Raw genomic sequence first — 115,343 nt, 5'->3', positions numbered from 1 at the left:
AGAGCGAGTCTTTACTTTGTGCAAAACGTAGGTGCAATTTTAGAAGAAGATGCACAAAATGGTTTGGCTCACTTCTTGGAGCACATGGCATTTAATGGTCTGAAAAACTTCCCAGGAAAAAACATGTTGAACTATCTTGAGAAGAATGGTATCAAGTTTGGTAGAGATATCAATGCTTATACCGCTCAAGATGAGACAGTATACAATATTAGTAACCTTCCTACAGGTAACGACAATTTAATGGATTCAGCTTTACTTGTTCTTCACGATTGGTCGGGAGGATTATTGCTTGAGGCTGATGAAATTGAATCGGAAAGAGGTGTTATTCACGAAGAGTGGAGAACCAGAAGAAACGCTCGTTTTCGTATCAACTCTCAAACCAGTCCGGTAATGTACAATCACTCGCAGTACGCTAAACGTGATGTAATTGGAGATTTAAATGTGATCGATAATTTTGAACACAAGCAATTGCGTGATTATTATCACAAGTGGTACCGTCCAGATAACCAAGCTGTAGTAGTAGTAGGTGATTTTGATGTTGAGAAAATTGAAGCAAAAGTGAAGGCTCTTTTCTCAAAAATTCCTATGCCTAAAAATGCTGCAGAAAGAGTATACTATCAAGTAGAAGACAGCAAGGAACCACAATATGTATTGGCTAAAGACAAAGAGGCAAAATCAGTTTCTATCAACTGGATTTTCCGCAAGCCTGCTTATACAACACGTGATGAAAATTACATGCGTGAGAGTTTGGTACAGGGAATGTTCAATACAATGTTGAATAACCGTTTGAAAGAGTTGATGCAAAATCCAGAATGTCCTGCAGTTGGAATGCAAGTTGGTAATTTCGGAATGTGTCGCACTAAAGAGGCAAACTATATTGGAATTTCTCCAAAAGAGAATAAAGAAATTGAGGCATTCGAAACATTCATGACAGAATTTGCGAGAGTTCAACGTTTCGGTTTTACTGAATCAGAATTGGAAAGGGTAAAAACTTCTTTCTTGAGAAGTTATGAATCATATCTACAGGGAAAAGATAAAATCTCAAACGAAGATTGGGCTAAAACTTTTCAGAAGCATTATTTAAGTGCTAACCCTGCACCTTCTGTAGAATGGGAAGTGGAATTCGGACAGAAAACAATTCCATCTATCACTTTAATGGAAGTAAACTCAATGTTGAAAAACTATGGAAATGTAAACAACAGTGTTTTCGCTTTAAGTGGTCCTGATAAAGAAGAAATTAAATATCCTACAAAAGAGGAATTATTTGCTTCACTTAAAAAAGTAATGACTTCAAATATTGAAGCTTATGCTGATGAAACTGGTGATGCTCCACTTGTTGCTGATGAATTAACAGATAAGAAATTTGTATCAGAATCAGTGGTAAAAGGAACTGATGCTAAATTGTACACATTAGAAAATGGTGCAAAAGTAGTTGTTCTTCCTACTGATTATAGCAAAGATGAGATCCTTTTCAATGCATATAGCTTTGGAGGTAGCTCACTTCTTGAAAGAGAAGATCTAGAGTCAGGAGATGTTGCAACCATGTTGGCTCAAATCTCTGGTGTAGGTGAATTTAATGCTATTCAGTTAAGAAAGAAATTGACTGGTAAAATTGCTAGTGTTTCTCCTAGTTTGGGTTCATATACAGAAGCATTCTCTGGATCAGCTTCACCAAAAGATTTTGAAACAATGCTACAGTTATTGTATCAGTATTTCGAGCATCCAAGATTTGATGAGAATGTATTCCAGGCACAAATGGGAGCAATCAAGAACAATCTTCAAAATGCAAAAGCTGATAATGGTAAAGCATTGAAAGATACAATCGGTCAGATGTTAGCAAACCACCACGAACGTGCATTGATGTTCAATGATGAGTTTGTAAGCAATATTGATTTTGCAAAGGCTAAGAAAATTTATTTGGACAGATTTAAAGATGCAAGCGACTTTACATTCCTATTTGTAGGTAATATTGATGAAGAGAAGCACTTGCCTTTAATTCGCAAATATATTGGTAGCATCTCTTCTGAAAGCCGTAAGGAAAAATGGGTTGACAGAAAAGTACGTATGGCAGAAGGTAAGTCACAAAACATTTTCGAAAGAGAAATGCAAGTTCCTAAATCAACAGTATACCTTTCATTAAATAATGAAATGGATTACAATTTAGAGACTAGAATGTATGCAAGAGTTGTTGCAGAACTGCTTTCTAAGAGATATATGGAAACCATTCGTGAGCAAGAAGGTGGAACTTATGGAGTAAGCGTTCGTCCATCAATAAGCAAGCGTCCATACGAAAATGTAGGTATCTCTATTAACTTCGACTGTGCTCCTGAAAAGCAGGAAAGATTAAGAGGTTTGGTTTACCAGGAAATTGATGCCATCGTAAAAACTATTAATGAAACTGACCTTGAAGAAATCAAGAAAAATTACATTAAGAACAGAGCTGAAGCAGAAAAAGAAAACAGCTTCTGGTTAAGTGTAATTCAAGGATCATTAATGAACAATGAACCAATTACCAATACTGAAGACTACAACAATCTTGTAAAGAGCATTAGTCCTAAGAAGGTAAAAGAATTTGCTAAGAAATTATTTAAGAAATACGATTCTGTAGAGGTAGTGATGAACCCTAAGAAATCGTAAAACAAAATCAATAGTCTGTTTTGGTTTAGTTTTGGATCGGTCGGAGGTAAGGGGCCGGCCGGTCCGTTCTTTCATCTAACAACAATTAACCACCCAAAAAAACAACAAACATTTAATTTTATCTCTAACTAATGAAAGAAGTATTCTTGCAAAAGCTGAAGGAGGAATTCGTTCCAGCTCTTGGATGTACAGAACCGGTAGCAGTTGCATATGCAGCAGCTAAAGCTCGCGAAGTGTTAACATTACAACCAGAACGTATAGAGTTCTTTGTAAGTGGAAACATCTTGAAAAATGGAATGGGCGTAGGAATACCTGGTTCGGGTATGGTTGGGTTAACAATTGCCGGAGCATTAGGTGCTTTAGGTGGTGATCCGACAGCGGGACTTGAAGTATTGGATGGCATCAGCAATGATGTTATGGATATGGCAAAATCTTTTGTCGATGAAGGAAAGGTTTCAGTTGATGTAAAGTATGATGTACCTAAATTGTACATTGAGTGTATTTGCCACAATGGTGATAATACAGGTCGAGTAGTTATTCAAGACCGACATACTAATATTGTAGCCGTTGAAAGAAATGGAGAGGTGATTTACAGCAATGCTTGTAATTCCGGTAATAAAGGTGGAACAGACTTTTCTGAATGGAGTTTCGAAAATATTTACAATTTTATCAATACTGTAGATATTTCAGAGATCCGTTTCATCGAGAAAGGAATCAAGCTAAACAAATCGATTGCTGAAGAAGGCTTAAGAGGAAACTATGGTCTCCAAGTCGGTAAATCGATGTTGTTGAATATCAAGAAGGGTTTATTATCTTCTGACATTATGAACCGATCAATCATGTTAACGGCTGCAGCTTCTGATGCTCGTATGGCAGGTAGTACCATGCCGGTAATGTCCAATTGCGGTAGTGGTAACCAAGGTATTAGTGTTACACTTCCTGTTGTTGTTGCAGCAGAGGAGCTGGAAGTAGAGCAGGATAAATTGCTAAGAGGTCTTGCTTTGGCACTGCTAACTACAATCTACATGAAATCCTTCGTAGGTCAGCTATCGGCATTGTGTGGCGTATTGCTTTCTACTGCTGGTGCAGGATGCGGAATTACTTACATCATGGGAGGAGATTTCCAACAGTTGGGTATGACCTTGAAAAATATGACTGGTAGTGTAACAGGTATGATTTGCGATGGTGCAAAATATGGCTGTTCTCACAAGATTTCGGCAAGTGTTAGTGCTGCAATTCAATCTTCTCTCTTGGCCATGAACCACAATGTGCTAAATGGCATGAATGGTATTATTGATGATGATGTTGAAGCAACAATCAGAAATATTGGTCGTCTGGCAAATGAAGGTATGGAAGTTACTGATGAGGTAATTTTGAAAACCATGTTGGAGAAAATGAAAAAGGTATCATAAGCTATAAAATATTGATTTAAGATGGATGTGAAAGAGAATAATATTGAAAAAGTAAAGTGTTTGATTATTGGTTCAGGACCTGCAGGTTATACTGCTGGAATTTACGCTTCAAGAGCGAATTTGAACCCTGTAGTTTATGAAGGTTTGCAACCAGGTGGTCAGTTAACAACAACTACAGAGATTGATAACTTTCCAGGATATCCGGAAGGAATTAGTGGTCCTGTAATGATGGGAGAGCTAAAAAAACAAGCTGAAAGATTCGGTTGTGATTGCCGTTGGGGAATTGTAACTAATGTTGATTTTGAGCAAAGACCATATAAAGTAACTGTTGATGGTAAAACAGAGATTGAAGCTGAATCGGTAATTATTGCAACAGGAGCAACTGCGAAGTATTTAGGATTGGAAAGCGAAGAGAAGTTTAAAGGTTCTGGTGTTTCTGCATGTGCTACTTGTGATGGATTTTTCTATAGAGGAAAAGATGTTGCTGTAGTAGGTGGTGGTGATACTGCTTGTGAAGAAGCTTCATACCTGGCTGGTCTTTGTAATAAAGTATACTTGGTGGTTCGTAAGGATCATTTACGTGCTTCGAAAGCAATGCAGGAGAGAGTTTTCAAAACAGAGAACATCGAAATATTATTCGAACACAATACCAAAGAATTAACCGGAGATATGGGAGTTGAAGGCTGTACTTTAATTAAGAAAGCTGGTACTCCTGAAGAAGAGGAAGTGAAGATTGCTATTGATGGATTTTTCTTGGCAATCGGACACCATCCAAACTCAGATGTCTTCTCAAAATATGTAAAAACTGATGATCAGGGCTACATTTTAACCGAAGCTGGTACTCCGAAAACAAATGTTGATGGTGTATTTGCTTGTGGTGATGTTCAGGATCCTGTTTATCGTCAGGCAATTACTTCTGCAGCTTCTGGATGCCAGGCAGCTATGGAAGCTGAAAGATATTTAGCTGAATTGAACTAATAAAAATCTTTCATAATTTAAGTGTAAGTTTCAGCAAAGTAGGCAAGCTCGCCAATTTTTCAGACATGTAAAACGAGCTTGCCTCTTTTTCAAGGAATATAAAAGATAAAGAGATCTTATAAGATTGAATATGTTTAACTACAAATAACAACCTAACAAAATGATTTCAAATCCCCTAAGCAAAAGAATTGTAGGCATTTCCAGTTTGATTGGGAATACGCCATTATTAGCCATAGAGTTTACTTATAAAGGAAAAACTCGCACCATTTATGCCAAAGCTGAATACCTAAACATGACAGGTAGTATTAAGGATAGAATGGCATTTCATATTTTGCAAAAAGCATACAAAAGCGGAGCTTTAAAAGAAGGCGACCGTATTATTGAAGCAACCAGCGGTAATACGGGAATTGCATTCTCAGGAATTGGTCGTGCAATGGGACATCCTGTTACCATTTATATGCCCGATTGGATGAGCCAGGAAAGAATTAACCTGATGAAAAGCTATGGTGCAAACATTCAGTTGGTGAGCAAAGAGGAGGGTGGATTCCTTGGAAGTATTGAAATGGCCAATAAACTAGCCGAAGAAGATGAGCATACATTTTTGCCACGTCAGTTTTCAAACTGGGACAATTGTGAAGCACATTACAACACAACTGCACAGGAATTGTGGTGGCAATTAAAATATAGAAATCTGGTACCTGATGCTTTTGTAGCAGGTGTTGGAACAGGAGGAACCGTCATGGGAGTTGGTAAATTCCTAAATGAACAGAATCCAGAAATTAAAATTCATCCTCTTGAACCTTCCAACTCACCAACGATGTCAACAGGTTATAAAGTAGGAAAGCATAGAATTCAAGGAATTTCCGATGAATTTATTCCTTCCATTGTAGAGTTGGATAAATTGGATGAAATTGTAAGTGTAGATGATGGTGATGCAATTATCATGGCACAAAAACTTTCTTCCGTATTGGGTATTGGAATCGGTATATCATCGGGAGCAAACTTTCTGGGAGCACTTAAAATACAGGAAGAATTAGGCCCAGATGCGGTGGTGGTAACTGTATTTGCTGATGATAACAAAAAGTACTTAAGTACCGATTTAATGCGCGAGGAGCCAGTGAAAGAAGATTTTATGTCGCCAGTAGTAGAACTTCATAAGTTTCGTGCATTTAAACGAGTTTGTCATACTTGCTGTGATCCTAGCGATTGCGTAGAAGGAAATTATCATGATGCGTATGAAATGGTGAAGCTACCATATTGTCCAAGAAGAAATTAATCAATCTAATCTCCATATCTTAAACCTCTGTCTGTATTGACAGAGGTTTTCTTTTTATTGTATGAAATGGCTTTAATTTATTCCACTTCAATTTGAGAAGCTTTTTGTGCCAATTGTTGTGTTACTTCTGCAATATTATAAAGCAATACCAGCTTTTGTCTGTGCGTACCTCTTTCGGTAGCTTCCAAAGTATTTCCCAATTTTTCCAGAACGATTTCCAGTTCTTCATAGGAACAGTTCGCATCGTTTCTTCTTAGTGATTCAGCAACTACCAAAAGACCTTTTTCTACATCCTGATACATCAATTGTACTTCATCATTCATATAATCAGGAATGTTACGATGTGCACCCAAAGCTGATAGGTAGGATAACAATGCATGGTTGAGATAGGTAATGGAGAAAGCTCTTTTCTGCATTTTCTGGTGGCGTTTTGGTTCCAATTTCATTCCCCTCCAAGCCATGGACAATGCATTATCAGCTTGGTGTGCCTGATATCTAGATATTCTATAGGTAAGCAAATCATCTTCGCTTGGTGCTTTGTGTTCCAATAAAATCTGGTTGAAGTAGGCATGGTTTTTTTCTACAGCTGTTGCCAGTAGGTTTGGTAGCTGTTTGTACTGCCAATCGGGCCACATGAAACGAACTACTATAATTGCCAGCAATGCACCAATTACTGTATCTATTATTCTAGGAATCATTACCACAACTCCTTTATCTGCTATCAGGTTAAAGGCAGCGATCACAAATATGGTAACAAAAATTACGGAAATAGCATAATTGTTTTTTAGCCAGGCAAAGAAAAAGTAGGCTGCAATTAACAATAGTACTACTTGTCCTCCAACAGTAGGCAGTATTTGAACTATGCTAACCCCAAGTACTACACCTGTTATGGTTCCCAGAATTCTCTGAAATAACCTCTGCCTGGTTTCACTGTAGCTTGGTTGACATACAAACAAACTGGTTAATAAAATCCAATAGCCTTTTTCGATATCAAAAGCCAACATTAAAAGATAACCGATCAAAAAACAGGTTGACAATCGGATGGCATATTTGAATTTTGGATGGTTCCAATTCAGCTGATTGGTAAAGCGTTTCCACAAACTACTTGAATCCTTGTCAACTCTAGGCAATAAGCCTGAGTCTACATTAAAATTCATGTTTTGCAAAGAGATATGCGACTGATTGAGATTCTGAAGAAGCAATCCCAAGTCATTTTTGTTCTCTTTCTTCTTAATGCTTTTCAGTTGAGCTTGAATGGCATTTATGGTCCATTTTATGGAAATAGGATGATGGTACTCTGTTCCCATCAACAGGCTTTTCGATACTTCGTGTGCAGCAAGGGATAATTGTAGCATCAATTGCCCCAGACCTTCCAATATCTCACGATTATCCGCATCAGCACTCAATAAATCATAACGTTCATGACTGGAAGCTGCTCTTTCGTGAAGGCTCTGTAATAGAATAAATTTGTGAAGGTACGGACGAAGTTGATTCACATCGTTCATAGCATCACTATAACTATTAAGAACGTTCTTACATCTGCCTATGGAGTTTACCACTTTCACATTTAAAGAAGCCAGTCCTTGCCTGGTCTTTTTCTGTATGGATTTATCACTAGGAAACAGTTTCGATTTCTCTTTTAAGTACAAAGAAAGATTCTCAAAACCATCGGCCAATTGCTCCTCTAATAATCGAGCAGGATGCAAATACAGCAGTATTAAGGAAAATAAGCCATAGCAAAGTGCTCCTGTTGGCAATAAAATGATTTGAGCATACCAATTGGGTGTAATTTCGGCACCTAGCATGGTATAAATGGCAACAAGCAATGCACCAAAGGTAATTCCGCGGTACCTTTCTCCCAAACCACCAACCAAAATAAAGGTGGTAGTAGATCCTACCAAACCAATACCAAATAGAATAGGGTAGGGCAATAAAATCTCAACAGAGGCAGAGGAAATCACAAAACTGAGAATGGTCAACAGTAATGCCTTTATTCTTCCCTTAGGGTGGTCATCGGTTTCGGATAAAGCGCCAGCCAATGCTCCCAAGGCCAAAGTTACCCCAATAAAAGCCATGTCGAATATTACGAATGGAATCAACAAAGTTCCCATAGCAATAGCAGCTTTTAGTGCCAATAGCCTGTTGGGATATCGCCATAGATTCTGTATCCAGAATTCGTACCATTGTTTGCCTTGAAATCGAGTAACTCTTAATTTGTTTTGCATGTATCGAAATTTTACGGCTGTAAAGATACAAACTCAGATTAGTAATAAAATTTAAATTTTCAGAAGTCTTTGAGTAAGTTGCAATTACAAACGATTGCAGAAAGGTAACTACACTTAATCTTGAAAAGATACTATAGTAAGTGTTCAAAAATACCTCTAGTAAGTTTTTTAAGGAAAGGTTAATGTGGTATAAACCGCAAAAAAAAAGCATCAATCTTTTAAAAGATTGATGCTTTTTGTATTGAAGTACGATTTAAATCTTAATTACTTTCCTGAATCGAAATGCGATTTCCTTTGGAATGACCTGCAAATTCAGGAGCATACATACTTTGTATGCTGGCGTTTCCATTGGAGAAATTCCCCTTGTTGTTGGCTCTCAGATCGTATTTAAATACATATCTGCCTTTAGGCAAATTGTCAAAGAAGAAATGGCTTGCTACATCTTTGGTACTTTGATAGTAGCCCAGGCCATCTTGCCATTTGTAGCCCGAAAGAACATCCAAAGGTTCCATTCCGGCAGCTCTTAAATCTTTCAGGTGAATGAATTCCAGGTCGTTTTTCGATTCTATCACCAATCGAACCGTAATTAAATCGCCAATTTTAATTGGAGTGTCTACTGAGATAGGATCCAGAACTTCACCTTCATCCGTAGATCTCTTGATGTACATGCTTTTTTGTACGATCAAATCTCCCTGATCAGAATCGCTGATTTTATCCAGGTCTTCGAAGTATTGCCAGTATACACCACCAAATCCGGTAATATTGCTCTTGTTGCTAACTGTTACCTTAGCCATGGATGAATCGATTTCTTCCTTTTTCCAATTCAATTTAAAGTAACCTGTTCCAGCTTCCTTTTGAACCGGTTCCAGTTTGTCACTTTTTATTTCCTTATCTCCAATTGTGATTTGGGTATTCTGGTCAAGAGCCAGAGAATTGTTTCCATGCATTAACAAAGCGTAAATAGCCTCGGTAGTAGCCTTTGTGGTAGGCCATTTGTTGGTTTGTTTCTTTTTAAGCAGCCATTGTTTTAAGCGGGTCACTTTATTCATATCACCATCTATTTCGCTGAAGGTTTCAATCAATAAAGCCTGGCACTCAATGGCAGACTGATACCAATACCAACCGCTTTTGTTGCTCTTCCAGTACATGCCATTTTCCTCCTTCAAAACAGATTGTTCCGTTAAGGCATCTGTGATTTGTTTGGCGACATTCTTTTCTCCGTTTCTTTGCAAAATCAATGCAATTAATGCCTTATTGTACAATGATTTGGTTAGCCAATCCTCTTTGCATGCTTCGATATACAATTTTGTGATTTCTTGCAGTTGATCTGATAGAGGATGGTTCGCCTTGAAGAAACTTCTGCTGTACAAGTAATGCAAGTTGATTGAAGATAGAGAAACATCCTTGTCTTCTTTTGAATTTACAGCCCATGTCTCGTATTGTTCTATAAATTCTCTATCGAGATAAGCGATGGCTTTCTTTTCAATTTTTTTGCATTGATCGCTGTATTCGTTGTTGATGTTTAGCTTTTGCAAATGACCCAATCCAGCCAGAATGTGTTGGGTAATAAAACGGTTTTCATTTCCACCGGCAAACCAAGGAAATGCTCCCGATGAAAGCTGCATTTCTCTAAGTTTATTTAAAGCTTGTAGTTGCTGTAATTTTAGTTTATCCTTTTCAAAAAGATTGGCCAATCTGGCTTTGTTTTTCTCATCATCCTGCGCATCTCTTAGCCAAGGTGATTCTGCAATCAGGATAGATTTCAATTCTTTATTGTTCTCCAATGGAGATGTCAGCGATTGATCCTTTTTCCAGGCTTGAATGACCTCCTTTATTTTAGGGTTCTTTGTAAGGATATCCCTGGCCAGTGCATTGGCATAGAATCGTGAGAAGCTTTGCTCTGCACATTCATGTGGAAACTCCATCAGGTAAGGCAATGATTTTAGAGCCAACCATGCCGGATTGCTTGTATATTCTATCGTGTACTTGTGATTGCTCTGCGTTTTAGAATTGCCATCCTTTAGCTTTTCGAACTGAATTTCCTTTGTAGTGCCCGGCTGAACCCAAATAGACTTTGCTTCTGTTACCAAGCTTCTGTTGGAAAGTACCGGAATAATTCCCATTTCACCATCGCTGTGAGATCCTGCTTTAGCTACAATTTTATATTGAAGGGCAGCAAGATCTTTAGGAACTTTAATGGTCCAGTTTAAACTTGTATTTCCTTTGGCATCCACTTCAAAAGGGAGCATTGGATTAAAATCCAATTGATTTTTATCGATAGGATTTCCAGTTGCGCCATCGAACAATTGCAAAGCAGCAGATCCTTGTTGCTTCTCTTTGGTAAGGTTACTGATTTTTGTACTTAGTGTAATGGTATCACCCTCTCTTAAAAAACGTGGGACGTTAGGAATTACATTGAGATTTTTCTGCGTAACAACGAACTTTTCAACATAGCCATTTTCAGAGGATTTATTGTGAGCAAAAAGCATCAATCTCCATTTTGTCAGTGCTTCCGGACTATTGAATTTGAAAACAATTTCCCCCTTTTTATTGGTCCACAGATGAGGATAGAAGAAAGCCGTTTCTTTTAAGTCGTTCCTGCTTTCGACCTGTGTCAACTCTTTCAAGCCTTTTTTCGTGCTGATAACTACCACACCATTACTGGCTCTTGAACCGTATAGTGCAGTAGCAGATGCTCCTTTTAATACGGTAATGTCTGCCACATCTTTTGGTGAGAATTTAGCCCCGGTTTTTGCATCTACTGGCACTCCATCGATAATATACAGTGGAGAGTTAGAGTTTCCTGTACCACTATAACCTCGTATTTTAACAAAACATTCTTCATCCATTTCTTCATTCTCCTCAACTACTTCAATAATATCTAATCCTGATACTTGACCTTGTAGCTGTCTGAAAATATCATCTCTCACATCGCTGGCTTTTACGTAGGTAAGTGCTCCTGTAGTGGCTGATTTACGTTTTATTCCCATTCCTGTAACCACAACTTCTTCACATGCAAGATTATCAGCCTGTAATGCCATATTGTAGGTGCCAGTTTTCGAAACTATCATTTCTTGTGTGTTCATTCCTATAAAGCTGAAGATTAATTCTCCACCTTTTGGAACTTGGATGGAATAGAACCCATCAATATCCGTGCTAACGCCAGTTTTTGTACCCTTAATCATTACGCTAACACCAGGAATAGGCATACCTGTTTCATCCGTTACAATGCCATTTACATTTCCTTCTACATATTGTATTGTGCTTTGTTTGCGCTTCAGTTGCTTCAGATATATCTTATTGGTATACTCAGTATTACCAAAATGGCATCCAAATCGTTTCAATTCATGATATTGTTTTAGATATGGAACGGTATTGGTAAAACGGAATGAATTAAAATTTGAAAAATACTGTAAGCCAAAGAATCTGCTTTGAATGTATGCTGCCGAAGAGTACCTGTTTTTACGGAATCCAATATTGGTTCTCCATGAATGAGGTTTAAACTGATCCAGCGAAGTGTCGTACATGGAAGCCAGAACTTCGGCTTGTGCCTTCTTGTTGTTCGAATTGGTAATTTTAAAACTCCAGCTCTCTTCCTGTCTTGGTGTAAGTTTATTTCTGAAGCTTAAGGTTTCAATAATAAGCTTGTTTTCTACTTCTTTAAAGACTGCAGAGAACTGTTCTTTTACAATGCTGTTGTATTTTACAAAGTAGAGGTTAAAGTCCAGTTTGTTCGTATAAGATTCTTTCACCGGAATTTTTACTATGCTGTAGCCATCTTCAATGTTTACCAGTTTTTTGAATACGTTCTCATTTCTGTAATAAGCTTCTACATGAACATTTAGTTGTTGGCAAGCCGTTTTTAGCTTTAATATTACGTACTTATCTTTCTTAAAGTCCAGATTCACCATTTCATATGAAAACATTTGGTGATCGGCCAATTCATTATTATCAGGATGATAGACTTCAAAGTTCTTGCTTGTAATCACCGTATTCTTCTCATTATCGGTAGCTATTACTTCCAGCTGATAAATACCAGATTCCCACTTCGATAGTTTCGGAAGAGCGAACTCTTTTGATTCCTTTGGTCCTGCCTTATTGATATAAACCGTATTTCCTTTTGGCCAATTTTGTTCTACATCGGTGCTGTCGTACACTTCATGTGGAAAGTCTTTGATGAATTGTTCTTTGGGAATGGAATGGATTTCCACAATCTCCCATGGCTTTTTTCTTACAACCCTTCCAGGTCCATTTAATTTCTTAATGCGAAGTTCTACATTGGCATCAATCAAATGATCGTTCAGATTTTTGGTCTGGATGCTAATCGTTTGATCCTTATTTGAATTCAGTCGGCCGCCCATTAAAACATCTACTTTCAGGTTGTGATAAGCAACTTTAATGTTTTGGGAAGAACTCCTGGTTTCCCCATTTTGATCGGTTACATCAGCTTTTATGGAGTAGAGAAATATAGGCTTATCCTCTTTTTTTGCCAGTGAATCGGGAATGGCAACAAAATCAATGGAAAATTTGCCTTGTGCATTGGTTTTACAAGTTCCTGTTTTAATAGTTTGGGACGAGCTGCCATAAAAGCCACGTCTCCAGTCATGCACTCTTTCTCTGCTGATGGTATAACTTACTTTTGAATTGCTGATATTCGACCCCAGAAAAGCTTTGGCAAAACCTGTGGCGCATACACTGTCGCCAATTACGTAATTGTTTTTTACAGCATCAAATATCACTTCAAATTTTGGTCGCTTGTATTCTTCTACCGAAAAACTTAGCTCTGCGTAGTCAAAGTCGTCAATTTTGTCATAGAATGGATCTGGATCTTCAATATCATTTCCGAAATCTTCATCCATTTCGATGGTGAATTGGCCTGTAAGCAAATTATCTGGCAAAGTAAATTCACCACTAACACTTCCGTATTCGTTGGTTTTTAAACGAAATTCTTTGAGTTCTTCATAATTGGCATCAGAAATGCATATCGATACATAGGTATTAGGAACTACTTGCGATTTTCCATCTTTCTTTTCGCTTAATATGCCTTTGAAATACATTGTCTGTCCGGGGCGGTAGATACTTCTATCCAGGTACAAATAGCCTTTGGCCATATGCTCCTTATCTTTGTTTCGATCTTTGTAAAATCTGTTGATGTAAGAATAATTGCTAATCGAGTCGGTACCATCTGTCGCAATAATTTGGTAATGGTGATTCTTGTTGTTCTTTTCAATTAAAAATTCACCATTGCTGTTGGTAAATCCATTGCGTTCGAAATTTTCACACTCACTGCTAACAGATATTTTTACATTTTCTTTGGGTGCTCCTGTTTCCCTGTCCAGAATTTTTATTAGCTCATGTTTTTTCTGGTTAATACTAAGCATCGTAAGTTTGCTTATTGAAATCACCGCGTGGTTATAAATCTCATCTATAGAGCTAATCTTTTTAGATCCTGAGGAAAGCAAAATGTAATTTCCAGAAGGCAGTGCAGGAAAATCTACTTCGGTAGTATATACGTAATAGTCCTTTTTAGGCTGAAGCAAATAAAATTTTGAAGCGATCGCTTTTGTTTTCTTCAGTACATTCAATAATAAACTATCCTTTTTGTATGATGATTTGTTCTTGTAAAAATCGAAGGGAACAGGATAGGCTGAAAGATACAAGCTATCAACACTCTTGAACTCAACTTTGGCAAGAAAAGCTTTATTAGGCATATTGTATTGCTCAGTTTGAAGAGATACAGAGGCTTGTTCAATTTTATTTTTCAAAATGGTACAAAGCAAGCCTCCATCGGAGTTTGGATATTGTTTCACAACCGAATTACAAAGATCTAATGCTTTAATGCGATAGTTTTTCAAGATGGGATCGTATTTGGCATTGTAAGCATTACTTTCCTTGAAATAGTAATCTGCAATTTTGTAATTGATCATGGACGAAGCTGAATGACTGGCAAATCGATTGGAAAGCTTTTTTAGTTCCTGTATGTACAGTTCTTCTTTCTTCTCGATATTTCCTTGTGTTTTGGCAAAATTCAATCGCTCCAATAGCACATCAACATAGGCAGTTGTATCAGAATCCTCATGAAACAATTCAAGTTCTTGGTACAATAGTAAAGCATTTCGATTCGAGAATAAGCTATCTTTTGTAAGGAATGGTTCTTTGCTAAATTCAGTGGTAGATTTAAATACTACAGGATTGTTGATGTAAAACCTTTCCTTTGGTCGGGTAAAATACCATGTATTTTTTTGATAATACTGAATGGCGCGATGTGCAAGAAAATCATATAAAGTAGGTCTAAATTTGTGAGAAGAGTGGCTTTCTGTTAGGATGTCACGATAATCATCGATAGAGATGTTTTGAAGAGTTTCTTTGTTTTCCAGAGATCGTTTGTAATGCAAAATAATTTGTTCCCCAAGGGTATTCATGTCCCATTTTTCAAAGTCCACAGCATTAACCGGGCCCTTAAGTTTGGTCCTATTTCTAATTTTGTATCGGTTATTATCCAGGTATTGTTTAAGAAATTGTGCATAAATCGATTCCAGAAGGGCAGAGGTAGGAGCATCACTTTCTTTCAAGTGGGCTTCCAGGTTTTGAATAACCTTCTTTTGCGCATCTTCTTCTAGCAGTAGACTAAATTTCGATTGGTAAATAAAGCCTTTGACAATCTGATCGCTTTGCTTTGATTTTTTGGCTTGCTGAAGAATTTGATTCGTAACTCGGTTTGCACTATGGAATCTTCCTTCTAACTCAAACTGTTCAAGCTCGGTCCATAATTTATCCAATTCTTTTTGTGCATGGCAGATGTTAATACCTAGAACTAACAAAATTAAGATGGCTAATTTTTTCACGATTGCATGATTTTTAGTGTGATATGGATGAAATGAATATCAATCTCATAAATTTTATGTATTCCATAAAAGTACAATTATGCATAATATTCTTATCGATAGCATAATTTTATTTTAAGTGAAGATCTATATATAGAATAAGTCTAAACAAATCTGGTTCTGTATGATTTATAGTAGGTGAGTTACTAAATAGTACTTAAAAATACTTAAAGTGCCTTAAGTACTTTGGGCACTTCTTTAGAATTACCCCCTAAATTCCATATTGAACCACAAATCTTAACTTAATTAAGGCTGCCTTCAGGAATGTTTATTTTGGACAATTTCCTTTAGAAGCTCACCACCTGATGATATAGATGTGCTTCCTTCTGTAAAAAAAAGAGGCCGACTCAAAAGAGTTGTCTCTTTTGGGTCAGCCTGCTTACTACAGAATCGAATTCAAATGATTACAAAACAAATCACATTTATGGCTTATCTTATTTTATGGCCTCCAGGGTAATGCTTTCCACATTTGATTTTTGCCCAACCATTTTTCCTTTGTATATGAAATAGGCGTAATAACTCCTGGTTTCTGGTTTTTTAGGATCCATGCGAGCTTTGGGATCTTGCCAATTATGGCGGGTAAGGGTTTCCTCGTATTCTCTTACTTCATCGCCATAGCTAACTGTACAGAACAAACGAATGCCATCGAATATCGATTTTTTGAATTTAATTTGAGGAGCACCCGATACCAAATCAATTTCCAATTCAGGTCGTTGTGTATCGGTATCGATAATGCGTTGAATAGGATTAAGTCCCAAATCTTCAAGAATGGCAGGAGTACAAATTGGATTGTTCACCAATTCTTTTCTGAAGTCACGAACTACACTTACACAATTGGGATGTTTGATTTCATACTCTTTGTTGGTAGAACGCGATTGAGCTTTAATAATGTTTTTCTTCTCGCTCAATGCCTTGTCATCCTGAAGTACCTTTATAATTTCGGCAATTCTCTCAGCCGAAATACCTAGTACCTCTTGATAAACAGGAAGCTTGGCAATGAGATTTTCGCCTTGAGCATTAAAATCCTCCTCAGCTTTTGAAATGTAATCACTGTTTACTTTGACTTGTGTCATGACATTTTTTTTTAGGTTTTACATTAATATTTTGTTTCTTAAATCTTGGTATAATAAAGTTGGTGTGTATTTTTATAAATGTCAATGATTTTTGCATAAAAAATTTCATTAATCATTAAAAAAGATTCGTAAGTCCAGTAAAAGCGGCCATTAGAGGAATTAGTGTTCGTGTGAAATATTTTTGAAAAAGAAGGAGAAATCATTTTTCCGAGCTTCCAAACAGGTTTTCTTAAACTCCGCGAAATGCATATGATAACTAAATTGTATGAAATAGATCAGTTTTTACATCTTTTTTATTATTTAGAATGGCGGAAGTTTCAATAAATACGGGTTGTGTTCACTTTTTGTGGAAGAATGTTCATTTTAGGAAGAATTTTTAAATTTAGATATGGTTTTATACAAGTGTTGAAAAGTATTTCTGTAATGCCAATAAAAATAGGGAGTGTGTGGAGTATGATATTTCTGTGTTTATTCATTAAGTTTATTGAAAATTTTAGGGGATAAGTACATTTTTTCTCCAAAAAGTCAAAATATCTTCTCCAAACAGATTTTCGAAGGCTAAAAAAATACTTCTGGAGCTTAGGAAAAGCTGTCTGGAAAAATTGTTAGAGCTAGCAGAAGTTCAAAACAGCATAACTGGTGTTCGGAAAAGTCATACGGACTTTAAAAAATGCCCAACGGAAGTTCAGAAAAGCTGTTTGGAAGATCCATTGGCCTTCGCGGAAGTTCAAAAAAGCATAATGGGACTTCGGAAAAGCTGTTTTGAAGTTCCGTTGGCTCTAGCGGAAGTTCGGAAAAGCTGTTTCTAAAGTCCGTTGGCTCTAACAAAAGTTCCGCAGGACCTAAAATGTTTTCAGAAAGTACTTTTTGATCTTCTGTTGGGGTGTTTTGTTTTTTTGGATGGGTTAATAAATAAAGAGTACCCATGGGATAATTTAATTGTTTACTCACCTATTCGATTATTTTACTCACACGATTGATTGGACAAGATTTTTTCTTCCCAATGCTTTTATTCTTAAAAGAAAATTATTTATCTAAAGTTTATTTAGGATAGTTTTTGATAAATTAGCATGAATTTAATTATCACTGAATGCGAATATTTCTCATCCTAATTGTATCTCTTAATTTTTTGAGTTTAAATCCTAAAGCACAAACTATGGTGACAAATGAAGTTTTTAATAGAGTTTTCCAAATAAAAATAGGTTCAGGTACAGCTTCAGGTTTTCTAATTTCCTTGGAGGAAGTAGATTATTTAATAACCGCAAGGCATACATTACCTAAAGATATAACCACTGGATCAAATCTTGATTTTGAAATAATGAGAAATCAAAAATGGGAGAAATTGAATGCTACTGTATTATTGCATGATAATGAGAAAGTTGATGTTGCTGTATTGAATTTGCATTCTAATAATGCTGGTGAGAATTTGTTTGATATTGAAATTACCGGCAGTTCTATAACTCAGGATTGTTATTTTCTTGGATATCCATTTGGTTCAAGAATGGATCATTACAATGGTAATAATGGTTATCCAGCTCCTTTTGTCAAAAAAGGGATCATTTCCGCAGTATTAAAAGATGGGGATGCGGTATTAGTCTGTTTAGATGGGCATAATAATCCTGGGTTCTCAGGAGGTCCTGTCGTAATAAATAACCCAAGTGGATTAAAACACAGAATGAAGATTATTGGAATTGTATCGGGATATAGGATGGATGATAAAGTTAAAGGTACTCCTGTAGGAAATATAATTACGTATGAAAACTCTGGTATTGTATATTGTTACTCAATCGAGCATGCTAAAGAAATCATTAACAAAAATAAATAATTAAGATTTTCCGATAAATCGGCCTTTCGCTAGCAGGGGTAATTCTTAAAAACTTAAATTTGAATGAAGAAACTATTAATATTTCTCGGAGCAGGTGCTTCTATTGAATTTGGTATGCCAAGCGTAAATGAAATTGACAAATTATTCGAAATATGGGCAAGTGACTGTTACCGTTTAAAAAACAAAGAAGAGAGTAAAAACCTTTACACTTGGCTCAAAGAAACCATAAATAAACATAGAGAAAATAACGCCAAAACTAAAATAAAATATGAATTAAACTTTGAAACATTATTATTTACAATGCAAATCATTTCTTCTATTAGCAATGAAGAAAATATTGATTACAGTAAAAGTTTAAAAGCATTTATAAAGCTAAATCAATTTCCAGAGATAATCACTCGTTACAGCGAAGTAAAAAAAGCTGATGGAATTGATTTTAAGGATATGCAAGCATATCTAACAGACAAGCTGTTAATTTATATCAGAAAAAAATGCTTAACACTAAATAAAGATAAAAAAGAAGAGTTAAATAAAGCAAAGCAATTCTTCACTGATTTAAAAGAAGATTATGATTTAGGATTTGTTAATCTAAATTATGATAATGTATTGCTTAGTATTTTGCCAGATTTATCAACTGGTTTTAACCCGGAAAATGGGGAATTTGATAAAACTGAATTCTATAATAATAAATGGAATTTTTGCTATCATCTACATGGTTCAATTCATTTCAACATGACCAGTGAAGGACCTTTATTCATAATATAATTTGGCAAAAAGATTTAGATAAAAACTTTAATACTCGATCCTTAAGTAAAAATGTGGACTTTACCAGCGAGGGAAATTATCATTTAAATTCAACAATTATATCTGGGCTAGATAAAGCGAATCAATTATTAAGAGCTCCTTTTAGACAATACTATATGAAAATTGATAGTCTTATCAATGAGTCGGATGCTATTTTATTTATTGGATATGGATTCAATGATATGCACCTTAATAAAACATTCCCTGATCATCGTTATTCTCCTAACAAAAAAAGAAATGCTGTTGTTATTGATTACGCAGCAGACAGCACGAAATCGATACAAATGAGGCGTGATGACGATTGGTTGTCTAGACTTTTCCAAGCTATTCCATTTAATTTTTACGATATGGGAATTTGCAAATACTTACCTAAGGACGAATCTATTTTAAAGTACAAACAGAATAAGGCATTCGAATCCTCAAGAAATGAAAAATATCCTGTTAGCATATGGTATAATGGTTTTTTAGAGGCTTGTGAAAATAGTGAAAAAATTAAGAATGAACTGAATTAACTATACCTGATAGCGAGAGCTTGTAGCTCGTGCTCTGCGTATGCAGGAAGTTCCTTGCTGTTGCTAAATTCTATCACATTCCACAAATAATCTGCAATTCGCAGAGCACAAGTCCTCCTTAAACCCAAAAGTGAGTTGAGAAATGACAAATTCAGATTGCGTAAGAGAGAACTCCGATTTTGAATGATCAATTTTTACCAAATACATTGTGCATAACATTTCCCTATATGAGATGTATTGTATATGTTTGCGGACAATATGTACTTATCACAATATTAGCCACGATTAAATAACTAGAATTGAAGAACTTGATTTTTGAAGCAATACTAAAAGATATTGAAAAATTTGCAGTACATGTAAATTATCTAAAACCACACAAAACAATTTCCCGAAAATTTGATTATCGAATCCACCCGAATAAAACAATTGAAACCATATTTTTTAAGTTTCACACAATTGACCCAAAAATAATTTACGAATCTGATTCCGATTTTAGGAATCATCATCTAAAAGCTATTGGTTTTTACTCGTAAAGAGTGATTTTGAAATAAACTCCGGTTCTATGACTGGCGATAAAGCTTTGACTTATCGCCAACTTATAAATTTGTATGCTTGCAATTTTATAGGCATCGTATGGCGAATTACAAACATCATCCAGAAAAAATATCAAACTAAACAAATAATATAATGGAATCTAGTGAAACTCAACATATGCAGGAAATATACTCTCCTGTGCGTTCTTATGAAAGTATTTACAAACAATTGCATCATGAAAACACCAACAGTTTATTTAAGGATTTGGTGAAAAAGTCACAAATTGATATAGAGGCAAATCGTGCGACAAATAAACAAATTGATGAAAATAATGGGCGTACTGCTGGAAATAATAAGTCGATCAGAAATCAGAAAGGCCTCAAAACCTTTGCAATTGTACTGTTGGTAATAGCAGTAGCTGCAATAATTTACAGCGCTGTACAACTGCAATCAACTTACCAGACTGCTTCCTATATAGGAATTATTGTTATTGCCATTGCCTTTATTGTTTTATCAATTTTTCTGATTAAAAAAACAAAAGAAAAGCTAAGTAAGTTGCATAGTATCGAAGATAAATTACTTGAAAAATCAAAGAAATTACATGGGGAAGCAGAAGAACAAATGCGCCCATTAAATAATTTATTGTATGAAAACTATAATACTGAGTTGTTTACCAAAACAATTCCATTAGTAGAATTCGACAAGATTTTTGATAGCAAAAGGCTGGATTACATGAAAAGTAAGTTTGGTTTAGATACAAGTGATCACGAACAAAACATGGAGCAATCGACTCTTTATGTTCAGTCGGGAGAGATTAAGGGCAACCCATTCTTTATTCGTGAAAATATAAAACATACAATGGGTTCTAAAAGGTATGAAGGCTCATTAACTATACATTGGACAACTACCGAAAAAGATAGCTCCGGTAATCGTCGAACTGTTAATCATTCACAAACATTACATGCAGATGTTGTAAAACCTTGCCCTTTCTATTCTACAACTTCTCACCTTGTATATGGAAATGAAATTGGAGATCGCTTATCCTTTTCCAGACAACCAGCATATATTCATGAATTAAAGGAACGTAAAATAGAGAAAGAGGTTAAAAAGAAAAGTAAAGAATTGCAGAAATTGACTGAAAAATCTACTAAAAACGGAGGTACATTTACAGCCCTTGCCAATAATGAATTCGATGCTTTATTTTATGCAAAAGACCGAAATAACGAATCGCAGTTTAGATTATTATTTACTCCGCTTGCTCAACAAGAGCTAATTAAAATCATTAAAGACAAGGAAGTAGGTTTTGGAGATGATTTTACTTTCCTAAAACGTAATATGATTAATTATATCTATCCTGAACATTTAGATAAACTAAATCTGCAAGTACAAAAAGATTATTTCATTGGAATTGACTATGATAAAGTAGAAAAGAATTTTAATGATTATCACAACAAGTACTTTAAGCATGTATTCTTTTCTTTTGCTCCTTTATTTGCTGTACCTCTATATACACAGCATCAAACACAAGAATATATTTATAAAGATTTGTATGATAGTTATATCAGTTTTTACGAACACGAAATGGTAGCCAATGGTTTGAATATTAATGATCTTAAACCAACAGATTCAAATACTCATAACATTGTAAAAACTTCACTGGCAAAGAGTCAGGAAAATGTTGATACGCTTAATGTTCTTGCATGGGGCTATAAGACTAATGAAAGACTTGAATATGTATCAAAATTTGGTAATGATGGCAGATGGCATAAAGTTCCGGTTTATTGGACAGAATATAGTAGCGTTGAGAAAAAAAGCACCATCGAAGTTAAAATATTAAACAAAGGCGAAACTAATGCAGAAAAGCAGGCTAATGATAACTGGTCTGACTTTGGAAATATAATAGCGAGAGTAGCTAAATAAATATTAAATATAAAAATTAATACTATGGCAAATCAATTAGATGAAATGAGCACCGAGTTGGTGAATGAGAATGGTAGAGATATCAATGTAATTGAAAAAAAATTACCTGCAGAAATTGGAGTAGGCTCATTTATTTTTGAATTAGTTTTATGGTTATTGGGTATAATTCCTGGACTAATCTTTTTGTTCATGAAAATGAGTGCAAGAAATTACTTTGATGCACTACAGCAAAAAATACAACACAACGCTTCGCAAATTGACAACTATCTGGAGCAAAGAGTACAGATTTTACAAAATGCTGTTGGTATTGTTGAAAAAGCTGTTGATTTAGATAAAGATGTCATGAAATCTGTTGCAAGTGTTCGAAGTGGTAATACTTTAAACGAAGGAAACCGAAGTGAAATTGCTTCAAATCTTGATTCTGCAATGAGTAAAATTAATGTTGCCTTTGAAGCATATCCCGAATTAAAATCGCACCGTTCTTTGGCAGATGCAATGCAGCAAAATAGTTACCTGCAAAAAGAAATTACTGCAGCCAGAGAAGTATACAACGATACAATTCTAAAATGGAATGCAGATATTTTTAAATGGCCTACAAAAAATATAGTAGCTGCAAGAGCAGGATTTACTTCCAGAATACCATTTACTGCAAGTAAAGAAACGAAAGAACAAGCAAGAGCAACATTTTTTTAGAAAATCCTAAAAAATAAATCACTAGCCTACGATATAACTTTCCGTTGTTATTGTAGGTTAGTAGCTTAATCTGATTGAGAATATCCAATTCTTAATAGAGCCCTCCCAAAATAAATTTGGTAATTTTATTCAAACGAATGTGCCAATTAATAGAAAAAAAACAGGTTGGGAATTATTGCTGTAATAAAGTTACAAGAAGGGGTTGATGTTATCGCACATCGTTTTGTACGACAACGGACGGATCTTGAATGTATTTAACCATTCACATTAAGTTTCATTGACATTTGAACACCGAAACTTATGCTTTGAATCATTCTATATTTATGAGAATTCAGCACATAAAATTTGAGTTGATCTATCAAACTAAATTTTTTTGATAAATTTAGACCGCCTGTTTATTTATAAGAAAATGTGGCAATCTCATTCATAATTTTGTAATAAATGAAACTGATTCAACTCTTTTGGGTATTGATTTTCACCAGTCAGTCAATTCTATCATTAGCAACACCTACTTTTAAAATCAAACCTTCTCCTGTTTGGAAAACAAAAATTAATTTCGATCCGCAGGGAAATGCACATAAAAATGAAGGTTCAGTAAGTTACCTCCTGTTAGATTGGCAGGACAACGAGATCACCAAAGAATACAATTATCGTTACTGCATGAGTTTAAATGATGAAGATGCAGTACAGAGCAATTCACAATTGTATTTTACCTTCGATCCATCCTACGAGGAGCTGTGCATTAACACCATTAAGATATATCGAAATGGCAAGATCATCAATAAGCTCAATAGAGATAAAATTGAACTCATGAGAAACGAGAAGAATGTAGAGCGTTACATTTATGATGGAAGCTATTCTGCAGTATGTATTCTCGAAGATGTGCAAGTTGGTGATATTCTCGAGTATGAATACACCCTAAAAGGAGCCAATCCAATTTTTAAGAATCATTTCTACAATTACCATAGTCAGGCATTTAGTTCCAGAATTCAGCACATGTATTATCAAATGTTGCTGCCCGAGCATAAAAAATACCAGGTAAAAAATCTTTTTGGAGGAGTAGCACCTATCCAAAGTACTAAAAATGGGATGCAGTCGATATCCTGGAACTTAAAAAATGTAGCTCCCATTTTTACCGATGAAGACAGTCCCTCATGGTACGATGCCTATCCGGCTTCAGAGATTAGTTCATTCCAGGATTGGAAAGAGGTGCGTTCTTTTATGCAAGATCTCTATCCCATGAATGTGGTTTGTCCAAAAATCAAAGATTTCATCTCAAAGAAAAAAATCAGAGCCAATGAGGAAGGAGTAATTCAAATCATCCGTTTTGTACAGGATGAAATTAGGTATCTGGCCATGAGTAATGGCGTAAATTCGCATAAACCACATCACCCTGAAAAAGTTTTCGAACAACGATTTGGCGACTGCAAAGACAAATCGTACTTGTTAAGCTATATGCTTAAGGAAGTAGGAGTGATGGCCTGGCCAGCCATTGTAAATACCAATGCCAAAAGATATGTAGATCGTTATGTTCCTTCTCCTTTTGCCTTTAACCATGTGATTGTAAAAATCAATTGGAAAGGAAAAAACTATTGGGTTGATCCCACCTTTAACAATCAGAAGGGAGGGATGGATCAATTGCAGAATCCACGGTATGGAAAAGCATTGGTGATTGATAATGATAAAACCGATTGGGAGAAAATTCCTGAAAATCAGATCAACAAAGTAGTGATTAATGAAAACTTCTGGTTTACCGATAGCATTTCAAAAATTCGATATGATGTAGTCAGCAAGTTCAGTGGACAAATTGCCAACATAAGAAGAGGTTGGAATTTGAGTAATTCTCTGGCAGAAAATAAGGATGCCTATTTGGATTATTGTACTCGCTTCTACGAGAATATGAACTGGAAACACGACTCGGCCCTTATTTTTCGTGACAATCAGAAAGAGAATACCTTCACCATCATTGAAAAATATGAAATTGAAAGTTTGTGGGAACATCGAGGTACAGACAGTTTAGAACTGTATTCCAGTTATTTCCCTTACAATATGTATGAGTTTATGAACTCTACCAACGATAAGGTGAGAAATGCTCCGTTGCAAATTACTCATCCAATTGATGTAGAACTGAAAATAAACCTTCACTTTCCCAAACACAAGCAGGTTGCTTTTGAAGAAGAGAAAGACAGTGTGGTGAATGATATGTTTAAATTCCATTACGATGTATCAAATAATAGACTATCTAATTTTGTAACCCTTACCTACAAATACAAAAGTTTACAAGATCATGTACCTGTCGAGAAATTAAAAACTTACTATAAGGATTATAACCAAGTTTCTGAGAAGTGTGAATATCCTGTACAGTGGGGAATGGAGGTGGATCCTAAATTCAAAATCTTTGGTCCTGCAGTCTTTATGGCAGTATTATTGATTATTGGTCTTTTCTTTTGGATTCGAAAATTGTACAATTGGGATATTAAGCCAGAGTTTCAATTTGGGTCGGTTCAGGATACCATTGGAGGTTGGTTGGCCTTTGTAGCTTTAGGTCTTTATGTAACACCAATATCAATAATTTATTTGATATATGATTCAGGCTACTTCAGTCAGGCAATATGGGATAGCTTTATTACACAGTATGGCAACCAGCCTTTTTTGGCTGGAGGATTTTATTTTTTCGAGTTGCTTTATAATCTGGCCACTATTTTCTTTGCTATATTCCTGATTGTATTGATGCATCAGAAAAGAAGCACTTTTCCAAAACTGTACATCTATTTTAGAGTGATTGTACTTGTGGGATTATTTGCTGATAACATATTAGGTGCGGAAATTATTGGTTCCGACGCCATAGATACAAAGGAATTGTCTCGAGGTATAGTAGGTGCAGCGATTTGGATTCCTTACATGATGAAATCAAAGAGGGTAAAAGAGACATTTGTAAAACGACTTGGCAAAAATAAAGCACAGTCAGAAAAAACAGAAGAATTACAAGTTTCTAAAGAAATGATATAAAAGAAAAGCTGTTGCTATTTCTGGGAATAGTATTTTTTAATGCTTTGCAATTTTAGTATGGTTACATATTAATTTTGATATATGATGTGTTTGTAAGCTAATTGGTATGATGAAAAAATATGTATCTGTCTGATTCAGTAGGGATAGCTTTTAGTTCTCAATAGGTATAGTAGTTGAAACTGTATGTTGTAAATATTATCATAGAAAAATAATTCTCATATTGAAGGCCAGATGATTCGAGAAAAACAATAATAATGATTTATGAAACACGATGTACTGATATCATACTCTAGCAAGGATGAAAAAATTGCCAATGCAATATGTAATAAATTAGAACAAAATAAAATTAGGGCATGGGTGGCTCCAAGAGATATTACACCAGGTAAATCCTACGCTGCAGAAATAAACAATGCTATAAAAAACACTAAATGTGTTGTACTAATCTTTAATAGTCATTCTTTTAGTTCGCAATGGGTAAGAAAAGAAATTGAAAGAGCAGTTGGGTATGGTAAAATCATTATACCATTTTTACTTGAAAATTTAGAACTAGATGACGAATGGAATTTATATATATCTTCTGCTCATTGGTTAGATGCAATGAATAAAGAAATAGAGGTGGCTATAGAAAATTTATGCTATTCAGTTTTAAAATTAACAGGTAGAAAATTGAATCATATTATTAATGAGAATAAGGATGCTGATAAAGAAAGTTATAGTAATAGAGCAAAGCAAAAAGAAATAGTCTATCCAAAGAAAGAGGTAGTCTTTAGTGATAATTTCATTGGGACAAGCAATTTTATAACTAGCAGTAATGATGAAACTCATTCGCTTAAGATTGAAGATGGTAAGTATTGGATCCAACTCAAAAAAGATGATCAAAGCTATAATGCTTACACAGCAATAGGTATTGACACAGAAAAAGATTTTGAGATACAAACAAGAATTACTAAAATTTCAGGTACTCAAGAGCATGGTTATGGATTAGAGTATGGTAGGATAGATAATGATAATCAATATTGTTTTATTATTACGGGAAATGGGCATTTTAAAATCTGTAAAATACGAAGAGGAAAAATAAAAGAAACACCGGGTTGGACTTTAAGTGGTGCAATTAATAAAGGTGATGGTGCATCAAACATCTTAACCATTAGGAAAGTTGGAAATAATATTATTTTCTTAATAAATAATATTGAAGTGTATTGTCTAAGTCCATTTAAAAGCTTTTTGGGTAAGAACTATAGATTCTTTGGTAATCTAATCGGTTTTATGTTGAATGATAAACAGGAGGTTGCAGTAGAATATATTGAGGTAGCTTATTTAAATTGACCTTGCAAAGAAAAACAGTAGCTAACTAAGCGTAAATTAAAAGAAGGATTAGTGAATTTTTAGGGGTAGCTGTTTAATTTAAATTTAGTAATTACTATTCAGTGGGCATGATACTCTTGCTTATGGTGCTTTGCGGTTTAAAGATTTTGGATGTCGATACATAATGCCTCAGGCGTACTGTTTTTTATATTGGCAATTGGTCATTTCTGGCTCAATAGAAAGGCATTTCTAAATCATTTAAAAAAAGCCAAAGGAATAAGCATCGCAAAAGAACTGGGTTTGGCATTCATTCTTTTTGTAATTGTTGTTGTATTATTTCCTTTGCATGCGTATTTATAGTTTGTGACTTAATAGCGCGAGTTTTGTTTGATATGAGTAAAAACGCATTTGCTTCTCATCCCTTGGGTGTATGAATAGAAAAAGCATTAAAGTAAGAAACCTTGATGCTTTTAGTTGCGGAGAGGAAGGGATTCGAACCCCCGATACGCTTTTGGCGTATACTCGCTTTCCAGGCGAGCCAGTTCAACCACTCCTGCACCTCTCCAATGTTGCAATAATTGAGTGTGTCCACAAAAGTAAAATAAAATTGCAGATTTAAAAAAGTTAGGGAATATAAAATTTAACAATTTGCATATTTATTTATGCTGAAAATAGAAGGGGTTTACGAAATGACATTCGAAGTTATTGGTAAAATATACTCCTAAAATAATTTATCGATATCGTTTAGTCAGGGCTAAAATTCAGCCAAACAAGTAAAATTTATTCTTTTCTTTCTTACAGGATGCACAAATGTAATTTCTTCGGCATGCAACTTTAGGCGATCAGCCTTCAAGCCATAAAGAAGATCACCAACGATTGGGGTATTAAGTCCAAGAGGATGAGCTGCATGTACACGCAATTGGTGTGTACGCCCTGTGATAGGGTAGAAGTGTATTCTGCTTTGTGTTGAAGTACGTTCAACAATGTTCCACTTGGTAAAAGCTGACTTGCCATGTTCGAAACAAACCAGTTGACGAGGACGATCATCCAAATCAACACGCAAGGGCAAATCAATGGAGCCAGAATCTTCCTTAATGATACCATCCAAAAGTGCTACATATCTTTTCTGAATGTTTTTGTTGAGAAACTGTTTCTGTAGGTTTTCGTGTGCAGATTTTGTTTTGGCAATAAGCATTAAGCCCGAAGTTGCCATATCAAGACGATGAACAATTAGTGGACCATCAGCATCTGGATATAGAGTTTTTACTTGGGTATATACAGATTCTTGTTCCTCTTTCCCTGGTACCGACAATAGTCCGGAAGGTTTATTGATAATGGCAATGGTATTATCTTCATGAAGAATTTTGATGGCAAGATTCTTAGCTTCTTCTTTTGATTTTTCTATGACCAATCCTTCTAGCATGTGCCCCAGTATGGGTTCACACTTGCTTTTACACGCTGGGTAAAAGTAAGCATGTTTGCGAATTTCTTTTTTAGGAGAATTTCCCCACCAAAATTCTGCCATGGCAATTGGTTGAAGTTGATTCTGAAATGCATATTGCAACAGTTTAGGAGCACAGCAGTCGCCAGTACCGGCAGGAGGAACCTTAGCTTCGGTCTCCTTAAAAATATCGCTTGCACTTTTTTCTTTTCCTTCAATATTTAAAAATAGGTAGCTGTCGAATATTTGCTTTTGCAGCTGAGCTGATTGGGTTTTACGTGCCTGCTTTAAGGCTTTAATTTGTACGTAATGCTCATCTACTTTTAATTGCAAGCCTTCAACTCTTCTTTTACATTCTTTTTTTAGTTTGTTGAACTTGCTTTTCTCTGTTTGGCTTTCTTTTACAAGATCTTTTAAAATGCTCTCTTTGTTAGGATGATTCTCTGATTCTGCTCGCTTGCCTTGTCTTACTTTTTTGGCATTCGCCATTTCAAGTTTAGCGGCTTTTAAAGTTTCATTTGTATTTTGAACTTCATCATCCAATTCTTTCTGAATTTGTTTTAGAGTCGGTGAATTTTCTGCTTTGTAAATGGCTTGGTTGATTTGATTCAGTTCAGCTTCACCTTTTCGAAAGAATCCATTGGGATTGGTTATTTCGAATACCTGCGGAACAAATGGAACCTTAGTTTCATGTGAATGATAGTTACCTGAATAGGCAGCAATGTAGCCAAGTTCACCCAAGTGGTTTTTTACAATCAACACACCATACATTTTTCCTTTGAAATTGAGATTTGGCATCCCAATTTTATCTTGTAGTTCTTTAGCAGCTTGTATGCATAAAGGGTGAGGTGTATAGTTAAATGGATTGGTAAAACTCTTGGGAAGTTCCCTTGCTTCCTGTGTTTTATTGAATGTGATGAAACAATGCATTCGTAATTACAAATAAGAGAATTGGATTCAGTATTTGCAAAAGAAGTGGTTTTTGTAGCCAGATGCAATAAAAATCATTAAAGTTTTTTAATTCAGTTATTTTAATTCTGCTAGAAGATGAATTTGAACTCTAATAATGAGTCAAATTACAGAAAAGACAGAGTTAGTTGATGAAATGGTAAGTGAAAATCTCTAAGAATTGATATGGCTATCAAAATCAAATTAAGAACCTAGTTTAAACCTAAATGAATTTAGATTAAACCATGAATTTTGTGCCAATACCTATGTTTAGATTTTGATTTAAACAGTAGTACAATGAAAAGAAAGAAAAGGAAATTACTGGCAATATATTTGGTTGGTTGTATAGGCTTTTATTCATCGTGTAAGGATAAAAATGATGGAGAAGAGAACTATCTTAATCCAAATTTATCAGTTGATGTTAGGGTAGAAAATTTGCTATCTCAAATGACTTTGGAGGAGAAAATTGCCCAAATGTGTCAGTATGTTGGACCTGAGCATATCAGGGAGGCAGAGATGGTGATGAGTGAGAAAGACCTACACGACAATGATGCTATGGGATATTACCCGGGTTTGTCAGTAGAAGATCTGGAAGATATGACACGCAAAGGAATGGTAGGTTCGTTTTTACATGTGAAAACACCGGAAGAAGCCAATCATTTACAAAAACTGGCCAGAGAAAGCCGATTAAAAATCCCGGTATTAATAGGAATTGATGCGATTCATGGAAATGCCTTAAATGTAGGAGCAACTGTATATCCAACGCCAATAGGAATGGCAAGTACCTGGGAGCCGGCTCTTGTTGAGCGTAGTGCTCGTGAAACTGCTCTTGAAATGCGTGCCATGGGTGCACAATGGGCATTTACTCCAAACATTGACATTGCTCGTGATGCTCGTTGGGGTAGAGTTGGAGAAACATTTGGGGAAGATCCACATTTGGTTTCAGAGATGGGAGTTGCCATGATTCAAGGTATGCAAGGAGATAATTTCACCGGAGAAGATAAGGTAATTGCCTGTGCCAAACATTTAATTGCCGGTAGCGAACCGGTAAATGGACTTAATGCTGCTCCTATGGATGTTTCGGAACGAACATTGCGAGAAGTTTTTCTTCCTCCTTATCAGGCGGCTATTGATGCCAATGTATTCTCTATGATGGCAGCGCATAACGAATTAAATGGGGTGCCATGCCATTCCAATCATTATATCATGACCGAATTGATGCGCAATGAAATGGGCTTCGATGGTTTCTTTGTCAGCGATTGGATGGATATTGAGCGATTGGTGGATCTGCATTTTGTAGCCGAAACTGAAAAGGAAGCCTGTTATTTATCGGTGGATGCTGGAATGGATATGCACATGCATGGGCCAAGATTTCACGAGCCTGTAAAAGAATTGGTTGAAGAAGGCCGACTAAGCGAAGAAAGAATTAACCAATCGGTGCGTAAAATTCTTGAGGCAAAGTTTCGTCTGGGATTGTTCGAAAACCCTTTTACCGATTTGGAAATGGCCAAGAAGCAGATATTTGCCAAAGAACACCAGCAAACTGCTCTGGATATGGCACGAAAATCAATTGTCTTATTAAAGAATGAAAATATACTGCCTATAAATACGACAAAATATCGAAGAATTCTGGTCACAGGACCTAATGCAAATAATCAAACGATTATGGGAGATTGGTCGGCAAAACAACCTGATGAAAATGTGCTTACAATATTTGAAGGTTTGAAACAGGAAGCGCCGGCAAACTGTAAATTAAGTTTTTACAATTGTGGTGAGACTTTATTGTCAATTGAAGATTCAAAAATTGCAAAGGCCGCATCACTCGCCAAAAATCATGATTTAACCATTGTAGTTGTTGGTGAAAATTCCATGCGTTACAAATGGGATGATAAAACATGCGGAGAAAATACAGATCGTTCAAACATTCAATTGCCAGGAAAACAACAAGAATTGGTAGAGGCTCTGTGCAAAAGTGGAAAGCCCGTTGTTGTGGTATTGGTAAACGGAAGACCTTTGGGAGTAGAATGGATTGCCAATAATGTTTCTGCTCTATTGGAAGCATGGGAGCCCGGAAGTTTTGGAGGTCAGGCATTGGCCGAAATTTTGTTTGGGAAGTTTAATCCAAGTGCAAAACTTCCTATTTCCATTCCACGAAATGCAGGGCAAATTCAAACCGTCTATAACCACAAACCATCTCAGTATTTTCACAAATACAAAGCCGATGAAAGTAGTGCCTTATTTCCATTCGGATATGGTTTAAGTTATACCAATTTTGAATACAGCAATATAAAACTGAGCAAAGAAAGAGTTAAAAAGAATGAAAGTGTTCAGCTTTCAGTACAGCTTACCAATGTTGGGAATCGAAGAGGTGATGAAATCGTACAGCTTTACATTCGTGATGAGTATAGCTCGGTAACACGACCTGTAAAAGAATTGAAAGCTTTCAAAAAGATAGATCTTGCACCCAATGAAAGTTCAGTTCTGGAATTCGATATATCGCCTAAGATGCTTGAATTCTATGATATTAACATGAATAAGAAGGTGGAAGCAGGCAAATTCATAGTAATGATTGGTGGATCATCACTTGATGAGGATCTTCACAAGTTGACGTTTGAAGTGATTAAATAGGAATTACAAGAATAAAAAAGAGCAATAAATATCATTTATTGCTCTTTTTTTTGCTGCTTGCATCAGCTCATATCATTTGTTTTAGGAGCCATATTTACTTGGACTAACACCATAAAACTTTTTGAATGAAGTACTGAAATACTTAGGGTCAGAAAAGCCTGTACTGTAAGCTATTTCACTAATACTATATTTCCCTGTTTTTATGAGTTCAGCTGATTTTTTTAATCTGATAATTTTCACAAAATCCTGAGGAGACTGATCCGTCAATGCTTTCAGCTTTCTGTACAATACAGGTCTGCTCATAAAGAGTTTTTTACTGAACTCTTCAACTGAGAAATCGGTATTATCTAGGTTTTCGTTTACAATATCCATACATTTCTGAATAAATTCCTGGTCGAGTTCATTTTTGTAATTGATTTGCTCGGAAGTATCTTCCTGTTTCAAGAATTTATCTTTCAGAACCTTATGAGAATTCAAGAGATTGGAAATTTTCGATTTTAAAATTCTCAAATCAAAAGGTTTCTCAATGTAACCATCTGCACCTAATTCATAGCCTTCAATTTTGTAATCGGAAGAGGTTAGGGCTGTTACTAGTATAATTGGAATATGACAGGTTTCGATATTCTTTTTTAAATGATTACAGAATACTCTGCCATCCATTTCGGGCATCATAATATCCGATACAATAATATCAGGTTCATCTTCTTTGATCAGTTCAAGAGCTTCTTTACCATTGGAAGCCTGCATAATTTGATACGAAGAGCTTAGTTCTTTTCCAAGGAAGTTATTCAGTTCTTTACTATCTTCTACAATTAAGAGTTTTGGAAGATTCGTATCTGGTTTTGGTAATTTATCTGCTTTGTTCTCTTTTACTTCAGGCTTAATGGAAGTTCTAAATACGGGAATGTATTTTTCATCGGTCTGTTGATCGATAAAATCGTTGACATTGAAGTGCTTATTACCCATTTTGAACTTGATAAAGAAGCTGGTGCCGGCTTTAGGTTTACTGGTAAAATTAATGGTGCCTGAATGAGCATTTACCAGTTGTTTCACAAGTAGCAGGCCTACGCCACTGCCGGTTTCCTCCGAGTTAATGGCATTTGTAGCACGGTAATATCTTTTAAAGATGTTTTCCTGTTGATTTTCAGGAATTCCTATTCCACTATCCTCAACTTTTATTAAACATTGATTACGCATTAACTCAATACAAATGCTTATTTTTCCTTCCTCAGGAGTATATTTAATTGCATTGGAAATCAGGTTGTAAAAAATCTTATCAAATTTTAAGTGGTCATACCATAATTCAATTACTTCTTGGCTTGATAGCAATTGAAAATGTAACCTTTTCTTTTCGAGCAGGGGTTGGAATGAACTGGACACTTCGGTCAGATGCTCTACCAAATTGTGTCTGCCAACCTGCAGTTGCATCTTTTTCATTTCGGCCTTTTGAAAATCCAGCAACTGGGTAAAATAGGTTGTGAGTTTATCTACATTTTTAAGAGCCATATTAAGCAATTCTGAATCTTGCTTAGGTAAATTTTCTCTTGACGAAAGGCTGGTTAAGGGCGATTTTATTAAAGTTAGAGGTGTTTTTAAGTCATGAGCTACATTAATGAAAAACTGAATTTTCTCATTGGAGTTCTTTTCTTGAATTCGGATTCGGATAAATTTGAAAATAAAACTAGCAATCCCTAAGAAAAGAATAAGGTAAATAGCATAAGCCCAGTAGGTTTGCCAGAAAGGAGGTTGTACCTTAATGGTAATTTGTCTTTGTTTTCCATTCCAATCATCTTGCAGGTTACTGGCCCTTACTTTAAAAGTATAGGTTCCGGGATGAATGTTGGTATAGTTGGCTATGGAAGCAGAAGATGAAGGAGTCCATTCATCTTCGAATCCCTCTAATTTCCATGAGTAACGATTCTTCACAGGATTTGTGTAGTTAATTCCTACAAAATCAAAAGAAAAGGAGTTTTGGTGGTAATCCAGTACGATTTCCCGGATTAAGTCGATATGTTTTGAAAGCGGTGTATTAGGATCACCTATTGGATAAGATTTATTGGATATTTTAAAATCGGTAAAAAATATCTTGGGCGCTATTAGTATTTTCTGAATCTGAAGAGGATCGAAGGATACAAATCCACTTTCGCCACCAAATATCATTTTACCCTTTGAGGTGATGCAAGAGGCTCCAATACTGAATTCTTTAATGGACAAACCATCCGAAATATCGTAATTTACAAACTTCCTGCCAGGAGGATTAAAAAGAGATAAGCCATTTGTCGTACTCAACCAAACTTGCTCCTTTTTATCGGGAAGAATGCCATATATGGTGTTAGAAGGCAAACCGTCTTTCTGTGTAAAGTGGCTGAATTGTTCTGTTTTAGGGTTGAAAATATTTAATCCACCTCCTTCTGTTCCGATATATACCTTACCATTTTTATCTTCATAAAAACAAAAACAGGCACTACTGCTAATTGCATCAGGATTATTTTTGTCTGGCACAAAAAGTTTGAACTCCCCATTGGTTCTGTTAAAAAGATAGAAACCCTCACGACAACCAATGTATAGGAAGTTGGAACTTCCTTCATATATATTCTGAACGCTATAAATTGGATAAGAAACTATCTTTTTCGTAGTTGGATTGTATTTTAACAACTTGCCCCTGATTGAGCCAATCCATATATTCCCATCTCTGTCTTTTAAAATTTCATATACGTAAATGCTTCCTTCATTTTCTTCCAGCACATGTTTAGGAAATGCAGGCTGAATCTTTCCTGTCGATAAATTTAATTGATCTATTCCGCCACCATAACTGCCAATCCATATTTCATTACTGCTTACCTGTTCAAGGCTAAGGATTGTATTGCTGCCTATTTGTTTCTTCTGATTTGTCTTGTTGTAAAAGTGTTGCCATTGATTGGTAGAAGGATTTAATTTGCTGATGCCTTTTTTGGTTCCAAACCACATGTTCCCAAATGAATCTTCAAGAACTGCCCTTCCTGTATTATTGGCTAGTGAATTTTTCTTGTTTACAATGTGTTGTATTGGTTTAAAAGGTAGGAAGTTAGGGTCGTAAATGTTAACGCCTCCTCCATAAGTGGCAATCCAAAAACGATTTTCGTCGTCACGAAGTAAATCATATACACCATTACTACTTAAAGAATTAGGCTTATCTTCATTGTGATTAAATTTTCTTACAATTTCAAAAGATTCGTTGATTATATAGGCTCCAAGACCATCAACACCTACAAGATAGTATCCTGAATTAATAGGAATAATTTTTTTAATCCATATTCCATCTGCAATTTCATTACTAAGACTATTACATTTTGTAATTTCTTTTTTGGCTAAGTCCCAAATAAAAACTCCATTGTCAATTGTACAGATCCATATTCGGTTTATCGCATCGCGGAACAGGTAATTGCAATACGAATTTGATAATTGATATTTGTTGGTTTTTAGTTCATTTAGCGGGCTTATTCTATAATTTTTAGCATCTATTTTAAATATTCCATTGCTTGTTCCAATAATAAAATGCTGTTGATCGAATGGTAAAATGGACAAAACAGGAGTGTTGATCTCTTTAATTTTAATCAACGAATCTTCTTTTGATTTAAAAATGTAGGCTGAGTTATCAGCACCTATTAAGAGATTACCCTCACTATCTTCAGTCAATACATTAATGCGCAAAGAAGCCAATTCTTTTGCGTTTGTGCCTTCTACCCTGAAATAAGTATCCTTTTCGGCATCATAGGAAAAAAGTCCATTTAGTGTTCCTACCCAAAGTTTGTCACTTTGATCCACTAATAAGGTTTTGGCAACATTTGTCTCCGAGTTTAACTCATCTTCAGACATCAGTTTGTAATGTTTGAACTCGTATCCATCGTATCGGTTAACCCCATTTCGTGTGCCGAACCAAAGAAGTCCTTTAGAATCTTCGGCAATAGAATATACAATGTTATTGCTCAGTCCTTTGTGTATGGTAAGGTGCCTCAGGTCTAATCCTTTAACCGAAAAGCAAACTGAGATTAAAAGTGATGTAAGTAGTAAGTAAAATTTCTGCATCATATTGGCTAAAATATTCATCGCAATCAATAAAATTGACTGGTGATCAAACTTGTAACAAATATACGGATTGAAGCTTAAACTCGCAGAGAAACAGCGCGAAAAGAACGGAAAACACACCATTGAAGAACGATAGTTAAACCCTGATATGTGACAACAGAAAGTATTTTCGTTTCTTTGTTGCAGAAAGAAATGTTAACGCTGTTAAGAAAGGATTTTATTATTATTCTTTAATCTGGAAACCATGGTGTTTATTGCATTACAGAGTCCTTTATCATTTTATGGCAAATGTAGGACGTGGGGTTTACAATTTAAGTTTGAGAAGAATGTGTGAATGTTGAGTGATTGTCTTCTTTAGGCTCAGAAAAACAGGTTGTTACCATTGAAGGTTTGCTTCGGGATAAGATGGAGAGAACGGTAATTTAAGCTTTTAGAACTATGAATGAACCCGTTTCGATTGTGGGATAGCGAATTTAGCAACTGTTAACATTAAATCTAAATTTCAATGAAACGACTTAAAATTATTCTTTTATTTCTGTTTTTGGGGCTGCAATCCTTTGCACAAAGCCAAATAACAGGAACAATAAGCGGAACTGACGGGTTGACCCTACCCGGTGTAAATGTATTGGTAAAAGGTACATCTGTTGGTACTACTACCGATATTAATGGAAAATACACGATTGATGTTCCGGGAACAGAAGCGGTCTTACTTTACTCTTTTATTGGTTTTGAAAGTCAGGAAATTCCTGTAGGAAACCAGAAGGTGATTGATGTAGTGTTGCAACAATCAACCGAATCATTGGAAGAGGTAGTAGTTGTAGGCTATGGTGAAGTTCGCAAACGTGATGTTACTGGTTCTATTTCAAAAGTAAAAGAGTCCGAAAACGTTGCCAGACAATACTCCAGTGTTGATGCTCTTTTGCAAGGACGTTCTTCAGGTGTACAGGTAGTATCTAATCCGGGTTCTCCAGGTGCAGCGGTAAGTGTTCGTATTCGAGGTACAAACAGTTTGCGTGGAAACAACGAGCCATTGTATGTGGTTGATGGTGTCATTATTAGTTCTGCAGGTGAGGATGTATTGGATGCTTCTACTGACGCCAATGAGCTTCAGTCTCCTCAGAATGGGTTGACAGGTTTGAATCCTCGTGATATTGAAAGTATCGAAATTTTAAAAGATGCTTCGGCAACAGCAATCTACGGTTCCCGTGGTGCAAATGGTGTAGTTTTAATTACTACCAAGCAAGGACAAAAAGGCGATGGCAAAGCAAAAATTAATGCCTATGGTTCTGTTGAGTTTTCATGGATTTCGAAGAAGTTAGACATGCTCGATGGTGTGGGATATGCGAAATATCGTAATGAAACTGCATTGTTGGAAGGAAATAAAGTAAACTTCCATATTTCTCCTGACAATAAAGTGTATGACATTACCTATGTAACGGATCCTAATACAGGAATAGAATCTCCGGTTATTGCGCAGAATCCTATGGAGGATAAAAACTGGCAGGATGAAGTATATGAAATGGGAATTACTCATACCGAAGGTGTAACTGTTAGTGGTAGAGGTGAGAAGTCGAAATATTATTTTTCTGCTGGTTTTGCTGATCAGAAAGGGATTGTTGAAACTTCGCAAATTCAAAGAGGAGACCTTCGATTGAATATGACCAACGAACTAACTGATAAGTTAGAGTTGGATACCAGAGTTTCCATGATGTACCAGGATGGAAGTTTTGCACAATCAGGAAGTAAATCGGGAGGAAACCGAAGCTTTACCAAGCAGGTATTGTCATATACTCCACTAGTAGGTTTTGGAGATGAAGATAGTGATGATCTTGATCTTGATGTTTCAAATCCATATGCTTGGCTTACTGATTACCAGGATGAAACCAAGGAGCTTAGGATTAATGCTTCATCATCGCTTACTTACGAATTGGCAAAAGGATTAAAGTATAAGATTCAGGGAGGATTGGACTATCGTAATAAAGACAGGTCAAGATTTTGGAATACAGGCGTATTTAAAGGACAGAAGGAAAATGGAGTGTTGGCCATGTCTACCCTTGATCGCTATTCTTATACAATGGATAACCTATTGATGTACAATACAAAGTTGAATGATAACCACCGTATCAATACTACTGTTGGTGTTACCTTCGATGGAAGTCATGCAGAAGCTTCGGTATATGAGGTTACGGACTTTCCAATTAAATCATTAGGGATAGATGCTCCTGAATTGGGACGTATTATTACCCAGCCATTGGATAAGATCACAACCGAAGAGTCAATTCTTTCATTCCTGGGTCGTGTGAACTATAGCTTAATGGATAAGTATGTATTTACTGTTAGTTTCCGTGCCGATGGATCTTCTAAATTTGCCGATGGAAACAAGTATGGTTACTTCCCGGCAGCTGCTTTTGCATGGAGAATAATTGAAGAAGATTTTGTGAAAGACCTAAACGTTTTTGAGAATTTAAAATTGAGAATGGGATGGGGACAAACAGGTAACCAGGCCATTGATGCTTATAGTACACTTAAAAACTACAATACGGTATACTATGTAGATTCCAATAATAATACATCTATCGGAAATGTAGCAGGAAACATTTCAAATCCTGATTTGACCTGGGAAACAACTACCCAATACAATGCAGGTTTGGATATGTCATTTTTCAGAGGTCGTTTGAGCCTGGTAACAGATGTTTACTATAAGAGAACAGAAGATCTTTTGCAGGAAATTCAAATTGGTTCTTCCAATGGTTTTTCAACAATGCCAATTAACAGAGGAGAGATTGAAAACAAAGGGATTGAGCTATCTCTTGATGGAATTATTATCAATAAAAAAGACATTTCATTAAATGTTGGTGGTCATATCTCCTTTAACAGAAATAAAGTAGTTGAATTGGGCTTGGATCCATCTTCGGTATGGAACAATGGAGTTGAATCGAAAGAGGTATTCTACCTTGGAAATAACGTTTCTACAGGAACATATTTTAAAGCTCCTGCCAATATTTTTATGGAAGGTAAAGCTGTTGGAATGCTTTGGGGATATAAAACCAATGGGATTTATCAGGATGAGGCAGCGGCAGCAGAAGGACCAACATACCAGGGAAATGCTAATGTAGCAGGTGATGTTGTTTTTGTTGATCAGAACGGTGATGGCAATATCAATGAATTGGATAGAACCTTTATTGGGGATCCAAATCCTGATTTTACTTATGGTTTTAATATCAATTTTAATTACAAGCGCTTTACTGCCAGTGCATTGTTCGAGGGAGTTTATGGCAACCAGATTGCCAATGGTAACTCAATGGAGATTGCATTTGCAGAAGGAAACAGTAAAAATGTACTTTCCGAAGCATATTATAATGCATGGCGTCCGGGAGCAGCATCCAGTTCTCACCCAAGAGTTGGTTACGATCTAAATGAGGTGTTCACCGATCGTATTGTGGAAGATGGTAGCTATTTCAGAATGAGCAATATCACTTTAGGTTATGATCTTCCGGTAGAATCCCTTGGTCTTAGCAAAGTGAACCTATATGTAACAGGACGCAACCTGTTTACCATTACAGATTATAGTGGATACGATCCGCAGGTAACAAGTTTTATGTACGACGGAACCATTATGGGAGTTGACTGGACAGGCACTCCTAATGCCAAAAGCTTTTTGGTTGGTTTAAATGTAACATTCTAAGGATCTATAAAACGAAAAATTATGAAATTAAAGATAAAAAATATACTTTCTTTCATCTTGGTAGGAGCAATGTTGGGAGCATGTTCCTTAGATGAAGATCCAACTTTTCCTTCAGAAGAATTACTTTTTTCGGATATTGAAGGAGCGAATACTGTTTTAAATGGTTGCTATTCCGGATTAGCTGATTTTAATTATTGGGGTGCAGACTTCCATCACCTTACCGATTTGGGTTCGGGAATGTACAACACCAATAAAGATGCAAACCTAAAAGATATTGCAGCTTTAAATCCATACTCTTCTCAAAATTACGTTGAGAATGTTTGGAAAGGATGTTTCAGAACCATTGAACGTTGCAATGATTTAATTGCAGGTATAAACAAGAGCAGTTTAAGTGAAGATGCTACCAAGGACATATTGGGACAAGCTTACTTCCTAAGATCATTTACTTACTTTAATCTTGTTCGTTTGTACGGTAAAGCACCACTACGTATCGAGCCTGCCAGCAGTAAAAATGTAAATGCAGGATTAAGTTCTTCAGCTCAAATTTATGAGCAAATTATTTCTGATGCCAACAAGGCTAAAGAATACCTGGATGATTTTAGACTTGATGGTCGCCCAACAACTTATGCTGCAAACATGTTACTTGCAAAAGTGTATATGACTCTGGCAGCTAATCAAACCAGTGCAGAAACAGAATATTGGCAGTTAGCTTACAATGAAGCAATCGAAGTGTATGGAAAATTCTCATTGGTTGCTGATTATCGTAGCCTTTGGTTCGAAGAAACCAGCAACTATACTTCTGAATCTATTTTTGAGATTGCAGGAAATGTTGAAAATACACTTCGTCACCTACAACTTTTCACGGCCAGTAATGGTAATCTTGGGAGAAGTGTTTGGGGAAGAATTAAGCCTAATGTGGAAATGTATGACCAGCATGCAGCAGCTTATTCTGCCGATCCAAGAATTGGAGCAACTTTCCAGACTGAGTGGTACAAATACAATTCTGCAGGAAAAGCTACACTTCAGAAAACTTATCCTGTTTTCAAAAACAGACAGAATAAGGATAAAAGTTATCCCTTTCTTGCCAAATATTTCATAAAGAACCCAGAATCTTTAAATTATAATACAAATATGAATTTGGTAGCATATCGTTACAGCGATTTGTTATTGATGCTGGCTGAAATAGAGAATGAACTGAATGGACCTGCCAATGCATATCAATATGTGAACGAAGTATTGGATCGTGCAAGAAATTCGGCAGATGCACCTTCGGCTGAACCAACAGACTGGACTGGCTTGAGCCAGGAACAATTCAGAGAAGCAATTATGGCAGAATACAATTTTGAGTTGTTAGGTGAAGGACACGATTGGTTCAATGTTCGCAGAAGAGGATATGATTATTTCAAAGAAAAAGTGATTGACGCGCATAACAATACTCCAATCTATGATTTTAATAAATCAAGAGATGTTGAATATGCAGACAATGCGAGAACAATGTTGTTCCCAATTCCAGCGTCTGAAATTACGGCGAATCCTAATATTTCTGCCTCAGATCAAAATCCTGGATATTAAAACAAGTCCGAATGTATGATTGAATATGTGTTGGTCATTTTTGGCTAGTACCAACGCATATTCATCACTAACCAAAAAAATCTGAAAAAAATGAAGAATTATATACGAACATATTTCATGTTTGCAGCATTGCTTGTACCTGTTTTTACAGCTTGTGATGATTCAAGTGAAATTAGTCCATTAGAAAAAGAACTATCCTTACCAGTTCTTTCAGAATATGAAACAGTGGCCTCAGGACCTAAAGAGTTGATTCAAACCGCAGAGGCAAATGTAAATGTTGCCATAGGTGATTATTCTTTTAATTTGGCAGGAGTTAGTACCGATAGTGGTGAAGATATTAGTGCCGTATCCGATTTGTTTGGCATTGATTCTGAAACCGGAGTGATATCGATTAGCTCGACAAATGGGAAGAGTGCTTCTGAATTGGCATTTGGCAGATACAGCTTCAGCGTTGGTGTTAGCCATATTGGTGGAGTAGAAGTTTTTGAAAATATTGCTGCCATCGATATTATTGATTTGCCTTTTACCATTGCTTACAATACCAACCAGTTTGAATTGGCTTTCGGTCAGTTGGGAGAATTTGCTACAGTTGCAGTAAGTAGCGACAATGAAAACCTTGAGGTATTAAGCTATGAATTAACGGAGGCTCCGGAAGGTATCGAGATTAATGGTACAACGGGAGCATTGAGTAAAACCTCTAAGAATGTACCGGCAGGAGTGCACCAATTGTCACTAAAAGTTCAAACCAACGAAGGAGTTAAGAATTTTACTGAGCTTGTTGAGTTGACCGTAGGTGACCGACCACAATTGTATTACACAAACAATGGAGTACAGTTTACAAACGTAACAATCTCTTCATGGTCTGGCTTTACTGCCGCAATTGGAGGTAAAACGGAAGATTTGGGAACTAGCTTAGAATATAAACTTAAGGATACTGATATTGAAGGTTTAGATATTGATACCAATTCGGGAGAGATTACACTTCCAGAAGATAAAAATCTAGATGAAGGAACTTATGCTGTTAGTATTATTGTTTCTGATGAAGGTGGCTTTGAAGTGAATTATACTGATTTGTTCACTATTACTGTTGCTAACTCATGGGAGCAAATTGCATTTGATGATATAGATGTATCGGCTTATGCAGATAAAGAATCTCGTCCGGTGAACGACCAGTATGCCTATTTCGAAACAAGCAAGTTAAATGCTTCTGCAGTTGAGTTTATCTCATACAAACATTCACCTGATGGAGGTACAGGTTTTGTTGCCTACGGATGGTCTTTCAATCTTGGTAAGAATCTGGAAATTGATGCTCCATTATTGCGCGAAGTTGATATGGATGGCACTTACCGAAAAATGAAGGTTTCCTTTGGAGAAACTTCAGTTGGTAAAATTCAGTCGGATAATGTGTTAAGAAGGTTTTATTTTGGATATACCAAAACAGAACTTATCGACAATTCAAACTTTGTTGATGCCGAGTGGAACTTATTAATTGATGACAATAGTGACAAGTGGGCTGTAAATAATTATAAAACAGATTTTAAACAGATCGAAACAGAATTTGTAATTGATGATCCTGCTCAAGACAAGTTATACTTGCAATGGAGAGTAACATCTACTACACCAGCAACAGGCTTTACAAGAGCTTGCTTCAATGCTGTAAAGATTGAAGTTGTGAAGAAAACAGCTCCTGTTTTTGAAGAATAATCGAATAGAAGATCTTTTTAGGTAATCGGAAAGATGACTTGAAAAGAAATGAATAAGTAAAGGAGAGTTGAGGATGGTTTGTTCCATCATCCTCTCCTTTTTTTTAAAACTTTTTTTGAGATCCATCTCAAGGATTGATTTCAAAATAGACCAGAACAATCTAATCATGAAACGATTAAAAAACTCCTCACTATTGTTAACTGGCTTACTGGGACTGGCAGCTACAGAATCCTGTTCCGTTCATCAGGAGGAAGTTAAGCCCAATATCCTTTACTTTCTTGTGGATGATATGGGGGGAATGGATGCCCATTATCTGGGGTCGGATTTTTATGAAACCCCAAATATGGATAGGCTGGCATCTCAGGGGGTAAAATTTACCAATGCCTACGTTAGCCATCCGCGTTGTGTCCCATCCCGTTATTCAATAATGACTGGGAAATATCCGGCAAGAATAAACCGTCCGGGGCCAGGGAAAATGAAGCTTGAAGAAGTAACTGTTGCAGAAGGTTTGAAGGAAGCTGGATACTCTACATTTTTTGCAGGCAAATGGCATCTTACGATGGGAGGAGAAAGTATGCCGGAGAATCAAGGTTTTGACTACAATATTGCAGGAGGGCATGCAGGAGCACCTATTTCTTACTTTTACCCCTATAATTCGCCTGCACATCACCAGTTTAAAACACCTATATTAGGACTGGAAGATGGTCATGAAGACGAATATCTTACCGACAGATTAACCACCGAGACAATTGAGTATTTGAAGCAACATGTTGGCAATCATCCGGATCAGCCTTTTTTTGCCTTCCTGTCTCATTACGGAGTGCATGAGCCTTTTCATGCTAAGAAAGAGTACATTGAAAAGTTCAAAAGGAAATTGGATTCCATTGAATTTAAGCAGCCGGAATTTATCAGAGAAAGTCATGGTTATACTAAAATGAGGCAAGACAATGCTGAATATGCTGCCATGCTTTACAGTGTAGACGAGAGTTTAGGTAGGCTTATGAAAACATTGGAAGACCTAAAACAAATGGACAATACGATTGTAGTATTTTACTCTGACAATGGAGGATTATCAAATACAGGAACGGAAGTTCGTCCATTGGCTACCTCAAATTATCCATTGCGAGCTGGTAAAGGTCATTTGTATGAAGGGGGAGTGCACGTTCCTTTGGTCGTAAAATGGAATGGAGTGACAAAACCAGGTTCCGTTTGCGATGCACTGATTACGGGAACAGACTTTTTTCCCACTTTTCTGGAGGCAAGTGGAATGAGCTTGCGCCCACAGGATCATTTAGATGGTCAAAGTTTTCTTTGGGCATTGAAGGGAGAACAGAACCCTAATCCACAACGAGCAATTTACTGGCACAACTGTTTGGCCAGACCATTAAGAACAGGAGACTACAATAGCACAGCAGTAAGAAGGGGCAAGTATAAGCTTATCGATTTTTATCTGAAAGATTCTTTGGAATTGTATAATGTGGAAGATGATATTATGGAGAGTGAGAACCTTGCCGACAAACTACCTGAAGAGCGTGATGAGCTATTGCAACTAATTCAGGACTGGCGCAAGGATGTAAATGCGAATATGACAATGAAGGAGAGTAAAAGTACAGTAAAAGAGTACAATCATTAATTGCTCACTGAGCTGTCAAATACAATTTTGGATAAGATTAAACCTGTTGGTTTTTTATATCTTCTAAGTCTTAAAATCAAAAAAATGAATTACAAAAATATATTGCTTACCGGGATGATAGGATTGGGATTAACACCAGCCTGTATTCCTGAAAAGAAAGAGATAAAACCAAATGTATTGTTCTTTCTTGTTGATGATATGGGGTGGATGGATGTAGGCTATCAAGGCTCAAAATTCTATGAGACTCCCAATATCGACAAACTGGCTGAGCAGGGAGTACAATTTACAAATGCCTATGCTACGCACCCAAGGTGTGTGCCTTCAAGGTATTCTTTGATTACAGGAAAATATCCCGCAAGGGCACAAATGCCTGGACCGGGCGAGGGGAAACTTCGACCTGGAGATGAAGGCAAGCTAAAGGCTGATGAAGTTTGTTTGGCTGATGCTCTAAAGGCAGGCGGATATTCTACTTTTTTTGCCGGTAAATGGCATTTGGCAACCTCAGGAACATACCCACAGAATGTAGGTTTCGATATCAATATTGCAGGAGGCCATGCAGGATCACCAATTTCGTACTTCTATCCTTACAATGAAGGAAAACAAGCAGGCAAAAAGAATCCGATAGAAGGTCTGGATGAAGGAACCAAAGGGGAATATTTGACAGACAGGATTACGGAAGAAACGGTTGAATATATTGAAAGTCAGGTTGCAAATCATCCGGATCAACCTTTTCTGGCATATGTATCTCATTATGCAGTTCATGAACCCTTGGAGGCCAAGGAAGAATATGTGAATAAGTTTAAACAGAAACTTAAGACCATGAGCTACGAAGCACCTGAATTCATTGAAGAAGGAACTGGAACCACTAAAATGAGGCAAGACGATCCGGTTTATGCTGCCATGATTTACAGCATGGATGAAAGTTTGGGAAGGATTACCAAAACATTGGAAAAGCTGGGGCAACTTGATAATACCATCATCATCTTTTTCTCTGATAATGGAGGTTTGTCGAACAGAGGTTTTAGGCCTAGAAGGGTAGCTACCTCCAATTATCCATTACGAGCAGGAAAAGGACATTTGTATGAAGGGGGAGTTAGGGAACCTATGATTGTGAAGTGGCCTGGAGTTACCAAGGCAGGAACAAAGTCTGATGCAATTGTAACGGGAACGGATTTTTTTCCTACGATTCTGGAAATGGTTGGCTTGCCATTACAACAGGAAGCTCATGTTGATGGAGAGAGTTTTGCCTGGGCTCTTACCAGGGCTAAAGTCCCAAAAAAGGATAGGGCTATTTTTTGGCACTCACCAATTTCTCGCCCTCATGCAACAGGAGATGAGAATTGTAGCGCCATTAGAAAAGGGCCTTACAAGCTGATTGAGTGGTATGATGAAGGTCGAATTGAATTGTACGATCTGGAAAAAGATATTCAAGAGAAAGACAATATAGCAGGTGAAAATTCTAAACTGGTTAAAGAACTCTTAGTGGAACTCACAGACTGGAAAAAAGAAGTGAATGCGTATATAAAGGAATAATTTTATAGTGACAAAAGTACTAGTTGTAGTAACTGCAAAATATATTAAATAATGAATTTGAATTTAAAATCATTATCCTGTTTAGGACTTGGATTATTGGGTGCCATGGGTGCCATGGCTGTAAAGAAGGAAAAACCAAATATATTGTATTTCCTGATAGATGACATGGGGTGGACTGATACGGGTTATCAGGGATCAAAATTCTATGAAACACCAAATATTGACAAGTTGGCACAGGAAGGGGTTAAATTTACAAATGCCTATGTAAGTCACCCTCGTTGTTTGCCATCGCGCTATTCTATTATAACAGGAAAATACCCGGCCAGAGATTGGGTGCCAGGATCAAATGAGAAGCAATTAAAAGGAGGAGAGACTACCCTAGCTGTGCCATTTAAAGAGGCTGGATACTCAACTTATTTTACCGGGAAATGGCATTTGGCTTCCAATGAAAGTTTACCGGAAGATCAAGGTTTTGAAATTAACATTGGCGGAGGTCACGCAGGGGCACCTACATCTTATTTCTATCCATATAATGTTAGGAAGAGTGGTAAGCCGGGTAAGGAGCGTCCTATTCATGGATTGGATGATGGAGTAGAGGGTGAGTATCTTACCGATAGATTGACTGATGAAACCATTCAGTATTTGAAAAAGCAGCATGAGGAAACACCAGATAAACCATTTCTTGCCTACGTATCGCATTATGCTGTTCATACCCCTTTTCAGGCGAAAGAGGAGTATGTGAAAAAGTTCAGAAAGAAATTAAAAACAATGCATTACGATGGACCTGAGTATATCAGCGAGGGTACGGGGCAAAGAAAAATGCGTCAGGATAATGCTGTTTATGCAGCCATGATCTACAGCATGGATGAGAGTTTGGGCCGTTTGGTGAAAACCCTCAAAGAGTTGGGAGAGTACGACAATACCATTATCATTTTATTTTCTGATAACGGAGGTTTGTCGAATCGAGGAACAAATCAGCGTCAATTGGCTACTACCAATACCCCATTGAAGGCTGGAAAAGGACATCTTTATGAAGGTGGAATTCGTGAGCCTATGCTTGTAAGATGGCCAGGAGTAACCAAAGCTGGAACAGAAACGGATGCTGTGATTATCGGATCAGACTTTTTCCCAACAATGCTTGATATGGCCGGATTGCCATTGCATCCTGAAGCTCACCTTGATGGAGAAAGCTTTGTTTGGGCATTAAAAAACAAAGCAAATCCAAACCCTGATCGTGCATTTTTCTGGCATTCACCAACCGGAAGACCTCATTCAACTGGCGATTCTAACTGTAGTGCTGTTCGCCAGGGCGATTATAAGCTGATGGAATTTTTTGACCAGGGACGAGTGGAGCTTTACAATGTGAAAGAAGATATTTCTGAAGCGAATAACTTAAGTGAAGAAATGCCTAAGAAAACGGCAGAGATGTTGGAAACCCTTCATAACTGGAAGAAAGAAATTGACGCCTTTAAAAAAGTAAAGAAGGACAAAAGCAAGAAGAAAGGGAAAGGCAAAGGCAAGAAAGGTAAAAAGGTACATTGTCATTAGTAATTATCGACAAATAACTAAGGACTTGTAACGAAATACATAAAAAACTCAATCAATGAATGGATTTAAATATGCAGTTGCAGGCTTAGCGCTGGGTATGTGCTTTAATATGACGGCCCAAGCTCAGCAACTGCCAAAGCTGGAAAAAATTAAAAAACAAAAGCCACGCAATGTGATCTTCATTTTGACCGATGATCACCGTAACGATTTTATGGGCTTTACAGGGAAAGTACCTTGGCTGGAAACACCTAATATGGACAAACTGGCTAAAGAAGGTGCTCATTTCAAGAATACATTTGTTACCACCTCTTTGTGTTCGCCAAGTCGTGCATCTATTTTAACCGGTCAGTATTCGCATTGTCATACAATTGTAGATAATTATGCACCAGATCCGGGCAATCTTGTTTATTTCCCACAATACCTGCAAAAGGCAGGGTACGAAACGGCTTTCCTTGGAAAATGGCATATGGGTGACCATGGTGATAAGCCACAACCTGGATTCGATCATTGGGAAAGTTTCAAAGGGCAAGGAATCTATTACAATCCCGAATTGAATATTAACGGAGAGCGTATTCAGTATAAGGACTCAACTTACATTACTGACTTGTTGACTGAACATGCCATCGACTGGTTGGATCACAGAGACAAGGATAAACCTTTTTTCATGTATCTATCGCACAAGGCAGTGCATGCAGAATTTGAGCCTGCCAAAAGACATAAAGGCAGATACAAAGGAAAAAAAATTACATTGCCTCCTACTTTCATCCAGACTAAAAATGGTGAATACCAGGATTTAAAATGGCCGGAATGGGTAAAGCAGCAGCGCATTAGTTGGCATGGTGTTGATTATATGTACCATGGAAATGCCGATTTTAATGAAATGGTACAGAAATATTGTGAGACATTATTAGGGGTTGATGAGAGCATTGGTGCCGTTTTTGATTATCTTAAGCAGCATGGCCTTGATGAATCTACTATGGTAATTTACATGGGAGATAATGGCTTTAGCTGGGGAGAGCATGGTTTGATTGATAAAAGACATTTCTACGAAGAGTCGGTTAAAGTTCCTTTCCTAGTTCGTTGTCCTGAACTTTTCAAAGGAGGGAAAACAATAGAAAAAATGGTGCAAAATATTGATGTTGCGCCTACTATACTGGAAATGGCTGGATTGAATAAGCCCGAATACATGCCGGGACATTCATTTACACCATTACTGAAAGGTGATGAAAGCAATTGGAGAGATCGTATTTTCTATGAATACTATTGGGAGTATGATTTTCCAATGACTCCAACCGTTTTTGGTCTTCGTACCGATCAATACAAATACATTCGCTATCATGGTGTCTGGGATAGAAATGAATTGTATGACATTAAAAATGATCCTGACGAAATGTACAACCTGATTGATAAGCCAGAGCATCAGGAATTGGTAAAAGATTTGGCCAATCAGTTGTATGATTGGTTGGAAAATACCGATGGTATGAATATTCCTTTAAAGCGAACAGTAAAATACCGTTGGGGGGATTATCGTCATGAGAATCAATATTAACAAAGAATAAAATTAGAGATGAAAAAAAAACTTCTATATATGGGGCTTTTGGCTGTTGCAGGAATGAATCCTGCACAGTCTATGGCCAAAGACAAAGCTGAACAAGCAGAAAAGAAAAATGTACTTTTCATTATGGTGGATGATTTGCGTCCACAACTGGGATGTTATGGACAAACTCAAATTAAGTCGCCTAATATCGACAAGCTTGCCAGTGAGGGTACATTGTTCAGAAAAGCATATTGTAACTACCCGGTTTGTGGTCCATCAAGAGCCAGCTTGTTAAGTGGTCTGCGTCCCAATGCGATTCGTTATATCAACAACCAGAGTAGTGTGGAGAAAGATGAGCCTAATATTGTTCCTATTCAAAAAGCTTTTAAGGACAATGGGTACTATACTGTAAGTTTAGGTAAAGTATATCATCACAGATTTGATATGGTTGAAGGGTGGACCGAAAGACCATGGCACGCAACTGACGAAGAAAAACGAAAAGATCATCCGGATGGTTGGCGTGACTACCAGAATAAAGACAATCTTGCCCTTTGCAGGGATAATAAGGGGAGAGCAAACTCTTTCGAAATTGGAGAGGTGAAGGATGAGGATTACTTTGATGGAAAGATTGCCAAAAGAGCCATTGAAAAACTGAAGAAGTTCAAGAAATCAGGACAGCCATTCTTTATGACTGTGGGATTCATCAAACCTCACTTGCCATTTAATGCGCCAAAGAAATATTTCGATTTATATCCAAAGAACTCAATTGAGCTGCCTACGAACTACTATGCATCTGAAAATGCACCGGAACAATCTCTACATAATTGGTGGGAGTTAAGAGCTTATCAAGATATTCCGTCAAAAGAGGGGAATTTGACCGATGAGAAAGCCAAGGAAGTGATTCGAGGTTATTATGCATGTGTTAGCTATGTAGATGCCATGGTGGGTAAGGTATTGGATAAACTAAAAGAGTTGAATCTGGATGAGAATACAGTTGTATGTTTAATTGGAGATCATGGATGGCAATTGGGAGAGCACTCGTTGTGGTGTAAACACAGTAACTTTAGCAAGGCATTGAATACGACCATGATTGTAAAAGCCCCTGGAATGAAAGGTGGTCACGAAACAAATTCTTTAGTTGAGCTGATTGATTTATACCCTAGTTTTTGCGATTTAACAGGAATTGATGCCCCTGATCATTTGGAGGGAAAAAGTTTTGTTCCTGTTTTGAAGAATCCTAAAAAGAAATGGAAGGAAGTGGTGTATTCTAAAATGGGTGATGGCTGGACCGCAATTACTCAGCAATACATTTATACAGAATGGAAGAATAAAAAAGGCGAGACTACAGAGAGAATGCTATTCGATCATAAAAATGACCCGGAAGAAAATGTGAACGTTGTTGACCAAGCGAAAATGAAAAAAGTAGTGGCGAAAATGTCAAATCTTCTGGACCTATATGTTGAAGCAGAATAAGAAAGATGAGAAATCAACTGATTAAAAATACTTACCATTGGTCGTTGTTTCTATTGGGAGGAATTGCTTTGCATTCGTGTGGTGCAAACCAAAACTCACAGGAGAAACACTATGAGCAACCCAATATTCTATGGATTACTTGTGAAGATATCAGTCCCAATTTGGGTTGCTATGGTGATTCAGCTGCAAAAACTCCTGTCATTGATCAGCTGGCTGCAGAAGGAGTGTTGTTTACCAATGCTTTTGCTACGGTAGGAGTTTGCGCACCAAGCCGATCGTCTATCATTACTGGTATGTATCCTGTTTCCCTTGGAACTCATAACATGAGAACCGGAAAAGACATAACAGGAATTTCCAAGGGGAATTATAACAAGGAAACGGGTATAGTAGATCCCAAAGGAAACTCAGTACCTCAGTATTCGGCAGTCATCCCTTCTCAGGTAAAGTGTTTTACTGAATATCTGCGAAAAGCAGGATATTATTGTACCAATAATGCGAAGACAGATTATCAGTTCGCTGCACCGATTACGGCATGGGATGAAAACGATACGCAGGCACATTGGCGAAACAGACCCAAAGGAAAACCATTCTTTTCGGTATTCAATTTGAACGTGTCGCATGAATCACAAATTTGGAAGAAGAAAAACGATTCTTTACGAATAGATCCAAAGGCTCCGACTCTTCCTCCTTATTTTCCTGAAGATTCCATTGTGCGAAAAGACATGGCTTGCAACTACTCCAACATTAGTGAAATGGATCAACAGGTTGGAGAAATCCTGCAGCAGTTGAAAGAGGATGGCTTGTTGGATAAAACCATTGTTTTTTTCTATAGCGACCATGGAGGTCCTCTGCCACGAGGGAAAAGAGCCATTTATGATTCCGGGCTGAAGGTTCCTATGGTAATCAGGTTTCCAAAGCAAAAGCATAGAGGAGTTGTGAACAGGGAAATGGTATCCTTTGTCGATTTGGCACCAACCGTGCTTTCTCTGGCAGGAGTTGGGGCTCCTGACTACATGCAGGGACAGGCTTTCCTTGGACCATACAAAGCCAAAGAACCGAGAACTGAAATATACGGTTCCAAGGATAGAATGGATGAGTTTTATGATATGGTTCGTAGTGTTCGCGATACCCAATACTTGTATGTGAAGAATTTTCATCCGGAATGGTCCTATTACAAGGATATCAAATATCGTAGACAATTGGATATGATGAATCGTTTGTTGGATTTGAAGGCTAAAGGAGAGTTGAATAAGGAGCAAAAACTCTTTTTTAGAACCAGTAAGCCAACTGAGGAATTGTATGATGTGAAAGCAGATCCTTTTCAATTAAATAACCTGGCTCAGGATCCAAATTACAAAGCCATCATGGATAAGATGTCTGTAAAGTTGGATATCTGGCAGAAAGCGGTTGGAGATAAGGGATATATCCCGGAAGGAGAACTGGTAAGGCAAATGTGGCCAAATCTGGATCAACCTGTTACAGCCAAACCTACGTTTGAAAAACTTGGTGATGCATATGAAATACATTGTGCAACGAAAGGGGCATCAGTGGCTTACCAGATTACCCGTGATGGGAAAAGCAAAAATACGTGGAAGCATTGGCAGGTTTATCAAAAGCCAATTCAATTGAAAGCAGGAGAATATTTACATGCTGTTGCAATTCGTATTGGTTACAAACAGAGTGTTGAGAATAAAATAAGGAAATAAAATGCAAAAAATAAAAAAATACATGGCCTTGGCCTTGGCAAGCTTGCCATTGTTGGGACAAGCTCAGGAAAAAAAGAATGTCCTGTTTATTGCAGTAGACGACTTGAAACCCATTTTAGGTTGCTATGGTGATGATTTGGTGAAAACACCTAACATTGACAGATTGGCCAAACGTGGGGTAGTATTTACCAACAACCATTGCCAGCAAGCTGTATGTGCTCCTTCAAGAGCCAGTCTTATGTGTGGGATACAGCCAGATAAGACAAAAGTATGGGATTTGAAAACACTTATTCGTGATATGAATCCCGATATTTTAACCTTACCACAGCACTTCAGACAAAATGGATATTTCACCACCAGTGTGGGAAAAATCTACGACAAGAGAAGTGTGGATGAACACCATGACAAAATATCGTGGAGCGAAGCTCAAGCCTTTGAAGGAGATTATAAATATTACGACGATAAGTGTGGAGAGCCTGCTTTAGGCTATTACCAATTGCCGGAGACCAAGGAAAAAGTAGCCAAATACCGTAAGGAAGCAGAGGCTATGGGCAAGAAAGGATATGGAATTACCAAATATGCAATTTCCTTTGTTAAGCCAACTACCGAATGTGCCGATGTGCCTGACAATGCTTATGTAGATGGCGTGTTGGCCTTATCGGCTATCGATCGTTTGGAAAAGCTTTCCAAAAAGGAAGAACCATTCTTCCTGGGTGTTGGGTTTAAGCGTCCTCATTTGCCTTTTGTGGCTCCCAAGAAATATTGGGATTTGTACCAGAGAGTGGAAATGCCATTGGCAAAATATCAGAAAGCAGCTGAGAACGGACCTCTTATAGCCTATCACAATTCTGGTGAGTTGCGCTCCTATACCGATATTCCTCCTTTGAAATCTTTTTCGGATATTGAATCTGATTTGATTCCAGTTGAGAAACAAAAAGAAATGATTCATGGATACTATGCAGCGGTTTCTTATATAGATGCACAGGTTGGTAAGGTGTTGAATGCTTTGGATTCTTTGGGATTAACAGAAAATACTGTTGTTGTCCTGTGGGGTGATCATGGCTGGCACCTGGGCGATCATGGCATTTGGTGTAAGCATACCAATTTCGAACAGGCTACCCGTAGTCCAATGATTATTGCCGATGGAGAGAATCATACTGGAGTATGCAAAACACCTACTGAATTTCTGGATCTGTTTCCAACACTTTGCGATTTGGCAAATATTGAAACTCCGGAGCATCTGGATGGAAAAAGCTTACTACCTGTACTGAAGGACCCTAAGAAGGAGGTGAAACCTTATGCCGTGAGTCAGTTTCAAAGGGGAAAGGCAGAAGGTTATGCTTTTAGATCGGAAAGGTATCGTTATGTGGTTTGGGTGAAAAACATGTTTAGAAATCCATCACAATTTTCAAAGGATTTAATATCTGTTGAAGAGCTTTACGATTACGAGAAGGATCCTCTGGAGACCAGAAATGTTGTAAATGATAAGAAATATAGTAAAGTAAAAAAGCAGATGGAGAAATACTGTTTGGATTACTTTAAAAACAGATAAAATGGTATCGCCTGCCGGATTGATCCCCCTCCAACTAATTCGGCGGGTTGATATTTTTATCAATAAAGAAATGGTTTTAAAAGGAAATACAGAATGGTTAATTACTCAAAGATGAAAAACAAGAATGTGATAATGGGTTTTTGCTTCTTTTTATTTCTACTTCCCAGTTTGACTTTTGCGCAGGAAGGTGGAGAGGATATTTATATAAATCAGCTTGGTTTTTTGCCCAATGTGGAAAAGATTGCTTCAGTTCATGCTGTGGATGAGGGAGACTTTCTGATTCGCAGGACTGCAAACAATCAAATTGCATTCTCCGGGCAATTGGAAAAAGCAGCTTATTGGAAAAGTTCTGGTGAGAAGATCCTGATTGCTGATTTTTCAAAATTACAGGAAGAGGGAGAATACTATCTGGAAGTTCCGGGAGGTGGAAAATCAAGTAAGTTTACCATTTCCAAAGACTGTTTCAAAAATGTATTGCAGGCTACATCAAAAGCCTATTATTACTGGCGTTCTGCCTTCCCGATAACAAAAGAATTTGGTGGTGAATGGAACCGTCCTTTAGCCCACCCGGATACAGTGGTGTTTATTCATCCCTCAGCTGCATCAAAAAAGAGACCTGCCGGAACTGCTATTAGTGCTCCCGGAGGTTGGTATGATGCAGGCGATTACAACAAGTATGTGGTAAACTCAGGCATTACCTGTTACAGCTTGATGTCTGCCTATGAATTTTCAAAACAAAGCTTCAATTCCTTGAGCATGAATATTCCCGAGTCCAATGACTACACTCCCGATATTCTAAATGAAGTGTATTATAATCTGAAATGGATGATGAGTATGCAAGATCCGCATGACGGGGGAGTATATCATAAACTAACAACAGCAAACTTTGCCGGAGAACACATGCCGCACAAGGTAAAGAACAGGAAAAGATACGTGGTTCAAAAAACCACAGCTGCAACATTGAATTTTGCTGCGGTGATGGCCATGTCTCATCGAGTATTAAAAAAGGATTACCCAAAGTTTGCAGATCAATGTTTGCTTGCTGCAGAAAAGGCCTGGGCCTGGGCAGGAAGATATCCTGTGACCTTTTACGAACAGGAAGAACTCAATAAAAAGTATGATCCGGATATTAACACAGGAGCTTATGACAATAAAAAGCTTAAGGATGAATTTGCCTGGGCTGCAAGTGAACTGTTCCTGAGTACGAAGAATAATGAGTATCTTCATCATGCCATGAATTATTATAAAACAATTCATCATATTGCGGTACCAAGTTGGGGCAATACAGCCATGCTTGGAATATACTCCTTATTGAATAACAGAGAAAGCATTCCCCTTTCAGATAGAAAGGAATTTCATATTTTAAATCGAAAACTATTGAAAATGGCTGATGCTTTGGTTGACTCCTATTTAAAATCGCCAAACAGAACGGCTTTCGGAAATCAGGAGGCTCACTTTAAGTGGGGATCAAATGCCATTGCAGCCAATCAGGGTATGCTTTTGCTGCAGGCATGGATACTAACTGGCAAACAGATGTATTATGATGCTGCTTATTCAAACCTGGACTATATTTTGGGACGAAATGCAACCGGATACTGTTTTGTGACTGGTTTTGGTAATCAGAATCCCAAATATCCGCATCATAGAATTTCTGCAGCAGACGGAGTAAAGGAGCCTGTACCAGGTCTTTTGGTTGGTGGTGCCAGCAATATGAAACTACCAGCCTTTCAATTTCCATCAAAGTATTCAGCAAAAAGATATCAGGATGAATACAAATGTTACCTTACCAATGAAGTCGCAATTAATTGGAATGCTCCCTTGGTGTTCCTGATTAGCGGACTAAGCAATAACTTTTAAATTTATAACATGTATCGACCGAGAAGACTAAGGATAAAACTATTTTTGCTATTTATTGGATTTCTATTCCTGTCCTCCTCTTTTGCCCAGAGCAAGACGGAAGGAGAGAGGACAAAGGCCTTTGAATTTGTTCGGGAAATGGGCCGGGGAGCCAATTTTATGGCAGCCAAAATGGAAGGACGTTTTCACTCCAATCATGATTTTCAGCTTTTAAAGGAAAATCATTTTACCCATTGTAGAATAGGGGGAAAGCTAAATCTTCATATGGGACAAGCTCCCGATTATACAGTTGATGCCGATAGAATTGATGATTTAAAAGAGGCGGCAGACATGTGTTTGGCAAATGGACTGATCGCGGTGATTGATCCTTTGCACCTTTATAATGAGCATTACCGCGATGATCAGTTAGCTGCTCTGAAGAAAATCTGGTCGCAGGTGGCTCATGCATTTGCTTCATATCCTACCGATAAGCTGGCTTTCGAAATCATGAACGAGCCGCACAAGGGCTACGATTTAAAGAGTATGATTCATGAAAGTATTGCTGAGATAAGAAAAGTGGAAGGCAATGAAGAGCGATTGGTTATTGTGTCGGGACAAGGGTTTACCACAAGGAAAGCTTTGATTAATGCTTTTGACGCCGATGTATTTCCCACTGGCGATTCCTACCTGATTGGTACCTTTCATTACTACGATCCCAAAAGCTTTACCAAGCAAGGTACTTTTGGTGTGACAACCCATTGGGGAGAAAATGGCGTAAATGATGCAGATTGGTCAGTAGTGGAAGAAGCTTTTGACGAGGTAGAGGAAGCAAACAATAGTTGGGCTCAGCGACATCAAACGATTGTCTTACCTCTTTATTTGGGAGAGTATGGCGTGGACAACCAGGCGCCTGACGCCGATAGAAAAAGATGGCTTTCCTGGATAAGAATGCAGGCCGAAAAGCGTGGTTATTCAACCTCCTTGTGGAACATGTACAATTTGAATAGCAAGGGAATTGGCCCCTGGGAGAAGGAGCAGAAAGATGATCCTTCCACAAGATATTTTGAGCAGGATGTGGTTGAGGTTTTAATGACCCGATATGAAATGGAAGATGCTGATGTAAGCGGACAACTGGAAATTGTAGACGAAGCTGAGAATGTTTCGGGAGAACAGTATCTTACTTATTCAAACGCACAGCATGGCGATCAGGCTGTTTTGAATAGTGTTTATATCCCCAAATCAGATCAATATAGCTTGACCATTCGATATAAAAATCAGGATGAGCAAAATGCGGTTTTAAGAATTGTTGCTTTGGATCAGAATGGAAATAAAGTATCGGAGCAAGAGGAGGAATTCTTTCCGTCAACTGCGGATAGTGAGGGATGGGGAAAGATTCTTGTGAAGCTTGATATGGAAGCAGGAGAGGATAATCAGATCAAGCTGACAGGTCTTGACCAATTGGAATCATTACAGCTTGATTACCTCTGTATCTCTCTGGGGGAATATTACGACAGACTTTATCCTGCGGAACGAAAAGAGGCTGATGTGCCAACTGCTGTCATTTCACCTGCCGAAGAAAAAAAAGTAAACATACAGGTCTATCCAACCATCTTTTCAAATCATACCAATATCTATTCCAATCTGAATGGTGGTGAGAAAGTCACTTTTCAAGTGAATGATTTATTGGGAAGACCCGTTCAAAAAGGAAGCTTACCTCCTGCGAAGTCGAGTTTGTTGTTGGGGCAAAATTATCAGAATGGCTATTACCTTTTGAACTTTGTGGGAGAAGATTGGCGCAAGTGTATCAAATTGGTTAAAAAGTCAGGATTATAAGTTAGGTTATATATCAATCGTTTGTGCTTTCCCCTAAAACGCTTCTGTTTTAGGGGAAAGTTGTTTGTTGTCCCAGAGTCCCAATTTTTGAAAGTGAACTTTTGGGATATTGCAGGAACCAAAAACCAACCTTCGTGAACGCATTTTTAACTTCAATGCACTATCATTGGAATATTTTTGAGATAGAAGAATCAAAAAAATAGGTTTTGTATGATTTATAGTGGGAAAATACTATAAGTGACTAAAGTACTTGGATTACTTGCAGGACTTAAAGTGAAAGAGTCAGAGCTCTGCGGCTTGAGCAAAAAGAATATTGAAGAGTAATCATATGTCATATGATGGAATAATTAATCCAACTGTAAGCTATTTGTAAGGATGATAAAGAGCTCTAAAATTAATTACCCACTGCATTTTATATAGCACTAAAAAACAACAAACAGATATGGATCGGAGAGTTTTTGTAAAACAATTTTCATTAACCGTTCTGGGAACAGCTTTGCTTCCCATGGGTTTATCGGCAAAAAATAAGAATTTGTGGGGAAAGAAGATTACGCCTCAAATCTTATTTGATGAGGGTAAGTTGGATGTGATATTGCCGGAAGAGGCATTTAATCCCATGGGAAATTGGGAACAAAGCTGGAGAATTTGGATGCCTTTTAGGGGAAAGCCAGGTGAAGCTTCGGGCTATTTAAGTGTGACCAGAAATGTTGCAGATCACTCGGGAAAAGTAGAATATGGCGTTGAGCAGGCCATTTCTGAGAACAAGCAATGGATGCACCTTACCAAAGTTGCCATCAAGGCCAGGAACAATCAATATGGAACTCCTTTGAACTGGGAGGCTGCTACTGAATACATCAAAGCGCCGGGAAAAGGTTTTAAGGAAGACGTTGGTGTCTACCAGAGCTCCAATCTGACAAATGAAAAAGAGGACATCTGTTTGAACTTTACCTTGCTTGATACGGTTCAGAGAATGAAAATGGAAGGAGTAAAGGAACTGAACTTTACGCTTTTCGATGAACTGGATAAGGAGAAGAAAAATCACAGCATCAGATACAAGGAAGATACAACAATTCAAATTGGAGGAAAAACCGTTGAGGTTCATTGTTATGAGCAAATTGGTGAGGGAATGCTTCCCTGGATGTATTATGTGGATGCCAATGGACGATTGCTTCTTGCCATAAATGGGATGCGTGTTCTTATTGCCGATGTGGAGTGTAAAAGCAAATATCAGGCTTCTTATCCTGAAATAGGCGAAGTTTCCATTGAGAAAAGAGCTGCACAGTCAGGAAGAAAAGGAGAGATCAGAAAGGATAAGCGTCCGAACATTCTGTTTTTAAGTACCGATCAGCAAACCTGGAATACCCTGTCGGCTTTGGGAAACAAACATTTGAATACTCCTAACTTGGATCGATTGGCAGGCAAAGGGGTTACCTTCAGTCAATGTTACAGTCCAAATCCTGTTTGTTCTCCTACACGTGCAAGTTGGATTACGGGATTGGCAAGCAGTGAACACGGGGTAATTAAGAACGGGAGATCAATTATTTCAGGACTAAAAACTGTGGGGCATTCACTTCGTGATGCAGGATATGAAACGGTGTTTGCAGGCAAGTTACATGTTGGTATTCCTGATTCCTATGGTGAGAAAATACCCGGTTTCGATAAGGTATTGTGCATGGGAATTGGAGGGAAAGGAACCCTTGGTGATCAGGCGGTTTCCAGTGTGGCTGTTGGCTATTTGCAAAACAGGGACAGATCCAAGCCTTTTTATCTTACCGTAAATTTCTTGCAGCCGCATGACATCTGTAATTGGATCAAGAGACACAACAAGAATCACAAGGACAGACATTTGGATTCCGTATTGAATGAATTGCCTCCTTTGCCTGAAAATTTCAATGTGATATTAGAGGAACCTCTAAAGATGAAGGTTCCCAGAAAGAGGGAATGGACCGAGACTGACTGGCGCTACTACCTGTGGGCATACTACAGGATGGTAGAGGAAGTGGATGCTGAGATTGGTCGTGTACTGCAAGCTTTGGAGGAAACTGGAGAAGCCGATAATACGCTTGTGTTATTTAATTCCGATCATGGAGAAGGAAGTGCAAGTCACCAGTCGGTAACCAAAAACTATTTGTACGATGAGGCTTGCCGTGTGCCGATGATCGTTTCTTATCCGAAAGAGTTAAGATCTGGAGTTATCGATCATGAGAATTTACTCTCCTGTTTGGATATCGTACCTACTGTATGTGATTTTGCAGGAGCCAAATTGCCTGAAAACTGCAGTGGAATCAGTATGCGAAAACTGGCTGCAGGCAAGAAGAGAAAGCTTCGCGATTTTGTAGTGTCTGAGGTGAATAATGATAACGGGCGAATGGTAAGAAGCGAGGACTTTAAATTGATCGTTTATCGAAATGATTCAAACCATTTGTTTTTCGATATGAAGAATGATCCCGGAGAGACCATCAATCTGGCTCGAGACTCCAAATACAATCAGCAAGTAAAAGAGCATTTTACCATGCTTGAACAATGGGAGTCGAAACTAAGGAAAGCTTCATTTTGTAAGCCTTTTAATACGAAAATCAGTTAATATGAAGAACTTCTTTAACTCTACAATGAAACCAGCATCCGTTTTGGCATTGGCATCTTTGCTGGCGGTATCCTGTCAAAGCAAAAAAGTACAGGAAACTCATCAGCAACACCCCAATGTCCTGTTTATTGCCATTGATGATTTAAAACCCATGTTGGGTTGTTATGGCGACAGTTTGATACAAACGCCAAACATCGATCGCCTGGCACAAACAGGAGTAGTTTTCACAAATGCTCACTGTCAGCAGGCGGTGTGCGGCCCTTCTCGTGCCAGTCTGCTAATGGGAATGCGTCCTGATTTTTCGAAAATATATGACCTGAAGACATTCATTCGAGATAAGAATCCTGATATTACCACACTTCCGCAGCATTTCAAGAACAATGGATACAGCACTGCAGCGGTGGGGAAGGTTTTCGATGTTCGCTCGGTCGATCAACATCATGATTCCCTTTCGTGGAGTGAGCCTTACGAGCTTTTGGAAGGTTCCAACCCAATTGGAGAAGGATGGATCTATTCCAAAAAACGAATTAGTACCGAAGCTCCAGATGTTGCCGACAGCATTACTGTTGATGGAAAGATTTTGATGAGGGGAAATGAGTTGATGCAGCAATTGTCCAGGCAGTCAAAACCTTTCTTTTTGGCTGTAGGCTTTCATAAGCCACACTTGCCCTTTGTGGCTCCCAAAAAATACTGGGATCTCTATGATCGAAATGATTTTAAGGTGCATCCTTTCCAGGAGAAACCAGAAAATGCACCAGGCTTTGCCTATCAGCCAGGTTGGGAAATCAGAAGTTTGTATGAAGATGTACCCAAAAAAGGGAAGATTGCAGACGGCAAACAAGTGGAGTTGATTCATGGGTATCATGCCTGTGTTTCCTTTATAGACCAGCAAGTAGGCCTGTTGTTGAAACAGTTGGACGATTTGGGATTGAGAGAGAATACCATTGTGGTGTTGTGGGGCGATCACGGATGGCATTTGGGCGACCATGACATGTGGTGCAAACACACCAATTACGAGCAGTCTACACGCTCTCCACTAATTATTTCCTATGGTTCCAAATTTAAGGGAAGCAATGCTTCACCTACCGAATTTGTTGATATTTTTCCAAGCCTCTGTGATTTAAGTGGTGTAAATACCCCGGCTAAACTTGATGGAACAAGTCTGCTTCCCATCATGAGTGGAGAAAAGGAAAAGGTGAAAGACGTTGCCGTGAGTCAGTTTCACAGAAATGGGAATCTTATGGGATATGCTTTTAGAAATGAACGTTACCGTTATGTGGTGTGGTTCAAAAGCAAATTCAAACAAGAGGAGATTGGTCCTTTTGGCGAGGATATGATAGTTGCCAAAGAGCTTTACGACTATAAAAAGGATCCTCTGGAAACCCGCAACCTGATTGATGACAGTGCTTACACTTCGGCAAGAAAGGAGATGGAGCAATTGAGCAAAGACTATTTTCAAAAGAGTGTGAAACTTGTTCAGAATTGACGCAGGACAGAATTCTAAATACAATAACGCAGATATTGCAACTAGCAATGTCTGCGTTTTTCATTTTTGTGATTTGTGGGCATGTTCCAATAATTTTTTAGTATCTATTAAACTTTTGGAAGAATGCCCATAAAAATTGAGTGCCAAATTTTCGCTTTGGCTCAAATTATGGGAATTTGAAACTCAAAATATCACTAGGCAAGTGTTGTTTCCTTCCCGAAAAATTGCTTGAAAAACTACTGTTTTTGGTTCATCTATTTTCTTTTAGAGTATTCAAATATACTAGTTGTGAAAGCTAAAAAAAAGCCTTTGAATTTCTGTAGTAGGCTGGCAATTACCTTTTTCAGATGAGCTTCTTTTTTGCACTTTAGCGCGATAGATCGTAAAACCTACCTTTCCGATTCATGAGTGAACCACCTTTCATCCCCCTCAATCTATTTTTGCTACTGTTCCTTAAAGCTTTAAAAAAATCGGGGCCTTCCACAATGTGTCATCGTTTGTGCCAATAAGGAACAAAGGATAACGAAACTTTAAGATAATTGATAAATTTTTCAATTGGCAGAGGTTTTTTCAAGCAAATAGAATTTGAGAGTAAGCAGGCTGGTTGAAGGAAAAATAACAAATACATGAACGAAACTATAAAAACAAGAAGAAGCACAGGTCTTTTATCAAGATCAGCTAAGAGCTTAAGTTTAGCGATGTTGCCATTCTGTTTATTGGCAGGAGAAAATCAGGCGCAGGCTGTTGTACCTGTAAGTAAAAAAGGTGATTCGGCAGGGAAGTATATCGCATCGCAGCAGGAAAAACCAAATATCATCTTTTTTATTGCTGATGATATGGAACGTTTTCAATTTAATTGTTTGCCAGAAGGTAAGGGTAAAAACTTGACCCCCAATATCGATCGTTTGGCAAAGGAGGGAACCATTATGTTCGGACAGCATGTGAGTTCGGCTGTTTGTACTCCTAGTCGATTTTCTTGTTTGACCGGTCAGTATGCCAGTCGTGCTCAAAATGAAGGATTTTTGAAGGATACCAAGAGAATGGATGGGGAAACTGTGGTACAATGGAATTCTTTTATGACACCAAAATCGAATTCAATTGCCAAGCTTTTGAAGAAGCAGGGATATACCACAGGTTTTTTCGGAAAAGATCATGTAATTGAGGCAGAAGGTTGGAGAAAACTTCCTTTGGATACGGATCCTACTTCGCCGGATGCTGTGAAAGTACTGAAACGAAATGCCAAGCTGATTGCCGATGCCATGAAAAAGTGTGGCTTTGATTATGCCGGGGCAAATTATTACGATAACCCAAGCTATTTGGGACCTGAAAAGTTGAGATATCACAATCTGGACTGGATTACAGAGAAGAGTTTGAACTTTATGGATAAAGCAGAAGATCAGCCTTTCTTCCTTTACTATGCTACAACTGTTCCTCACGGACCAACAAATGCAGAACAGGCCTGGGATGCGGATCGCAGAATCACCTCAGAAGGAATTTTGGATAAAGCACCTAATGTGCAGCCAGCCAAAGAGACAATTGGTCAGCGTTTAATTGATGCAGGATTGGCAACACCGGGAAATATTCCTGAAAACAAAGCTAATGTATTGTGGATTGACGATGCTCTTGGTGCTTTAATGCAAAGACTGGAAGATGAAGGAAAGTTAGACAATACCATCATTTTCTTCTTTAGCGATCACGGTCAGTATGCCAAAGGATCGGTTTACGAAGGCGGTGTAAGTAGCCCGTCAATTGTTTGGAAAAAGGGAGGATTCAAGTGTGGCAATAGAAACGAGGCCTTGGTTTCAAACATCGACTTTGCACCAACCATCTACGATATGGCCGGTGGAAAAGTTGAAAAGGTGAAAGCCTTTGATGGAAAAAGTTTCTTGCCAATTCTGGATGGAAAGAAAGAAAAGATTCACGAGTCGCTTTATTTCGAAATGGGATTCTCTCGCGGGGTGTTGATGGACAATCACAAATACATTGCTTTGCGTTACCCTGAGTATGCCATGAACTGGAGCATGAAAGAGCGTCAGCAGAAGTTGGATGATTGGAACAATTTCCGTATCGCAAACAAATTGAAATACCATTTCGATGACGCAAGTCTTCCTTTTTCACACTTGATGTTGATACCTGGAGGTGGTGATGCTGAATACCCTTCAACAAAACGCTATAAGCACTATTACGATGCCGATCAGCTTTACGATTTAAATAAAGACCCTAAGGAACAAGATAACCTGTATGAAAACGAAGCTTACAGCGCCAAGTTAAAGGGATTGAAGAAAGAGTTGAAAAAGTATTTGAACGACTTACCGGGAGTTTTCGGTGAATTTAAGAAGTAGAAATTAGTTGGTTAGAAAAGAGTAGGACCTATTTGTTACGTCCTGCTCTTTGTCCCGAAAATGATCAATCGGCAACAGAAACATTAATGACTAAGAAAATGAAGTACGGATTTTTTGATGATGAAAGAAGAGAGTATGTAATTACTCAACCCAATACCCCATTTCCATGGATCAATTATTTAGGTAACGAGGATTTTTTCTCCTTGGTTTCAAATACAGCAGGGGGTTACAGTTTTTATAAGGATGCCAAGTTTCGTCGCTTGAACAGGTACCGTTACAACAATGTGCCTATGGATAGCGGAGGACGTTATTTCTATATCAAGGACAATGACACAATTTGGTCGCCAGGGTGGAAACCTGTAAAGACAGAATTGGATAAGTATGAGTGTCGTCATGGTTTGAGTTATACCAAGATTACAGGTGAAAAAAATGGATTGGAGTCAGAAGTTACTCTTTTCATTCCACTTGGGAATTGGTGCGAAATTCAGAAAATGAAATTGACCAACAAGAGTGAAGAAGTTAAAAAGTTTAAGCTTTTCTCTTACAATGAGTGGTGTTTGTGGAATGCCGAAGATGATCAAAACAATCTTCAGCGTAACCTTTCTACTGGGGAAGTTGAGATTGATGGTTCTACATTGTACCACAAAACAGAATACAAGGAGCGTAGAAATCACTTTGCATTTTATCATGTAAATGCCGATATCGATGGCTATGATACCGACCGTGAATCCTTTATGGGATTGTATAATGAAGCTTCAGGACCACAGGCTGTTTTAGATGGATCTCCTCGCAATTCAGAAGCTCACGGATGGTCTCCAATTGCATCTCATTATTTCGAGATTGAGTTGCAGCCAGGAGAAAGTAAAGATTTGATTTTTGTTTTGGGATACGTTGAAAATGCAGAAGACGACAAGTGGGAGAGCAAAGGCGTTATCAATAAAACAAAAGCAAAGGCACAGATAGCCAAATTTGATACAGTTGAAAAGGTAGATGCTGCCCTGGAAGAACTGGCTGCTTACTGGGAAAACCTATTGAGTATTATTACGCTGGATCACGAGGATGATAAGTTGAACCGAATGGTAAACATCTGGAACCAGTACCAGTGTATGGTTACCTTTAACATGTCTCGTTCTGCATCTTTCTTCGAGGTAGGCATCGGACGTGGTATGGGATTCCGTGATTCCAACCAGGATTTAATTGGTTTTGTACACCAGGTTCCTGAACGTGCCCGTGAAAGAATCATCGATATTGCCTCTACTCAGTTTCCTGATGGAGGATGTTATCACCAGTATCAGCCACTTACCAAAAGGGGAAATGATGCCATTGGTGGTGGATTTAACGATGACCCAATGTGGTTGATTTTAGGAACTATTAGCTATATCAAAGAGAGTGGCGATTTCTCAATTCTTGATGAATTGGTACCATTTGATAATGATGAAAGCCTGGCTCAACCATTGTTTAATCACCTAACGATTTCTTTCAATCATGTGATTAACAACTTAGGGCCAAATGGCCTGCCATTGATCGGAAGAGCTGACTGGAACGACTGTTTGAACTTAAACTGTTTCTCAACCAATCCGAATGAGTCTTTCCAGACTACCGAGAACAATACCGAAGGTTCGAAAGCTGAATCATTGATGATTGCAGGTTTGTTTGTTGTTTATGGAAACGACTATATCGATTTGTGTAAGCAACTGGGCAAAACAGAAGAAGCCGGGCGTGCACAGAAAGCTGTGGATGAAATGAAAGAAGCAGTTAAAGCCAAAGGTTGGGATGGTGAATGGTTCCTTCGCGCCTACGATTTTCATGGAAACAAAGTAGGATCTGACGAAAATGAAGAAGGAAAGATCTTTATTGAATCTCAGGGATGGTGCTCCATGGCTGAAATCGGAATCGAAGAAGGCATGGTAGAGAAATCATTGAACAGTGTAAAGGAGAGATTGAATACACCTTACGGTATTGTATTGAATAATCCTGCTTTCAGCAAGTATATGATTGAATATGGCGAAATCTCAACTTATCCTGCCGGATACAAGGAGAATGCCGGAATTTTCTGTCACAACAACCCATGGATTATTATCGGGGAAACCAAAATTGGTCGCGGTAAGGAAGCCTGGAATTACTTCAAGCAAATCTGTCCTTCTTACTTAGAGGAAGTTCAGGAGCTTCATAAGGTAGAGCCTTATGTGTATTGCCAGATGATTGCAGGGAAGGATGCCTACAAGCCAGGTGAAGGTAAAAACAGCTGGTTGTCAGGTACAGCAGCATGGAATTTCTATGCAGTTGTTCAGTATATCCTGGGAATTCAGCCAGACTATAATGGAATAAAAATAGATCCTTGTATTCCTGAAGAGTGGAAAAACTATACCGTGAATCGTAAGTTCAGAGGTGCAAATTATCAGATTGAAGTGGAAAATCCTGAAGGTGTTTCCAAAGGAGTTAAAGAGCTTTGGTTGAATGATCAGAAATTGGATACCAATATCGTTCCTGTAATGGATAAAGGAACCTGTAATAAGGTGAAAGTTGTTATGGGATAAAAGCAAGAACAAAATCAATGCTTAGTAATAATTAACTATACAGTGGATAGCCCGGCTTGCGACAGACAATTAATCTGCCTCAGGTTCGGGCTATTGAAATACAATATAGACAAGACTTTTTAACCAAACGAAATTCTATGAATAACGAAAAGATACATATCAAAGAAAAGATTGGATACGGTTTAGGGGATACGGCCTCAAATCTGTTCTTTCAATCCTTCATGCTGTTTCTTCTGTATTTTTATACAGATGTATTTGGTATTCCTGCTGCGGCAGCAGGAACCATGTTTCTGGTAACCAGAATCTGGGATTCGGTAAACGATCCTTTAATGGGAATTTTATCGGACAGAACCAATACCAAGTGGGGAAAGTTTAGACCTTATATTCTGTGGTTGGCCATTCCATTTGGAATTATCGGAGTACTAACATTTACAACTCCAGATTGGTCTGTAGCCAGCAAAATTGTATATGCATACATTACCTATACACTAATGATGATGGTGTATACGGCTATCAATATTCCTTACTCTGCCTTGATGGGGGTGGTTTCATCCAACCCTATTCAGCGCACAAGTTTTTCTCAGTACCGATTTATTTTTGCTTTTGCAGGGGCTTTTATTGTGCAGGGAATTACCCTTCCATTGGTTCAGCAGTTTGGAGGAAACGATGATTCTGTTGTGATTGCAGAGCAGGTTCAAAATGAAATTGTGATCACTGAAAAAGGAACCGGAACATCTAAAATTGAATTGGAAGCTACTGTACCGGGCGAAGAACCGGTTGAAGGAAAAATATCACTTTGTGTACTTACTCCTGAAATGTTTGCTGAGGCAGATACTACAAGTGGACTACTGACCTTGCAGAAGGGGTTTGAAAAGAAAACTGTGATTGTTGCTGATTATATTGAAGGAGTTGACCTTGGCAAGGCTCAACTGAAAGTAAGTGTTGTGAACGAACGCAAAGGTTTTATGTGGGCAATGGTGGTTATGGCTACCCTGGCAGTGATCATGTTCCTGATTACTTTTGCAACTACCAAAGAGAGAGTTCAGCCTGCGAAAGAGCAAAAAACATCACTTAAAGATGACATCAAAGATTTGGCAGCCAACAAGCCTTGGTGGATTTTGTTTGTGTTGGGAATCTTTACCTTATCCTATGTTTCCGTTCGAAATGGAGCCATCATGTATTACTTTAAATACTATGTGGGGAATGATGCCCTGGCCTCTGGCTTTATGATTGCAGGTACCATTGCAACCATTGCATCCATCACCTTAACGGAGTGGTTGTCGAAAACCTTCGGAAAAAAGAGAGCATACATCTATAGCATGATTCTTACCAGTGTTTTGACCGTTGCCTTCTATTTTGTTGGGAAGGATGACATCATTGCCATGTTTGTATTACAGGTATTAATCAGTTTTGTATTTGGGCCAACTGCACCTTTGGTGTTTGCGATGTATACCGATGCAGCAGATTATTCAGAATGGAAAACCGGACGAAGAGCAACAGGTTTGGTGATGTCGGCATCAACCATGGCACAAAAGTTTGGATGGACCATTGGAGGAGCATTGGCAGGATGGTTATTGGCTGCATTTGGTTTCAAGGCCAATGTAGAGCAAGCCGACGGAGCTTTAACAGGAATTCAATTGATGATGAGTTTGATTCCTGCTGCGGGAAGTGTGCTGGCAGCCATCTTTATGCTGTTCTACAAGCTGGATGAGAAGTTTTTAGGTGAAGTAGAACAGGAGTTGAAATTAAGAAGAGTAAAGGACTAATTTTTAATTGTAAATTGAATAGGGGCTGCAAGGCGTAGAGGTTTTGTTATTTGGTAGAGTACTTTTTGTAGTGGCGTACTCGATTTAGCAGCCCCTCATTCATTTGAATTAGTTCGAACTTGAAAAGTTGAATTGCATGAATAAGAGATTAATTATATCGATTGGAATTTTCCTGCTGGCAGCTTTGTCTGTCATGAGTCAGACAATTGAACCTTTACAATCTGTTAAGACAAAGCAGAAGTTGCTTGCTTTTACATTTGATGATGGACCCAATCCGCAGACTACTGCTGAAATCATGAACTTGTTTGAGAAAGCAGATGGAAAAGCCACCTTCTTTACCATTGGGAGAAACCTGTCGAAGCATACAGCCTTAGCCAAAGAGGTATTGCAAAGAGGGCATGAAATAGGCAACCATAGCATGACGCATAAACGTCCGTTGGAAACTACCACGAAAGATGAATCGATGCAGGAGATAAAAGGCTTTCAGGAGATGATAAAGAAAGAATTGGGATACTTGCCAAGCTTGTATCGTGCCCCTTTTCTAAAGTATGATATGCTGAATAGTAATAATTTGGAATCTCTTGGCTTGAAAGCGGTGAATGCTTCCGTTTATGCCAGGGATGCAAAGAAAGATGTACCAGTTGAGGGAATCGTAAAACGAATCATGGAGGAGGTTCATTCAGGGGCGATTGTTCTTTGTCATGAGAGACAACATACCATCAAAGCATTGAAGCAAGTACTTCCTCAATTAAAATCAGAGGGGTATCAGTTTGTCACCGTATCGCAATTACTGTCTTCGGGTGAAGAAAATTCCATAGCAGCCAATCATTCGCTGATTAAGATTAAAGGAAGTAAATATCATTACATCAAGAATGGAGTGATGGTATTTCCTCGTCATTCAGCCAGCTTATTGGCAATGTCGAAATCTAAAAGCAAGTTTAGTCCTGTAAAAGCACAAACAAACACAGGTGTTATTGTGTCATTTAAAACGGCCAGTCCCAAAGTAAAGGTCAACTTTAAAGTATTGGAAGGAGACAATCGAGGACCTGTTTTCGGAATCTATCAAAATAAGGAGTTTGTAAAAGTCGCCAAGTTTGGAAAAAAGGATGGACCCTTATTATCATTTGATATAGAATCTGCGCATAAAGCTAAAGAAGTTAGCTATGAAATCAGTCTTCCGAACTGGTCCAATGTAGGTCTTGTAAATATTGAACTGGAAGAAGGACATCACTTGAAAGAAATTAAATCGGAAGAGAAACCTGTTTATGTGGCTTACGGAAATTCCATTACTCATGGTACCGGGCAGCAGGCAAGTCATCAAACCTATCCTTTTATACTATCCCGTGAAATGAACTGGGATTTGTATAATGTAGCCGTAGGAGGAGGGAAAACTTCTGTGCCTATGGCTGAAATGATCAGGGATGACTTTTCCCATATCGATTACATGACCATCCTGATTGGATACAATGACTACAATGGAGAGGGAATATCAGCGAAAGCGTACAGCAAAAGATTGGAGAATTTCCTGACAAACATACGTGAAAAACACAGCCATACCAAGCTGTTCTGTATTACACCAACCCATACAAAAACTCTGCGCAGTAAAAAGAGTGGGGAGAGTATAGCTGAATTTAGAAAGAGTATGACTCAGGTGGTGAAAGAGTTTCAACAGAATGGCGATCAGAACATTTTCCTAATCAGGGGAGAAGAGATTTCCAAACTCGAAGACCTGAAAGATGCCGTTCACTTTAATGTGGAAGGTGCCAAAAGTTTTGGAGAGAAACTATCAATAGAATTAAAGAAGAGACTAGCTACTAATAACTAGAGATTGAAGAAAATGAAGTACGGATATTTTGACGATAAGAATAAAGAATATGTAGTGGAACGACCGGATACTCCGGCATCATGGACCAACTACCTGGGAGATACAAACTACGGAGCGATTATAACCAATAATGCCGGAGGATACAGCTTTTATAAATCAGCAGCTCAGGGGCGCTTTACCCGATTGCGTTTCAACTCAGTCCCTATGGATCAGGCAGGGCGTTACCTGTATTTTCACGACAAGGATTCCAAAGATTTTTGGTCGGCTTCATGGCAGCCAGTTGGAAAGTCGCTGGAGCAATTTAAAACCGAGTGCCGACACGGAACTGCTTACACAAAAATTAGTTCGGAATACAAAGACATCGCTTCGGAAGTAAGCTACTTTGTTCCCAGGGGAAAGGCTTATGAAGCATGGATGGTGAAGCTTACCAATAAGGGCAAGGAGACAAGAAACTTAAGGGCTTTTCCGTTTGTAGAGTATGCCTGTAACTGGAATGCAGGGGATGATTTGGGCAACCTTCAGTACACGCAGTACATCGCAAACATGTCGGTTGTTGATGGCATTATCGATCATGGATCGAATATCAACATGCCTGAAATGCCTGAGGATTTTCAGCAGAAGGATCAGCAGCGCCATACCTTCTTTGCCATGGTAGGAGCAGAGGTTTCGGGCTATGACACCGATAGAGATGTATTTATTGGCAGATACAATGGCTATGGTAATCCTGATGTTGTTCAAAAAGGGGAATGCGCAGGCTCACTGGCCGAAGGAGGAAATCCTTGCGGGGTTTTACAAACTGACATTTGCTTGCAGCCGGGAGAATCTGTTGAGTTCGCCATTGTCATGGGAATTGGTAGTGCACAAAAAGAAGGTGCTGAGGTAAAAGAGAAATATGCAGACCTATCGATTCTGAAAAATGAATTGGAAGAGTTAAAGAACTACTGGCACAGCCGTTTGGAAGTAATGCAAGTTGAAACTCCTGATGCTGATGTCAACAGCATGCTGAATGTTTGGAGTCCATACAATTGTCAGATTACCTATGCATGGTCAAGAGCTGCCAGTTTAGTATATGCTGGAGTTCGTGATGGTTTAGGGTATCGTGATTCAGTACAGGATATGTTGGGCGTGATGCATTCTGTTCCCGAAGAGGCAGGAGAACGTCTGGAGCTATTGATCACAGGTCAGGCTTCAACCGGAGGAGCGATGCCAGTGGTGAAGCCATTCGCACACAAACCAGGACAGGAGAAAGAACCTGAGGCAAATGAATACCGTTCAGACGATTGTTTGTGGTTGTTCAATGCCATTCCTGAATATGTAAATGAAACAGGGAATTTTGATTTCTACCTAAAAGAACTACCCTATGCCGATAAGGGAAAAGATTCTGTACTTGGACATTTAAGAAGAGCCATTGAGTTTAACCTGGAGCGTTCAGGAGCTCACGGGATTCCATGTGGATTGGCTGCCGACTGGAATGATTGCCTGGTTTTGGGATATGAAGGTGAATCGGTGTTTGTAGCATTCCAATTGCGTTATGCTTTGGCCAAATACAGTGAGGTTTCTGAAAAACTGGGCTTGACAAAAGAAGTGGAATGGGCAGAGCAGGAGTTAAGAATTTTGGATAAGAGTCTGGAAGAGCATTGCTGGGATGAAGACCGTTACGTTCGTGCCTTTAGTGATAAAGGATTCCGTTTTGGAGCCAAAGAGAATGAAGAAGGTAATATTTTCATGAATCCACAGGTTTGGGCTGTGATTAGTGGTCATGCCAATAGGGAAAAAGCCGAAAAGGCAATGAATGTCGTTCACGACGATTTGTATACTGATTATGGGATCATGTTGTGTGCACCACCATTCGAAAAATCAGATTTTGATATTGTTCGTGCCGTATTGTTCAACCCTGGAATGAAAGAGAATGCTGGGATTTTCAACCATACGCAAGGTTGGGGAGTAATGGCTGAAAGTATGTTGGGAAATGGAAACAGAGCATACAAGTATTACAAGAGCTACTTGCCTGCAGCATATAACGATATGGCCGAGGTAAGAGAAATTGAGCCATATGTATATGCACAGTCAACACATAGTGTTTACAGCAAGCGATTTGGTTCTTCCCGCTTGCCATGGTTGAGTGGAACGGCAACATGGGCTTACTATGCTGCAACAAGATACTTATTGGGAATTCGACCAGAAATCGATGGTTTGACAGTAGATCCTTGTGTCCCGGATTCATGGGAAGGTTTTAAGGTTGTAAGAAATTTCAGAGGTGCGGTTTATAACATCTCTGTTTCAAACCCTAATCGTGTAATGAAAGGGATTGCCTGCCTAAAAATGAACGGTGAAATTATTGAAGGAAACAAGCTACCTGTTGGCGAAGAAGGCAAAGAATATCAGGTAGAAGTAATTATGGGATAACCTTACAAATAAATAAGTATGAGACAAAAAATTCTTATTCTAATAGCTGCTCTGTTTGTATGCGGAGCAGCCCTGGCAAAAGCTCCGGTTAAGAAACACGGAAAATTAAAAGTTGTTGGTCGTCAGTTGTGCGATGAAAAAGGTAGTGCGGTTCAAATTAAGGGAATGAGTTCCCATGGTTTGTATTGGTTTGCACACTGTATGAACAGAAGTTCTATGGAAGTTTTGGCCAAAGACTGGAAGGTTGATGCAGTGCGATTCGCTTTGTATCCAAAGAACTATAAAGACAATCCGGCCTATTATACCAGGCAAATTGATGAGTTGGTTGAAATAGCGGAAGAATTAGGGCTGTATTGTATAATTGACTGGCATGCCATGGATTCAGGAAATCCTAATAAAGTGCTGGATGATGCGAAAGTTTTCTGGGAACATATGTCGAAAACCCATGCAGGCAAGGAGCATGTGATTTATGAGATTTGTAATGAGCCCAATAAAACAACCTGGGAAGAGGTGAAGAAATATGCAAATGTGATTATTCCACTGATACGTAAAAACGATAAGGAAACCGTTATTCTGGTGGGAACACCTGATTGGAGTTCAAATTTGGCAGCGGCGGCTAAGGATCCTTTGAATTTTGAGAATATCATGTATACTTTCCATTTTTATGCCAAGAGTCACAAAAACAGGAAGGCATTTATTGAGGCTATTCAACAAATTCCGGTATTTGTTTCGGAATGGGGTACCAGTAGCTACAATGGAGATGATGGAAATGATTATGAGAGTGCCAAAATCTGGTTGGATATCCTGGCAGGAAACAACCCGGAGCAACTAAAAATTAGTTGGATGAACTGGAATTTGAGTGACAAGCCAGAAGCTTCATCTGTATTTAAACCAGGAAGTGGTGTGCGTCAGGAATGGGATCAGTTGACTGAGACCGGGGAGTGGATTAAAAAGCAGTTTGGGAGATAGCAGCTATCAGCTATCAGCTATCAGCGTTCAGTCTTTAGTTGTTTGCTAAAAATCATTTACTAAAATTTCGAAGAATCGGATTGAGTTTTATGACTGAGATTTTTCTTTTAGCTGATAGCTTGTAGCTGACCGCTGATTGCTATAAAAACACCATTTTACAGAATAAATTAGACTTAGATCGAATACACTATAACTAAGACCATGAAGAAGCATATCATAAAAAAAGGAATAGGTCTGGCAATGGCAGTAATGCCATTACTAGGGCAAGCACAGGAAAAGAAAAATGTTCTTTTCATTGCTGTGGATGATTTGAAACCTGTTTTGGGATGCTATGGTGCGGAGCAAATGAAGACTCCCAATATAGATCAACTGGCAAAGCAAGGGGTTGTTTTTATGAATAATCATTGTCAGCAGGCAGTATGTGCTCCATCCAGAGCTAGTTTGCTAACAGGAGTTCGTCCCGATAGCACCAGGGTGTGGGATTTGAAAACGAAGATCAGAGATAAGAATCCTGATATTTTGACTTTGCCACAGTATTTTAAAAATCAGGGATACACAACTACAGGAGTAGGTAAGATTTACGATCGCCGTAGTGTAGATGCAAAGCATGACAAGCATTCCTGGAGTGAGGAATTTGCCTTTAGTGGTGATGAAAAATACAAGAATACAGAGCTTGGTGAAGAAGTTCTGGGGCATTATCAATCTGCTGAAACAAAGGAGAAAGTAGCTTTCTATACTGCGGAAGGGAAAAAGAAGAATAAAAAAAGAGGTGCTTTAAACAAGTATGTGATGAAGCACATTAAACCTTCATCCGAATGTGTGGATGTGCCTGATAACGCTTACACTGATGGTGTACTTGCTTTATCAGCGATTGACAGGTTAGAGAGATTATCAAAAGATGAAAAACCATTCTTTCTGGCAGTTGGTTTTAAGAAACCGCACTTGCCATTTGTGGCTCCTAAAAAGTATTGGGATTTGTACGACAGAAATGAGCTTCCTTTGGCAGCTTATCAGAAGTTTTCTAAAAACGGGCCAAAAATCGCTTATCACAAGTCAGGAGAAATTCAGTCATATAGCGATATTCCTAAATTGAAGTCTTTCTCAGATATTGGACCAGATCTACTTCCTGAAGAGAAACAAAGGGAATTGATTCATGGCTACTATGCATCGGTTTCCTATATGGATGCACAGGTGGGAAAGGTGTTGCAAGCCTTGGATTCACTTGGCTTACGAGAGAATACCATAATTGTATTGTGGGGCGATCATGGTTGGCATTTGGGTGATCATGGCCTGTGGTGCAAGCATTCCAACTTTGAACAGGCAACACGTTCTCCTTTGATTTTTTCAGCACCTGAGGCACAGAATGGAACAAAAGTGAATGCTCCATCGGAGTTTGTAGATATTTTTCCAACACTTTGTGAACTTTCAGGTATCGAAGAGCCGGAACATTTAGCTGGAACCAGCCTTGTGCCTTTACTTAGCGGAGAGAAGAAATCTGTAAAGAAATACTCGGTAAGTCAGTTCCGAAGAGGAAAAGCAATGGGCTATGCATTCCGTACCGAGAGATATCGTTACGTGCTTTGGATGGGAGAAAACTTTAGAACGACACAAGCTTTCAATAAAGATTTAATCGTAGGGGAAGAACTTTACGATTATCAAAAAGATGAATTGGAAACCCGTAACCTGATTGGGAATAAAGAATACAAAAAAGTGTATGAGCAAATGAAAGCTACCAGTGTTGATTTTTTCCAGGCTCAATTCAAAAGATAGTTTAACCAGACAAGAAATACGATAAGACATGAATCGAAAATTGATGTACTGCCTGTCTCTGTCTCTTTTTTTTCTATGTGCCTGTGGAAGCTCTTCCATTGTTGAGGAGGTAAAAGAGACGATTGACGAGAATGTAGATGACGGAAATACCGACGAAGATAATGATGGTTCATCGGAAGAGGACCGGATTGAAGGAGTGCTTTATCCGGATGAATTGGTACAAATGATGGGGAAAGGCTTCGATGTTGCCTGGTCTGAATTCAACAAATACATTGAAAATCATGATGAGCAAAAAGTAATTGATATTGCCGGGGCAGGTTTTACAATGGTGAGAATTCGTGTGAATAAGCCCGCTACGGATGAGCTGTTTTCGCATTTGGATGAACAGATTGATCAATGTTTAAAGCATGGTTTAATTCCTGTATTGGCTTTCCATGGGCATGATGCTGAAGAAGGAGAGGACATGGAACAGGCAAAGCAAGTTACGGTTGATTGGTGGCGTACTGTTGCGGAACGATACAAGGACTATTCCGATTTGCTTGTGTTCAACCTCTTTGTTGAACTGAATGGCAATTTGAAAAAAGACCATCAGCTTTTGAATGAGTTTTATGCAGATATAATTCCGGCAATTCGGGAATCAAACCCCTATCGAATTCTAATTGTTCCTCCGGTTGGTTTATCAAAACCTGCCAACTTGCAATTCATTCAATTGCCGGATGAATCGGACCCTTTTATTATGATGGAATGGCACTGCTATGCTGCCGGGCCGGCTTTGGAAGGGAACAAACAATGGACTACAGGAACTCCTGAAGAGCGCCAATTGGTACTTGATCATTTTGAGGCTGCCAATGAATACATGAAAGCAACTGGCCGCTCTACCTGGCTGGGAGCCTGGATGGCTGGGAACTACAACAAGGGAAATGAGTACGATATTTCATCGCAGGTGCAGTTTGCTACCTTTTTTGTTCGCGAATTGGCAAAGATAGAAGTGCCTTGGTGTATCAATACCGATGATAAGTTTTACGACTACCTGAACCTTAGGTGGTATCCGGAAGGAGAATATGGAGGAATTCCGGTACGTGATGTCATATTGGATACAGAAAAAGTTGCTCTCTATTCCGGCGAAGGATACCAGGGTGAAAGCTTGCGTTTAAGTCCTGGCGAGTACGATGAGGCTGAATTGCAGGCATTGAACTTTGACAATAAAATTTCCTCACTTATGGTTCCCTGGGGATTTAAAGTGATTGCATATACCGGGAAAGGATTTGCTGGAACTGCGCATGAATATACAAGGACAACACGCAGTTTTAGCAGTGAGTTGGAGAATACAATTTCTTCATTGAAGATTATCGATTTGGAAACATACGATTAATCGAACTCAGATTTTTAGATTGGCTAGTCAGCCCGCTGATTTCTTAATTGGAATGGCGGGCTGTTATTTTTTAGGGAAATTGATATTGAGCAAATAATGGAAAGTAGGTTGCCCTTTGATTCAAATCGTTGTAAATTAATGAGAACAAAAATGAATTAAAAAGAATCAAGGATGACTGAATATGCTAATCCCAATGACCTGGTGTTCTATGTGAAATATCATATCAAGCCGGAATTTACAAATGAGTTTCAGGAACGATTAATGGGTGTTGTTGAAAACATGACTCAGGAAGATAGTTTTGTGAGTGCTTTTGTGCACCAGTATGCCGAAAGTGAAGGGCGTTTTTCCATGTATGAACGATGGACGGATTCTTCGAAGGATGCTTTTATGACCTATCAAATGGAAGGAAAAGATTATCGAAAAGAATATGAGAAGCGACTGCCTTTGATAAGCGAAACTCCCAGAAAGATTCACTTGTTAAAACCATTGGCCTATTGGATTAGTGCAAATGTAAAGCCATCGGAAAATGATTTGATCTTCTATGTGAATTTCCACATTAAGCTGGATAAGCTTGAGGAGTGGAAGAAAGCTGCTTTGCAGATACTCAATAAAATGGCCGAGGAAGACGCCTTTGTAAGCACATTTCTGCATCAGGATGCAGAAGATCCTTCCCGATTTACCATTTATGAACGATGGAACGAAGCAAGTATGGAGGATTTTGAAAAGAATCACCTGAATGCAAAAGAATATAGACGGGTATATGAAAACATGCTACCAGATCTGATGCAAAGTATGCGAACTTTTCGAATACTGGAGCCTTTAGGAAGTTGGATAGGGAAATAGCAGTGAATTGAACCATTCATACCGCCTGACTGAACGGAAAATCTACTTTTACTATTATTTCTATTGGTAATTTAGTGTCAGCTTAATTGGCTGGTGTTGTCTGTATTTTTCACAGCTTGTATTTCGATTTTGAAATATAGTATGTAGTTTTACGCGACAAACAAACACTTCCCAGTAATAGCCTACACATACATTAAAAAATCATTCTCCTTCGCAAGTAGATGCGGGAGGTGATAAAATATGAATACAAAAGAAGACTCTGTACAATACAGAAGTTTCTGACGATAGAATAGTAGATGAAATGATTAAAAAACAACTAAACTCAGTTTTGATTAAGCCTTCGGGACCAGATTGTAATTTAGGCTGTACCTATTGCTTTTATTTGGAAAAGGCGGGTCTTTATCACCAACAGAAGGTTCACCGTATGGATGAGGAAACCCTGGAGATGTTAATCCGCCAGGTTATGGAACAATCAGGACCGGAAGTGTCATTTGGATGGCAGGGAGGAGAACCTACCTTAATGGGACTGGACTTTTTCAGGAAAGTGATTGAACTTCAACAGAAATACGGAAACGGGAAGACGGTTGGGAATGGTTTGCAAACCAACGGCTTATTGTTGAATGAAGAGTGGGCCGAATTCCTAAAAGAGTACAATTGGCTGGTAGGTTTATCATTGGATGGACCACAACATATTCACGATCATTATCGTCTTACTCCAAATGGGAAGCCAAGTTGGGAGATTGTGTCGAAAAATGCCAAAATGTTATTGGACAAGGGAGTGGCTACAAATGTACTGAGCTGTTTGACCGATCATTCAGCTGATCATATCGAAGAGATTTACAATTATCACAAGGAAATGGGCTTCGATTTTATGCAGTTCATTCCTATTGTTGAGACAGATAAGGAGAACCCCAGAGCAGCTGCATCTTTTTCACTTTCGCCTGAAAAGTACGGAGAAGTACTTTGTAAGCTTTGGGATCTTTGGATCAATGATTTCCAAAATGGAGTTCCTACTACATCGGTTCGTCATTTCGATTCACTTTTCCATACCTATGTGGGAATACCAGCACCAGAATGTACACTGCAGAAAGAGTGTGGAGTATATACGGTAATCGAGCACAACGGCGATGTATATGCTTGTGATTTCTTTGTAGAACCTCAGTGGAAATTGGGAAACATCAAGCAAGGGAAAATCATCAACATGCTAAACTCCAAAAAGCAGCATCAGTTTGGTTGCATGAAAGCCAAATTGCCGCGTAAATGTAAGAGCTGTAGTTACCTGAAACACTGTTTTGGAGGTTGTACAAAAGACAGAATCAAAGATCCTATGGACAATGGAATGCCGCGTTTCTGTACTTCATACAAAATGTTCTTTGCTCATGCCCACACCCAACTTCAAGAGATGGGAAGAAACTGGATTGCCCAGCAAATGCAGATGCAGAAAGAAATGGAAGCTCAGCAAAGCGGAGGAACCTACAATGCTTTCAATGATTTTGTGAAGAGATAGAACGCAGAAGTTAGGAATGTTCTGGTTTTTACCTGTTGAATTTTCACATTAGCTAATTAATCACTTCTTAAAACTACACCAATATCCCACTTTTCTACACCATAGTTCAAGTGGTATTGGTGTAGTTTGCGTGACCTATTTCCGGCATGATTTTATTAGGATTGAGATGTAAACCTGTAGGATATATAGCATGAATACAGGAGAAAATAAGGAAAATTTGTACCTTAGTTATTCTGCTGGAATACAAGACAATCTACGAAGTGGGTTGGTCTGGAAGGGAGTTATATCAAATTTTAGCAAATTATGGGACAAGAACAGAGCAGAAGAATACACACCTTTGAAACAACCATTCCAAAGCATGATGGTTTGGGCTTCGAGATTGATAAAATTCATGGGAATTATAAATATGACGAGATTGCTTCACAACTGACTCCGCATACTCATGATTTTTATTTTATATTATTTGTTAAGGAGGGAAGTGGGTTTCATTTTGTTGATTGTGAAAAGCATAAAGCTTCAGGATATTCGGTATTTTTCATCACTCCTGGACAATGTCACGCTTATGATCCGCGACTAATGAGTGGTTATGCCATATCCTTTAAGTCCGATTTTTACCGATTGAACAAGGCCATTGAGAAAATTTACGATTTTCCTTTTTTCCATACTACGCTAAGTTCTCCTGCCTTGCAAATTTCAAGTGACAATTTACGTATTCCTTCCTTGTTGGAGAACATGCACCAGGAGTTTGGAAAAGAAGAGTTTGGGAGGCAGAGCCTGCTACGATCTTCACTGGAGATTCTATTGGTGGAGTTGAGTCGTTTGTATGGGGTAGAGGAAATCAAGAAAGAGACGATAGCGCAAACCGATACCAAGCGCATTCGAAAATTGGAGTGTTTAATTGATACGAATTTTGTGGAGAACCGACAGGTTGGTTTCTATGCTGATAAGCTCAACTTAACATCCCGCCATCTCAACAGTATTGTGAAGAAAGGCACAGGGAAATCTATTTCCGACATGATTAATGCCAGGGTGCTGGCCGAGGCCAAACGAATGCTTTTGAACAGCGATGACACAGTTGCCGAAATCTCCTGGAAATTGAACTTTTCAGACAAAGCTTATTTTCATCGTTTATTTAAGAGCAGAACCAACTACACGCCGGAAGGATTTCGTGATAAGTTCCTAAAAGTACACTAAGACCTACCTTTTTTATACCCAGTAAGTTATTGGATGTGTCCAATTTTGCAATGAGGGATGATGTGATCTATCTCTACTGATTGTGGAATTGGACATTTTCGTTTTCCGACTTGATTAATGGACTTGTCTGATCATTGATTCACATGATCTCTGCGATGCTCTCATGAATATTGATTCGTGGAGAAAGTAACACCCTAGAGTGAGATATGATGAGGAAAAGAGAAAAAAGGAATCCAAACAAATTGATTCAAATGGAGCAGGGGAAATGTGAATTTTACATTGGGAAATTAGAGGAAGTAGAACATGCAGGTGTTTGGGGATGTCGGAAAAAGTTCCGGGAGAAGGACTTGTATGGGCTGGTGTTTCAATTTGGAGGGGCAGGAGTTCATCACGTTGATTGTAAAAGACATGAGTTAACAGGCAATGTGGTTACTTTCCTTTCTCCAGGGCAGGTTCACTCATTCGATTTCCAGAAAAGCAGAGGCTACTTGCTTGAGTTTAGTTCAAATATTTTCCACCAGTCTGATGACAATCGCAAACTGTATGATTATCCTTTTTTTCATACCACTCTCAACTCTGTTATCATGGAGTTACCCAATGATTTTTCATGTCTGACTTTCCACTTGGAGTCCATGTACAAGGAATATCAGCAAACCTGTTTCAAAAAGCAGAATCATTTGAAAGCATCTCTGGAGTTGTTGTTGATAGACCTAGAGAGACTGTATAGAAATGAAGCTGATAAAGGAGTGAAGCAGACATGTGATATCTCAGGCCGGATACGAAAGTTGGAAACTTTGATTGATGAGTATTATAAGGAGAACCGATCGGTGGCTTTTTATGCCGACAAGCTGCATTTGAGTTCCAGGCACTTAAATAATATTATTAAGGAGAGTGGGTGCAATTCGGTTTCCGATTTGATTCAAAAGCGGGTACTGCTGGAGGCAAAACGCTTGTTGCTGCACTCAGATTTTACTGTAACAGAGATATCTGCTCAGCTGAATTTTTCCGATAAGGCCTACTTCCACCGTTATTTCAAAACCCAAACCGGACGTACTCCTGAGCAATTTCGTAAAGAGTTCCTAAAAGTACACTAAGGCCCTACAATTTTATACCGCTTGCAGGAGAGCAAGTTCCGATATTTGTACCATAAGATTTAGTCAAAACAATTAAAGCAAAAATGAATATGAAAGCAGTAAGGTGTTTTTGGGGGATGGTGATGCTGATGGCAATTTCACTGCCTTTCTATTCCCAGGCTATGAACGGGAAAAATGATTCAAAGAGTAATAAAAGAGAAGTAAATAATTTAGAAGAAGGAGTAAGTATGGAAAATGTAAGAGCAAAAATAGCAAATCCAGACGATTTGGTTTTCTATGTGCAATTTCATTTAAAGCCTGAATTCGTTGGCGATTTTAAAGAGAGTTTGTTGGAGCTGGTGAACGAGATGGCGAAGGAGGAGACTTTTGTGAGCACTTTTTTACATCAGGATTCCAATGATCCAAACAAGTTCACCATTTATGAGCGCTGGAGGGAAGCCAGTATGGAGGACTTTATCAGCAAGCAGTTAAAAGGAAAAGAATACCGAAAGTATTATGAAGATCATATTGAAGAGTGGAGTGCCACAACAAGAGATATTTCGGTACTGGCACCAATGAACCAATGGATCAGCAAGGAGATTGAACCTTCGGATAATGACTTGGCTTTTTACGTGAATTTCCACATCAAACCTGAAAAGGTGGAAGAGTGGAAGAAAGCGGCCTTGCATGTACTAAATAGCATGACGGTGGAAGATACTTTCGTGGCTGCATTTCTTCACCAGGATGCAAATAACGCAAACAAGTTTACCTTGTACGAACGTTGGAGTGAGCCAAGTATGGAGACTTTCATGAAAAATCAGTTAGCGGGGAAAGCTTATCGCGATGAATATGAAAAGCAGCTTCCTGATATGATTAGCAGCCCTAGAACTTTTAGTGTATTGAAACCTGCAGGGAATTGGAACAAGTAATAAAATATAATTAAAATGAAGAAAGTAGTTAAGCTGGCATTTGTAGCTCTTCTGATCGGAGTGAGCTCATTACAATCATGTACAACAAAAAATACTGAAAGTATGGATACTAAGAAATTACAACAAGTTTGGGACAGACAAGAGATTGAACAGTTAATGTATCGTCATGCACGTTCTCTGGACAGAATGGATGCGGAATTGATGAAGTCAACCTACTGGCCTGAAGGGATTGAGGAGCATCAGGATCCGATTTTCCCTGAGCATTTTTTCTGGAATGACAATGCATGGAAATTCGTTCCCGAAGCCATGAAAGGATTTGAAAAACTAAAAATAACCCAGCACAGAATCAGCAATATTTTAATTGAGCTGGATGGCGACAAAGCCAATGCAGAGACTTACGTATGGGCTTACCATGTGCATACCGATGAGAATGGAGTGGACCATGAAGGAATTTTGGGAGGTCGTCACCATTTTAATTTGGAAAAACGTAACGACGAGTGGAGAATCATGCATCGTTCAACCGTATTTGATTGGAATCAGAACCAGAAAGCAACAGCGCTTTGGAGTGATAAATTCGATAATAAATACAGACCTCACAGAGGTGACATGAAAGATGATAGTTACAATTATCTAAAAGGAACAAAGTAATTGTTAGGAAGAGAGGAGGATATCCTCCTCCTTTTTCATCCATGTAGTTAAATTTTTAAATGTTAGAATAATGAACTTATCCGTTAAAACGATTCTTCTTCTCTTTGTGATGCTTTGGGCGAACAGCAGTTTTGCCCAGTCGGGTTTGAAGTTTGCCAATTTGGGAGATTTTGAGACCAGCAAGGGAGAGATTATAAAAGACACAAAAATTGCTTACAGAACAGTAGGGAAGTTGAATGCTGAGAAAAGTAATGCTGTTTTATGGCCAACATGGTTTACCGGTACGAGTGAGCAGATTTTACAATGGGGAATTCTGAATAATACCATCGATACCACGGGCTTATATGTTATTGTTGTAGATGCTCTTGGAAACGGCGTTTCATCTTCTCCTTCGAATACTGGTAAATTTCCTCAAATCACCATACGCGATATGGTAAATTCGCAGTATGAATTGCTGACTAAACATTTGGGAATAGATCATTTGCACGCTGTTATGGGAATCTCAATGGGGGGAATGCAGACCTATGAATGGCTGGTAGCCTATCCTGATTTTATGGATAAGGCGGTTGCGATTATTGGTACGCCCAGACAGTCGTTTTATGATATTCTGTTTTGGCAAACGCAGGCTGATTTGATCGAAAATGCCGGAAAAAATAAGCGTAAGTTAGAATTTGCCATGAAACGGGTTTACGACTTATTTACCATGAATTTATATACGCCAGATTTCTTTCACAAGAATGTAAAGCCTGAGAATGCTGAAGAGTATATGAAGGAACAGTATGCTAAAATGTTTCATCATGCCAATTATCTGGTTCAATTGAAAGCCATGATTTCTCACGATATCTATAAAAGTGCAAACCGAAGCATTGATAATATTGATGATGTTGTAAAGGCCGATTTATTGGTTGTTGTGAATAAACAGGATCACACAGTGAATCCGTTAAATTCAATTGCAATTGCAAAATCTCTGAAAAGTAAATTAAAGGTGTTGGATACAGAAAATGGACATGCCCTTCCTTTCTACGACCACAAGCAGGTTAAGATGGAAGTTGTGCCATTTTTGAGCAAGTAATGAGAAATAGCTAATACGGCCATTTGTATTTGTTTCAGGAATGAATTGTAGTTTGTTGGGAGGGATGAGTTCTTTTGGGACTTGTCCCTTTTGTTTTGAAAATGATTTGGTCATTGTTTTTGCCGAATCAATATCTGAAAATTGCAGTTGTCAGGAGTTCCTGAAAGTGCACCAAGACCCTCATTAAATGCACCTGTCTATGCCTTCTTTCTTCCTAATATTGTACTAATGTAAGCGAGTTGGGAAAGCAGGATCTTTTGTCTTGATTGTGGTGGATGAGAGTGGTAGAAACGATCAAATCCTGAACTGCCCCTTAATAATAAATAAATGTATCATGAAAAAGAATGTATTAAGTATTGTTGCGATTTTGGCTTTGTCGCTAAGTACTTTAGCACAGGGTGGAGATGAAAAAGTAAAAACAAAAGGAATCCCCGGAAACCGTGGGGCCGAGCATATTGGATTTACGGTGCCCAACCTGAAGGAAGCCGTTGATTTCTTTGAGAATGTGATCGGGGCTGAGGTTTTGTTTGAGATTGGTCCCTTTGCATCGGATGACAATTGGATGGAGGAGCATTTGAATGTGCACCCAAGAGCAAGAATTCCCAAGGCTGCATTTGTGAAGTGTGCCAATGGAGCCAATTTGGAAATATTTGAATATGAGTCGCCCGACCAAGTGAAAAGGCTGCCAAAGAACAGCGACTGGGGTGGACATCATATCGCTTTTTATGTGGATAATATGGACGAAGCGGTTAAGTATTTGAAATCAAAAGGCGTAAAGGTTCAGGGAGAACCGATTACCATGACCGAGGGACCAAACGCAGGTGTTAGCTGGGTGTACTTCCTTTCTCCATGGGGAATGCAATTGGAATTGGTGTCCTATGAAAATGGACAAGCCTACGAGAAAACAACTACAAAGAGAGCTTTTACCCCAAAGAAATTGTATTGATATGAAGAAAGAATATTTAAACGACTACGGACTGTTGGTATTGAGAATTGGTTTGGCTTTGTTGATGTTGCCACATGGATTATCCAAGGCCGGGCTACTGTTTGGAGGAGGAGAGATTCGTTTTCCTGACCCATTGGGTGTTGGAGCCAGCTTTTCGCTGGGACTTGCTGTAGTGGCAGAAGTCATCTTTTCCTGGCTGGTGTTGTTGGGATACAAGGTTCGACTTTCTGTTATTCCGCTAATTGTTACCATGTTGGTGGCCATATTTGTGATTCATATAAATGATCCTTGGGCCAAGAGCGAATTGGCAGTTCTGTATTTATTAGCTTATGTGGTGTTGGCTATCGCTGGAAGCGGAAGGTACTCCCTTGATAGATTAATTGAAGGTAGAAAATAAAAACATGGGAAAAATAATTGGATTTAGTGGTAGTCCCACCAAAGGAGGTGTAATGGAGAGTGCCATGATCAAAGTAATGGAATCAAGCGGACATGATTATGAGTTGATTCGCTTGAGTAAGAAACAGATTAAATTTTGCACAGGTTGTGTGGCTTGTGCCAGTACCAATCAATGTGTATTTCGTGATGATATGGATGAACTTTTAAAGAAGTTCATGGATGCCGATGCTGTTGTGTTTGGAGGAATCACGCGTCACAATGGGGTAAATGCCATCATGAAGAATTTTATGGAGCGTTTTTCTCCCCTCTTTCATCGAAAAATGCTTTCGAAAGGGAAGCCGGTAGCCATTTTGAGCTCTGGTCTCGCTACGGCACATGAGGCCTATAGGGATATGGCTGAATTTGTACAGAACTTCCGAATGGAAGAGGTAGGATCTCTGGAGACAGGAGGAAATGCTTCTTGCTACAAATGTGGTTTTGGCGAAACATGTGCATATAGTGCATTTCTTGCCATCAACGGGAAAGATGCCAAGCTTTCTGATGATCCTTATTACTATTTCGACAGGGATAGCGAATGTGTTCAAAAGGCAGAAGACTTGGGGAAATCCATAGCAAAACGATTAAAGGAGAAGAATTGAGATATGAACTTATTTGAGAATACAACAATTGGTGGTATTGAGCTAAGAAATCGCCTTATGCGATCAGCCACCGCCACCTTTATGGCAGATGATAAAGGATATGTTACTCCTAGGGTGAAGGAGGTGTATCAAGAACTGTCTGAAGGCGAAATTGGATTGATCATTTTTGAAGATACTGGTGTAGGGGAGAATACCTTGGAATCAAAACACCTGATGATCGGAAATGATTCGTATATTGAAGGTTATAAAGAGATTGTGGATCAGATTCATTCCAATGGAGGGAAAACGATCATTCAATTGAGCCACTCCGGAATTCTTAGAAAAGGGGAAAAGGTGGTGGATGTGACCAATGGTTTTGATGATCGGCTGATTACCAAAGAGGATATTTCCGAGATTGTGGAACTGTATGGGAATGCAGCCCTGAGAGCAAAAAAGGCAGGTTTCGACGGAATACAGATACATGCTGCACATGGCTACTTCCTCACGAAATTTCTGAGCCCCTACTTTAACCGACGGAATGACGAATATGGTGGGAGTGTTGAAAAGAGAGCCAGAGTGGTGGTGGAGATCCTGAATAACATCAAGGCCAAATGTGGAACTGATTACCCGGTTTTTCTAAAACTCAACAGTTCTGATTTTATGGCCGAGGAAAATACCAATACCCTTACTGAGGCCAAACAAATTGCCATCATGCTTGATAAAGCAGGAATTGATGCCATTGAAGTGAGTGGTGGCGTTTCGGGTGGGGTGTATGGTCCTGCACGTAACAAAATCTTTAAACAGGAGAATGAGGCGTACCACAAGGAAAATGCGAGTGAAATTGCAAAAATTGTATCTGTTCCTGTAATTGTAGTGGGTGGATTCAGAAGTCTTGAGGTGGCTGAAGAAGCTCTTCAGGAACAAAATGTTGAGGCTGTCTCTTTGTCCAGACCTTTGGTAAGAGAACCACAGCTGGTGAAACGATGGAAAAATGGGGACACCTCTAAAGCCATGTGTGTTTCGTGCAATGCCTGTTTTAATATGGATGGAGCCATATGTGCTTTTAACAAGAAGAAAAGAGCATAAACTAAATAATATTACAAAATGGAAAACAAGGAAAAACGATTGGATCAGGAGTTGGAAAAGATCATGAATGATTTTTCTCAGTCGGCTCCCGACAAGGTAAAGGAGATTATCGGAATGGGAATTTCTACATTGGCCGAAAGCGATTTGCTTGCCAATGCAATCAAGGAGGGACACAAAGCACCGGATTTTGTCCTTACCAACCATCAGGGAGAGAAAGTAAGCTTGAGCAATATGCTTAAAAACGGCCCCGTTGTTCTGACTTGGTATCGCGGTGGATGGTGTCCGTTTTGCAACATGCAATTGCAATACCTACAACGCAGTTTGCCTGCTTTTCAGGAATTGGGTGCAAGTATGCTGGCCCTAACGCCTGAAAAACCTGATGGCTCCTTAAGTGTAAAGGAAAAGAATGAATTGGAATTCGAAGTTTTGTCTGACTTTAACAATGAGGTGGCCAAGTCGTACGGAATTGTTTTTAAATTGAACGATGAGGTCAGTGATCTCTATAAGAATACTTTCAACTTAGATCTGGAAGCCTACAATGACACTGATTCAGATGAACTTCCTGTTCCAGCTACTTACCTGATAGATCAATCTGGAATTGTAAGGTATGCCTATCTGAATGCGGATTATACAAAGCGGGCCGAACCAAAGGATATTTTGGAGGCTCTCAAAGACTTGAAATAAGAGAATCGACTTAAATATCAATTAGAATATGCAAAAGAAGATTTTTGAACCGACCCGAATGGGGAATCTGGAGCTGAAGAATCGCCTGTGGCGATCGGCTACATGGCTAAATTTGGCAGATGAAAAAGGACACCTAAGCCCGGAACTGATTTCCCGTTATGAGGAATTGGCCCGAGGTGGCGTTGGTACCATTATTACTGGTTATGCCCATATTCTTGAGGATGAACAACCCAATGGGGGCATGATGGGCATCTACTCCGATGATTTTATTGAGGAGTACAGACCTTTTGTTCAAAGAATCCATGACTTGGGAGCTAAAATGATTATGCAGGTTTGTTACGGAGGATCTTCTACACGCTATAAAACGGAAGATCGCATGATCTGGGGACCTTCTGCAGTAAAAAATCCAGCTTATGGAGTCACTCCCAAAGAGATGACACAGGAGGATATCAGAACTGTAATCGATGCTTATGCTCAAAGTGCGAGACGTGTGAAAGAGGCAGGTTTTGACGGGGTGCAATTGCATGCGGCCCATTCTTATTTATATAGTCAGTTTCTTTCGCCTTATTTTAATCGTCGTGAGGACTCTTATGGCGGATGCATTGAAAATCGTGCCCGTATCATTTTTGAAACTCTCGAAGCGGTGCGCAAGGAGGTAGGTCCTGATTATCCTGTATTGATAAAAATGCATAGCACTGATGACTGGGCTGAGAATGGATTAAGCATTGAAGAAAGTCTTTGGGTGGCTAAGGAATTGGAAAAAAGAGGGATTGATGCCATTGAGTTTAGTGGTGGAAATCCGGTTGTTTCCGATAAAGGGGCAATAAGAACCAGGATCCATAAAAGGGAAAAACAAGCGTATTTCTTTGAGGAAAGCAAAAAAATTGCTGCTGACTTAAGCATCCCGGTAATATCAGTGGGAGGACACCGCAATATGGAGCTGATGGAACAAATTCTGAACGACAGCAATATCAGCTATATTTCGTTGTCGCGTACTTTGCATTCAGAGCCAGATCTTCCTAATAAATGGAGACAAAATCCTGAGTACAATCCCCGTTGTGTTTCCTGTGCCAAATGCTGGGCACCCGAGGGGAATGTTTGCATTCTGGATCGACGAAAAGAGGCAGTGGCTAAAGCCTAATAAATCTATAAAAATACTTCCACGCAAAATCTGCAAAGATCACTCAATTGAATCTTTGCACTCTCTGCGTGGAGCAGAAATTAATAAAAAGAAATGATAGAAGCAGTATCAAAACTATTTGCCAAAGAAGATAAAATTGAAGACTTGATTTCCGTGTTCAAGGAAATGGTAGAACCAACAAAAAAGGAGAAAGGATACATTCTTTATGAGATGTATCAGGACAAGGATAATCCTTCTGTTTTGATTGTTTTGGAGCAATGGGAAAGCAAAGAAGACTTTGATGCACACTGTAGCTCGGAGCATTTCTATCGGATTGTGCCACAAATGCTGGCATGTATGGATAAAGAGAGTGAAGTAAATATTTGTCATCGGGTGGCCTAAGCCCAATCAAATGCTTGTTGCAGGAGAAGATCTCCGGCAAATCATACACAAATACAGAGAGTCTAATAAAATAGAACAATGCCGATTCTGAAAATCAGAATCGGCATTGTTTGTTCTAGGATATTTAACAGAAAAAGCAAGGGTTTTATCTTATATGTAAAATGTTTTAGTAATTTTGATAGTTCAAATGAAGGCTAAGAAACAAATAGAAAGACTATTGTTTCAAGCTATTCAGTCAAGTATAAAACAACGACCACAAATGAAAAACTTAAGCTTGCTAATTCTAGGATTATTATTGTTCCAATTTTGTAATTCACAAAACATTAAAAAAGTAGACTGGGATAGTGACATAGATTATCTTGCAAAAGAACTATCCGAGAAGCATTATAACTTTTTCACTGAAAAGAGTAAGGATGATTACTACAAAGCTCTCAATCAGGTAAAATCCAATAAAGACAATCTTGATGATTTTGGAATAGCATTAAACTTACAACAGGTAATAGCAAGTTTTGGAGATTCGCATACAAGAGTCAATTATGGTGAAATTATAGACAAAGAGCAAGTATTGCCATTGCATTTGTATTGGTTTAAGGAAGGACTTTTTGTTTTGCATACCACGAAAGAAAACAGTGAAATACTGGGGCATCAAATACTATCTGTAAATGGCACATCGATTAAAACCATTCAAGATAGTTTAAGTACATTAATTACTGTTGACAATCAGGCAATGGTAAAATTTTTAGTTCCTAAGCTTTTTCCATTGCTTCAGGTTTTAAACTACTTCGGATTTGTAGAAGGACAAAAGGTAGAACTTGGGCTTAAAGATTTAGAGGGGAATACGAAAAAGTACATTATGAAACCTGCCATGATGAATAGGCAGAACAGAAAAATGTTCTTGCCTAACTCATTGCCATTTTGTTTCAAAAATGAAAGAGTCTTTTTTGTAGATAACTATCAAGCCAGCGACAATATTTATTATCTGCAGTACAATAAGTGCTGGAGCAAAGAGCTTGAATTAAAGTATAGAAATGGTAAAAATGCCAATAAGCTACCATCATTTAAAGAATTTGAAGACAAAGTATTTGAAACCCTAGAAAGTAAACCAATACAGAAGATTGTATTCGATATAAGGTTTAATGGAGGAGGAAGCTCTTCACAAGGAACCTACTTTATTGAAAAACTTGCCAGGTTCTTAGATAAAAATCCTGAAATAAACCTATATGTGGTTTTGGGTAGAACTACCTTTTCTTCAGCAATTTTGAATGCGATGGATTGTAAACGATTAACAAAGGCAACTTTTGTAGGGGAAGAGACAGGAGGAAAACCGAATCATTTTGGAGAGGTGAAGAGTTTTCGACTTCCCAATTCTAAACTGAGAGTGAATTACTCTAGCAAATATTTTAAGAGATCAGATGAAGATGTAAAAACTCTTGCTCCCGATTATTATATGGAGCCAAGTTTTAAAGATTATAAAATTGGCCTTGATCCTGTTATGGAATGGATAAAGAAACAATAAAAGCAATTAATTGCAATTTCTGCTAAAGCAGAGTACGAGCTGTCAGTCGGGAACTGATAAAGCAAAGAAATAAAAGAAAAATAAACACAACTTTATTAAGCTAACTAATAGATTGTGTTTCATGCTTGAGTATTACCAGTTAAATGATATTATATGAAAAGTAAATCAATTTTACCTAAAAAAATAGTGATTTGGATACTAATAGTTTTGGTGATAATTATTGGAGTCTATGTATTGACACTATTTTTTTTCAACCATAATTCTGAGCTTTCAAAACGTAATGAGTTTGGAGATTATATTGGAGGAATTCTAAATCCACTATTTACACTACTATCTACGACAGCGATTATTTTCTTGACTTATATGCTAGGGAAGAATGAAGATTTAAAAGCTGAAAAAGCAATTGAGACTCAAAAGCGAATTACATTAAATCAAATGAGACAAGATGCTTTAAATAAATTAGTTGATAAGTTAAATTTATTTGCATCTGATATGCATAGGATGTCCATAATGGAGCCTGATACATTGGGTATAGTGAAAGCTTTTATCTCTAAAAAGAATAAGGAAAAAGAAGAAAAGGATATTATTGTTTGGATTATAATTGCCAACGAGCTTGATAGTTTTTTACAGCTTGAATATTTATTTAAAGATTTATTTGACAATGAGGATTTTTTGAAATCATATGAAGACCTATATGAGTCAACAATGAAACTTCTTGGTGAACAAGGAGGAAAGATGTTAATAGAACAATCATCTTTGGAAAACTATGTAAAAGCAAAGCAGGATCTTATTACTAGGATTGGAAGTTTTATTTATGCTGAATTTTAAAACACGAAAACCCATAGCTGGCGCGAGCTTGTAGCTCGTGCCTTGCGCATGCAATAAGAATGCAAATACATTAATAAAATCCTTGAAAACGGCAATTGATTCCAATTTCTGCTAAAGCAGAGTACGAGCTAAAAGCTACAAACTCGCACTAGTGGGAGCTAAAAGTTCCAATTTACAACTCATAGTCACTTCTATTTTAAATAATCTGAACTTAGACATAGAATAATGATACTTGAAGAAGTTAATAACTTTTTGGACGACAAATTAGAACTCCTGCAATTTGAAGAGTGGATATATAAAACAATTGAGTTAGAAAAGGTGATAGGACAGGAGAATTACTATTTTCTTTTAAGTTTTGATTATTCCCCAAATGATGCACATTACAAACTAAAAAGTTATTTGCTAACTGATGTGACCAATGAGATAGAGTTTGCCCATTGGAAAGTTTCTAGATTATTAGCTGAGATTGACTTAAATACATCAATAAAAGACCTTTTTTCTTATTGCTTAGAAAATCCAAACTTTTTGAAGGGAAGAAAGATGAAGTTTAAACAGCTCTGGTCAGAAAAGGAAATTGTAATCAATTGGACCAATGAGATTAAACGCTTTAGTTGGCATAATTTGGAAAATAATGTGGAAGTGGAATTTCTTGACTTAGGGGAGTATGAGGATAGATATATTTATTTAGTGTTGAATAAGAAAAATGAGATTTGGAAAGCATTTGATATTGTTGATAAACAAGAGTATTTTGCCAAATCTCTTAAAGAAGCTTTTGTAAAACTTATTTTGAATAGGAATTAAGGAGCAAAGTTATAGTTCGCGTCTTGCGAAAGCAATAACACGCAAATCCAGTATTAAAAATTATAAAGGCAGCAATTGATTACAGTTTCTGCCAAATCACACTAGCAGTGGTAAAATATTAAAAACCAAATGAATAAAACATTTAACCTATTTCTAATTAGTGTTTTAATTATCCTTCTGACAATTATAGTTGCGACATTTTGGGACTATTTACACTTGGGAAACAACACAACTCCACTTGCCTTGAGTGTCACTATAGCTTTTGGGATCAGCATAGCCGGACTAATATTAGGCATCCCTGAAATAAGAAAGAATAAAACAGCTAAATCCGTTGTAGGAATTGTTGGGCATATATTAGTGGTACTCTTCTTCTTAGGAATTGTAGGATATTCTATGGCTCTATAAATTAATAAAATAGATCTCGCTATCTCAACATGTAAAGAATCCACAACAAAAAACACTCAAGCTGCTTGAGTCGCCCGCCCAAGAGGTTTGGGTAGTACTGCCCAAGCTGTTTGACTCGCCTGCCCAAGTTGTTTGACTCGTACTGCCCAAGGTGTTTGGGTAGTACTGCCCAAGAAGTTTGGGTAAGTTTAGCTTGTAGTAAAAAAGAATGCCCGGTGCATACCAGGCATTCTAAAAAGTTGAATTGAGAAGAACTACTTCGCACTCAAATCATTCGATAATCTTGCTTTTTTCAAAACTTTCGAATGGTGAAGAATAGTTCTTACTTCCAACTGAAACTTTCCGCTTGTTAATTCATCAGGAACAAAAAACATCAATTCAGATGGTTTGTTTTTAATGAAATCACTTGCTCTGGTTTCGCTCTCGTCAGCAGCAATAAAGAATACACCCTGATTGGTATCTTCTTCGTCGAACTTCAGAAATGAACCTTGAATGGATGCCATCTGTCCCGGAGTGAAGGATTCGTTCACAGATTTGCCTTTTAAATCCACGAATTTCTCAATCACAGGTTCAGCAGTGCTTATTGCAACCTTCTTCAACTCAATTTTAGAGATGATTTCCTGTAATCTAGGCCCCGGGCTGATGTTCAGCTTAATGCTGTGGCGAGAAGGATCGAAAGAATCATTCTCATCCTTAAAAACTCCGGAAATGCTTGGACTAATCCTAAACAGATCAGTGGAAACAATATTTCCCTCCTTCACTTCCTCCACAACGGCATATTCAAATTCTTCAATAACCGATAAGCCTTCGGCTTTGGTTACGGTAGAACCCTTGCCCATCATGCGTTCCATGATTTTTTTAGCATTGGAAGTTGTACATTCTGTAACAACCGCCAGGTAATCACCCGGGTCTTCGGTCAGATGATTCAAACCTAATCCATAACGTACTGTCATGATAAGATAAGTTTTTATCACAATTGCTTTTTAAAGTAATTTGTGTTACAATTGCGATGGTTTAAAACTAGAGAATACCCTCGGAACTTTTGTTTGCAGGATCGGCTCGCCAAAGTTTCACCTGTATTTAAAAGATCCAGGGTATCTCGTTAACTATAAAAAAGACAATCTATGTCTTCTGTTCATAAAGAACAATCCAAGTTAAATAAATGTTATGACAATCCAACCTGTCAAGTGTGTCAAGTTTTTCAATCTTCATGAATTTAACTTTATTTAACACTTCAGCTTGTTTGTTTTAGTGGGGAATGGCAAATGATTCGTATCAAGGTGATTGTGTAATCATTTGGGATTTGTACATGCAGATTATTTTCTTTTAATACTGCTAATGGGTAGTGTTTTCAATGTAAGCCTATGAGCAAAATCACGAATAACGATCAGTAGAGCAGGGTTTAACATACTTAAAGAAACGATCTATGTTTAATGGGTGATTTTGGCCTTGTTTTGTTTTAATGGCATATGAAACAATTAAAACGAATAAAGCAATTGGAAATCGTATCAATTTATAGATTAATGAAAGCCCACAATTGCATAATAAGATTTATAAAAAGTTTTTCATTTTTGTACTACAGTTGAAAACTGTATGGAATCGGTTTTATCCGAGAAATCTGGCTATCTTAGCTTGTTCAAACTTTTATTTACACTAACCTGTCTACATTATTTCTTTATGGAAAAGCCTCTGTTCACAAAGCTTGAGAATTTGTTGCGATCAAAATTTTTTGTGAAGCTGTTGACCCTCTTACTGTTTTTTTTTGTATCGTTTGACTCACTGTTTGCCCTACAGTATGCGAATGTGATCAATTTTAACAAAGAGCAGTACAATGCCAACAGCAAGAACTGGTCTGTATCGCAGGCAAGTAATGGAGTAATGTATATTGGGAATAATGCGGGATTGTTAAAGTTCGATGGCATACACTGGAATCTTTATCCAATGCCTAACGAGACAAAGGTTCGCTCAGTTCTGGTAACAAATAATCAGCGAATTTATGTAGGAGCTTACGAGGAGTTTGGATATTGGGAGGAAGACAATTTAGGACAGTTGCATTATACCTCCTTAAGTAATTCTCTGGTTGATTTTGAATTGCACAACGAAGATATTTGGAAAATTATTGAAGATGAAGATGGGAAAATTCACTTCCAGTCTTTTTCTGTAGTATTTACTTTTGACGGCACGAAGCTAACCGTTCAAAAGCTTGATAATCCGATTATATTTCTGCTTAAAGCACGAAACAAAACCATTGCCCAGGTAACCAGGAACAATCTGGTTGAATTTTCGGGCGGAAAACTTCACGAAATCCCAGGGAGTGAGATACTAAACAAAGCTTTTACCCGTGTATTTCTTCCTTATAAGGATGATGCTTATTTGTTGGGATCAATAAAGCAGGGATTAACTCTTTGGAAAGATGGGAAGTTTCAAAATTGGAACTGTCCTGCTCAGGATAGTCTGGCAGGAAAGGAGATTAACCGTGGGGTTTATGATGGAACGAACTATTACATTGGTACCATTCAGGATGGGGTATATGTAATTAATGAGAATGGTGAAGTGTTAGCTCACTTAAATACCCAAAATTATTTGCAGAACAATACGGTTTTGGGAATGAGTTTGGATGATCAAGGACGCTTATGGTTGGCTTTAAACAAAGGCATTTCATGTATAGATTTCAATTATCCTCTGCACTTTATCACGGAAAGAAAGGCCGATATAGGAGTTGTGAATGCTGCTGTACTTTATAAAAATGATTTCTACCTGGGAACCAATCAAGGTGTTTATAGATGTAAGGGGGGCGGTAAGGATGTAACAAGGCTGAGTTTAAAAGATTTTACGCTGCTTCCGGAAAGCAGCGGACATGTATGGTCGCTTCAGGAGATAGATGGACAGTTGCTTTGCGGGCACAACAATGGAACTTTTCGAATAGAGGGGAACAAATTAATTCGAATCTCAAGAATTGGTGGGGCTTATAACTTTCAGAAGCTGGAGACCAATAATACCGAGTTGTTAATTCAAAGCACATACACCAATTTGGTGCTATTTAAGAAAAATGAAAAAGGAATGTGGTCCTTTTTTAGAAGGCTGAGAGGTTTTCAGGAACCTTCACGATTTATTTCTGTCGATCCGTTCGGGAACATATGGGTGAATCATTCCCACAAGAAGGAGATCTATAAAATGCGCTTTGGTGAAGATTTTCGTCAACCGCTTATCGTACAAAAGTATGGGAAGAATAAAGGATTGCCTTCCGATTTTGGATTTCATGTTTTCGAATTTTACAACCGGATTGTATTTACATCGAAAAATGGAATTTATACCTACGATGATTTAAAAGATACCATACTCCCTTACCAAAAATTGAATCAAAGTTTAGGTGAGTTTACTTCCTCCCACAGAATCATTAAAGGAAACAATAATGGATATTGGTTTGTAAAGCCTCCTAAACTAGCCTTGTTTGCTAAAGAGAAAGATGGATTTACAAAGAAGGTTGAGTTTCTGCTTACCGAAAGCAACCATCGATTGGTAGAGGACAATGAAAACATTGTTCTGTTGAAAACTAATGAAACCTTAATTTGTTTGGATAATGGGTATGCCGTGTTTAAAGGAGATTCTATAATACAGGACAATTCCCAAAAACATATATTTTTCAGCGAGATACTTAGTAACTCTCAAGCCAGAGGAGAAGAACATTTACCTCTTCATTTGGAAGGGGCTGAAATTGGGATTCCATACAATGGCAATTCCATACATTTTAGATATTCAAGCTTGGTTTCGCCGGGTAAAACCATTCATTTTCAAACCAAATTGGAAGGATTGGATACAGATTGGTCCCTGCCAAGTGACAGGAGTGAAAAGCAGTATTCAAGATTGCCTTGGGGGAATTATATCTTCAAGCTAAAAGGACAGGATGAATTTGGCTATCCGTTGCCGGTTGTGTCTTATCCTTTTGAGATTAAACCACCTTGGTATGCAACGAACTGGGCCTTTTTTGCCTTTGCCCTGATAGGTTTAATTTTGGTTGTTTTTGTTCCACTGGGAATTCGAAGGTATTACCGAAAGCAGAGAGCAATATATCAGAAAGAACAGCAGCGGGTTTTAATAGAAAAACAGGAGGAAGAACGATTAAAAGCCGATCAAAAAATGATTAAGCTGCGAAATGAGAATCTTCGAAATGAACTTTCTCACAAAAGCAGTGAATTGGCAAACTCTACCATGTCTATTATCAGAAAAAATGCTGTTTTATTGGATATCAAGGAGGAAATTCTCAAGCAAAAAGAGGAACTAAAACAAAGATATCCTGCCAAATATCTGGAAAGGGTAGTAAAACTAATTGATAAAAATATTGATAACCAAGATGATTGGGAGATTTTTGAGAAGCATTTCGACAGGGCACACGTTGATTTCTTCAATCGTCTGAAAATGAATTATCCGGATCTTACACCAAAAGATTTGCGATTGTGTGCCTATTTAAAAATGAACCTAACCACCAAAGAGATTGCACCTTTGTTGAATATTTCACCTCGAAGTGTTGAGGTGCATCGATATCGCTTGAGAAAGAAATTGGATTTCTCATCGAGTGATAATTTAAATGAGTTTATGATTCAGTTTTAGGGGGGATGAACTTTATGCTAGTCAAGGGGTGAATGATTTACAAGATGTATATAGTCACCCCTTGACTTGATCTGGTTTTTCCACTTTCCAACCATTCATTGATAACTTCACCTTGAGTGCTACTCTTTATACACAAATATTGAATTGTTTAATTATAAATTCCATACGTTTCTAAATGAGTGTTTCCCTCTTAGGGAAAATGCCGACAGACAAAAGGGTGAAGCTAGGCGAAAATTTATTCAATTGCACCCCTCTGGCTGTCGCCATCTCCCCTTGAAAGGGGAGAACTCCATAATCAGATATTGTTTGGAATAATTTAGTACAGATAAAATCAACAAACAACACTTAAGTATTGCAGCAGCCCAAGTCCCCCTTTCAGGGGGGATTAAGGGGGGTGTTTTTTGGAAAATGAAGTTCACAACCCAACAATCTCATCATTTTTGTATTTTGCGTCTTTCTTTTTCACTTCTCAGAATTGATAGTTGCAATAGGCGGCTGAAAGGAGTTTGAAGAAAGAAATCAAAAAATTAGAGAGGGATGGTTGATGTAATGTGTAGGAATAGGATAAAATTTCTTGATTTTTTTCTGAAGACCCATGTAACAAATCATCTTTAGTAAAATGTTGTAAGTCAAGCGTTGTTGTGTGCTTGTATGGTTGGAATATAGGTTGTTTCAAAACCCATATTTTGAGATGAAACTTGTATAGTGGTAGATTTTTTTGTCAGGAATTTGATGCGTCTAATTTTGTTTGCAGGAATTCCTAATTCGAATGAAACCTCTAAACAAATCAAAAATTGTATGAAAAGACTATTGTTGATATTTATTCTTTTTGTAGGCATTGGAACCAATGCTTTCAGTCAGAATACAATTAAAATAACCGGTAAAGTTACTGAAGCCGGTTCAGATTTTCCGATTCCCGGAGTTTCTGTATTAGTGAAAGGAACTAGCACAGGTACTGCTACCGATATGGAAGGAAAATATACTCTTACTGCATCCGCAAACGATATCATTGTTTACAGCTTTATTGGTATGAAGAGCCAGGAAGTTAAGGTGGATGGTCGATCTGTAATTGATGTTGCATTAAATCCCCAGGACCAGGGTCTAGACGAAGTAGTAGTTATTGGTTATGGGGTACAGAAAAAGAGCGATTTGACAGGTTCTGTAGCATCGGTGAAAGGAGCTGATTTAGCCAAAACACCAACTTTAAATGTAGGAAGTTCCATTAGCGGTAAAGTAGCTGGGGTTCAGGTTACGAGTACCGACGGACGACCGGGTTCATCACCTGTGATTCGCATTCGTGGGGTTGGTACATTAAATAATGCATCGCCTATTTATGTTGTTGATGGATTAATTGTATCCGATATTAACTTTCTGAATTCTAACGAAATTGCTTCTTTGGAAGTGTTAAAAGATGCATCGGCAACTGCAATATATGGTTCGCGAGGAGCCAATGGTGTAATTCTGATTACCACCAAAAAAGGGAAATCAGGTAAAACCAGAATTGATTTTAGTACGCATTTAAGTATCTCCGAAGTAAGCAATACCATTGATATGGTTTCGGCATCAGACTATGCAATGCTAAGGAATGAATCGGCTCTAAACTCTGGTAACGAAGCACCTTTCGAAGATCCTTCGATTTTTGGAAAAGGAACAAATTGGTGGGATGAAATTTACTCTACAGCAATTTCGCAGAATTACAAGTTGTCTGCCAGCGGAGGTACCGATAATATCAAATATCATTTGAGCGCTTCATATGATGATCAGGAAGGGATTGTAGAAAAAACCGACCTGGAAAAAATCACCATTAGAGCGAATAACGAATACCAGCTTAGCAAACATGTAAAAGTGGGGCATAACCTTAGTTTTATTAAGGTTGATAAGCATGGTGGACCAGATCCGACAAGAACAGCATATCGTGCACCTGGTATTTATGAGCCTTATCAGGAGGATGGATCTTTTACTGAAATTATTGAAGCGAATAACCCATTGGTAGGAACTCACTACAACAATTCACTAAACGAATCGGAAAGATTGGTAGGAAACTTTTTTGGTGAGGTGAAAGTTGGTGATTTCTTGTTCAGATCATCCTATGGATTTGAAAAGAAAGATATTTACAATCGTTCTTATACTCCTGAATACATAGCCAATGCGCGTCAATCTAACGACATTTCAAAATTGACCAAATCAAATCTTCGTTATCGCAGCTATATTTGGGATAATACCCTTAATTATTACAAGGACTTTAAGAATCACCATTTCGATGCAATGGCTGGTATTTCAATACAAGATACCAAAAGTGAAACATTAAAAGGCTTTGTCACTGATATTCCAAACAATTCAAATCTTTGGTACTTGGATGCAACCTTTAATTCAGAAAGCGAATCGGTTGATAATTATGCTACAAGTTGGTCTTATTTATCTTATATGTTCAGAATGAACTATTCTTACTTGAATAGATATTTATTAACGGCAACTTATCGTATTGATGGATCTTCGAAATTTAGTGATGGAAATCGATATGCACACTTCCCATCTTTAGCTTTGGGTTGGAGAGTAAGTCAGGAGGATTTTCTAATTGATAGTGATATCATCAGTAATTTAAAACTAAGAGCCAGCTGGGGGATTATTGGTAATGATAAGATTGGTGCTTACGCGTCGATTCAATCCTTGTCAACCACAGAATCAATTGGTGGAAATACATCAGGAATTGTAGCTGTTTTAGGAGAGAACGAAGGGGTAGCACAAGGAGCTACTTTGTTAAAATTATCTGATCCAACGATTGTATGGGAAGAAACCACACAAACAGATATAGGTGTGGAGATCGGATTCTTTAAAAATAAGCTATCGGCAGAGTTGGATTACTACAGAAGAGAAACAGATGATATTCTGATTGCTGTGCCAATTCCATCATATTTTGGTACAAGACAAGATCCTGTGGTAAATGCCGCAAGAGTATTAAATGATGGTTTTGAAATGGTTCTGCGTTGGGAAGATAAAATAGGAGATTTCTCATATGGGGTTGGTGCAAATCTTACTACTGTAAACAACGAAGTTAAGGAATTGGCCAATGGACGATCATTTTTGGCAGGGAGTGTAGATTCTCAATCATTTACCAGAACCATGCAAGGGAATGCAATTGGAGCATTTTATGGCTACAAGGTTGATGGTGTATTCCAGAATGCTGAGGAGTTGGCTTCTTATCCTGTATTTGGTGGAGAACAAGCTGGTGATTTACGATTTAAAGATATCGATGGAGATGGCGTGATTACTGAAGATGATCAAACCATTATTGGTTCACCAATTCCTGATTTCACTTTTGGATTGAACCTACATTGCGAATACAAGGGATTCGATTTCTCGATGGATTTACAAGGTGTAACAGGTAATGAAATTGCCAACGGTAAAATCAAGAAAAGATGGGATGCTGGTTATAATTATGAGGCATCAGCTTTGGACAGATGGCATGGTGAGGGAACATCATATACAAATCCACGCTTGAATGATGCCGATGTACACAATGAGAAGATGTCGGATTACTGGTTGGAAGATGGTTCTTATTTGCGAATCAGAAATGTACAGTTGGGTTACACATTGCCCAAATCAATCTCTCAAAAATTGTCTCTGGATCTTGTAAGAGCCTATGTGAGTGCAACCAACCTGTATACATTTACCGACTATTCGGGATTTACTCCTGACATTGGAGGATCCAATGTACTTACCAACGGAATCGATATGGGTGTTTATCCACTATCAGCTACTTACACTTTTGGTTTAAATGTAACTTTCTAATGAATCGAATAATGAAGGAAAAAAATATAATCATATCACTATTGTTTTTGATTCTTGCTTTTACGGCTTGCGAGGATCATCTTGATAAACAACCATTAGGAGAGTTATCTCCCGAAAACTTTTATTCAACAGCAGAGGGAGCTGAAGCAGGTGTTAATGCAGCCTATAGTTACCTTCGTCATTACGACCTTGTGGGCTTGCCTTTTATTGCAGGTGGCGATATTGCATCTGATGATTCAGATCCAGGGAATAAGAACAACAAGGCATCTATCGAATTCGATGAATTTACATTTTCGCCTAGTAGTAGTTTAATGACGAACTGGTACTCGGGTCAGTATGTGTTGATTGGCCGTGCCAATATCGTAATCAATTCGGAGTCGGAATTTGTATTTGAAGAAGATTTGCAGAAAAGAATTTTAGCAGAGGCTAAATTCATGAGAGCGTATGGCTATTTTAACCTCGTAAAGTCATTTGGAGGGGTTCCAAAAATTACCGTACTTCCTGAATTGGATGGTGATTTTATCCCTCGTGCAACACCAGAAGAAATCTGGCAATTGATTGATGAGGACTTGGAATATGCCATTACCTATTTACCAGAGAGATCGGAATATTCACCGGCAAATTTAGGACGAGTTACCAAAGGAGCTGCCCGAGGATTACTGGCAAGAGCTTTCTTGTTCCGAAACGATTTTGAAAAAGTGGAAAGATATGCAATGGAAATTATCAATTCCAATGAGTACACACTATTCCCTGATTACGAAGGAATATTTACATATGATGGAGAGAATTGTTCTGAGTCGGTATTTGAGGTACAAGCAACACGTTCAGAAAGTGGGAACAAAACAGGAACAGATAAGTACAACACAGTGCAAGGATCTAAAGCCAAATACTGGGATCCTGAGCAGGGAAAATTCATCAACAACCAAGGTTTGGGTTGGGGAATCAATTCTCCATCAGATGATTTGGAGGCTGCTTATGAAGATGGAGATCCTAGAAAGGATGCAACCATAGCATATGTTGGCGATACTTTATATGATGGTAGATCTATTGTGGTTCGTAACTCTAAAAACCACGGAACCAAATACAATCAGAAAGGAATCTTGCCATTATTCTACGATGGTACAGACAATAAAGTAACTGGTGGTGGTGGTGGTGCCAACAATCCAGCCAATGTTAGATTAATTCGATATGCTGATGTTTTGTTAATGGCAGCTGAAGCTTTAAATGAGAATGATAAACCGACTGATGCTCTTGTTTATTTGAATATGGTACGCGAGAGAGCAAGAGGTGATAATCCTGACATTCTACCAAATGTTACAACCACTGATAAACTTGGTTTACGAAATGCAATTTGGCACGAAAGAAGAGTTGAGTTGGCAATGGAACAAAACCGTTATTGGGATATTTTGCGCCAGGGACGTGCCGCAGAATTGCTACAGGCATTGGGCAAAAACTTTGTAGAAGGAAAGCATAACTTGCTTCCAATTCCACAGGTTGATGTAGATGCAACAGAAGGTGTAATTACTCAAAATCCAGGATACTAATTAGAGGTGATGAGCAAGTGCGGAAGTGACTTGCTCATCACAAAAATATAGCTTCGGACAATAAACTGTTAGGCTAGCGTAAAGTGCCGAAGATAAAGGCAAACCAGGTAATGCTGGTTTGCTTATAGGGAATCGTACATCCTAAATTATTCTCAGAAACAGCTTCATCAGATAAGGTTCAGAAAGTACTGAACAGGTCAGGATCCAAATCGAAGGGAAGTTTTTGGGAGAACCAAGAAAATTTACTAGAAGAATGAAAATATCAAAATCAATATTCAGAAGTACACTGGTACTTTCCTTATTGGGAGGACAAGTTTGTTCAGCAAGCCAGAATGCTGTCCATGTAAAGGAAGATCAGTCGGAAGCAGCTGCCAATAGGTTGAATGTCATCATTTTTACGGCGGATGATCTAGGACCTGATGGGATGGGAATTGGAGCCTTCGGATCTAAAATGCAAGGCCTTACTCCGAATATTGATAAGTTAGCCAATCAGGGAGTTAGATTTTGCAATGCTCATGTAAACAGTTCTATATGTATGCCAAGCAGAAGTATTATTGCAACAGGAAGATATGGTTTTAATGGTGGGCATCATGGCTTTTTGTATGCCAATGAGGAAGTTCCAACCATGATGGAATCCTTTCAGGAAGCAGGATACAAAACGGGAGTATTGGGAAAGGTAGCCCACTCCTCAGCAAAGCAGAGCACAAATTGGGACTATGTTTACGATTATTCTGATTTAGGAGCAGGGCGAAGTCCTTCCAAGTATTATGAAAGGACAAAAGCTTTTGCAGATCGATGTAAAAAAGAAAACAAGCCTTTCTATTTCATGATCAATTCTCATGATCCGCACCGTCCATTCCAAAAACCTGGTGGAGAATTAAAGCCAGGAGCTGAATGGCCTTCTAAAATGTACTCTCCCGAAGAGTCATTTGTGCCAGGTTTTTTGCCTGATATTTCTCAGGTAAGAGAAGAGATGAGCCATTACTACAATTCTACCCGAAGGTTGGATGATACTTTTGGAATGGTAATGAAGGCCATCAAGGATGCGGGAGTTGAGAAGAATACCATAGTAATTTTCTTGTCGGATAACGGAATTGCCATGCCATTTTCGAAAGCCAATTGCTATCTGAAGTCAACGCATACAGCCATGTTTTTTACTCTCCCTGAACAGTTAAAGCCCAGAGTGGTAAAGAATGAGTTTGTTGCTGCCATTGATTTGTTCCCAACCATTATGGAACTGACTGGTTTACCTATTCCTGAGAATTTGGATGGCAAGTCTTTTCTACCATTGCTAAAGGGCAAAAGTCAGAAAAACAGGGGACAGGTATTTACACAGATTGACTATATCAACAGACCAACTCCTTACCCTATGCGTTGTGTGCAGGATAAGAAGTTTGGCTACATATTCAATGCATGGAGCAACGGAAAAACACGTTACAGAAATGCAAACGAAGGAGGCGTGATTAAAGCCATGAAGGCCAATGTTGATAATGAGGAAATGCAAGAAAGGGTGAAGTACTTCCGTCATCGAGAGGTAGAGGAATTTTACGATTTGAAGAAAGATCCTGATTGTATTCACAACCTGATCAATGATAAGAGATACGCTAAAAGAATAGAAGAGTATCGAAACAAGTTGAAGGCGGAAATGGAAAGTACGGGTGATCCTTTGTTGGAGGCATTTGAAAATATGGAGGACAAAGGTAAGATGCAGGAAATTGTTCAAAACATATATGCCAATGTACTCCAATTTAGAAAAGGAGATGCCAAAATATACAGACAAAGGATATCCGAAATGATGAAAAGCAATTTTGAATAATCAACAGATCATTTGAAGAGAATTGCATGCATTGTATTCCTGATTACCATACCAGACTGTGGGGTGGCATAGGGAAAAGGGTAACAAGTGAATTAAAAGAGAGAATCGAATGAATTTATCAAGAAATTATTTCAATAAATTGATGATAACCTGTGGGGTGGGGATGAGTCTATTGCCTTCTACTGCCTTGCAGGCTCAGGAATCGAAAAGACCTAATATCATCTTCATCATGGCTGATGACCATGCCAACAGGGCGATTAGTGCTTACGACGGTAGCATTAACCGAACACCTAATATCGACAGAATAGCAAATGAGGGAGCAATTTTTAGAAATAACTTTTGTGCCAACTCCATTTGTGGTCCTAGTAGAGCAAGTATCTTAACCGGGAAACATTCTCACAAAAACGGGGTGACGGGTAACGGCTCAGAATGGAACGGGAAGCAAACACTTTTGCCACGTGTAATGAAACAGGATGGATACAATACTGCCTTAATTGGGAAATGGCATTTGAATAACAATCCAGGCGATGAGTTTGACTACTGGAAAATATTAATGGGAGCGGGAAGACAAGGATTTTATTACAATCCTGATTTCGTAACTAGTGATGGAAAAACCGAAATGATGCATGGTTACTCAACAGACCTGATCACCGATGAGGCTTTGGGATGGTTGAATGAGAAAGGTGGAGGGCAAAAGCCTTTTATGTTATTTGTTCAGTACAAGGCTCCTCATGTTCCTCGCATGCCTGAATTCCGTTTTTTGGATCGTTATGTGAACGACACTATACCTGAACCGGAAACACTTTATGATGACTATAAAACGCGTTCATCCTATGCTAACGAGGCAAATATGAAAATTGGGAAACGCATCAAAATATTGCCTTTGTTAAAGGATCATGATCCTAATGACAATATCTACTATGCCCGAATGACAAAGGAACAACTGGAGAAATGGCATTCCTTTAAGGATCCTGAAACCAAAAAAATCCTTGAAATGAAACGTCAGGGAATGTTGAAGGGAGATGCAGCAAAAAGTATTGCTTATCAGAGGTTCATAAAGGATTACATACGTTGTATCGACGGAGTAGACGAAAATGTTGGGCGCTTGTTGTCTTGGTTGGATCAACATCCAGAGATTAAGAAAAACACCATTATAGTGTATAGTTCCGATCAGAGTTACTTCACGGGTCAGCATGGTTGGGCCGAGAAAAGATTTATGTATGAAGATGGCATGCGAATGCCTCTTGTAATGCGTTGGCCCAAAGTGATTCCTGCAGGAGTTGAGGTGGAGGAATTGGTACAAAATATCGATTTCGCACCAAGCTTTTTAGAAATGGCTGGAATCAAGGTTCCTAAGGAAATGCAAGGAGAATCATTCCTAAAACTGATTGATGGTAGCAAGTCTAAGGATTGGCGCGAATCTTTGTACTATCACTATTACGATCATGGCAAACACAATGTGCCACGTCACGAAGGAGTTCGCTCCAATCGTTACAAACTGATTCATTATTACACAGATGATGTATGGGAATTCTATGATCTTAAAGAGGATGCCAACGAAGTGAACAACCTGTACGGCAATACCAAATACGAAAAGCAAATACAGCAATTGAAGAAGGAGCTTTATCGCTTGCGTGAACAATATGAGGTACCGGATAGCAATTTCGAAGCCCCTTATGTACCTGTTAGAAGCCACAGAAAAAGAAAAAAGCCTAAGAATAATTCAATCTAGTCCAGGAATTCCTGAATCAATTGAATAAAGGGTAAAAGAAGGAAGAAATTGTGCAATCAACTCCTTCAGAATATTAATAAATGAATTAGACTTTCTCACAAACCAATAGTTAAGAGATCGTTGAATAAATAAAAAACTGAGTAAATGAACTTTAATAAACTGGCAAATACAATTTGGTGTTCTGCAGGAGCACTTGCACTATTATCAGCTTGCGATGCCAAACCAAAAGAACTTGAACCAAAACAGCCAAATATTGTATACATCATGGCCGATGATCATGCTGTGCAAGCAATTAGTGCATTTGATCATCCTTTGTCGAAATTGGCACCAACTCCAAATATCGACAGAATTGCAAAAGGAGGAGCTATGTTTACCAATTCCTTTTGTACCAACTCTATTTGTGGTCCGAGTCGCGCAGTTATCCTTACGGGGAAATTCAGTCATGTAAATGGATTCATGCAGAATCGTGGTGGCAAGTTTGATGGAAACCAGCCAACCTTCCCAAAGCATCTGCAAAAGGAAGGTTATGAAACCGCAATGATTGGGAAGTGGCACTTGAATTGTGAACCAACAGGATTTGATTATTGGAATGTACTGAATGATCAGGGAGAATACTATAACCCTGATTTTACCGAAAATGGAGTAACAGAGAAAAAAGATGGATATGTAACAGATTTGATCACAGATTACACCATAAATTGGTTAGAGGAGAAAAGAGACAAATCGAAACCATTTATGTTGATGATGCACCACAAGGCACCGCATCGTAACTGGTTACCAGCCGAAAGACATTACAACTTGTACGATACAGTAGAATTTCCAATTCCCGCTACTTACTTCGACAATTACGAAGGAAGGCGAGCTGCAGAAGAACAGGAAATGAATATCTATCGCGATATGTACGAGGGGCACGATTTAAAGATGACCATAGCCAAAGGAAGCGACAGTCTTCGTTATGATCGTTGGCCACATCTGTTCAAGAGAATGACTGATGAACAGTTGGCAACTTTCCGAAAGGCTTATCGCAAGAAGAACGATGATTTTCATGATCAGAACCTTTCGGGCAAGGAATTGGCCAAATGGAAGTTTCAGCGATACATGCAGGATTACCTGGCAACCATCAAGTCGGTTGACGAAAGTGTAGGAAGGGTATTGGATTATCTGGAAAAACAAGGATTGGCAGAGAATACCATTGTGGTTTATACCTCGGATCAAGGTTTTTATCTTGGAGAACATGGTTGGTTCGACAAGCGATTCATGTATGAAGAATCTTTCAGAATGCCGCTTCTGGTGAAATATCCTAAAGGTATTAAACCGGGAACAGTAGTGGATGAATTGGTTCAAAATGTTGATTACGCACCAACCATCTTGGATTTCTGTGGAGCCAATGTTCCGGAAGATATGCAGGGCCGCTCATTCCGTCCTTTGCTGGAAGGTGAAAAGGTAGACGATTGGAGATCATCCATGTACTACCACTTCTACGAGCATCCAGGTTTCCACATGGTGAAACGACACATTGGTGTGAGAACTGATCGTTACAAGTTGATTCATTTCTACAATAATATTGATACCTGGGAACTGTACGATTTACAGGAAGATCCGCATGAGATGAATAATCTGTATGGCAAACAAGGCTATGAGAAATTAACAGCTGAATTGAAAACAGAATTGGAAAGATTGCGTCAACAGTATGGAGATACTGATCCATTGGTGACCAAGAGCAAAATCAAAAAACGCAAGAATGGTAAGAAGAAGGCCTAAAACAACTGAAATGTATTAGTATAGGTGATGAAAACGCCCGGATGAAACAAATTATGATGATGGATTTCATCTTGTTGAACTGTTTTGTTCGGGCATTTTAAAACGACTCAAAATCTAAACCATGAACTTAACAAATAAACTCCTGCTTGGCGCGGTTCTGGGATTGTGCACCAGTAATCTGTTGGCGGCAGAAACACCTAAAATAAAGAAAGAGAACTCATTCGAAAAACCCAATGTGATAGTAATCATGGCGGATGATCTAGGTTATGCTGGATTAAGCTGTTTTGGAGGAGAGGGTATTTCTACTCCAAACTTGGATTCATTGGCAAATAAAGGGGTGCGATTTACCAACTTTTATGCCAATAGTACCGTTTGTTCTCCAACGCGGGTAGCCTTACTATCCGGGAGATATCAGCAACGTGTTGGATTGGATCACATCTACTTTCACTGTGTAAAAGATGTAGGTTTCGATCCAAAAACTAACCCTTCCTTGCCTATGATCATGAAAGAGGCTGGCTATAAGACCGGAGTATTTGGCAAGTGGCATTTGGGATCGGGGCCCGATTATCAACCTATGGCTCATGGTTTCGACGAATTTACCGGATTCCTCGACGGGAATATCGATTTTGTATCGAAACACAATACCGAGAGCGAGGTCGACTGGTTTGTACACAATAAGCCATCAGATCAAAAAGGGTATGTGACCACTTTACTTAATGATGCAGTGGTTGACTTTATTGAGAAGGAACACAAAAATCCGTTCTTCATATATATGCCCGAAGCGGCTGTGCATTGTCCAATGCAAGGTCCTGATGATGTACCATTAAGAACTGACGATTTTTATACCTACACGGTTCAGGGACAATTGCCCAGGGAGGAATATATGCGCAGGTATTCCGAAATGGTCGCCTCAATGGACAAAGGAGTAGGAAGAGTCATGAAGACCTTGAGAAAATACGATTTGGAAGATAATACCTTAATCATTTTCACATCAGACAATGGAGGAGAACGAACCGGAGTAAAACATGGTAAGGTAAATGGAGAGAACCGTGGACATAAGGTTACCATGTATGAAGGTGGACTAAAAGTACCTACTATATTTTATTGGAAAGGGAAATTGGCTGGTGGCATTGTAAACGATGAGTTGGCCTTGACAATGGATATTTTGCCAACGGTACTTGAAGCTGCAGGTATTGAATACAATGGTTCTTACCAATTCGATGGTACAAGTCTTACATCGAATTTATTTGAAAATAAACCCTTGGAACAAAGAGATCTTTTCTGGATGCATACCGAAAGACTCGTGATACGAAGAGGTGATATGAAATTGATTCGCCAAAATAAAGGGGTGGAACTCTACGATTTAGCAAGCGATAAGCTGGAGCAACACAATCTTGCCAATAATGAAGAATATAAAGAGTTGGTGGAGGAGATGCTTGTTGCCAGCGATAAATGGCATAAGGAGACAGCCATAGGATTTCCGGCACAGCGTGAAATAGGTGTAAAAGTTAAAACAGCATGGCCTTGTAAGCGAGATCTAAAATCTTTCAATAAAGGGAAGAAATACAAATGGATTGATGGCAAAGCTGTTATCCAGTAAACTCATTAACTATGAATCAACCTAATAAAATTTAAACATGAATCTATTTATAAAAATTACCATAGGAAGCTTACTACTAGTAAGCCTGGTAAGCTCTTGTGCCCAATCAACCGACAAGGAGGCTGAGTTTTCTGAAAATACAAAGGATCTGAGCTGGGAAATGCTAAGCGAGAAAGACCAGCAGTTTATAGATCTGGTTCAAAGAAAAGCCTTCGACTACTTCTGGAACGGCTTTGATGAGAATACAGGTCTTATTGGAGACCCTGCCAAAGGCAAAAGAACCAGTGTGGCAACTTCAGGTTTTGGATTGTCGGCTTACTGTGTGGGAATAAAACGAGGATGGGTGACTCGCGATGAGGTTTACCGCAGAGTATTGATAACGCTAAATTCCTATTATAAAGATCCCAACAACAGCAAGGACTTCTGTGTGGAGGGCATCTATGGATTCTTTTATCATTTTATTAACGTGGAAACAGGGCAGCGCCATGGCAAGTGCGAGGTTTCTACCATCGACACAGCCATCTTAATGGCAGGAATCCTGCATGTAATGGAAGTGTTTGAAGGGACGGAAGTAGCTGAATTGGCCAATAAGATCTATCTGCATGCCCAGTGGGACAAGTTTATCAACAAAAACGGTGTTCTAACGGGTGGATGGAAGCCTGAAGAAGGCATTATAGGTAAGTACAAAGGCTACAACGAATACAATATGGTGTACCTCTTGGGAATGGGTTCACCAACTCACCCGATACCTGCATCTAGTTGGGATGTTTATTTCAGTGGAAACGGGGGTGAGTTTATCAAACCTTACAAGGATATCGATGCTTTTCTAACCCCGGGAGGTCTTATGCAGCCTCATGCCTACCTGTATCAGTTCCCAGCCTGTTGGTATGATTTCAAAGGGAAAAGGGACAAATATCTTAACCACTGGGACAACGCGGTAAATGCCCTAAAGGCGAACAAGCGATATACCAATAACTGGGGAGCAGCTCATGGCTATCCCGAAGAATTGTGGGGCTGGACAGCTTGTGCCGGACGCGATGGATACATTGGTTTCTCAAAACCTTACAATGGTACTTTGGCTCCATCGGCAGTGGTGGCTTCACTTCCTTTTCTGCCTGAAGCGTCCTTGCGGGCAGCCAAATACATGTATGAGGTGTATGGCGATAAGATCTTCGGAAAATATGGTTTTGTAGATTCATTCAATCCCAAGCAGGATTGGTATGATGATGGTTTCCTTGGAATCGACAAGGGAAATGAGGTATTGATGATAGAAAATTTCCGGTCAGGCCTGATGTGGAAAGAGTTCATGCTAAACAAATATGTGGCAGTTGGAATGCAAAAAGCTGGAATGGAAAACATCTAAAAACAGGTCATAATAAAGCCATGGATGGTTCCAGGAAAAGAATGACAATGGATGTAACAAGGATGAAAATATAAACAACTTATTGAATTTATAGTATGAGAATGAAGAAAGTAATATTGCTTCTATGGGTTATGGCTATTCAGGTGCCCCTGATAGCGCAGGATAAAAAGATGGATCAGTTTATCGATGATTTAATGGATAAGATGACCCTGCAAGAGAAACTCGGTCAGTTGAACTTGTCATCTGGCGTTGGAAACTTAAAAGTGATTACCGAAGGGGAAGGACGTGCAGACTTTATCCGTCAGGGATTGATTGGTGCATCGCAAGGGAGAAAGAGTCAGGAGATTGCCGTTAAGGAGTCCCGTTTGGGAATTCCTTTAATCGCCGGTAAGGATGTGATTCACGGGCATACCACAACTTTTCCAATTCCCTTGGCTATGGCCTGTATGTGGGATCTGGATCTGATAGAAAAACATGCTCGAATTGCTGCCGAGGAATCTTCGGTGTTGGGAATCAACTGGACCTACTCACCAATGGTCGATATCTCGCGCGATCCTCGTTGGGGAAGATGTGCCGAAGGTGCTGGAGAGGACACCTGGTACGGATCGCAAGTTGCGAAAGCCTACGTGAAGGGATATCAGGGCGACGACTTGTCGAAGCCAAATACCATTATGGCCTGTGTAAAGCACTTTGCCCTATACGGAGCTTCTGAAGCCGGACGCGATTACAATACGGTGGACATGAGCCGTCAGGTGATGTTCCAGGATTTCCTGCCTCCTTACAAGGCAGCCTTCGATGCAGGAGCTGGATCTGCAATGAGCTCGTTCAACCTGGTTGATGGAATTCCTGCAACGGGAAATCAATGGCTAATGACTGACCTTTTGCGTACCCAATGGGGATTTGATGGTTTTGTGGTGACCGATTTTACAGCCATCAATGAAATGATTCACCACGGAATGGGAAATCTGGAAGAGGTGTCAGTTCAGGCTCTCAAAGCGGGAATCGATATGGATATGGTTGGCCAGGGCTTTATCGGAACCCTTTCAAAATCAGTGGAAGAAGGGAAGATAAGCATGGAATATATCGATACGGCTTGTCGCAGAGTGCTGGAGGCGAAATATAAACTGGGACTGTTCGAGAAACCATTCCAGTATTTTAATCCTAAAAAAGCAAAGCAGATTGTCCTTTCCGATGAGCATTTGGCGGAAGCACGTAATATTGCCAAGCGTTCCATTGTTCTGCTTAAAAATGACAAGCAAACTCTTCCTCTGAAGAAGAAGGGAAGCATTGCAGTTGTTGGTCCATTGGCCGATTCTAAAATGGACATGCTGGGAACATGGGCCGGAACACGTAAGGATGATAAAATTGTTACCATTCTAAATGGGATAAAAAATGTTGGCGACAAGGCAGAAGTTCTTTACGCAAAAGGATCGTATGCTACCGAAGATCCATTCTTGCTAAACAGAAATAAAAAGAAGAAGGACTTTATCGTTCAAACAGCTAGGGAAAGTGCTAAAATGTTGGAAGAGGCAAAAGAGACTGCTGCTAAAGCCGACGTGATTGTTGCCGTTTTGGGTGAGCCTCGTGCTTGGTCGGGTGAAGCTGCCAGTCGTGCTGATATAGGTATCCCTGAATGTCAACGCAGATTACTTAAAGCCATGTTGGCCACAGGAAAACCTGTTGTATTGGTTCTTTCTAATGGTCGTCCAATGACATTGACTTGGGAAGATGCCAATGTAGATGCCATTCTTGAGACTTGGCATTTAGGTACGGAAGCAGGAAATGCCATTGCTGATGTTCTGTTTGGAGATTACAATCCGGCAGGGAAAATCACGGCAACTTTCCCTGTATCGGTGGGACAGATTCCAATCTATTACAACCACAAAAGAACAGGTCGCCCTATTATTGAAGACTTTAAGTTTACATCAAAATATCTTGATATTCCTAACGAACCTTTGTACCCATTTGGATATGGTTTAAGTTATACAAACTTTGAATATTCTGATATCAAACTTGACAAATCAGAGATGGGGTTAAACGATACCATTACAGCAACAGTAACAGTCAAGAATACAGGAAAATTCGATGGAGAGGAAGTTGTTCAGTTATATATCAACGATCCGGCAGCTAGCATTTCCCGTCCTGTGAAAGAACTAAAAGGCTTCGAAAAAGTGATGATCAAAAAAGGAGAGAAAGCTACCATTAGCTTTGCAATTACAGCAAAGGAATTGGCTTTTTTCCGTAAAGGCTTATCCTATGGAGTTGAGGCTGGCGATTTTAACCTTTACATTGGTACAAATAGTTCTGAAGTGAAAGAAGCACAGTTTCATTTGAAGGATAGTGCTGACATAATGGAATAACAGTTCAAATTTTGTGAAAAAGGCTTCATATTGGTATTTCATCAGGTGGTCTAGGCCAATCAAAAGATTCTTATAAAAGAGCATCTCCAAAAAGTAATACAGTGAGTCTAATAAAATAGAACAATGCCGATTCTGATTTTCAGAATCGGCATTCTCTTATATAAGATTTAATAGAAAAATATACTTGTTTGGTTTATATGTAAAATGTTTTAGTAATTTTATTGACTGTTTAAACCCCTAGTTGGCGCGAGTTTGTAACTCGTGTCTTGCAAAGCAATAACACACAAATACAGTATTAAAAATTACATAGGCAGCAATTGATTGCAATTTCTGCTAGTATACTTACGAGCTAATCGCAAGCCCAATTACAAGCTTTAAATCCTTATGCACCCATGGTAAAAATATCAGATGATATTCAATGAAATATCAATTAATATCTAAATAAATATCAAGTGATATTATAAAATATATCAACTGATATAAGCACTATGAGTCCTACGATACCAAAAGCTTGTAAGGCACTGTCTAATGAGTCGGAAAGGGTAGGCTGTAACAGGACATCACCTCTCTGTGATGCTGGTAACGAACCACAATGCGAAAGCGGGCTTCACCGGCAGGCATATCTTCAGGAAGTAAAACCATAAGAATGGAAGCATTCTCATTGCTGATCATTTGAAGCTTTACTTCTTCCTCTTTGCTTTGAAGATACACTCCAACCTGCTCATCATCTTTGGGAAATCGAAAGTTGACACCATTAATTTCTACAACACGTAATGCTTTTAATTCCTTTAATTCTTCGTTTGTATGTTTGTTAATCAGTTGACGGATAGATGGTCTTTTGGGGCTTTTGTGTGTTTTTTGAAGCTTGATGTTTTGGGGTAAATCCTTTAATGATTTGCCAGGAGAAGTTGTAAAACACAATTGGTGTCGTTGGGGATGAAAGTAATCACTTGAATTGAGAAACTGTCCCCTGATGCTTGGCTTTATTTTCACAAAAGGCAGATTCACAGTAAAGCCTTCTTTAAGAGAATTTTCGATTGCATGGTTCAGCTCTATGAGAACTCCTTTAGCTTCTGATCTTGTTATGCCTGAACCAGGAAAGCAAATGCGATCTACAATACCATCAAGATCTACACTTCCGCGACTTTGAACCTTGGCAAGGTAACTATTCTTAAATCCGGTTTTAAGTTTGTTAGGGTTAAGAGCATATTTTACAGTCATAATTTCAGGATTTATCCGATTTACTGATAAAGATAAAAGAATTATTGTTTGGTACCAATGAGAATTTACCTGAGGTTAGTGCAAACTACAAGAGGCTCTTTGAATAAGGAGTTGGGAGAGGAAAAAATGGTTAAAACCAATATGAGTCCTCATGAACAAGGCTTATGAAGCTGAACCGCTATAAATGGCAGGGCTGATTTTGCCTGTTCTTTGTGCGAATTGCATAAGGAGAAGAAAGATAGGGAGATAACGTCTGGTGATGAGCCCAAAACCCCCTTGGCGGGCAATAATAAACTCCTCATTATTGTGGATTCAACCACTTTCAAAGCATCAATATTTTCCCGATACTCAGTTTTTTTATCCAATTTGCAGCTACAGTTAAGTGTTAGATTTAGATGCGTTATTTTACTAAAAACAACATGCTGTTATGGCCTAAGTTGGTAGTTGGGCTATAAAATGAAGTATTGGTGAAAAGGACAATAAATTAAATATGGTTCTATATGGAATATAGTGGGTAACTAAATCAATCATTATTAGAAAAATTATCCTATGATTCTTTAATTTAACTTTGTTTTGCTCGAGCCGCATGGCTCATCCTTTTTCCATTGATGAAAAAGGATGCAAAAAATCTAGGGCGCGTAAGC

Annotated in this window: 69 protein-coding genes and 1 tRNA gene (1 of these 70 only partly in view); 61 read left to right on the top strand and 9 right to left on the bottom strand. The window is 38.4% G+C overall.

Going from position 1 to position 115,343, the window contains the following annotated elements; genetic code table 11:
* From DF185_RS03700 to DF185_RS03685, 4 genes are all read left to right on the top strand, one after another.
* On the top strand, positions 1 to 2,637 hold the 3' portion of the coding sequence (locus DF185_RS03700) for a M16 family metallopeptidase (protein WP_110359353.1). 165 nt of this gene lie to the left of the window's left edge; the window shows 2,637 of its 2,802 coding nt (coding positions 166-2,802); its start codon lies beyond the left edge, outside the window; its stop codon occupies positions 2,635 to 2,637.
* 131 nt (positions 2,638 to 2,768) lie between these two features.
* Positions 2,769 to 4,049 carry an L-cysteine desulfidase family protein gene (locus tag DF185_RS03695; RefSeq protein ID WP_110359352.1) on the top strand — a complete coding sequence of 427 codons (1,281 nt, stop codon included), beginning with the start codon at positions 2,769 to 2,771 and terminating at the stop codon, positions 4,047 to 4,049.
* Positions 4,050 to 4,070: 21 nt separating this feature from the next.
* Entirely contained in the window at positions 4,071 to 5,027 is a 957-nt protein-coding gene (trxB, locus tag DF185_RS03690; protein ID WP_207784566.1) for a thioredoxin-disulfide reductase, read from the top strand.
* A 160-nt stretch (positions 5,028 to 5,187) separates the two neighbouring features.
* Positions 5,188 to 6,303 carry a PLP-dependent cysteine synthase family protein gene (locus DF185_RS03685; RefSeq protein WP_110359351.1) on the top strand — a complete coding sequence of 372 codons (1,116 nt, stop codon included), beginning with the start codon at positions 5,188 to 5,190 and terminating at the stop codon, positions 6,301 to 6,303.
* 77 nt (positions 6,304 to 6,380) lie between these two features.
* Here DF185_RS03685 and yccS read toward each other — a convergent pair whose 3' ends face one another.
* The 4 genes from yccS to DF185_RS03665 form a co-directional block, all read right to left on the bottom strand.
* Positions 6,381 to 8,528, bottom strand: coding sequence for a YccS family putative transporter (gene yccS, locus DF185_RS03680; RefSeq protein ID WP_110359350.1), 2,148 nt, complete (start codon positions 8,526 to 8,528; stop codon positions 6,381 to 6,383).
* A 260-nt stretch (positions 8,529 to 8,788) separates the two neighbouring features.
* Positions 8,789 to 15,373 (bottom strand): alpha-2-macroglobulin family protein, encoded by a 6,585-nt coding sequence (locus tag DF185_RS03675; RefSeq protein ID WP_110359349.1) that lies wholly within the window; start codon positions 15,371 to 15,373, stop codon positions 8,789 to 8,791.
* 473 nt (positions 15,374 to 15,846) lie between these two features.
* The gene (locus tag DF185_RS03670; protein WP_110359348.1) at positions 15,847 to 16,485 is read right to left on the bottom strand and encodes a hypothetical protein; all 639 of its coding nucleotides are present in this window, start codon (positions 16,483 to 16,485) and stop codon (positions 15,847 to 15,849) included.
* A gap of 663 nt (positions 16,486 to 17,148) precedes the next feature.
* Positions 17,149 to 17,436 carry a hypothetical protein gene (locus tag DF185_RS03665; RefSeq protein ID WP_133249942.1) on the bottom strand — a complete coding sequence of 96 codons (288 nt, stop codon included), beginning with the start codon at positions 17,434 to 17,436 and terminating at the stop codon, positions 17,149 to 17,151.
* A 205-nt stretch (positions 17,437 to 17,641) separates the two neighbouring features.
* Between DF185_RS03665 and DF185_RS03660 the strand changes: the two genes are divergently transcribed.
* The 7 genes from DF185_RS03660 to DF185_RS03625 all read left to right on the top strand — a co-directional run bounded on the left by DF185_RS03660 (position 17,642) and on the right by DF185_RS03625 (position 27,108).
* Entirely contained in the window at positions 17,642 to 18,310 is a 669-nt protein-coding gene (locus DF185_RS03660) for a S1 family peptidase (protein WP_165835932.1), read from the top strand.
* Positions 18,311 to 18,373: 63 nt separating this feature from the next.
* Positions 18,374 to 19,075: a hypothetical protein gene (locus DF185_RS03655; RefSeq protein WP_110359345.1), complete on the top strand. Its 702-nt coding sequence runs from the start codon at positions 18,374 to 18,376 to the stop codon at positions 19,073 to 19,075.
* A 155-nt stretch (positions 19,076 to 19,230) separates the two neighbouring features.
* Entirely contained in the window at positions 19,231 to 19,626 is a 396-nt protein-coding gene (locus DF185_RS03650; protein WP_110359344.1) for a hypothetical protein, read from the top strand.
* A 687-nt stretch (positions 19,627 to 20,313) separates the two neighbouring features.
* Positions 20,314 to 22,080 carry an MAG1210 family protein gene (locus DF185_RS03640; protein WP_110359342.1) on the top strand — a complete coding sequence of 589 codons (1,767 nt, stop codon included), beginning with the start codon at positions 20,314 to 20,316 and terminating at the stop codon, positions 22,078 to 22,080.
* 24 nt (positions 22,081 to 22,104) lie between these two features.
* Positions 22,105 to 22,773: a LemA family protein gene (locus DF185_RS03635; protein WP_110359341.1), complete on the top strand. Its 669-nt coding sequence runs from the start codon at positions 22,105 to 22,107 to the stop codon at positions 22,771 to 22,773.
* Between the two features lie 441 nt (positions 22,774 to 23,214).
* Positions 23,215 to 25,782 (top strand): DUF3857 domain-containing protein, encoded by a 2,568-nt coding sequence (locus tag DF185_RS03630; protein WP_110359340.1) that lies wholly within the window; start codon positions 23,215 to 23,217, stop codon positions 25,780 to 25,782.
* 261 nt (positions 25,783 to 26,043) lie between these two features.
* Positions 26,044 to 27,108 (top strand): toll/interleukin-1 receptor domain-containing protein, encoded by a 1,065-nt coding sequence (locus tag DF185_RS03625; protein WP_110359339.1) that lies wholly within the window; start codon positions 26,044 to 26,046, stop codon positions 27,106 to 27,108.
* Positions 27,109 to 27,564: 456 nt separating this feature from the next.
* On the opposite strand, the gene DF185_RS03615 is transcribed toward DF185_RS03625, so the two are convergent.
* Positions 27,565 to 27,652, bottom strand: a tRNA-Ser gene (locus DF185_RS03615).
* 189 nt (positions 27,653 to 27,841) lie between these two features.
* Positions 27,842 to 29,458, bottom strand: coding sequence for an RluA family pseudouridine synthase (locus DF185_RS23920; protein ID WP_110359337.1), 1,617 nt, complete (start codon positions 29,456 to 29,458; stop codon positions 27,842 to 27,844).
* Between the two features lie 315 nt (positions 29,459 to 29,773).
* Between DF185_RS23920 and DF185_RS03605 the strand changes: the two genes are divergently transcribed.
* A complete protein-coding gene (locus tag DF185_RS03605) occupies positions 29,774 to 32,104 on the top strand; it encodes a glycoside hydrolase family 3 N-terminal domain-containing protein (protein WP_110359336.1) in 2,331 nt (776 codons plus the stop codon).
* An 81-nt stretch (positions 32,105 to 32,185) separates the two neighbouring features.
* Here the strand turns inward: DF185_RS03605 and DF185_RS03600 are convergent, their stop codons facing one another.
* Positions 32,186 to 36,172: a hybrid sensor histidine kinase/response regulator transcription factor gene (locus DF185_RS03600; RefSeq protein ID WP_165835931.1), complete on the bottom strand. Its 3,987-nt coding sequence runs from the start codon at positions 36,170 to 36,172 to the stop codon at positions 32,186 to 32,188.
* Positions 36,173 to 36,674: 502 nt separating this feature from the next.
* On the opposite strand from DF185_RS03600, the gene DF185_RS03595 reads away from it, so the two are divergent.
* The 40 genes from DF185_RS03595 to DF185_RS03400 all read left to right on the top strand — a co-directional run bounded on the left by DF185_RS03595 (position 36,675) and on the right by DF185_RS03400 (position 92,905).
* Positions 36,675 to 39,854, top strand: coding sequence for a SusC/RagA family TonB-linked outer membrane protein (locus tag DF185_RS03595; RefSeq protein ID WP_110359334.1), 3,180 nt, complete (start codon positions 36,675 to 36,677; stop codon positions 39,852 to 39,854).
* 21 nt (positions 39,855 to 39,875) lie between these two features.
* Positions 39,876 to 41,426, top strand: a complete 1,551-nt coding sequence (locus DF185_RS03590) for a RagB/SusD family nutrient uptake outer membrane protein (protein WP_110359333.1) — start codon at positions 39,876 to 39,878, stop codon at positions 41,424 to 41,426.
* A gap of 90 nt (positions 41,427 to 41,516) precedes the next feature.
* Positions 41,517 to 43,130, top strand: a complete 1,614-nt coding sequence (locus DF185_RS03585; protein ID WP_133249941.1) for a hypothetical protein — start codon at positions 41,517 to 41,519, stop codon at positions 43,128 to 43,130.
* A 166-nt stretch (positions 43,131 to 43,296) separates the two neighbouring features.
* On the top strand, positions 43,297 to 44,763 hold the full coding sequence (locus DF185_RS03580; RefSeq protein WP_165835930.1) for a sulfatase: 1,467 nt from the start codon (positions 43,297 to 43,299) through the stop codon (positions 44,761 to 44,763).
* Between the two features lie 84 nt (positions 44,764 to 44,847).
* A complete protein-coding gene (locus DF185_RS03575) occupies positions 44,848 to 46,296 on the top strand; it encodes a sulfatase (RefSeq protein WP_110359330.1) in 1,449 nt (482 codons plus the stop codon).
* Positions 46,297 to 46,347: 51 nt separating this feature from the next.
* Entirely contained in the window at positions 46,348 to 47,844 is a 1,497-nt protein-coding gene (locus DF185_RS03570) for a sulfatase (protein ID WP_110359329.1), read from the top strand.
* A gap of 55 nt (positions 47,845 to 47,899) precedes the next feature.
* Positions 47,900 to 49,393 (top strand): sulfatase family protein, encoded by a 1,494-nt coding sequence (locus DF185_RS03565; RefSeq protein ID WP_110359328.1) that lies wholly within the window; start codon positions 47,900 to 47,902, stop codon positions 49,391 to 49,393.
* Between the two features lie 18 nt (positions 49,394 to 49,411).
* Complete coding sequence (locus DF185_RS03560; RefSeq protein WP_207784565.1) at positions 49,412 to 50,854, top strand: sulfatase; 1,443 nt, start codon at positions 49,412 to 49,414, stop codon at positions 50,852 to 50,854.
* Positions 50,855 to 50,859: 5 nt separating this feature from the next.
* A complete protein-coding gene (locus DF185_RS03555; RefSeq protein ID WP_110359327.1) occupies positions 50,860 to 52,560 on the top strand; it encodes a sulfatase family protein in 1,701 nt (566 codons plus the stop codon).
* Between the two features lies 1 nt (position 52,561).
* A complete protein-coding gene (locus DF185_RS03550; protein ID WP_110359326.1) occupies positions 52,562 to 54,112 on the top strand; it encodes a sulfatase in 1,551 nt (516 codons plus the stop codon).
* Between the two features lie 111 nt (positions 54,113 to 54,223).
* Positions 54,224 to 55,969 carry a glycoside hydrolase family 9 protein gene (locus DF185_RS03545; RefSeq protein ID WP_165835929.1) on the top strand — a complete coding sequence of 582 codons (1,746 nt, stop codon included), beginning with the start codon at positions 54,224 to 54,226 and terminating at the stop codon, positions 55,967 to 55,969.
* Between the two features lie 159 nt (positions 55,970 to 56,128).
* Positions 56,129 to 57,781, top strand: a complete 1,653-nt coding sequence (locus DF185_RS03540) for a cellulase family glycosylhydrolase (RefSeq protein ID WP_165835928.1) — start codon at positions 56,129 to 56,131, stop codon at positions 57,779 to 57,781.
* Positions 57,782 to 58,223: 442 nt separating this feature from the next.
* Entirely contained in the window at positions 58,224 to 60,365 is a 2,142-nt protein-coding gene (locus DF185_RS03535) for a sulfatase family protein (RefSeq protein ID WP_110359323.1), read from the top strand.
* Position 60,366: 1 nt separating this feature from the next.
* Positions 60,367 to 61,851: a sulfatase gene (locus tag DF185_RS03530; RefSeq protein WP_207784564.1), complete on the top strand. Its 1,485-nt coding sequence runs from the start codon at positions 60,367 to 60,369 to the stop codon at positions 61,849 to 61,851.
* 626 nt (positions 61,852 to 62,477) lie between these two features.
* Complete coding sequence (locus DF185_RS03525; protein WP_207784563.1) at positions 62,478 to 64,193, top strand: sulfatase family protein; 1,716 nt, start codon at positions 62,478 to 62,480, stop codon at positions 64,191 to 64,193.
* Positions 64,194 to 64,291: 98 nt separating this feature from the next.
* Positions 64,292 to 66,730 (top strand): glycoside hydrolase family 94 protein, encoded by a 2,439-nt coding sequence (locus DF185_RS03520; protein ID WP_110359441.1) that lies wholly within the window; start codon positions 64,292 to 64,294, stop codon positions 66,728 to 66,730.
* 137 nt (positions 66,731 to 66,867) lie between these two features.
* Positions 66,868 to 68,496, top strand: a complete 1,629-nt coding sequence (locus tag DF185_RS03515) for an MFS transporter (protein WP_110359321.1) — start codon at positions 66,868 to 66,870, stop codon at positions 68,494 to 68,496.
* Positions 68,497 to 68,632: 136 nt separating this feature from the next.
* On the top strand, positions 68,633 to 70,321 hold the full coding sequence (locus tag DF185_RS03510; RefSeq protein ID WP_110359320.1) for a polysaccharide deacetylase family protein: 1,689 nt from the start codon (positions 68,633 to 68,635) through the stop codon (positions 70,319 to 70,321).
* Positions 70,322 to 70,333: 12 nt separating this feature from the next.
* Positions 70,334 to 72,727: a glycoside hydrolase family 94 protein gene (locus tag DF185_RS03505; protein ID WP_110359319.1), complete on the top strand. Its 2,394-nt coding sequence runs from the start codon at positions 70,334 to 70,336 to the stop codon at positions 72,725 to 72,727.
* A gap of 18 nt (positions 72,728 to 72,745) precedes the next feature.
* Positions 72,746 to 73,696, top strand: coding sequence for a glycoside hydrolase family 5 protein (locus DF185_RS03500; RefSeq protein ID WP_110359318.1), 951 nt, complete (start codon positions 72,746 to 72,748; stop codon positions 73,694 to 73,696).
* A 201-nt stretch (positions 73,697 to 73,897) separates the two neighbouring features.
* Entirely contained in the window at positions 73,898 to 75,466 is a 1,569-nt protein-coding gene (locus DF185_RS03495; protein ID WP_110359317.1) for a sulfatase, read from the top strand.
* A 28-nt stretch (positions 75,467 to 75,494) separates the two neighbouring features.
* The gene (locus DF185_RS03490) at positions 75,495 to 76,838 is read left to right on the top strand and encodes a glycoside hydrolase family 5 protein (protein ID WP_110359316.1); all 1,344 of its coding nucleotides are present in this window, start codon (positions 75,495 to 75,497) and stop codon (positions 76,836 to 76,838) included.
* Positions 76,839 to 77,009: 171 nt separating this feature from the next.
* Positions 77,010 to 77,681 (top strand): putative quinol monooxygenase, encoded by a 672-nt coding sequence (locus tag DF185_RS03485; protein WP_110359315.1) that lies wholly within the window; start codon positions 77,010 to 77,012, stop codon positions 77,679 to 77,681.
* A gap of 301 nt (positions 77,682 to 77,982) precedes the next feature.
* Positions 77,983 to 79,188: an anaerobic sulfatase maturase gene (locus DF185_RS03480; protein WP_110359314.1), complete on the top strand. Its 1,206-nt coding sequence runs from the start codon at positions 77,983 to 77,985 to the stop codon at positions 79,186 to 79,188.
* A 303-nt stretch (positions 79,189 to 79,491) separates the two neighbouring features.
* Positions 79,492 to 80,382, top strand: a complete 891-nt coding sequence (locus tag DF185_RS03475; protein ID WP_110359313.1) for an AraC family transcriptional regulator — start codon at positions 79,492 to 79,494, stop codon at positions 80,380 to 80,382.
* A 209-nt stretch (positions 80,383 to 80,591) separates the two neighbouring features.
* On the top strand, positions 80,592 to 81,476 hold the full coding sequence (locus DF185_RS03470; protein WP_165835927.1) for a helix-turn-helix domain-containing protein: 885 nt from the start codon (positions 80,592 to 80,594) through the stop codon (positions 81,474 to 81,476).
* 89 nt (positions 81,477 to 81,565) lie between these two features.
* On the top strand, positions 81,566 to 82,384 hold the full coding sequence (locus DF185_RS03465; RefSeq protein ID WP_165835926.1) for a putative quinol monooxygenase: 819 nt from the start codon (positions 81,566 to 81,568) through the stop codon (positions 82,382 to 82,384).
* A gap of 15 nt (positions 82,385 to 82,399) precedes the next feature.
* On the top strand, positions 82,400 to 83,032 hold the full coding sequence (locus DF185_RS03460) for a nuclear transport factor 2 family protein (RefSeq protein WP_207784562.1): 633 nt from the start codon (positions 82,400 to 82,402) through the stop codon (positions 83,030 to 83,032).
* Positions 83,033 to 83,102: 70 nt separating this feature from the next.
* Positions 83,103 to 84,104 (top strand): alpha/beta fold hydrolase, encoded by a 1,002-nt coding sequence (locus DF185_RS03455; RefSeq protein ID WP_110359310.1) that lies wholly within the window; start codon positions 83,103 to 83,105, stop codon positions 84,102 to 84,104.
* A 334-nt stretch (positions 84,105 to 84,438) separates the two neighbouring features.
* A complete protein-coding gene (locus DF185_RS03450) occupies positions 84,439 to 85,050 on the top strand; it encodes a VOC family protein (protein ID WP_110359309.1) in 612 nt (203 codons plus the stop codon).
* Position 85,051: 1 nt separating this feature from the next.
* A complete protein-coding gene (locus tag DF185_RS03445) occupies positions 85,052 to 85,447 on the top strand; it encodes a DoxX family protein (RefSeq protein WP_110359308.1) in 396 nt (131 codons plus the stop codon).
* 4 nt (positions 85,448 to 85,451) lie between these two features.
* Positions 85,452 to 86,084 (top strand): flavodoxin family protein, encoded by a 633-nt coding sequence (locus tag DF185_RS03440; RefSeq protein WP_110359307.1) that lies wholly within the window; start codon positions 85,452 to 85,454, stop codon positions 86,082 to 86,084.
* A gap of 3 nt (positions 86,085 to 86,087) precedes the next feature.
* A complete protein-coding gene (locus tag DF185_RS03435) occupies positions 86,088 to 87,149 on the top strand; it encodes an NADH:flavin oxidoreductase (protein WP_110359306.1) in 1,062 nt (353 codons plus the stop codon).
* An 18-nt stretch (positions 87,150 to 87,167) separates the two neighbouring features.
* Complete coding sequence (locus DF185_RS03430; protein ID WP_110359305.1) at positions 87,168 to 87,833, top strand: peroxiredoxin-like family protein; 666 nt, start codon at positions 87,168 to 87,170, stop codon at positions 87,831 to 87,833.
* Between the two features lie 28 nt (positions 87,834 to 87,861).
* Positions 87,862 to 88,974: an NADH:flavin oxidoreductase gene (locus DF185_RS03425; RefSeq protein ID WP_110359304.1), complete on the top strand. Its 1,113-nt coding sequence runs from the start codon at positions 87,862 to 87,864 to the stop codon at positions 88,972 to 88,974.
* 93 nt (positions 88,975 to 89,067) lie between these two features.
* Positions 89,068 to 89,355, top strand: a complete 288-nt coding sequence (locus DF185_RS03420; protein ID WP_110359303.1) for a putative quinol monooxygenase — start codon at positions 89,068 to 89,070, stop codon at positions 89,353 to 89,355.
* Between the two features lie 259 nt (positions 89,356 to 89,614).
* Entirely contained in the window at positions 89,615 to 90,871 is a 1,257-nt protein-coding gene (locus DF185_RS03415) for a S41 family peptidase (RefSeq protein ID WP_133249940.1), read from the top strand.
* Positions 90,872 to 91,024: 153 nt separating this feature from the next.
* Positions 91,025 to 91,699, top strand: a complete 675-nt coding sequence (locus tag DF185_RS03410; protein ID WP_110359301.1) for a hypothetical protein — start codon at positions 91,025 to 91,027, stop codon at positions 91,697 to 91,699.
* A 225-nt stretch (positions 91,700 to 91,924) separates the two neighbouring features.
* Positions 91,925 to 92,500, top strand: coding sequence for a hypothetical protein (locus DF185_RS03405; protein WP_110359300.1), 576 nt, complete (start codon positions 91,925 to 91,927; stop codon positions 92,498 to 92,500).
* Positions 92,501 to 92,629: 129 nt separating this feature from the next.
* Positions 92,630 to 92,905 carry a hypothetical protein gene (locus DF185_RS03400; RefSeq protein WP_110359299.1) on the top strand — a complete coding sequence of 92 codons (276 nt, stop codon included), beginning with the start codon at positions 92,630 to 92,632 and terminating at the stop codon, positions 92,903 to 92,905.
* A gap of 254 nt (positions 92,906 to 93,159) precedes the next feature.
* Here the strand turns inward: DF185_RS03400 and DF185_RS03395 are convergent, their stop codons facing one another.
* Positions 93,160 to 93,858, bottom strand: coding sequence for a DNA-binding domain-containing protein (locus DF185_RS03395; RefSeq protein ID WP_110359298.1), 699 nt, complete (start codon positions 93,856 to 93,858; stop codon positions 93,160 to 93,162).
* A gap of 850 nt (positions 93,859 to 94,708) precedes the next feature.
* On the opposite strand from DF185_RS03395, the gene DF185_RS03390 reads away from it, so the two are divergent.
* The 9 genes from DF185_RS03390 to bglX all read left to right on the top strand — a co-directional run bounded on the left by DF185_RS03390 (position 94,709) and on the right by bglX (position 113,478).
* Positions 94,709 to 97,513, top strand: a complete 2,805-nt coding sequence (locus tag DF185_RS03390) for a LuxR C-terminal-related transcriptional regulator (RefSeq protein ID WP_165835925.1) — start codon at positions 94,709 to 94,711, stop codon at positions 97,511 to 97,513.
* Between the two features lie 798 nt (positions 97,514 to 98,311).
* On the top strand, positions 98,312 to 101,302 hold the full coding sequence (locus tag DF185_RS03385; RefSeq protein ID WP_165835924.1) for a SusC/RagA family TonB-linked outer membrane protein: 2,991 nt from the start codon (positions 98,312 to 98,314) through the stop codon (positions 101,300 to 101,302).
* Positions 101,302 to 102,846 (top strand): RagB/SusD family nutrient uptake outer membrane protein, encoded by a 1,545-nt coding sequence (locus DF185_RS03380; RefSeq protein ID WP_110359295.1) that lies wholly within the window; start codon positions 101,302 to 101,304, stop codon positions 102,844 to 102,846. Before DF185_RS03385 ends, DF185_RS03380 begins: the two co-directional genes overlap by 1 nt.
* 253 nt (positions 102,847 to 103,099) lie before the next feature.
* Positions 103,100 to 104,662 carry a sulfatase family protein gene (locus DF185_RS03375; RefSeq protein WP_110359294.1) on the top strand — a complete coding sequence of 521 codons (1,563 nt, stop codon included), beginning with the start codon at positions 103,100 to 103,102 and terminating at the stop codon, positions 104,660 to 104,662.
* A gap of 109 nt (positions 104,663 to 104,771) precedes the next feature.
* Positions 104,772 to 106,394, top strand: coding sequence for a sulfatase family protein (locus DF185_RS03370; RefSeq protein ID WP_207784561.1), 1,623 nt, complete (start codon positions 104,772 to 104,774; stop codon positions 106,392 to 106,394).
* Positions 106,395 to 106,538: 144 nt separating this feature from the next.
* The gene (locus DF185_RS03365) at positions 106,539 to 108,155 is read left to right on the top strand and encodes a sulfatase family protein (RefSeq protein ID WP_110359293.1); all 1,617 of its coding nucleotides are present in this window, start codon (positions 106,539 to 106,541) and stop codon (positions 108,153 to 108,155) included.
* A 121-nt stretch (positions 108,156 to 108,276) separates the two neighbouring features.
* Positions 108,277 to 109,755 (top strand): sulfatase-like hydrolase/transferase, encoded by a 1,479-nt coding sequence (locus DF185_RS03360; protein ID WP_110359292.1) that lies wholly within the window; start codon positions 108,277 to 108,279, stop codon positions 109,753 to 109,755.
* A 37-nt stretch (positions 109,756 to 109,792) separates the two neighbouring features.
* Complete coding sequence (locus DF185_RS03355; RefSeq protein WP_110359291.1) at positions 109,793 to 111,118, top strand: glucoamylase family protein; 1,326 nt, start codon at positions 109,793 to 109,795, stop codon at positions 111,116 to 111,118.
* A gap of 101 nt (positions 111,119 to 111,219) precedes the next feature.
* Positions 111,220 to 113,478, top strand: a complete 2,259-nt coding sequence (gene bglX, locus DF185_RS03350) for a beta-glucosidase BglX (RefSeq protein WP_110359290.1) — start codon at positions 111,220 to 111,222, stop codon at positions 113,476 to 113,478.
* 525 nt (positions 113,479 to 114,003) lie between these two features.
* Here bglX and DF185_RS03345 read toward each other — a convergent pair.
* Positions 114,004 to 114,699 carry an HU family DNA-binding protein gene (locus DF185_RS03345; RefSeq protein WP_110359289.1) on the bottom strand — a complete coding sequence of 232 codons (696 nt, stop codon included), beginning with the start codon at positions 114,697 to 114,699 and terminating at the stop codon, positions 114,004 to 114,006.
* Positions 114,700 to 115,343 lie beyond the last annotated feature (644 nt).

It is taken from the genome of Marinifilum breve (assembly GCF_003202155.1).
GTDB classification, from domain to species: domain Bacteria; phylum Bacteroidota; class Bacteroidia; order Bacteroidales; family Marinifilaceae; genus Marinifilum; species Marinifilum breve.
Note: the sequence above shows the minus strand (reverse complement) of the source record. Positions and strands in the feature narration are given on the sequence as shown.

What these genes read in the sequence shown, in the direction of transcription:
- DF185_RS03695 (WP_110359352.1), top strand. Translation starts at nt 2,769, where the DNA reads ATGAAAGAAGTATTCTTGCAAAAGCTGAAGGAGGAATTCGTTCCAGCT.
- trxB (WP_207784566.1), top strand. Translation starts at nt 4,071, where the DNA reads ATGGATGTGAAAGAGAATAATATTGAAAAAGTAAAGTGTTTGATTATT.
- DF185_RS03685 (WP_110359351.1), top strand. Translation starts at nt 5,188, where the DNA reads ATGATTTCAAATCCCCTAAGCAAAAGAATTGTAGGCATTTCCAGTTTG.
- yccS (WP_110359350.1), bottom strand. Translation starts at nt 8,528, where the DNA reads ATGCAAAACAAATTAAGAGTTACTCGATTTCAAGGCAAACAATGGTAC.
- DF185_RS03670 (WP_110359348.1), bottom strand. Translation starts at nt 16,485, where the DNA reads ATGACACAAGTCAAAGTAAACAGTGATTACATTTCAAAAGCTGAGGAG.
- DF185_RS03660 (WP_165835932.1), top strand. Translation starts at nt 17,642, where the DNA reads ATGGTGACAAATGAAGTTTTTAATAGAGTTTTCCAAATAAAAATAGGT.
- DF185_RS03655 (WP_110359345.1), top strand. Translation starts at nt 18,374, where the DNA reads ATGAAGAAACTATTAATATTTCTCGGAGCAGGTGCTTCTATTGAATTT.
- DF185_RS03650 (WP_110359344.1), top strand. Translation starts at nt 19,231, where the DNA reads ATGAAAATTGATAGTCTTATCAATGAGTCGGATGCTATTTTATTTATT.
- DF185_RS03640 (WP_110359342.1), top strand. Translation starts at nt 20,314, where the DNA reads ATGGAATCTAGTGAAACTCAACATATGCAGGAAATATACTCTCCTGTG.
- DF185_RS03635 (WP_110359341.1), top strand. Translation starts at nt 22,105, where the DNA reads ATGGCAAATCAATTAGATGAAATGAGCACCGAGTTGGTGAATGAGAAT.
- DF185_RS03630 (WP_110359340.1), top strand. Translation starts at nt 23,215, where the DNA reads ATGAAACTGATTCAACTCTTTTGGGTATTGATTTTCACCAGTCAGTCA.
- DF185_RS03625 (WP_110359339.1), top strand. Translation starts at nt 26,044, where the DNA reads ATGAAACACGATGTACTGATATCATACTCTAGCAAGGATGAAAAAATT.
- DF185_RS23920 (WP_110359337.1), bottom strand. Translation starts at nt 29,458, where the DNA reads ATGCATTGTTTCATCACATTCAATAAAACACAGGAAGCAAGGGAACTT.
- DF185_RS03605 (WP_110359336.1), top strand. Translation starts at nt 29,774, where the DNA reads ATGAAAAGAAAGAAAAGGAAATTACTGGCAATATATTTGGTTGGTTGT.
- DF185_RS03600 (WP_165835931.1), bottom strand. Translation starts at nt 36,172, where the DNA reads ATGATGCAGAAATTTTACTTACTACTTACATCACTTTTAATCTCAGTT.
- DF185_RS03595 (WP_110359334.1), top strand. Translation starts at nt 36,675, where the DNA reads ATGAAACGACTTAAAATTATTCTTTTATTTCTGTTTTTGGGGCTGCAA.
- DF185_RS03590 (WP_110359333.1), top strand. Translation starts at nt 39,876, where the DNA reads ATGAAATTAAAGATAAAAAATATACTTTCTTTCATCTTGGTAGGAGCA.
- DF185_RS03585 (WP_133249941.1), top strand. Translation starts at nt 41,517, where the DNA reads ATGAAGAATTATATACGAACATATTTCATGTTTGCAGCATTGCTTGTA.
- DF185_RS03580 (WP_165835930.1), top strand. Translation starts at nt 43,297, where the DNA reads ATGAAACGATTAAAAAACTCCTCACTATTGTTAACTGGCTTACTGGGA.
- DF185_RS03575 (WP_110359330.1), top strand. Translation starts at nt 44,848, where the DNA reads ATGAATTACAAAAATATATTGCTTACCGGGATGATAGGATTGGGATTA.
- DF185_RS03570 (WP_110359329.1), top strand. Translation starts at nt 46,348, where the DNA reads ATGAATTTGAATTTAAAATCATTATCCTGTTTAGGACTTGGATTATTG.
- DF185_RS03565 (WP_110359328.1), top strand. Translation starts at nt 47,900, where the DNA reads ATGAATGGATTTAAATATGCAGTTGCAGGCTTAGCGCTGGGTATGTGC.
- DF185_RS03560 (WP_207784565.1), top strand. Translation starts at nt 49,412, where the DNA reads ATGAAAAAAAAACTTCTATATATGGGGCTTTTGGCTGTTGCAGGAATG.
- DF185_RS03555 (WP_110359327.1), top strand. Translation starts at nt 50,860, where the DNA reads ATGAGAAATCAACTGATTAAAAATACTTACCATTGGTCGTTGTTTCTA.
- DF185_RS03550 (WP_110359326.1), top strand. Translation starts at nt 52,562, where the DNA reads ATGCAAAAAATAAAAAAATACATGGCCTTGGCCTTGGCAAGCTTGCCA.
- DF185_RS03545 (WP_165835929.1), top strand. Translation starts at nt 54,224, where the DNA reads ATGAAAAACAAGAATGTGATAATGGGTTTTTGCTTCTTTTTATTTCTA.
- DF185_RS03540 (WP_165835928.1), top strand. Translation starts at nt 56,129, where the DNA reads ATGGCAGCCAAAATGGAAGGACGTTTTCACTCCAATCATGATTTTCAG.
- DF185_RS03535 (WP_110359323.1), top strand. Translation starts at nt 58,224, where the DNA reads ATGGATCGGAGAGTTTTTGTAAAACAATTTTCATTAACCGTTCTGGGA.
- DF185_RS03530 (WP_207784564.1), top strand. Translation starts at nt 60,367, where the DNA reads ATGAAGAACTTCTTTAACTCTACAATGAAACCAGCATCCGTTTTGGCA.
- DF185_RS03525 (WP_207784563.1), top strand. Translation starts at nt 62,478, where the DNA reads ATGAACGAAACTATAAAAACAAGAAGAAGCACAGGTCTTTTATCAAGA.
- DF185_RS03520 (WP_110359441.1), top strand. Translation starts at nt 64,292, where the DNA reads ATGAAGTACGGATTTTTTGATGATGAAAGAAGAGAGTATGTAATTACT.
- DF185_RS03515 (WP_110359321.1), top strand. Translation starts at nt 66,868, where the DNA reads ATGAATAACGAAAAGATACATATCAAAGAAAAGATTGGATACGGTTTA.
- DF185_RS03510 (WP_110359320.1), top strand. Translation starts at nt 68,633, where the DNA reads ATGAATAAGAGATTAATTATATCGATTGGAATTTTCCTGCTGGCAGCT.
- DF185_RS03505 (WP_110359319.1), top strand. Translation starts at nt 70,334, where the DNA reads ATGAAGTACGGATATTTTGACGATAAGAATAAAGAATATGTAGTGGAA.
- DF185_RS03500 (WP_110359318.1), top strand. Translation starts at nt 72,746, where the DNA reads ATGAGACAAAAAATTCTTATTCTAATAGCTGCTCTGTTTGTATGCGGA.
- DF185_RS03495 (WP_110359317.1), top strand. Translation starts at nt 73,898, where the DNA reads ATGAAGAAGCATATCATAAAAAAAGGAATAGGTCTGGCAATGGCAGTA.
- DF185_RS03490 (WP_110359316.1), top strand. Translation starts at nt 75,495, where the DNA reads ATGAATCGAAAATTGATGTACTGCCTGTCTCTGTCTCTTTTTTTTCTA.
- DF185_RS03485 (WP_110359315.1), top strand. Translation starts at nt 77,010, where the DNA reads ATGACTGAATATGCTAATCCCAATGACCTGGTGTTCTATGTGAAATAT.
- DF185_RS03480 (WP_110359314.1), top strand. Translation starts at nt 77,983, where the DNA reads ATGATTAAAAAACAACTAAACTCAGTTTTGATTAAGCCTTCGGGACCA.
- DF185_RS03475 (WP_110359313.1), top strand. Translation starts at nt 79,492, where the DNA reads ATGGGACAAGAACAGAGCAGAAGAATACACACCTTTGAAACAACCATT.
- DF185_RS03470 (WP_165835927.1), top strand. Translation starts at nt 80,592, where the DNA reads ATGAGGAAAAGAGAAAAAAGGAATCCAAACAAATTGATTCAAATGGAG.
- DF185_RS03465 (WP_165835926.1), top strand. Translation starts at nt 81,566, where the DNA reads ATGAAAGCAGTAAGGTGTTTTTGGGGGATGGTGATGCTGATGGCAATT.
- DF185_RS03460 (WP_207784562.1), top strand. Translation starts at nt 82,400, where the DNA reads ATGAAGAAAGTAGTTAAGCTGGCATTTGTAGCTCTTCTGATCGGAGTG.
- DF185_RS03455 (WP_110359310.1), top strand. Translation starts at nt 83,103, where the DNA reads ATGAACTTATCCGTTAAAACGATTCTTCTTCTCTTTGTGATGCTTTGG.
- DF185_RS03450 (WP_110359309.1), top strand. Translation starts at nt 84,439, where the DNA reads ATGAAAAAGAATGTATTAAGTATTGTTGCGATTTTGGCTTTGTCGCTA.
- DF185_RS03445 (WP_110359308.1), top strand. Translation starts at nt 85,052, where the DNA reads ATGAAGAAAGAATATTTAAACGACTACGGACTGTTGGTATTGAGAATT.
- DF185_RS03440 (WP_110359307.1), top strand. Translation starts at nt 85,452, where the DNA reads ATGGGAAAAATAATTGGATTTAGTGGTAGTCCCACCAAAGGAGGTGTA.
- DF185_RS03435 (WP_110359306.1), top strand. Translation starts at nt 86,088, where the DNA reads ATGAACTTATTTGAGAATACAACAATTGGTGGTATTGAGCTAAGAAAT.
- DF185_RS03430 (WP_110359305.1), top strand. Translation starts at nt 87,168, where the DNA reads ATGGAAAACAAGGAAAAACGATTGGATCAGGAGTTGGAAAAGATCATG.
- DF185_RS03425 (WP_110359304.1), top strand. Translation starts at nt 87,862, where the DNA reads ATGCAAAAGAAGATTTTTGAACCGACCCGAATGGGGAATCTGGAGCTG.
- DF185_RS03420 (WP_110359303.1), top strand. Translation starts at nt 89,068, where the DNA reads ATGATAGAAGCAGTATCAAAACTATTTGCCAAAGAAGATAAAATTGAA.
- DF185_RS03415 (WP_133249940.1), top strand. Translation starts at nt 89,615, where the DNA reads ATGAAAAACTTAAGCTTGCTAATTCTAGGATTATTATTGTTCCAATTT.
- DF185_RS03410 (WP_110359301.1), top strand. Translation starts at nt 91,025, where the DNA reads ATGAAAAGTAAATCAATTTTACCTAAAAAAATAGTGATTTGGATACTA.
- DF185_RS03405 (WP_110359300.1), top strand. Translation starts at nt 91,925, where the DNA reads ATGATACTTGAAGAAGTTAATAACTTTTTGGACGACAAATTAGAACTC.
- DF185_RS03400 (WP_110359299.1), top strand. Translation starts at nt 92,630, where the DNA reads ATGAATAAAACATTTAACCTATTTCTAATTAGTGTTTTAATTATCCTT.
- DF185_RS03395 (WP_110359298.1), bottom strand. Translation starts at nt 93,858, where the DNA reads ATGACAGTACGTTATGGATTAGGTTTGAATCATCTGACCGAAGACCCG.
- DF185_RS03385 (WP_165835924.1), top strand. Translation starts at nt 98,312, where the DNA reads ATGAAAAGACTATTGTTGATATTTATTCTTTTTGTAGGCATTGGAACC.
- DF185_RS03380 (WP_110359295.1), top strand. Translation starts at nt 101,302, where the DNA reads ATGAATCGAATAATGAAGGAAAAAAATATAATCATATCACTATTGTTT.
- DF185_RS03375 (WP_110359294.1), top strand. Translation starts at nt 103,100, where the DNA reads ATGAAAATATCAAAATCAATATTCAGAAGTACACTGGTACTTTCCTTA.
- DF185_RS03370 (WP_207784561.1), top strand. Translation starts at nt 104,772, where the DNA reads ATGAATTTATCAAGAAATTATTTCAATAAATTGATGATAACCTGTGGG.
- DF185_RS03365 (WP_110359293.1), top strand. Translation starts at nt 106,539, where the DNA reads ATGAACTTTAATAAACTGGCAAATACAATTTGGTGTTCTGCAGGAGCA.
- DF185_RS03360 (WP_110359292.1), top strand. Translation starts at nt 108,277, where the DNA reads ATGAACTTAACAAATAAACTCCTGCTTGGCGCGGTTCTGGGATTGTGC.
- DF185_RS03355 (WP_110359291.1), top strand. Translation starts at nt 109,793, where the DNA reads ATGAATCTATTTATAAAAATTACCATAGGAAGCTTACTACTAGTAAGC.
- bglX (WP_110359290.1), top strand. Translation starts at nt 111,220, where the DNA reads ATGAAGAAAGTAATATTGCTTCTATGGGTTATGGCTATTCAGGTGCCC.
- DF185_RS03345 (WP_110359289.1), bottom strand. Translation starts at nt 114,699, where the DNA reads ATGACTGTAAAATATGCTCTTAACCCTAACAAACTTAAAACCGGATTT.